The sequence below is a fragment of the Xanthobacter pseudotagetidis genome, assembly GCF_043194795.2.
In the GTDB taxonomy this organism is placed as follows: Bacteria; Pseudomonadota; Alphaproteobacteria; order Rhizobiales; family Xanthobacteraceae; genus Xanthobacter; species Xanthobacter tagetidis_A.
The window spans coordinates 1943145-2058487 of sequence record NZ_CM195534.1 but is presented as its reverse complement, the minus strand read 5'-3'; the positions used below and the strand labels follow the sequence as shown (position 1 = coordinate 2058487).

Below are 115343 nucleotides of genomic sequence, written 5' to 3'. Positions count from 1 at the left end.
AGCGACTGGAACATGATCTCCACCGGCGCCCCGGCGGCGAGGGCCGAGAGCTGGGTCTTGATGTGGGACAGCACGCAGATCTGCGTCGGCGCCCCGGTCTGGCGGCGGATCCGGTCGAGATGGGCGAGGATGGAGGAGACGTTCTCCAGCGTGTCCACCGCCGGATTGAGGCCGATCAGCGCGTCCCCCGCCCCCATGGAAAGGCCGGTATAGACCAGGGCCGTCACGCACGAGAGGTCGTCGGTCGGATGGTTCGGCTGCAGGCGCGAGGAGAGCGTGCCGGGCGCCCCGACCAGGGTGCGCGCGGTGGCCGCGCGCTTCGCCTTCTTCGCCACCAGCACCAGCTCGTGCACGTCCATGATCTTGGCGAGCGCCGCCGCCATCACGCCGGTGAGGCCGGGGCCGAGGCGCCGCACCTCGGCGGGGCGCGCCTTGAGCAGCAGGTCCTTCAGCGCCCCGAGCGTGAGCGGCGCGACCTCGGCGAAGGCCGCCGCGTCGATCTGGTAGTTGGCCCGCATCACGTCGTCGACGCGCCCGTTGGCATCGGTGAGCGGATGGTCGAACAGGTGCTGAAGCGTGAGCGAGGAGAGGAGCGTCCGCGCCGCCTCCCGCTCCACCTCGTCGCGGGCGGCGAGGCCGGCGAGGCGGTCGCCCGCCTTGGGATGATCGGCGGCGCCGAGCAGCGCCTTGAGGCCGGTGAAGGCGAAATCGCGGTCGAGCAGGCGAACCCGATAGGTCTCGTCCGGCCGCGGCGCCGGCACCTGAATGTCGCTGAAGGGCTTGAGGGGGCGCATGGCGGCTCCAAGCGGTGTCAGTTCAGGCCGTAGAAGGAGATCGGCACCATGCCGCCGCGCGCCTTGCCGACGCGGGCGAACTGGGCGGGACGGTCGGGCACCTCGTCGATCACCAGCAGCGGCGCGGGGGCGCGGCCGAAATCGGTGGCGTAGAGGCCCACCGTCTTGGCGGCGTTTTCGGCGAGCAGCAGGACCAGGGGACGGGTGGCATCGAGCGGCACCGCGGCGAGCGCCGCCGCGACACGTGTGCCCAGCGCCTTCACCGCCGCCGCCGACCGCAGATCGGCGCCGCCGCCGATCCGGATGCAGCCGCCCGCGCGGGTGCGCGCCACCAGCGCCACCGCCTCGTTGAGGCGCGCGGAGTCGGCGTCCGACGGCAGGCTGGCGAGGACGGGCAACTCGCGCAAGGGCAGCGGCACGGTGTCGGGAAGGTGCAGGGTCGCCCCCGACACCTCGGTGGCGTGCAGCGTCAGCCCGCACACGGTCGCCCGGCCGCCATGCTCGGGCACGAGATCGAGATCGCGGGAGAGGCGCGGGCTTGCGAGGATGGCGCGCGCAAGGTCGATGCCGAGATCGCCGAAGGCCGTGGTCGGCGGCAGGCCCGCGCCGGAGCGCGCGGCATAGACCAGCTCGCCCACCCCGCCAGAGAAGGTGACGGCCGGGTCGCGGGAAGCCGGCAGCGCCAGGGCAACATCCACCAGCAGGCGCGCGGGCTCGGCGCGGAAGAACGCCCCGTCGCCCTCCGCCAGCGCCTCGAGGGCACGCACGAGGAAGGCGGTGACGGCCGCGACCTCGCGCGCGGTCAGCGTTTCGCCTTCCGCGGCCGCGATGCCCAGATGGTCGAGCACGGCGCGGGCGCGGCGCGAGACGAAGGCGAGCCGGTAGCTGCCCGGCGCGAACCGCAGGTGCCGCGCGCCGATGAAGTGGCAGCCGGAGGCGATCACCTCGCCGGCCTGGCCGAGCGCGGCGTTGGTGGTGCCGCCGCCGATGTCCAGATTGAGGATCGCCCGCTCGGGCAAGGCGCGCGAGAGCCCGCCGCACGAGCCCATGAAGGCCAGCCAGGATTCCAGCGCCGGATCGCGGGCGGTGGCGATGATGGCATCGCCCAGCCGCGCCTCCACCAGCTTCGCCAGCGCCTCCGCATTGGCCCCCTCGCTGGCGAGGCCGGTGACGATGGCGCCGCCGGAGAAGATCGCCTCCGGCGCGATGCCGCCCTCGGCGAGCCAGCGCTCCACATGCTGTTCGAGGTTGGAAATGTCGATGTCGCCGGCCACACGGAACGGGGTGAACACCGGCTCCGAGCGGTAGACCACGCGCGGGTTCTGGAATTCCTGCCGCCCGGTGGCGCAATTGAGGGCTATGCGGGCGCGCGCGGCCATGGCCGAGGAGGTGGTGGAGCCGAAATCGAAGCCCACCAGCATCACCTCGTCGGCTGCCGCGCCCGCATGAGCCATACGTCGCCTCCTGCCGCGACCCAGCGCTCTCGTGCGGCGACGCAGTATTCTCTTAAGGAAAATTGTTTGCCAAGTGATTTTCGACGGGCGGCCGGATCACAAAAGCGGGCAACAGCGGCAAGGCGCGGCCGGCTTCACACCACGGCGGCGAGCTTCGGGGTCTCGTTGGAATTGGCGGCGCGCCCGTTCACCGGCAGGCGCACGATCACCGAGGTGCCGACCCCCTCCGTGGAGCGGATGCGCATGGCGCCGCCGTGCAGTTCCACCAGCGACTTCGCGATCGCGAGGCCGAGGCCCGAGCCCTTGTGGGTCTTGGTGAACTGGCTCTCCACCTGCTCGAACGGGCGGCCGATGCGGTCGATGGCGTCGCGGGCGATGCCGATGCCGGTGTCCTCGATGGCGATCACCGCCGCATCCGCGTTGATGCGCGCCTTCACCGCCACGCGCCCGCCCTCGGGCGTGAACTTCACGGCGTTGGAGAGGAGGTTGAGGAGAACCTGCTTCAGCGCCCGGCGGTCGCCGAGGATGGCGAGGCCCTCGCCCGCCTCCACGGTCATGGCGATGTTCTTCTCGTCGCCGTTCACCGCCGTGACGCGCATGGCGTCGGCGATGAGCTCGTCGAGCCGCACCTCCTCGGCCTCCAGCTGCATGCGGCCGGCCTCGATCTTGGACATGTCGAGGATGTCGTTGATGACGTCGAGGAGATAGGTGCCCGAGCCTTTGATGTCGGAGCAGTATTCGGCGTACTTCTCCGAGCCGAGCGGGCCGAACATGCCGCTCTCCATGATCTCCGAGAAACCGATGATGGCGTTGAGCGGCGTCCTCAGCTCGTGGGACATGTTGGCGAGGAACTCGCTCTTGGCGCGGTTCGCGTCCTCGGCCTTGTTGCGCTCTTCCGAATACTTCTCCGCCAGCTCCGCGAGCTGCTGGGCCTGGTGCTCCAGGGTCTGCTGCGACTTCCTGAGATCCGCCACCAGCGCCATCAGGCGCTTCTCGTTGTCCATGAGGCGCTCCTCGTGGCGCTTCATGGTGGTGATGTCGGTACCGACCGAGACGTAGCCGCCATCCTTGGTGCGGCGCTCGGCGATCTTGAGCCAGCGGCCGTTGGAGAGCTGCGCCTCGAATGCGCGCGAGCCCTCCTCGGGCTTGTCCTCGGGCTTGAGCGGGATGCGGGTGACGGGATGGCGCCCCACCGAGGCGATGGTGTCGAACGGGGTTCCGGACTTGACGGTCTCGTCGGGCAGCTCGTGCAGGGTCTGGAACTTGGAATTGCAGAGCACCAGGCGGTTCTGGCTGTCCCACAGCACGAACGCCTCCGAGATGCTCTCGATGGCGTCTCTGAGGCGCATGTCGGCGGTCACCGTGCGCTCGGCCATGCGCTGGGCCTCGGTGACGTCCATGGCGATGCCGATGAGGTGGGGGCCGTCCTCGCCCGCCTGCTGCACCACCTCGGCGCGCATCCTGAGCCACACGAAGTCGCCCTTGGCGGTGCGCATGCGGAACACGCGGTCCACCGAGGCGCCGGGCCGGTCCGCCAGCTCCTGCGCCAGCTCGTAGAGGTCGCCGTCCTCGGGATGGACGAGGCGGGCGATCTCGCCGAACGAGATCAGCTCGTCCTTGCGCTCCAGTCCGAGGATTTCGAACATGGTGTCGGACCAGTACATGCGCCCGCGCGCCATGTCCCAATCCCACATGCCGCAGCGCCCGCGGTTGAGCGCGGTGTCGATGCGCCGGCGCACGGTGTCGTAGATCACGTCCGCCTCGCGCGCCCGCGTCGCCTGCCAGTGGAACGAGAAGCCGAGGATGAGGAGGACCATGCCGGTGGTGGCGAACAGCGTCACCGTGAGCGTGGTGGAATCCGACCAGGCGGCGAGCGCCGCGTCGAGCGGCTGCACATAGACCACCTGCCCGAGCGGCGCCGGCAGGTTCCGCACCGTGGCGAGCGCGGTACCGCCCTGGAACGGCACCTCCAGCACCCCGGCGCGCTCGGCGAACACCACCAGCGGCTGGGCGGGATCGAGCAGTTGGGCGATGTCGGCGGGCGGGGTGTCGGCGCGCGGGGCGGTGGCGATGACGCGCCCCTGCGGGTCGGTGACGAACACCCGCCGGCCATTGTCGGTGGCGCGCGGCGGCAGGCTCTCGGTGAGCGCGGCGGGCACGCGGGCCGGAACGTTGCCGGCGCGGGCGGCGACGCCGTCGGCGGTGGCGAGGGCGAGCAGCGCCAGATCGTCCTTGGCACCGTCGATCACCGACAGGCGGTGGGAGTGCACCTGGACCACGGCGCCGATGCCGATGACCATGAGAAAGGTGACGATGAGGGCGGGCACGATCCGGCGCAGGACCGGCTCGGCATCGAGCAGGCGCTGGTAGGCTGGGCGCGCGATCGACCGTGCCAGGCCTCGAATGGCATGGTCGCGCGCACCGACGCTCGCAGCGTTGGCGCGTGCCATCGCCGGTTCTCCTCCGGATTCCATTGGGGAAATCGGGACGGCCTAATGCCCCTCAGCCCCCGCGTCCTCGATCGGGAGGGACGTGCCGCATCTCTCCGAATCATGCCCATTGGAATCGAATCGAAGGTGATTTGTCTAGAGTCAGCGGGAGTCAAGAGCCGAAAAATCGGCCTGTCGCATCTTGTTGCGATGCATCGGAACGGACGGTGGAGGTATGCGCGGCGCCTGCGCCGCGCGCAGGACGGGGCACTCCCCTCCCCGACTGGTCCCGCCTCTATGCGGCATCCGCCTCCAGCAGGCGGATGAAGATCTCGCGGACCTTGCCCTGGGTGTCCACGAGGTGCGCCTCCAGCGTCGCGAAGTCCGGCATCTCGCCGGCGCGGGCGAGAAGCGCGCGCAGCGCCGGGCTGGCGTCGAGGGGCACCACGTGGGCATCGACCGCGAGGCGCAGCACCTGCGTCAAGTCCTGGTAGAGCCGGCAGGCGCGGATCAGCACCTGCGCGTCCTCGGGCGCCAGCAAAGCGAGGCGCTCGGCCGCGGCGAGCACCCGCGCGGTGACGGTGTCGACGATCTCGGGATGGTCGGCGGCGAAGGCCAGCACCAGATATTGCGCGAGGAACTCCACGTCCACCTGGCCGCCGGCGGCGTGCTTCAGGTTCCAGCGGTCGTCCTCGCCCTTCTCGGCGGCGATGGCGCGGCGCATGTCGAGGATGTCGCCGGCGATGCGCCGCTTCTCGCGCGGACGCGCCATGACGGCGTGGATCACCCGGCCGACGGCGATGCCGAAATCGGCCTCGGCGGCGATCACCCGGGCCCGGGTGAGCGCCATGTGCTCCCAGGTCCAGGCCTCCTCGCACTGGTAGCTCTCGAACGAGGAGAGCCGCGTCGCCAGCGGCCCGGCGCGGCCGGATGGGCGCAGCCGCAGGTCCACGTCGTAGAGCTTGCCGGCATTGGTGAGCGCGGTGAGCGCGGAGACGAGGCGCTGGGTGAAGCGCGCGAAATAATGCGACGCGGCGAGCGGACGGCGGCCGTCCGACATCACGTCGGCGCCGCCGGGATAGTCGTAGAGCACGATCAGGTCGAGGTCCGAGCCTGCCGTCATCTCGCGCCCGCCGAGCTTGCCCATGGCCACCACCGCGGCGCGCGCGCCTTCGATCTGGCCATGCGCCTCGGCGAAGCGCGCGCGCACCCGCCTGAACAGCGCGCGGATGATGACCTCTGCGAGCCGCGCATAGGCCTCGCCCGCGCGTGCCGCCGGCAGGGTGCCGGAGGCGATGCGCACGCCGATCAGCACGTGCTGCTCCTGGCGGAAGCGCCGGGCGCGGTCGAACTGCTCCTCGTCCGTCTCGGCGGTGTCGAGCAGGTGGTCGAGCCGCACCCTGAGGTCGTCCTCGTCCGGCAGCACGTCGAAGAAGGCCGGGTCGAGCAGCGCGTCGGTGAGCGAGGGCCGCCGCGCCAGGGTCTCGCCGAGCCGCGGGGCGGCGGCGAGGATGGTGGCGAGCAGGCGCACCAGGTCCGGGTGCCGGTCCAGGGCGGCGAGCAGGCGCGGCCCCGGCAGCTCGGCGAGGAAGCGGTCGGCGGCGATCAGCGCGCCGTCCGGATCACCGCCGCGCGCCAGCGCCTCCAGGAACAGGGGCGCGATGCGGGCGAGATGGGAGCGCGCGCCCTCGGTCTTCAGCGCGCGCGGCCCGCCGGCGAGCCAGCCGCGCACGATGGCGCTTGCCGCCGCCGGCTCGCGGAAGCCGAGCCGGCTGAGCGAGGCGAGCGTCTGCCGGTCATTCTCGCCGGCCGGGAACACGAGCTCCTCGCACAGGGCGGCGGGCGGCGGGGCATCCTCGAACAATTGCGCGTAATGGAGCTGCACCCGCTGGAGACGCTCCACCAGGGCGGCGGCGAAGGCGTCGCGGTCGGCATAGCCCATGAAGCGGGCAAAGCCCTCCATGGCCTCGCGGCTCTCGGGCAGCTCGTGGGTCTGGGCGTCCGCCACCATCTGGATGCGGTGCTCCACCCGGCGCAGGAAGCAATAGGCCTCCTTCAGCTCGTCGCGCACCTTGGGGGCGATCCAGCGGTGGTCCACCAGCGCGTCGAGGGCGTCGAGGGTGCGCGAGGTGCGCAGCAGCGGGTCGCGGCCGCCGGCGATCAGCTGCTGGGTCTGGACGAAGAACTCGATCTCGCGGATGCCGCCGCGCCCGAGCTTCACATTGTGTCCCTCCACCGCCACCACGTCGTGGCCGCGGAAGGCGTGGATCTCGCGCTTCATGGCGTGGACGTCGGCGATGGCCTGGAAATCCAGCACCCGGCGCCACACGAACGGCGCCAGCTCGCCGAGGAAGACACGGCCGACCGCGAGGTCGCCCGCCACGGCGCGCGCCTTGATGTAGGCGGCGCGCTCCCAGGTGGCGCCCTCACGCTCGTAATAGTCGAGCGCGGCATGGGTGGAGAGCGCGACCTGGGTCGAGCCGGGATCGGGCCGCAGGCGCAGGTCCACGCGCAGCACATAGCCGTCGGCCGTGCGCTCCTGGAGGAGCCGCACCAGCCCCTTGGTGATGCGCACGAAGAAGGGCGAGGGCTCGGTGCCAGCGGTCAGCGGCGCCTTCCCGCGGTCGTAGACCACCACGAGGTCGATATCGCTCGAATAGTTGAGCTCGCGCGCGCCGTGCTTACCCATGGCGATCACGGCGAGGCCGCTCGGCCCGTCCGGAACGGCCGCCTCGGCGGCGATCTTGCCCGAACGCGCGGCCTCCTTGAGCAGGAAGCACAGCGCGGCGCGCACGGCGGTGTCGGCCACGTCCGTCAGCGCGCCGGTGACCTGCTCGAGATCGAAGGCGCCGCCGATGTCGGCAAGCGCGATGGTGAGCGCCGCCTCCGCGCGCATGCGGCGCAGCGCGCGCATGATTTCTGCCTCGTCCTGCGCCTCCTCGGCCGCCGCCACGGCCTGCGCGGTGAGCGCGTCGAGGTGGGCGTGCGGGTCGGTGCCGAGCGCGCGCAGCAGCCGCCCGGGCTCGGCTCGCACGAGATCGAGCAGGAAGGGCGAGCCCTCGGTAAGGCCAAGGCAGACGGCATGCGCCACGGGATGCGCTTCCAGCAGCGCGGCGAGGGCCGCCATGCCCTCGGGATCGAGCCGGTCCGTGGCCTGCGAAAGTTTAAGCTTTGCCGTCTGAGGATCGGCGACGACCGGAGCTTCCCGCATCAGCGACGCGAGCGGCATGAGGCCGGGCGAATCCGGTTCGTGTGGAGCGCGCATGTCGTGCCCTAAAGGCACGACGCCGCGCCGGAGCGCAAGCCCCCGCATGGCCGAGGGCGGGCGCGGGACGGGGCGGACCGCTCCCGATTTCGCCGCAAGGGTTAACGAAGGCGCCGTCGGAACGGCTTCCGCTACCGTCCGGGCTCTGCCGGCTTTGCCGGCAAACGGAGCGTCGCCACGAGGCCGGGATCGTTGTCCGAGAAGGCGAGGCTGCCGCCGTGCAGGTGCGCCACGGCCGATACCAGCGACAGGCCGAGGCCCGAGCCGGGACGGGTGCGGCTCGCCTCCAGGCGCACGAAGCGCTCCACCACCCGGCCACGCTCCGAGGTGGGGATGCCCGGCCCCTGGTCGGCGACCCTGAGCACCGACTCCCCTCCCTCGCGCGCGAGGCTGACGGCGATGCAGCGCCGCTCGCCCGCCTGCGGGGCGGCATATTTGATGGCGTTGTCGACCAGGTTCGAGAGCGCCTGGGCCAGCAGCTCGCGCACCCCATGCACCACCACCGGGGAGGTTGTGACCACGAGGTCGAGGCCCTTCTCGTCGGCCAGCGGCTCGTAGAGCTCGGAGACGTTCTCGGCGATGGCGGCGAGGTCCACGTCGCTCATGGAGGCGCGGGCCTGGCCGGCCTCGGCGCGGGCGATCATCAGCAGCGCGTCGAAGGTGCGGATCAGCGCGTCGCTCTCCTCGATGGTGTCTTCCAAAGCCTGGCGCCACTGGGTCTCGCTGTCGGCGGTGCGCAAGGCCTCCTCCGCCCGGTTGCGCAGGCGGGTGAGCGGCGTCTTCAGATCGTGGGCGATGTTGTCGGAGACGTCCTTGAGGCCCTGCATCAGCGCCTCGATGCGCTCCAGCATGGCGTTGAGGGAATGGGCGAGGCGGTCGAACTCGTCGCCGGTGCCGGCGAGCGCAAGGCGGCCGGAGAGGTCGCCGGCCATGATGGTCTCGGAGGTGGCCGTCATGGCGTCGATGCGCTTCAGCACCCGGCGGGTGACGAACACGCCGCCGGCGAGGCCCAGCCCGACGATCAGCAGCACCGCCCACTGCGCCGGGCGGGTGACGAGCGCGCGCAGGGTGTCGCGCTCCTCGATGTCGCGGCCTACCAGCAGGCGGTAGCCGCCCGGCAGCATGTCCACCTCCACGAAGGCGACGTGGCTCTTGGAGCCGGTCTCGTCCGGGCGGTTGTAGGTGGTGAAGCGCGTGCCGGGCTGGTCGAGCAGGCCGAGCGGCAGGTCCGAGACGTTGGTGGCGATCACCTCGCCCTGGAAGTTCGCCAGCATGTAGATGGACGAGCCCGGCCGGCGGGTGCGCCGGTCGATCACATAGACGAGGCGCTGGATGCCGCCGATGCGGTACTGGTCGGACAGGAAGCGGATCTCGCGCTCCAGGTCGTCCGCCACCTGCACCTGGATCAGCTGGCGCGTGTGCCAGGCGGTGTAGGCGATCACCGACACCGCGAACACCGCGAACACCAGCAGGTAGGCGGCCAGCAGCTTGAACGCCGTGGTGCGGATCAGCCGCGCGAGATTGGCGAACAGCTTCACCGGCGCGCCTCCCGCACGGCGCCGGCCGCGCTCACTTCAGCCCCGCGCGCACCATGTAGCCGGCGCCGCGCACGGTGTGGATGAGCGGCACCTCGAAGCCCTTGTCGATCTTCGACCTCAGGCGCGAGACATGGACGTCGATGACGTTGGTCTGGGGGTCGAAGTGATAGTCCCAGACATTCTCCAGCAGCATGGTCCGGGTCACCACCTGCCCGGCATGGCGCATGAGATATTCGAGCAGCCGGAACTCCCGCGGCTGGAGCACGATCTCCTTGCCGCCCCGCGTCACCGAATGGGAGAGGCGGTCGAGCTCAAGGTCCGCGACCTTGTAGACGGTCTCCGCCGCCTGCGGCGCGCCGCGCCGCGACAGCGCCTCGACGCGGGCGAGGAGCTCGGTGAAGGCATAGGGCTTGGGCAGATAGTCGTCGCCGCCGGCGCGCAGGCCCTGGACGCGGTCGTCCACCTGGCCGAGAGCGGAGAGGATGAGCACCGGCGTGGTGTGGCCGCGCCCGCGCAGCTCCGAGACCAAGGACAGGCCGTCGCGCTGGGGCAGCATGCGGTCGACGATCATCACGTCGTACTTGCCGTCGAGGGCCAAGGCGAGGCCCTCCTCGCCGTCGCCCGCGAGGTCCGCCACGTGGCCGGCCTCCTTGAAGGCCTTGCGCAGATATTCCGCAGCGTCGCGGTCGTCCTCGACCAGCAGGAGGCGCATGGGGTTGGAAGAGCCCAGATCGAGATTCGCAATCATGGCACTCTAGCCGAGCCTCGCTTCAGGTCCACACTTGGACGTTGGGGCGGGAGTGGCGCGGGAAGCCCTCTGGAGACTTCCCGCGCCGTCGGGTCCGAAGCGGCTGGGGGCGACAGGGATAGGGCCGCCTCGGGTCCGATGGGAAAAATCAGGCCCGGCGCCGCTCCATGGCAGCGCCGGGCCGGGTCATGCGGGGAAGGCTCAGCCCTTCGCCTTGGTGTCCATGGAGATGGCGACGAAGCGGATGCCCTGCTCGCCCTTCACCTGGATGAGGACCGCCTTGCGGTTCTCGGCCTTGGCGGCGGCGAGGCCCTCGCGGATGTCCTTCGGCGTGGAGACGGCCTTGTCGCCCACCTTCAGGATCACGTCGCCGGTCTTCACGCCGCGCTGGGCGGCGGCGCCGTTCGGGTCGACGCCGGTCACCACCACGCCCTCGGAGCCGGCGCCCTGCACCGACTTCGCCGGAGCGAGCTGGAGGCCGAGGCGCGGCAGGTCCTTGGCCTGCGGGCCGCCGTCATCCTCGTCCTGGCCGCCGCTGCGGGCCGCGACCTTGTCGTTCGGCAGCTGGCCGAGCTTCAGCGTCACGTTGATCGGCTTGGTGTCGCGGATCACGGACAGCTGCACCTCGGTGCCGGGCTTCATCATGCCCACCTTGCGGGTCAGCTCGCGCGCCTCCTTGATGGCCTCGCCGTTCACCTTGGTGATGACGTCGCCGCTCTTGAGGCCCGCCTTCGCCCCGGGGGTGTCGGGCTGGACCTGGGCCACGAGGGCGCCCTCGGCGTCCTTGATGCCGAGGCCGGAGGCAAGCTCCTCCGTCACCGGCTGGATCTGCACGCCGATATAGCCGCGGGCCACCGTGCCGCTGTCGCGCAGCTGGGCGACCACCGTCTTCACCGTCTCGGACGGGATGGCGAAGGCGATGCCCACGTTGCCGCCCGAGGGCGAGACGATGGCGGTGTTCATGCCGATCACCTCGCCGTTCAGCGAGAAGGTCGGGCCGCCCGAATTGCCCCGGTTGATGGGCGCGTCGATCTGCAGGAAGTCGTCATAGGGACCGGCGCCGATGTCGCGGCCGCGGGCCGAGACGATGCCGGCGGTCACGGTGCCGCCGAGGCCGAACGGGTTGCCGACCGCGATCACCCAGTCGCCGATCCGTGGGGCGGTGTCGGAGAGCTTGACCCACGGCAGGTCCTTGGCGCCCTCGATCTTCAGGAGCGCCACGTCGGTGCGCGGATCGGTGCCGATCACCTTGGCGACGTAATCCTTGCCGTTGGTGGTGGTCACGTCCACCTCGTCGGCGCCGTCAACGACGTGGTTGTTGGTGACCACATAGCCGTCGGCGGAGATGATGAAGCCGGAGCCCTGGCCCACCACGGAACGGCCGCCGGGACCACCGGGGCCACGCGGGCCGCGCGGACCCATGCCGGGGCCGCCCGGACCGCCGGGGCCGAAGCCGAAGCGCTTCAGGAACTGCTCGATCTGGGGCGGGACGTTGCCGCCGAAGCCGCCCTCGTCGTCGTTCATGGCGACCTGGTCGTTGCGGTCCTTCTTGACCTTCACCGAGACCACGGCGGGCGAGACCTTCTCGACGATGTCGGCGAAGGAGAAGGTGCCGGCGGGCTGGCTGGTGGTGATCTGGGCGAGCGCGGGGGTATTGGCCGGGGGCACGAATTGGCCGGCCACGACGCCGGCGATCGCGAGGCCGAACACACCGGCGAGCAGGGCCTTCCGGTGGCGCTTGGTCACGGAAGTGGTGTTGGCGGAGCGGGTCATGTGCGTGCTGATCTCTCTGTCTGGCCTGCCGGTGCGGGCAGGTTCGAGGAGGCACGCTAGCGGGGCGACCCTTACGGCTCTCTGGCGGGGAGATTACAGTTTGGTAATGCGGCACACGGAAGCGTGAGCGCAGCGGCGGGGAGACGGGAAGCGGCGCGCCGGAGCCACCATCGGCCCGGCCCCAAGGCGCCGCCGCCAGGCCCACTCCAACCACCGTCATGCTCCGGCTTGACCGGAGCATCCATGCCACCTCCATGCCGCGCGCCCGGCCGCAGGATGGGTCCTCCGGTCAAGCCGGAGGGCGACGGGCGAAAGCCCCTCAGTGCGCCGCCGCCTCGCTGCCGTAGCGGCGCAGCAGGTGCGCCTTGAACACCGACGCGTCGAGCGGGCGGCCGGTGGCGCGGGTCAGGAGGTCGTCGGTCTCCAGAAGCGAGCCCTGGCCGTGCACGTTCACGCGCAGCCAGGAGAGCAGCGGCGCGAAATCGCCGCGCGCGATCGCCGCGGGGATCTCCGGCACCGCCCGGCGGGCGGCGTCGAACAGTTGGGCCGCCGTCATGGCGCCGAGCGTGTAGGTGGGGAAATAGCCCCACCCGCCGCTCGGCCAGTGGATGTCCTGGAGGCAGCCGACGCGGTCATCGGGCGGGGTGATGCCGAGCAGGTCGCGCATGCCGGCGTTCCAGGCGGCGGGCAGCTCGGCGAGCGGCATCTGGTCGCCGATCAGCGCCTTCTCCAGCCGGTAGCGCAGGATCACGTGGGCGGGATAGGTCACCTCGTCGGCGTCCACGCGGATGAAGCCGCGCTCGACCCGGGTGTAGAGGCGGTAGAGGTTGTCCGCCTCCCAGGCCGGCCCGGCGCCGCCGAAGGCCGCGCGCATGCGCGGCGCGGCGAAGGCGAGGAACTCGCGCGAGCGGCAGGCCTGCATCTCCATGAGCAGCGACTGGCTCTCGTGCACGCTCATGCTGCGCGCCTGGCCCACCGGCTGGTGCACCATCGCCTGCGGGCGGCCCTGCTCGTAGAGCGCGTGGCCGGTCTCGTGCATCACGCCCATGAGGGCCTTGGCGAAGTCGGCCTCGTCGTAGCGGGTGGTGATGCGCACGTCATTGTCGGCGCCGCCGCAGAACGGATGGGTGGAGACGTCGAGGCGCCCGCGCGCGAAGTCGAAGCCGACCACCTTCATCATCTCGAGCCCGAGCGCCCGCTGCGCCTCGACCGCGAACGGCCCCTGAAGCGGCAGCGGCGCCGGCCGGCGCTCCTGCGCCTCCAGCACCTCGTTCGTGAAGCCGGGCAGGAACGCCGCGAGGTCGTCGAACAGCGCGTCGATGCGCGCCGAGCGGCCGCCCGGCTCGTAGTCGTTCAGCAGCGCGTCGTAGGGCGAGAGGCCGAGCTTCTCGCCCTTCACCGCGCCGATCTGGCGCTGGAGGGAGAGCACCTCGGCGAGGAGCGGCAGAAGCGCGGGGAAGTCCGCCTCGGCGCGCGCCGTGCGCCAGGCCATCTCGCAGCGCGAGACGGAGCGGCTCGACGCCTCCACGAGGTCGGCCGGCACCGCGGTCTGGACCGTCCACAGCCGGCGGATTTCCCGGATGTTGGCCCGCTCCCAGTCGCCGAGACCGCTTTCGGCCTCCGCACCGGCGATCAGGTCGCCCACCTTGGGGTCGCACACCATGCCGTGGTGCAGCACCCGGAGCAGCGCCAGGCTTTCCGCCCGCGTCTCGGCGGCGCCCTTCGGCATCATGGTGTCGCTGTCCCATTGCAGGATGCCGATGGAATTGGCGAGCGCCGCGGCACGCGCGAAGTGGACGGCGAGATCGGCATAGGCTGGCATGGGGACCTCGGAAAATGCGTTGACCGGCAGGACGTTGACGGGTCAGTCCTGGGGCGTGTCGGCGGCCTTGCCCTCGGCGAGGAGCTTGGCGAGGCGCGCCTCCTCCTCCGGCGAGAGGCGCTGCACCGGACCGGACGCGCGGCGCCGCAGGGCGACCACGGCGATCAGCGCGCCGAGCCCCAGCACCAGAACCGGCGCGCCCCACAGCAGCGCGTTGCGCCAGGAGAAGCGCGGCCGCAGCAGCACGAACTCGCCGTAGCGCTGGACCATGAAGTCCAGCACCTGCGGGTCGGTGTCGCCCGCTGTCAGGCGCTCGCGCACGATCAGGCGCAGGTCGCGGGCGAGCGGCGCGTCGGAATCGTCGATGGACTGGTTCTGGCACACCATGCAGCGCAGTTCGGCCGAGAGCGCGCGGGCGCGGCTCTCCAGCACCGGATCGCCGAGGATCTCGTCCGGCTGCACGGCGACGGCGGGTGCGGCCGAGACGAAGGCGGAGAGGACGAGCAAGAGCAGGACGGCAAGGCGGCGCATGATCGTCACTCCGCCGGCAGGGGCCGGACCTCCGGCTTGGCGGCCCGCCGCGCGGCGGGCTTCGGCGCGCCCACCCTCAGGCGCCGGTCGGTGAGCGAGAGCGCGCCGCCGATGGCCATCACCACGGCGCCGAGCCAGATCAGCAGCACCCGCGGCTTGTAGGAGGCGCGCACCGAGACGTGGCCGTCGGCCCCCTCCTCGGCGACGCTCACATAGAGCTGGCTCAGCCCGTAGGTGCGGATGCCGGCCTCGGTGGTGCCCATCTGCCGCGCGGTGAAGGTGCGCCGCGACGCCTCGAGGGTGCCCTTCGCCACCGAGCCCTCGCGGATCGCGAACACGGCGACGCGGGCGCGGAAGTTCGGCCCCGTGCGGTTCTCCATGCGCTCCAGCGTGAGCGTGCGCGTGCCCACCTTGAGGCTGTCGCCCACGCGGATGGAGGTGATGGTCTCCGTGCTCCAGGAGGCCTCGCAGACGATGCCGAGCAGGCACAGCCCGACGCCCATATGGGCGATGGCGGTGCCGTATGCCGAGCGCGGCACGCCGGCGAGGCGCTTGACCGCCACCTTGGCGCTCACCTTGCCGAGGCCGGCGCGCTCGGCGAGATCGGTAAAGGCGCCGAGAATGACGAAAGTGGCAAGCGCGATGCCGACCGGCGCGAACACCGAGCCGCCGTCCGCCGCCGCGGCCGTCACCACCGCCGCCACCACCGCGAGACCGGCCGCCAGCATCAGGCGCTGGGCGACGCCCAAAAGGTCGCCGCGCTTCCAGGCGAGCAGCGGCCCGAACGGCATGGCGAACACCAGCGGCAGCATCAGCCCGCCGAACACCAGGTTGAAGTAAGGCGGCCCGACCGTGATCTTGGCCCCGGTCAGCGCCTCCAGCGCCAGCGGATAGAGCGTGCCCACCAGCACCGAGAAGGTGGCGGCAGTCAGGAACAGGTTGTTGAACACCAGCGCGCCCTCGCGCGACACCGGCGCGAAGATGCCGCCCTGCCTGAGCTCGGAGGCGCGCAGCGCGAACAGCGCCAGCGAGCCGGCGATGAAGAAGGTGAGGATGCCGAGGATGAAGACGCCGCGCGCCGGATCGGTGGCGAAGGCGTGGACCGAGGTCAGCACGCCCGAGCGCACCAGGAAGGTGCCCACCAGCGACAGCGAGAAGGCGAGGATGGCGAGCAGCACCGTCCACACCTTGAGCGCGTCGCGCTTCTCCATCACCACGGCGGAGTGGAGCAGCGCGGTGGCCGCGAGCCAGGGCATGAGGGAGGCGTTCTCCACCGGGTCCCAGAACCACCAGCCGCCCCAGCCGAGCTCGTAATAGGCCCAGTAGGAGCCCATGGCGATGCCGAGCGTCAGGAACACCCAGGCGGCGAGCGTCCAGGGCCGCGTCCAGCGCGCCCAGGCGGCATCGATGCGCCCCTCGATCAGCGCCGCGACCGCGAACGAGAACGACACCGAGAGCCCCACATAGCCAAGATAGAGCAGCGGCGGGTGGATGGCGAGGCCGGGGTCCTGCAGGATCGGGTTGAGGTCGCGCCCCTCGGCCGGCGGCGGCACGAGGCGCAGGAACGGGTTGGAGGTGAAGATCACGAAGGCGAGGAAGGCGGTGGCGATCGATCCCTGCACCGCCAGCACCAGCGCCTTCAGCCGGTCCGGCAGGTTGGTGCCGAACAGCGCCACCAGCGCGCCGAAGAAGCCGAGCACCAGCACCCACAGGAGCATCGAGCCCTCGTGGTTCCCCCAGGTCGACGTGATCTTGTAGATCAGCGGCATCTGGGAGTGGGAGTTCTCCACCACGTTCAGGACCGTGAAGTCCGACGCCAGGTAGAGCTGGACCAGCGCACCGAACGCGAAGGCGATGAACGCGAACAGGGCGAAGGCGATCGGCCCCGCCGTGCCCATGAGGACCGCATCGCCCCTGGCCGCGCCCCAGGCCGGCAGCGCCACCTGGAGAAGCGAGAGGACGAGGGCGAGGATGAGGGCGTACTGCCCGAGCTCGGCGATCACGGGCTCAGCTCCCTGGCGCGCGGGCGGGGGTGGTGCCGGGGGCGGGGTCGCCCTCCTTCCACACGCCCTGGGCCTTGAGCGCGTCCGCCACCTCGCGCGGCATGTACTTCTCGTCGTGCTTGGCGAGCACGCTGTCAGCCTTGAAGGAGCCGTCCGGCTGGAGCGCGCCCTCCGCCACCACGCCCTGCCCCTCGCGGAACAGGTCCGGCAGGATGCCGGAATAGGCCACCTTCACCACCGCGTTGCCGTCGGTGACGGCGAAGGTGGTGAGGGTGCCGGACTTCGCCACGCTGCCGGTCTCCACCAGCCCGCCGAGGCGCAGCCGGGTGCCCGGCGCCACGTGCTGCTCGGCGATCTCGGTCGGCGTGCGGAAGAACACGATGGTGTCGGTGAGCGCCGACAGGATCAGCGCGGCCGCAAGGCCCAGCACCCCGACCCCGGCGCCGATCATGACGAGGCGACGGCCCTTGCGCGTCATCTCCTACCCTCCCCTGGCGAGGTCTTTCTCGGCCGCATCGATGCGGCCGAGCGCCTCCTGGTTGTCCTTGAAGGCCGCGCGCGCGGCCTTGATCGCGCCCAAGGCCTTCTCCCTCTCTCCGAGCACGGTGAAGGCGCGGGCGAGCCGCAGCCAGCCGTCGAGATCGTCCGGGTCCTCGGCGAGGCGTGCCTCCAGGCGGTCCACCATGCCGCGCACCATGGCCGAGCGGTCCTGCGCCGACATGGCGGCGGCGGCCTGGACGTCCGCGGCGGTGGGGCCGGGCGCGGCCGGCGATGCCGCCCCGGCGGCCGGAGCGGGCGCGGCGCCCAGGCCGACCTCGGCCTCGGCGCGGGCGAGCGCGGCCTTCACCATGGGCAGATAGGGCGCCTCGGCCGGCGCCTCGGCCGCGAGGCGGCGGAAGATGGCGGCGGCCTCCGCCGGGCGCCCGTCCTGCTCGGCGGCGACACCGGTGAAGAACAGAGCGCGCGGCTCCTTCGGATCGAGCGCGAGCGCGGCCTTGAAGGCGCGCTGGGCATCCGCCGAGACCAGCCCGTTCGAGGCCACCATCAGCGCCTCGCCGCGCGCCGAGTGACGCTCGGCGGTGGGGCCGAGGATGCGGATCGCCTCGCCGAAGGCGCGGGCGGCGTCCTCGGGGCGGCCGAGGCGCAGATAGACCGGCGCCAGAATCTCGTAGCCGTTGCCGTCATTGGGATTGCTGGCGAGGTGGTCCTCGACCCGCCGCACCAGGATGGCGACATCGCCCCGGTCCGGCGGCGCCGCGAGCCGCCCGGCGAGGGGAGCGCCCGGAATTTCGGGCGAGCCGAACAGCCCATAGAGGCCGGCGGCGCCAACAGGGATGAGCATCAGGGCGGCGATCGCCGCCGCACGGCGCCGCCAAGTCGCCGAAACGGACGCGCCGGCCTCGGGCTCGGGGGCGACATCCGCCGCAAGAATCCGCCGGGCCACCTCGACCCGCGCCGCATCGGCCTGCTCCGGCGCCAGCCGCCCGCTCTCCTTGTCGCGGGTGATCTCGGCCAATTGATCACGATAGACGGCAAGATCGGCCTCGCGCGCGCTCCGGAGCGCGCGGCTGCGGCCGAGCGGCCACAACACGGCAAGCGCCGCGGCGGCCGTCATGAGGGCAAAGGCGGTGAACAGGGAAGCGGAAATCATGCCGTGTAGCCGATAGACACAATGCCCTCGAAAGCAAGTGCCCTTGGGGTCTCAGCGGCGCCGGGCCGCAGCCGGACCGCACCCCGGAGGGGCGCGACGCCGCAGTCCCGGCCACTCCCTGAATACCGTTTGGAACCTAAGGGAATGGCGAGTGGCGGCAAACTTCAAGGCGCAAATGAGGCGCAATCGCAGGGCGCGACCGCACGCCGCCCTCCCCGTCCAGGCTTGGGGACGGCGTCCTCAGCCTCGCCCCATCTCGCGCGCGAGGCACCTTCGCGCTATATGGGGAAGACGAGGAGATCGGCGGCGGTTCGCGGAAGCCGAGGCTGGCACCGTGGGACCCGGCATCCTCGAACCAGACAACCTGGAACCCGACATTTTGGACCTGACGCCGTGACCGCCCCGGAACGCCCCTCGCTGATGAAGCGGCTGCGCAACGCGCTGCTCGACTTCGACGCCTTCCTCGACAGCGGGCTATTCACGCTCGGGGCCGGCACGCGCAGGGCGCTGTCCTCCTATGCCGCCTTCACCGAGCGGTTCAACATCACCGGGTTTCCGCGGGTGCTGACGGGCCTCGCCTCCGACCTGTTCACCCTCGGCGCCATCAGCGCGGTGGCCATGCTGGCGCTCGCGGTTCCCGCCTTCCACGAGACCTCTGACGACTGGCTGAAGCGCACCGAGCTCGCCGTCACCTTCCTCGACCGCTACGGAAATACCATCGGCGAGCGCGGCGTGAAGCAGAACGACACGGTGCCGCTGGAGGACTTCCCCGACGCCCTCATCAAGGCCACCCTCGCCACCGAGGACCGGCGCTTCTATGAGCACTGGGGCATCGACGTCTCAGGCACCATGCGGGCCCTCGTCTCCAATGCCAGGGCGGGCGGCGTCGTGCAGGGCGGCTCCTCGCTCTCGCAGCAGCTCGCGAAGAATCTGTTCCTCTCCAACGAGCGCACGCTGGACCGCAAGATCAAGGAGGCGTTCCTCGCCCTCTGGCTGGAATTCCATCTCACCAAGAGCGAGATCCTCAAGCTCTATCTCGACCGCGCCTATCTCGGTGGCGGCGCCTACGGCGTCGATGCGGCGGCGCGCTATTATTTCGGCAAGTCGGTACGCGAGGTGAACCTCGCCGAGGCCGCCATGCTGGCCGGCCTGTTCAAGGCCCCCTCGAAATACGCGCCGCACATCAACCTGCCGGCCGCCCGCGCCCGCGCCTCCACCGTGCTCGACAATCTGGTGGAAGCCGGGTTCATGACCGAGGGCCAGGTGTTCGGCGCGCGGCGCAACCCCGCGACCCCGGTGGACCGCCGCGCCGACGCGGTTCCCGATTACTACCTCGATTATGCCTTCGGCGAAGTGAAGAAGCTGGTGGAGCAGTTGCCGGCCTCGGTGTCGGAGCGCAACTTCATCGTCCGCACCGGCCTCGACCCCAACATCCAGAAGGTGGCGGACGCGGCGCTGGAGAGCTCGCTCTCCGAGTTCGGGCGCGACTACAAGGTCAAGCAGGGCGGCATCGTGGTGATGGAGCCCAACGGCACGGTGCGCGCCATGGTCGGCGGACGCGACTATGGCGAGAGCCAGTTCAACCGCGCCACGGACGCGCTGCGCCAGCCCGGCTCCTCCTTCAAGCCGTTCGTCTACACGGTCGCGCTCATGGGCGGCATGAAGCCCACCACCATCGTCCAGGACGCGCCGATCTGCCTCGGCAACTGGTGCCCGCAGAACTATGGCCGCTCCTACATGGGGTCGATCACGCTCAAGACCGCGCTGCAGCATTCGCTGAACACGGTTGCGGTGCGCCTCGCCGAGCGCTTCACCCGCAGGAAGATCGTCGACCTCGCCCACCAGATGGGCCTGAGGACGCCGCTGCCCATCAGCGCGCCGCTGCCGCTCGGCGCCGCCGAGGTGACGCTGGTGGACATGACCACCGCCTATGCGGTGTTCCCCAATGGCGGGCGCTCGGTCTATCCGCACGCGGTGGTGGAGATGCGGATCGGCAACGGCGACGTGGTCTGGCGCTTCGACCGCGACGCGCCCAAGAGCGTGCAGATCATCCCGCAGCAGCAGCTCTACGACATCAACGACATGCTCAACAACGTGGTGGAGAACGGCACCGGCCGCCGCGCCCGCCTCGTCAACGCCAAGGTGGCGGGCAAGACCGGCACCACCAATGCCTATCGCGATGCCTGGTTCATGGGCTTCACCGGCAACTACGTCTGCGGCGTGTGGTTCGGCAATGACGACTATGCGCAGATGAACAAGATGACCGGCGGCTCGCTGCCGGCCATGACCTGGCAGAAGGTCATGGCCTATGCGCACCAGGGCATCGAGATCAAGCCGATCCCCGGCGTCACCTCGCCGATCCCGAAGATCGAGGAGCCGCCGGCCATGGTCAACGTGCCGGGGCTCGCCAGCGCCGAGCGGCCGGTCACGCTCTCGCCCCGCGCGGCCGAGCGCCTGGTGGCCCTGGAGAAGCTGCTGAAGGAGGCCGAGCAGGTGGCGATGCCGGAGGTGGTGGCCTCGGCGGCGCGTCCGCTGCCGCTCCCGCCGGCCGTTCCGGCTCCGGAGTCCCGGAGCCAGGCCCCCGCGCCGGCCCCGGCGGCCTTGCCCGCGCCCAGCGTGCCGCCGCAGACGCCCGCGCCTGCCGCCGCGCCGAAGCCGGCGGCGCCGCGGCCCGCTCCGGCGGCGCGTCCGGCGCCACCGGCTTCACCCGATGGCGTCCCGCGCCCCCCGGCCGCGGTCGGAACCTCCCGGACCGGCATCTACTGAGGATCGCGCCGGAGACGGATCGGCTCCGGCCGGACGGCGCCTGGCGTCGCGACCCGGCCGTCCCGTGGCAGGCCGCAGCGGCGGCTCAGCGGTTCTGCTGCGCCTGGGAGACGTGGTCGCGCAGTTCCTGGAGCGAGGCGAAGCGCACCACGCCGTCGGGAAGCTCGGCCTGGATCGAGCCGTCGGAATAGAGCGTATAGGCCATGCCGCCGACGATGCCGGACTTCAGGATGCGGGGCTCCTCGCCGCCCTCGGGGCGGCGGGCCCCGGGCGTGACGGGCGCGGGCCGCGCCGGGGCAGCCGGCTTCAAGCCGGGCGCCTCATAGCGTGGCCGCGGGCCCGGGCGCGTGTCCGTGCGCGGCTCGGCGCGCGCCTCCTGCCGTGGCTCGACACGGGCATCGCTCCGTGCCTCCGGCTCGGCGCGGCGCTCCAGCCGCTGGCGCCGGGCTTCGAGCATGGGATCGGCGGCACGCTCCTCGGCCGCCGGTCGCTCGTCCACGCGCGCGGGACGCGGCGGCTGCACCGTCCGTGGACGGGGCGCGGGCACCGTCGCCTCGGCCTCGTCCTTCTCCTTGTCATCCTCGTCCGGTTCCGGCTCCAGAATATCCTCGGCGGTCATGCGCGGTGCCGCGCCAAGGCGCCCGCGCGCCGCAGGCGCCGCCGGCACCGCGGGGGCAGCCGGCGCCGGCGTCTCGGCAGCGACGGTGCGGACATTGACCTCGATGCCGTTCAGCCCGGCCTCGATGCGGGCCGACAGGCGCTCCAGCTGGCGCAGGACGAGGCCCATGGCCGTGATGACGAAGCCGCCCGAGGCGGCCACCGCTCCGGTGGTGATGAGCGTGTTGCCGATGCTCGAGATGAAGATGGATACCCCGAGCCCGATCACCGCCAGGCCCGCAAGGGCGATCAGCACCCCCAGTAGCACCAGGAACCACCACATCTCGCTACTCCACTACGCCTCGCCGACCCGGCGGAAGAAGAGCCTTGCGGCCCCGACCTGGAACATGCCTGAATTTCGACGGCACCACGGTTGTTTGAAGGCAGCCCCGGTCCTATCTAGTCGGCAGCTCGGACGTTCCCGATGCTCCCGGCCTCGACCGGCGGCACGGCGCGGGGCCGGGCGCTAATGCCGGATCGATTGCGGAGATCATTCATGTCCTTCACGCTGCCCGACCTGCCTTACTCCTATGATGCCCTCGCCCCGTACATGTCGCGGGAAACCTTGGAGTATCACCACGACAAGCACCACCTCGCCTATGTCAATAATGGCAACAATCTCCTAAAGGGAACTGAATTTGAAGGAAAATCCCTGGAGGAGGTGGTGAAGGGGTCGTTCGGCAAGAACGCGCCGCTCTTCAACAACGCCGCCCAGCACTACAACCACGTGCTGTTCTGGCAGTGGATGAAGCCCAACGGCGGCGGCGCCATCCCCGGCGAGCTCGAGAAGAAGATCGCCGCGGACTTCGGCTCGGTGGACAAGTTCAAGGAGGACTTCGTCGCCGCCGGCGTCGGCCAGTTCGGGTCGGGCTGGGCCTGGCTCGCCCTCGTGGACGGCAAGCTCGCCGTGACCAAGACCCCCAATGGCGAGAACCCCCTCGTGCATGGCGGCACGCCGCTGCTCGGCGTCGACGTGTGGGAGCACTCCTACTACATCGACTATCGCAACCGGCGCCCGGACTACCTGAAGGCGTTCGTCGACCACCTCGTCAACTGGGAATATGTTGCCGAGCTCTACGCCAAGGCTTCCTGACGCCTGGGAAGGTCAGTCCCGTTTCCGCGACTTGCGGAAACGGGACACGGATCTGTCGCTGACCTGCCATCATTCTGAGAGATGCAGTGCCGGCACGTCGCCGGATGGAGATGTCGCTGCATTTCTGTTTTGCAGTGCATCGTATAATTTTGTTGCAGTTTTCCAGCCGGCGATCTTAGCTGCTGCGCCTTCACGTTCCCGCGAGGTCCCCCTTCGCGAAGCCGTCGAGGGTGACGCCTGCGTTCGAGGTCGCCCCGTATCATGCCGTCTTCCGCCTGGTTTTCCCTGCGCCGGCTCAGCTCCCATCCGGCGGACGTGATCGCGGCCGCGCTTTTCTGCGCGCTTGCCGTACTTAGTTACCTCACATTCCGTGACTACGGACTGGGCTGGGACGACTTCACCCACTCGCAATATGGCGAGCTCCTCCTCAACTACTACCGGTCGCACTTCACCGACCGGGCGGCGTTCTCGTTCGTCAACCTGTTCTATTACGGCGGCGGGTTCGACCTGATCGCGGCCATGCTCGCCAAGGTTCTGCCGCTGGAGCTGTTCGACGTGCGCCGCCTGCTGGGTGCCGCGGTCGGCATGGTCGGCTTCTTCCTCACCTGGCGCACCGGGCGCCGCATCGGCGGCCCGGTGGCCGGGCTCGCCGCGATGGCGCTGCTGGCCATCTGCCCGCTCTATTACGGGCAGATGTTCATGAACGCGAAGGATGCGCCCTTCGCCGTGGCCATGCTCGGCGTCATCTACGCCTTGGTGCGGGCCTTCGACGAATATCCGCGCCCCTCGCCGCGCACCGTCGCCATGTTCGGCGCCTGTCTCGGGCTCGCGATCGGCGCCCGGGTGCTGGGTCTCCTCGCCGGCGTGAACCTCGCGCTGGCGCTCGCCGTCCTTTTCGTCCTCGAGGCGCGCAACCGCGGCATCGGCCCGGCGACGCAGCGCGGCGCGGGCTTCGTCGCCCTGCTCGCCTTCGGCCTTCCGCTCGGCTACTTCATGCTGGCGCTGGTGTGGCCATGGGCCGTCGTGGAGCCGGCCAACCCCCTGGTGGCTCTGAAATACTATTCCCATTTCTGGGAAGTGCCCTGGCGCGAGATGTTCGAGGGCCGGGCCATCTCCGTGCCCGACATGCCGCGCCGCTACGTGCCCACGCTGTTCGCGCTGCAGATGCCGGAGATGTTCCTGGGTCTGTTCCTGGCCGGCACTGGCCTGGCGGTGTTCCGCATCATCCGCGGACAGGAGGCGCCGCAGACGCGGGCGCGCTACATGCTGCTGATCTCGGCGGCTCTGGTGCCGATCGCGCTGGTGATGGCGACGCGGCCGGCCATGTACAACGGCATCCGCCATTTCGTCTTCGTCACCCCGGCGATGGCGCTCCTGGGCGGGCTCGCGGTCTCGGCGCTCTGGAACCTCCTGGCGCGCGCTCCGGTGGCTGCCCGGGGCGTCGCGGCCGCGGCATTCGTCCTCGGGGTCGCGGCGCCGGCGAGCACCTTCCGCGACATCCACCCTTACGAATACACCTACTACAACAGCATCGTGGGCGGTGTTCGCGGCGCCGACGACAAGTTCATGCTCGACTACTGGGGTCTCGCCTTCAAGCAGGCCTCAGAGGCGCTCGACCAATATGTGGAATCCCACCGCGCGCTGCTCCCCCAGGGACGCAAGCTCAAGGTCGCGGTCTGCGGCCCGCTGCTCGCCGCCAAGGCCGAGTTCGGCCCGCAGTTCGAGCTGACCTATGACAGCAAGACGGCGGACCTCGCGCTGGTCCAGGGCGAGTTCCACTGCGCGGACGTAAGGGCGCCGGTGCTGGTGGAGGTGGCGCGCGAGGGCGTCGTCTACGCCCGCGTCTACGACGTGCGCGGACGCCAGGTGCAAAGCATCGTCGCCGGTCAGTAGTCCGCAAGCGGCCCGGACCGCCGCAGCGCGGCCGGGCTCCGAATCAGATCCAGCGCAGGCGCTTGAACGCCCAGAACATCAGCCCGCCGATGGCGAGCAGGATCAGGCTGACGATCCAGAAGCCCTCGCCGTCGCCCGAGCCGGGAATGCCGCCCACGTTCATGCCGAACATGCCCGAGATCAGGGTGAGCGGCGCGAACACCACCGTCACCACCGCGAGCACCAGCATCGACTGGTTCATCTGCTCGGCGCGCCGGTCCACCATCTGATCGCGGATGACGGCGGCGCGCTCGCGCACGCTGTCGAGCTCCTCGGTGAAGCGGGTGACGCGGTCGGCGGCGTCGCGCAGGCGGTTGCGGTCCTTCGGACCGAGCCAGGCATCGTCCTCAAGGGAGAAATGGTTCAGCGCCTCGCGCTGCGGGGCGATATGGCGGCGCAGCTTGATGGCGACGCGCCGCATCACCGCCAGCCTCGGCAGGAGATCGGAGACCTGGCTGCCCTCCACCTGGTCCTCAAGCTCGTCGGCATCGTCGGTGAGCGCGTTCACCACCGCATCGAGGCGCTCCACCAGCCGGGTCGCGAGCTCGGCGACGAACTCGCCCTGGGTGCGCGGGCAGCGCCCGCGGGAGAGGGCGTCCTCGAAATCCTCCACCGCCGAGAGCGGTTCGTGCTGGACCGAGACGATGCGGACCTTGTCGACCCACAGATGGACCGTGACCACGTCCTCCGGCAGCGCGTTGCGATAGAGGTTGACCCCGCGCAGAGACAGGAGCGCCCCCTCCGCGAACACCGCGCAGCGGGGCCGGGCATGATCCTCCAGCAGCGATTCGACCGCGGACGGGTCGAGGCCGCTGGCCTGCCGGAGCCAGTCCTCCTTCGGGCGGTCCATGCGCCGGAAGTGGAGCCAGAGGAATCCCTCCTCCGGCTGCGGCGCCATCGCCTCCTCCCAGGAGAGGCGCCGGCCGCCGCCCTTGCCATCCAGCGACCAGATGGAGATGAGCCCCTGCGTATCGATCCTGTCCATGTCGCCAGCCGCCGGTCCCGCCCGCGCGGGATTTCCCTTTCATCCCGCCTTCCTTGCACGATTGCGCGACACCCGGAAGATGGCGCCGCTCAGCCCAGGGCCTGGAGGATGCGCACCCAGCTGCGGGTCCCCTTGTGGAAGGACGTGACGTCGTATTTCTCGTTCGGGGAGTGGATGCGGTCGTCGTCGAGGGCGAAGCCGATCAGCAGCGTGTCGATGCCGAGGCGGCTCTTGAACTGCCCGACGATGGGAATGGAGCCGCCCGAGCCCACCATGACCGGCGCGACACCCCATTCCTCCCGAAGCGCCTGCGCCGCATGGGCAAGGTCCGGGCTCGCGGGGTCGACGAGAAAGGCGCGGCTGCCGCCGTGGCCGGAGAAGGTGGCGCTGCAATCGGCCGGAAGCCGGGCCCGCACGAACGCCTCGAAGGCCGTGGCGATCTGCGCCGGGTCCTGGTCCGCCACCAGGCGGAAGGAGATCTTCGCCGTGGCCTTGGAGGGGATGATGGTCTTGGTCCCCTCCCCCGTATAGCCGCCGAAGATGCCGTTCACCTCCATGGTGGGACGGGACTGGATCTGCTCGATGAGCATGCGGTCGCTCTCGCCCGCCGGCACCGAGAGGCCCACCGGCTTCAGGAACTCCTCCGGTCCGAGCGCGAGGCGTGCCCAGGCCTCGCGCACCTCCTGCGGCATCTCCCGCACCGAGTCGTAGAAGCCGGGAATGGCGACACGCCCGTCGGCGCCGCGCGCCGCGGCGAGGATGTCGGCGAGCACGTGGATGGGATTGCGCGCCGCTCCGCCGTAAAGGCCGGAGTGCAGGTCCCGGGACGGCCCGGCAACCGTGACCTCCACTGAGAGGATGCCCCTGAGCGAGGTGGTGATGGACGGCGTGGTCGCGCTCCACATGCCGGTGTCGCAGACCAGCGCGAGGTCGGCCTTCAAGCGATCCGCCTCGGCGGCGAAGAAGCCGGGCAGGCTCGGCGAGCCGCACTCCTCCTCGCCCTCCAGGAACACGGTGACGTCCACCGGCGGCGCGCCGCCGGCGGCGCGGAACGCCCGCAGCGCCTCCAGGAATGTGAGCAGCTGGCCCTTGTCGTCGCTGGCGCCGCGGCCGACGATGGTGCGCCGGCCGGCCGCGCCGGCGCCGAAGCGCGGCTCGAAGGGGGGCGTCTCCCAGAGTTCGAGCGGGTCCACGGGCTGCACGTCGTAATGACCGTAGAACAGCACCCGGCGCGCCGCGCCGGTATCGGTGCGCCCCACCACCACCGGATGGCCGGTGGTGGGAATGACGGTGGCCGCCAGTCCCAGGTCCGTCAGCGTTGCCGCGGCCCAGTCGGCGGCCGCGCGGCAATCGCCCTTATGGGCCGGATCGGTGGAGATCGAGGGAATGCGGAGGAAGCCGAACAGCCGCGCCAGCGAGGCGTCGAGTCCCGCATCGACCGCATCGAGCGCCTTGCGCTGCAATGCCTCCCCGGAAAGCCCATCCTTCGCCTGCGCGCCGCCTGCCGTCATCTGCATCTCCCCGCGTCGCCGGCCATCACCGCCGACGCACACGCGGGATGCTGGCCGCGAAGGACGCGCCTTGCAAGCGCCGCCGCGCGATGCGAACGGGCGCGCGACGGCAGCCGCCTGCAGGCTCATGGGGCGAGCCGGTCGTCAGATGCTCCATGGACGGCATCGCGCGCCGCGAACCACGCGGCGCGAAAGGGCCGGCGACTTACCGCGAAGCTCAGCCGACTTCGGCGAGCCCCGCCATCTCGGGCTTCGCCACCGATAAAGAAGGCCGGGCGGCACGCCGCGCGCGCTGGAGCACCGAGCCGATCCGCCGGTAGAGCAGGCGCGGCTGCACCGGCGCCCCGACGCCGGCACGTAGCCGGCGCGGCCGGCCGAACGTGCGACCATGGGCGCCGCGACCTCGACCACGAGGATGGCCGGCACGCTGCCGCCGTCGCGGTAGGGATTTTCGGGAACCTGGTCCGCATCATCGACCTGCACGACCAGAACGTCGACCTTGCCGGCCCCCACCGGCGGCTGGACGTCCTCGAAGCTCGATGCCTCGACGATCGCCCCCACCCCGAAGGCGGTCAAAGCTTGCCGGGTCGCCTCACGGCGCTCGACCTGGGAATCCACGAGTAGAATGCGGGCGGTTGGTAACACCTTCATGGGGCGCTCCAATATGGAGGCACGTCCGGTCCGCAACTTTGCCAGACGTGCGGCGTTGAGCAGCTCCGGCCGACACGACCCCGCAATCGTATCGACTCGCACTCGAAAATAGCGGCACCCGGCAACCGAAGCAACCTCCGACATCAGCCCTCAGACCAATATCGGACTGCCGCAGCGTGATTTTCAGCCGAGGAGGAGAACCGCGACGCGGCAAGGCCGCGCGGTCCCGAAGCGCGCGTTTGCGGCCGACCGCGCCGCCGGCGGTCAGCGTTTGATGTTGCCGAGAATGCCCCGCAGAATCGCCCGGGTGAGTTGCGTGCCCACCTGGGTTGCCACCGTTCGTGCCACCTGCCGTACCACCACCTCGGTGGTGGACATGCGGGTCGACGTCCGCCCCTTCGGCGCTCCCGCGCCGGTGCCCGTCCCCCTGGCGCCGCCCGGCGCCGGCGCGCCGGTGCCGAGCACGCTGTCGAGGATGCCACCCAGCAGGCCGCCGCCTCCGGCATCGGCCTGCGCCGGCGGCTGGGCCCTCTCCTCGGTCCGCTGCTGGAGCTTCTCGAACGCGCTCTCCCGGTCCACCGGCTGGTCGTAGATATGGCCGACCGGGCTCTTCGCCATGACGGCCGCGCGCTCGGCCTCGGTGATGGGTCCGACGCGCGCGGACGGCGGGCGGACCAGCGTGCGCTCGACCATGGACGGCACGCCATTGCCCTCCAGCATGGAGACCAGCGCCTCGCCCTTGCCGAGCTCCATGATCACCTTGGCGGTGTCGAGGTCGGGATTAGGGCGGAAGGTCTCGGCCGCGGCCCGCACCGCCTTCTGGTCGCGCGGCGTGAAGGCGCGCAGCGCGTGCTGCACCCGGTTGCCGAGCTGGGCGAGCACGCTCTCCGGCACGTCGAGCGGGTTCTGGGTGACGAAATAGACCCCCACCCCCTTGGAGCGGATCAGCCGCACCACCTGCTCGACCTTGTCCAGCAGCACCTTCGGCGCCTCGTCGAACAGCAGGTGCGCCTCGTCGAAGAAGAAGACCAGCTTCGGCTTGTCGGGGTCGCCCACCTCCGGCAGATGCTCGAACAGCTCGGAGAGCAGCCACAGCAGGAAGCAGGCATAGAGGCGCGGCGCGCCCATGAGCTTGTCGGCCGCGAGGATGGAGACGGTGCCGTAGCCCGAGCGGTCCACCCGCATGAGGTCGGCGATGTTCAGCGCCGGCTCGCCGAAGAACTTGTCCGCGCCCTGGTTCTCCAGCACCAGGAGCTGGCGCTGGATCGCGCCCACGGTCTGCGGCGCCACGTTGCCGTACTGGGCGCCGAGGGTGGCGGCATTCTCCGCCACGAAGGCGAGCATCGCCCTCAGGTCCTTCAGATCGAGCAGGAGCAGCCCCTGCTCGTCGGCGACGCGGAAGGTGATGTTGAGCACGCCTTCCTGGGTGTCGTTGAGCCCCATGAGGCGCGAGAGCAGGAGCGGCCCCATCTCCGAGATGGTGGCGCGCACCGGGTGGCCCTGCGCGCCGAACATGTCCCAGAAGATCACCGGGAAGCTGTCCGGCTGGTAGTCGATGCCCACCTCCTCGGCGCGCGCCAGCAGGAAGTCCTTCGGCGTGCCCGGCTCGGCGATGCCGGAAAGGTCGCCCTTGATGTCGGCGGCGAACACCGGGACGCCGGCGCGGGCAAAGCCCTCGGCCAGAACCTGGAGCGTCACCGTCTTGCCGGTGCCGGTGGCGCCGGTGACGAGGCCATGGCGATTGGCGAGGCGCAGGGTGAGGAACTCGTCCTTGGCGCGGCGCGCCTTGCCCGCGCCGGTGAAGCTGCGGCCCAGATAGATCTTGCCGTCGCCGTCGGGAGCCTTCGGGTCGAGGGAGGCGGCGGCCGGCTTCGGGGCGGCGGGGGCAGTCATGGGGTCTCCTCTCGCGCGTCTCGGGCGGAAGATGGATCAGGGGGCTGTTTTCGCCCGTTTCACGGCACCGGGGCAAGCGGCTTGCCGCGGCGCATCGCCCGCGCCTGTGCGCTGCGCCTTGCGGGATCGTCGCGCGGCCTTCAAATTCACCGGCTATCTCTGAGGCCGAAAACCGCCGGGGAGGCGACATGGACGAACTGCTGGACCGGCTGGAAGCGCATGTCGGGCTTCCGCGCGACACCGGGCGGGCGGTGGTGGCGATCGTGGTCCAGTTCCTCGGGCGGGAGGCTCCCGCCGCGGCCATGGCCCCGCTCGTCGCGCGTCATCCCTGGATCATCGAGGCGCAGGCCGATGCGCCGGAGGCGCCGCCGCCGACGCATGCGAATCGTCATTTCGGCGGCATGGCCCGCCTCATGGAGCTCGCGAACCGCATGATGGCGCTCGGCCTCACCATGGGCGAGGTGCAGAGCGCGACGCGCGAGGTGGTCGCCTATGCCCGCGAGACGGCCGGCGCCGAAAGTGTGGACGGCGTGGTGCGCGCCATACCGGGCCTGCGGCAGCTGGTTTGACTTTCGCCCCGGTTGTGGGCCTGATCGTCGCGGCTCCGCTTGAGCCGCGCCATTGAGGGGGAGATCATGTCCTATCCCATCATCGACATCGAGGGCATCGGCCCGGTCATGGCCGAGAAGCTGAAGACCGCGGGCATCACCAACACCGGCGCGCTGCTCGACGCCGCCAAGACGCCGAAGGAGCGCAAGGCCCTGGCGGAGAAGGCCGGCATCGACGAGAAGCATGTCCTCAAATGGGCCAACATGGCCGACCTGATGCGCATCAAGGGCGTTGCCGAGGAATATTCCGAGCTGCTGGAGGCCGCGGGCGTCGATACGGTCAAGGAGCTGAAGACCCGCAACGCCGCCAACCTCACCAAGGCCATGGCCGAGGTGAACGAGAAGAAGAAGCTGGTGCGCCTGCTGCCCGCCGAGAGCATGGTGGAGAAGTGGATCGCCCAGGCCAAGGATCTGCCGCCTATCCTCACTTACTGACGCGGCGACGGGATAAGGAAAGCCGGAGCGAGGCAGGCCGGAGGCAAGACGCCTCGGGCCTGCGCCCTGTTTTATCTCGCCTGCGGATCCCGTGGGCGAGCCGGCCGGCGTCGTCTTGGACGCGCATGGGCCCATGCTCCAGGCCGATCCCGCGCCCAGCCCTTGAAAAGCCGCCATCCTGCCCGTATGAGAGGCGGCGCGCCGCGGTAGCTCAGCTGGTAGAGCAACGCATTCGTAATGCGTGGGTCGGGGGTTCGAATCCCTTCCGCGGCACCATTTCACCATCCAGAAGCGTCCGAAAATGTCCAATATCGCTTTGATTTCAAAGCGATAGGCGCTTCTGACGTCCAGCTTGGTCCCATCTCTTCCGCTTGAATCTTGTAGGCATGTAGGCAAATTTGTAGGCGTCTCGATGCCTACAAAGGGAGCGTGCCTACATGGCGCTGACGGACATGGCGCTGCGCAATGCGAAGCCGCAGGACAAGCCATACAAGCTATTTGACGGTGGTGGCCTCCATCTTCTCGTCAATCCGAGCGGCAGCAGGATCTGGCGTCTCGCCTACCGATTCCTCGGCAAACCCAAGCAGATCTCGTTCGGCCCCTACCCCACCGTCTCTCTCGCCGATGCGCGGCAGAAGCGGGATGAGGCCAAGAAACTGCTGCTGGATGGCCAGGACCCGTCGACTGCCCGCAAGCTCGAGAAGGTCAACGCCACCATCTCCACGGGGAACACGTTCGCTTTGCTCGCGGCCGAATATATCGCGCGCCTGGAAACGCGAGAGTCCGCCAATGCCACCATCAAGAAGAACAAGTGGCTGCTGGAGACGCTCGCCGGGCCCGCGCTCGGCAGCCGCCCCATCACCGAGATCAAGCCGGTGGAGGTTCTGGATATCCTGCGCCAAGTGGAGCGAAGCGGCCGCAGAGAATCGGCACGTCGCCTGCGCTCGGCCATCGGCAGCGTGTTCCGCTATGCCATCGCGACGCTGCGGGCGGAAACCGACCCGACTTCGCCTTTGAAGGATGCCCTGGAGCGGCCGAAGGTCGTCCATCGTGCGGCTCTCACGGACCCTGTGGCCCTCGGCGGGCTGCTTCGGGCCATCGATGAGTATGACGGCTGGCCCACGCTGCGCGCGGCGCTATTGTTCACGGCGCTGACCTTCGCGCGGCCGGGCGAAGTGCGCGGCGCGCGGTGGAACGAGTTCGACTTCGACAAGGCTGTCTGGAACATCCCCGCCATCCGCATGAAGATGCGCCGCGCCCATATGGTGCCCCTGTCACGCCAGGCGCTGAGCGTGCTCGACGACATTCGCGCCTTCTCGGGGGCGAGCGAACTGGTGTTCCCCTCCATCCGGTCGAACAAGAAGCTGATCAGCGAGAACGGCATGAACTCGGCGCTGCGGCGCATGGGGTTCACGCAGGACGAGATGACCGCCCACGGCTTCCGGGCATCGGCCAGCTCGATCCTGAACGAGCGCGGCCATTCGCCGGACGTGATCGAGGCGGCGCTCGGGCATCTGGACCAGAACGAGGTGCGGCGGGCCTACAATCGGGCGACCTATTGGTCCGAGCGCGTGGCGCTGATGCAGACCTGGGCCGATATGCTGGATGAGTTCCGGAGGCTAAAGCCAATAAGAAAATAAGGGCGCGACAAAGCGCGCAAACCACTGAATTGTTTCGATTATCTGACCTGCCATCGGTCGACCGGGGCAAAACTTACCCTCGCCTAGGCGTTTCTAGATTGCCTTGAGGGTCCAAATCGCCCATATGTGACGAATGCACAGGGACGACGCGACGAGGGACCAACAGTGACCGGTAGCAACGAAAGGCAAAAGACAGTCCAGGCCATTCGGAAGCTTTACACCCAACAGCCCTGGGCGCAACGCATTTTTGATCACTTTGCCGACCGCACGAACAACAGCTCGGCCACGAAGATCGATTTTTTTGCGAACCTTCTCAAGGTCCCGGTCTCGGAGGCGACCGCCGTCGCCAAGGAACTCCAAGCGGCGGGGCTGGGGGTCTATGTCGTGGGGCGCAAGGGCAACCCCAGCCGGATCGAGTGGCACTTCACGCTGGCCAGCATGGCGAAGAGTGCACGAGGCGAACGCGACGACCTCGAAAGCATCTCGCCGGACGAGGAAGAGGGAGGGACAGCTGACGCGGGTGGGTTTCCGCTTCAGCTGACGATTGCGGAGGCCAAGGAAGCGCTGGCGCGCACCCTGGGCATCTCCCCCGACCAGATCGAGATCACCATCAAAGGCTAGCACCGCGAAGGGCCGCGAGCCCTTAAACCCAGCCTTTCATCAGCCTTTCAGCATCTGAGCTATCGCGGACGCGTTCGCGGCAAACGGGAAGACCATGCCCCCAGATGCTCCTCCGATCCCGCACTCACCGGCGGGAAACGACCACGCATGTTCAGTTCGGTTCATGCAGTGGCCCACTCTACGCATGCAATCAGAAAGGACCGCAATATGTCAGACGACCTGGCCTTGAACCGCAACATCCAACGCTCCGAAACCTTGGCATCCTCTCCGTACCCGGATCGTGAAGCTCACGCCTTGGCGTTCGGCCGCTGGGATGAAATTGTCGATCACTGGTCCAAGCTTCGATACTGGAAGGCGGCCGAGGCAGCAGCACTTATCATGGGATACTCCCCGGCCGAGTTGCCGGAAGAGGTCTCGTCAAGCCGCCGATTTACCGATTTGGTTACGTTGATCTCCCGAGCTTCTTCGAAGTCAAAGCCAAGCCCGGCCTTTCTGCTTGCTCGACTTCAGCGGCTCGACATCGCTCTTCCGGAAGGCCTTTTGGATGCCTGCGAGAAGCATAGGAAGGCATATAGATCAGACCACATGACCAAGACGGATCTGGAGCAAGAGCTTGAAGCACTGCGGGACGCGTTGAGAACGCTTGGAGATGCGAATGGAGGTAAAGAGAAAAAGAGCATCTTTATGATCGCCGCCGCAGCTCTCCGCCTCAAGTATGGCGACATGCGCTTGAGCAGTCCCAAGATCGCATCTGAGGTTGAGAGCTGGTTGACATCCGCGAATGTCGTTTTGCAAAGCCGTACCGTCGATAAATGGCTCATGGCAATAGAGAAGGCTGAAAGTCTTTACCGGGGCTGAAAGGCAGAGTCGGCTGCATTTGCAAATCGACCCGTGCAAATGCAGCCGCACGCCCCCTCATCTCGGCAAGTTCGACCTCGTTCAAGAACTGAGGTTGAGATGCAAGAAGATAAAACATCGCCAGATCGCCTGCTGAAGCTCCAGGACGTGATTTTCATTCTGAGCATTTCCCGCGCCAGCCTTTACGCTGGAATCCGGGTGGGTCTTTATCCCCCGCCGGTCAAGATTGGCGCTCGTGCTGTGCGATGGCGCGCCTCCGACATCACCGCATTGGTGGAGAAGGGGGTGGGCGATGCGTAGGCATCCCCGCAACAAGCTCCTGCCCGAGTCACTAAGGGCGGAGCTGGCCCTGCAGCAGGCCCTCACCAGAGCCGGCATCCAAGACTTCGAGACCCGCGACGACGTCGGCTCGCGCCGACGGTCCCAGCTCAGGCGCTTCGCGCGCCTGGGCATCACCAAGCCAGCGCGCCGGATCACCAAGCTCACGGCCTGTGCCTCTGAAAGGGGCTGCGAAAACGTGGGCACCTGCCCGGCCGCTTGTCACGTCGCATCCCGCATCGAACGAGGCCGTCTCGTGGTTCGCATCTGGGAGCGACTGCAGGACTGCGAAGGTGACCTGTGGCTCATCACGATTGTCAACGACGCCTGGAGGCAAGATGAAGGCGAGCTTTATGGCTGCAATCCGGCGACGCTCCTCAAGTGGCTCGACCGCCGTCTCGACCGTCTTGGAGGCATAAAGAGCAACCTCAAGGGTGTGGCTGGCGTCGACGTATCCGTCAACGAGAGGGAGGGAGAGTGTTTCTGGCAACCACATCTCCACCTGCTGGCCGCCGGTGTCGACAAATCTAAGTTGAAAGAGGCTCTTAGCCTGAAGACATCATGTCAAACCCACAAGCCAGTCATGTTCAAGCCGGTGCAACGCAGCGAACTCGCCACTTCCGTCGGCTATGTGCTGAAACGCACCGTTGAGAAACGTGTCGCCTATCTCGACGAGGAGGGCAGGCAACGGCAGCGGAGCGTGAAGGTCCCTTCTGATGCCGTGGCGGAGCACGACAGTTGGCTTCTGCGACAAGCCGTCACCGAGCGCTTTCGCGTGATTGGCATGCGCCTTAGTCGCCGCCCGCTCGTCGACCCGACGTCTTTTCGGCAAATCGTCAAAGTCCGCCGCAAGCCATACAGCCTGCCGTTTTGGCTCCGCGATGACGAGGAAGACGATTTCTAGCCGCCAACACTGCAAGCCGTTGATTCCACTCCATTCTTCACGCGCGCGGCGCGCGCGTGAAGGCCAACTTGAGCTCCACGTGAGCCACTGATGGCTCACACGACAAGGGATTTTTCATATGACGCGCGCGCATAACGCCGCCTGGGTGCGGCCTCTTGAAATTCGTCATGACGTCGACACCGGCGAGCATCACGTTCTGGTCGAGTTCCGATCCGTCGACGGGGGATGGCGCCAAGCCCTCGTCCGCCGGGGCCAGATCGACGACCCGCGGGGCGCCAAGCGGCTTCTCGCCGACCTCGGCGCCGATATCCCCGAGGACTGGCTCGAGCCACTCAAGACCGCCCTCCAGGCTAGGGGATGCGATGTGGTTCGCTCGACCAGTGTCATGGGCTGGCATGAGGGCGGAACGTTTCTTCTGCCCGATGGTCCCATCGGCAGGCTACGCACCCTACGACCCATGAGGCCCGCGCCGGCGGACCTTTGTACGCTCGGCAAGGTCTCCACGTGGCGGAAAGGCCTGAGGGCGCCGTGTGCCGGGTCGAGCTATCTCACCTTCGCCATCGCCGTGGGGTTCGCAGGCTGCCTTCTCGAACCCATCGGCCAGGAGGAAGGAGCGGTCTTCCACCTCTTCGGCGAGAGCTCCACCGGCAAGAGCCTGGCCACGCTGGCGGCCCAGTCGGTCATCGAGAAAGCTGGCCGCTCGCATTTGCGCTCCCACGACCTCACCGACCGCGCCCTGGAGGAGGAAGCCGCGGCCTGCAATCACTCGCTCCTCGTGCTGGACGAGACGGGACGCATTGAAGGCACCCCAGCCAGGCGCCTCCAACGCTTGCAAGCCATCGCCTACAAGCTGTGCGGGGGGCAGGGACGCCGGCGCTCTCAGAAGGCCGTGGCGGACCCGACGCTTCGCAATGTGGCGTTCCGCATCTTTGGCCTGTCCTCCGGCGAGGAACCGCTCGACGGTGGTCCGCAGAAGCGCAACGACGGGGAGCTGGTTCGCCTCATCGGCATCCCCATTCCCCGGCGAGAGGTTGGGGGCATCTTCGACCGTGAAATGTCCGGCGAGCAGCGCGGCGCGCTGGCCCGGCAGGTGGAGGAGGCCATCCGCGTCGGGTACGGGGTGCCCGTCCGACGCTTCCTGGGCAAGTTCCTGAGCGACGGGAAGGCCACGAGCAAGGCGAAGGCCTACGCCGAGCGTTTCGTTGCCAGGGTCGTGCCCGCGACCACGCCATTCGCGGACCGCTTTGCCCGCAAGTTCGCCGTGGTCTATGCGGCGGCCATGCTGGCGGTGGATTTCGGCCTGGCGCCCTGGACAAAGAAGCAGGCGGGGCTCGCTATACGCATGGTCCATCGTCGGGCCTGGGAGATCGTCCGCCCTCCGGCTTCGGCTGCCGAGGATCTGATTGCGACGCTGCGCAAGCAAGCGAGTGATGAGGCCCGCTTCCCCGAGGTGGGTCAAGGCGAGAAAGTCAGCTCGAAGGCCGTAGGGAAGCTCTACGGCATCCGGCGGGAGATCTCGGGTCGCTCTGTGATCGCCTTGCTCCGCGACCGCCTTGATCGATTCGTTCCGGCGCACCAGGCCAAAGAGGTCGAGGCGATCCTCGCCGATCGCGGCTACCTGCTTCCCGGCAAGGAGCCCGGCCGGCGGGTGCGACAGCTGCGCGTGCAGGGACTTCAGCCCGCCCGACCCGACTTCCTGCTGTTCGATGCTGAGAAGGTGCTCCAGCGGGACCCGGAGGCGAACCGCGACGCAGCCTGATCGCCCGCACAAAAGAGAGGGGCGGCCGAAGCCGCCCCTTTCTTGCCTCTAACCGTCCGGATCAGCCCGTGTCAGGCGTTGATCACGCAGTCGGGGTGCAGCGGCGCGATCTGGGTGATCTGCCGGGTGAAGGGGGGAAAGTCGGGGTAGTCCCGCCAGTCGAGGGTGACGTGGCTGTCGCTGCGGGCGCGCACAACGGCTTCCCACCAGCCGCCATATTCTCCCTCGCTGAAGTCGGGCGCGAGCACCACGTCGCCCTTGGTGAGCTGCGGCCAGTGGGTGCCGCCCTCCTTCATGACGACGCCGATGGTGGTGTCGCCCGAAGCCGCATCCGACTTGATGGAAAGCATGGGCGCAGCCTTCTTGCCCTTCACGGCACCGGAGGCAGCAGCAGGCTTTCCGCTATCCTTGTTCTCGGCGGTGACGTTCTCTTCGGTTTCAGCCTCCTGGTGGTCATCATCGCCGGAACCCAGCGCCTCGGCCATGAGGGACAGCCGCTTGAAAATGTCGGTCTTGATGTTGGCGAGCAACGGTCGATCATTCTCGCCGAAGCGGCCGGGGGGCAGCGCCGCGAGCAGATCGGCGTCACCGCCTTCCCCGAAGGGCACGCAGGAGAGGCCCAGCTTGGTAGCCGCGGCCTGGGCGCGCTCGATGTTGTCGGCGGCAAAGCGGCCGGCCTGCGCTTTGCCAGCCCCGTTCTTGGTGAACAGCACGAGGCATGAAGAGGCTTCGATGGCAGTCATGATGATGCTCCATGTTGAGGGGGGTGCAGCTATGCGCATCGATATTGTATCATAATACCGTTCACATGTCAACGATGTTCATGTTTTGTCCGATTTTAAGGGGTGGCATATTGTCTATCGGCCTACGGTCCCCATGGAAATGTAGCGCTTTACGGGAGGAGACAGGTGCTGACCCTCAGTAAATCACGGAGCGTCCGTTCCAGAGATGTTGATGCTCCCAAGTCTAGCGTCCGGAATGGGCCGTCTCCTGACTACAGCTATCCGGTAGCGAATGCAGTGTAGCCAACCTTTCTGCACCCGACCCATCGCGGCCGTTTTGATGAAAAAGCCCCATGCTACATAGCGGACGTTGATCCTGCGCGAAAACGCGCTGTACACTCCCGGTAAAACGGGGGCCAGTAGGAGGTTGCCGTGCATCGTGCCAAGCACCGCGTGTCAGAATGACACTAGAAATCAGAGACGGGCTTCGGAAGGTTGGTTACATCTTTTTCAGCAGTCATCGACCGAAAGACAGTATCGTCGAGATCGCGGAGCGTTTCGGCAAACCTCTAGTCCCGTGGGAAAATGGGCTCATCCAGACGCTCGTGCCGCGCACTAAGGCTGCGCCCAACAGCTATAGTGGCATTTATGGCCTTGATCGATTCCCGTTCCATTCGGATCTTGCCCACTGGCGCACGCCACCGCGCTACCTCCTCTTGCGCTGCATCACCGGTTTTGCCGATGTGCCGACGCTCATGATCGACGGGCACGACCTTATCGACGCCGTCTCCCTAGACGTTCTGGGACGCGCAATCTTCAAGCCGCGCCGACCGCGTGAGGGGAGCGTCTCGCTCTTGCGCCTTTGCGAGCCTGTCGACGATGTCGTGCGGGTCCGCTGGGACGAGGTGTTTCTGAAGCCGGCGAGTAGGATCGGCGAGGTCGCCAACCTGCGTGTTCGCGAATGGCTTTCGATCTGCACGCCGATCGCGTTGTCGTTGGCCGAAACGCACGACACGCTCCTGATCGACAACTGGCGGATGCTGCATGCGCGCTCCCCGATCCTTGCCGGGCGCGAGACCCGGGCGATCGAGCGCGTCTATCTGGAGGCACTGCATTGAAGAAGTCGATTTCACCCGGCACGACGCCGGCCTCGTACGATCCGGAAGCGCTTTATCTCAAGGCGGAGCGCTACATCCAGCATATGAGCGCATTCGACAGTGACGACTGGGAATATGCCCTGTGGTCCAGCCTTGCGCTCGAATTTCTCGCCCGTGCCGCACTCGCCAATGTCAGTCCCGCCCTGATCGCGGACACCGACAAGACTTGGTCGAGCCTGTATCATGCGCTGGGTTTCACGCCCACGGAGGAGCGGTTCGTGCCAAAATCGATCGCCGTCAGCGAGGTCTTCAAGCGGCTTACTGCCATCTTCCCGGATTTCGCCAAAGAGCACGAAAGCTTTGGCGTCCAGCACACGGGCCGCCGCAACGCCGAACTTCATTCCGGCGAGCTTGCGTTCGACGGGGTCAAGGGATCGTCCTGGCAGCCCCGCTTTTACCAAACCTGTGAGATTCTTCTCACCTCTATGGGGGCGACGCTCAAGGATTTCCTCGGGGAGGATGAGGCGAATGTCGCGACGAAATTGATCGCCGCCGCGGTCGATGAAAGCGCGAAGGTGGTGAAGGGCGAAGTGGAGGCGCACAAGAAAGTATGGCTCGCAAAGACCGGTGATGAGCGCGACACTCTGACCACACAGGCAGCGGTCTGGGCTACGCGGCATGCTGGCCATCGGGTCGACTGCCCGGCCTGCACTTCCCAGGCACTCGTTTGGGGCGAACCGGTCTCCGCACCTCAGCAACGGCTAAGTGACGGCGAGATCACCGAAACCCAGGAGTTCCTGCCGAACCGGTTCGAGTGTGTCGCATGTGGCCTCAAGATCAATGGCCTGTCGCGTCTCGCCGTGGTCGGTTTGAGCGATCGCTACAAGAAGACGCAATTCTACGATGCTGCCGAATATTATGCACCGGAAGATGATTATTCCGGATATGAGGATGACAACAACGAACGCTGAACGGCGCGATCGGCGTGTGAAACTGGCCCGTGTAAGGGCCCGGGCGGGGGGAAAAATGGCTGGCGAGGAACACGTATCAGTTGCGGTGAGGGATGATTTCGTTGCGCGGCAGACCAAGGCGAAGCCGGTACCTGCCCTTGCCGAGTTGCTGTGGAACAGCCTCGATGGAGACGCCACCGAGGTATCCGTCGAGTTCGCGCACCACGATCTCGCAGGCGGCATGTCTAAAATCGTCGTCTACGACAATGGTGACGGTTTTTCCCGCAGCGACGCCCGTGCGCTGTTCGGCAATCTCGGCGGCTCGTGGAAACGCCACGTCCGCCAGACCAAACGCAATCACCGCATGATCCACGGCCAGGAAGGGCGCGGCCGCTACAAGGCGTTCGCCCTCGGCCAGTCGGCCACCTGGAAGGTCTGCTATGACGATCCGTCCGGGCGTAAGGCGTTCGAGGTCCGGCTCCTCGATGCCAATCTCACCGACGTCACCATCACCGAGGAAGTGCCGGCACCCGAGCGCTCAACGGGCGTCATCGTCGAAATCGAAGACCTCCGGCGTGATTTCAAGACATTCGAGAGCGAAGACGGCCTTCAGGACCTGAACGAGATTTTCGCGCTCTACCTGATGAACTATCGAAGCGTGTCGATCTCGATCGCCAGCCAGAGGCTCGATCCAGAGAAGGTGATCGCCAGTCATCACAAAGCGTCACTGCCGCCGATCGAGAAGGATGATGGTACCCGGCACGATGTCGAGCTCGAGGTCATTGAATGGCGAACCGACGCGCGGCGTGTCCTCTATCTCTGCTCCGCGACCGGGTTTCCGTTGGATCAGGTCGAAACGCGCTTCCACATTCACGGCTTCTCTTTCTCAGCCTATCTGAAATCCACCTATGTCGAGGAATTGCACAACGAAGAGCGCGTCGCGCTCTCGGAAATGGACCACCCGCTGAGCGCAGCCGTCGAAAATGCCCGCTCGGTGATCAAGGACTATTTCCGCGACAAATCGGCGGAAAGGGCGCGATCATTGGTCGATGAGTGGATCGCCGAAGACGTCTATCCCTATCGCGGCACGCCGCAGAATGCCGTCGAGAAGGTCGAACGTCAGGTTTTCGACATCGTCGCGGTCCAGGTTCAGGAGCTCGCGCCGGATCTTGGCATCAGTTCGGCGAAAGCGAAGGCGCTGCACCTTCGCATGCTGCGCAACGCCATCGAGCGCGGACCCGAGGAGTTGCAGCTCATCCTGAAGGAGGTGCTGGACCTGCCGGCGCGCAAGCAGAAGGAGCTTGCGAACCTCCTGCAGGAAACGACGCTGTCTGCGATCATCACCGCCGCCAAGACCGTCGCCGATCGGTTGAAGTTCATATCAGCAATGGAGTCGATCGTTTTCGACCCAGAAACCAAAAGCCGATTGAAGGAGCGCACCCAGCTTCACAAAATCCTCGCCGAGAACACCTGGGTTTTCGGCGAAGAGTACAATCTTTGGGTGAGCGACAAGGATCTTCGTCGCGTTCTCGAGAAGCATCGCGACCATCTCGATCCGAACATCGCGATTGACGAACCCGTGAAAGTGATCGGCAAGGCGCGAGGCATCATCGACCTGATGTTCTCACGCTCGACGCGACGGCATCGCGCCAACGACATCGAACACATGATAGTCGAACTGAAGGCTCCGAATGTGAAGATCGGTTCAGATGAGATTACGCAGGCGAAAAAATATGCGATCGCCGTTACCTCAGACGAGCGATTCTCGACCGTTAATGGCGTGCGTTGGCACTTCTGGCTGGTCTCCAACGCCTATAATGAGTTTGCCCGACAGGAAATCGAAAATGGACCTGATCGCGAGCGCCGCCTAATCGCAAGGGGACCGAGACATATTGTAGGTATAAAGACATGGGGCGAACTCATCGAGGAAAATCGAGCTCGGCTTCAGTTCTTCCAGGAGCACTTGCAGCATTCCGCTGATGAAAGTACCGCGATCAAATATCTGCAGGAAAAGCACAGCCGGTTTCTGGAAGGTGTCATCGTCGAGGACGAAAATGGTGGCGATCAGCCGGAGGCTTTGACCCCGGTAGGGCTCGCAGGCGGCGCTCACGATCGATAATGAAATAGTTCTGCGGGGGAAAGGTTCATTCCGAAGGCTGACGTCTAGGGTAGCAGGACATGTTGCATGGATCGAGTCAAACGGTGAGCTGCGACACCAACCGGTGGGCCGCTATAGGCGGCCTGGACAAAAGCGAGGAATCATATCGAAATCGCTTTGGACGCATGGATGTAAGACGCAATGGATTTTAGAATCGTTGAATTCACAACCGCGCCCAGCAGCGGCAACGAAGTTTTGCTCGTCCGGGACAATTGGAACGACTGGTTTACCTGGGTTACCCAGTTCTATGTGATTGTGGTCACGCAGGACAATCAGCGAATCGATATCGGCCACGTGAAGATCGCCCGGGCAGGTATGACGGACCAGTCCGCCATCACTTCGGCTTGGCTGCCAGTCTCTTTCTCACGCCTCGATGCGCCATGGTTCTCGATTGGCCAAACTGAAAATTACTATGAACAGCTCAACGAACTCGGTGATCCATATCGCGACTGGTTTCTCGATGCGATTCGCGATATCGCGAAGACCCCTGCGATTCTGGAAGAATATCAGGCCGAAGAAGTACTAAGGCGGTCACTGCTGCGCGATATCGATACAGATCGAGTGCGTAACCGCTTCAACCGGCTCGCGACTGGCGATGCTGCGCTGACCAATTTCGCGTTCCGCTTTACGTTTCCGGGTGATCCGCGCACGATGGACGCTCCGCCGCAGCTCAGCTTCCAAGTTACCCCCGCGTCCAAGCCCCCTACAAATGTCCATGTCGTCATCGGCCGCAACGGTGTAGGCAAGACGCGTTGCTTCGATTTTCTATCGCGAGCCTTCTTCGGCCTTCCGGCCCGCGACGGCGGGCCTGCAGGCGAGATCGGGCCGCTCGATCTACTGGGGCAGGTCAGTCCGTTCTCGGGAAAGGGCCACGGCTTCGCAGGCCTAGTCACGGTTTCGTTCAGCCCTTTCGACGAATATGGCCCCCTTGTATCCTCGAACTCCCGACTGGAGGTGAGGTACGCCTATATCGGACTTATCCGCGAATCGGCAGAACAGATCTCGCCGCCTGGCGACAACGACGACGAACTGGCGACGCTTACCATCAAGGGGCGCCCGGAACTCGCCCGGGATTTCATTAAGAGCATTGCAGCCTGTCGCGGCGCCGCACGACGACGACGCTGGCTGCGCGCGGTCGAGCTGCTCGAGGCCGATCCCTTGTTTCTTGACGCGAACGCCAGAGCCGTGGTCGACGATACAGCCGAAGGCTGGGAGGGTCGCACGCGCAAATGGTTCCGGCGACTGAGCTCGGGACATTGTGTCGTCTTGCTGACAATATCGCGTTTGGTTGAGCTGGTAGAGGAAAAGTCGCTCGTCCTGATCGATGAGCCCGAGGGGCACCTTCATCCGCCGCTGTTGTCAGCCTTTATTCGCGCGCTGAGTGAGCTTCTAATTAATCGTAACGGCGTCGCAATTGTCGCAACGCACTCGCCGGTCGTACTGCAGGAGGTGCCGCGCTCGTGCGCGTGGGTGCTAAACAGGACGGGTGTCGCCTCGCGCGCCGACCGACCCGAACTAGAGACCTTCGGCGAGAATGTCGGCATTCTCACGCGTGAGGTATTCGGGCTTGAGGTCATTCAGACCGGGTTTCACCGCCTTATCAGCGAGGCTGTGCAGCAAGGTGGGTACGACGAAGTCATCGCGCAGTTCGGCGACCGTCTTGGTGGTGAAGCGCGATCGCTAGCGCGTGCACTCAGCATAGTCCCACCACTGTCGCCCGATGCGGATGAGTAAGTGATCTAAAATGCGCACCTTACCGATTCCCGCTGATACGCAAGCCGACGTGTTCGCAATGTGCCTGATTGGGACGACCGAGCCTGATCTACAGGCTCGTCTGACGGCGATCACCCAGACTCTTGCCAACACCGGTGCAACCTATCAGCAAAACGCCACGGTGGCGGCACTCAACCTTATCCCGCGCGTCCTGTCGGTCGGCGCGGTTACCAAGCCAGAGCTGATAGGGCTCTACGAAGCGCATCTAAGCACGACTAACGGCGCGGCCCGCGCCGTCTATGACCGAATCCGCAACGCTGCGCCGAATAACCGTTGTCCACTGTGCGGCGTGGGTAATGTCGCGCATTGCGACCACCATCTGCCCAAGTCACGCTATCCAGATCTCTCAATCTTGCCGATCAACCTCGTGCCGGCCTGCCATTTCTGCAACTATAAAAAGCGCGAGAAATACCCTGCCACAGCCGGACAACAGACCTTTCACCCCTATTTTGATCAGCACCTGCTGGCGGAAAACTGGGTGCGGGCGACACTCAATCCCGGCCCCCCGCCGGTGCTTGTGTTCGACACGGCTGCTCCCCCGGCATGGCCCGCGCTAGATCAAGACCGAGTTCGGCGGCATTTCGATGCGTGCGGACTAGCGATGACCTTCACAACCAACGCCAACGACGAATTGCCCATCGTTCGGGATCGATTGAAATTGCAGGCGGGTCGCGGTGGGGCGCAAGCGGTCCAACAATTCCTCGACGAGGAGCGCGATCTCCATTCGACGCGGCCCAACAGTTGGCAATACGCGACCTATCGCGCGCTCGCGGCCGACGCATGGTTCGTGACCGGCGGCTATCTCACCATCCCGTGACGGCCTTCGCGGCGAAAACACTGAGCGTCTTTTCTTACCCGCGAATCGAGATGGCAGCTTTTGAGATTGGCTATTTACTTGCTAAACGTCCGAAACGGGGCGCGAAGCGGAAGGTCCGCTATCGAGCATCAACCGAGCTTCCGATCCTAGCGCATGTCGTTGAAAGAGTCGGTGTTGAAGCGTGGTGACATCGGCGCTCAGGCAGATGGTTAAGCTGCGCCGTGCGGTTCGACCACGCGGAGCAGCTGTCTACGAATGTCCGAAGCTGATGCCGCCAAATCCACGGTCGCGAAACGCAAGACATGCCCCTGTATCGTGACTGCTTCGTCCATCATCTGGTCGATTGCCGGATGCAACAGCAAGCCGCTGGCGCTGTCTGCCAAGGCATCACCGCGGCCTGCCTGAGAGCGGAGGTATGCATAAATCTGGTACAGGTAACCGCTCCGCAGCGTTTCTTGCTTGTACCAGCCACTGGTCAGAATTGAGTTGAATTTCGTATCGATCACAATGCGGCGGCCCGACGGTCGATGGGTCAGAACGATGTCGGTCCGCATGTGGGGAAGGATCGCCCCGATCCCGCTTGTCGCATGTTCGATCTGCCATTGCAGGGCGCTGCCCCGCCGAACCTCCCAGCCCGCGGGGGCGAGAACAACCTCGTAAAAGCCGCCGACCGCGCGTTCAAACAAACGTCGCGCCCAGACCTCATCACGATCCGGCATAGCGAAACTGCTTGCTCCAGCTGCTTCGGTTGGCAAGGCGAGGTCGAACACCAATCTAGCGGCAGCCACCATCAGTCTGTCGTCTGCGTCGTGACGCCCAAATCGATCGAGACTCATCTGCTTGATCGTCGGGACATCGCCGGAAATACCCATGGACTTCATGGAATTTGCCAGCTGTCGGCAGCGATGTGCAAGATCGCGCCGGAGGCCGAACCTAGAGACCGATTCCAGCGCTGCGCGGACGAAGCGATTTCGCGGAGTATCGACGGTGAGCTCGTCGAATCGGCACGATATCAAACCACGCGAGAGTAGCTGACGCCGCTCTGTCGTTAGGACATCAATCCGGCCGCGGACCCTGCACAGAACGGCATGGTTCTGCTGGAAGCCAAAACTGAACTGCCTGCGCTGACGTTCCTCCACGGCGTGCACCAGGATCTCTGCGACTAGGTCGGGCAGGTTGTCCGGCATCCCTTCCAACGCCACCATCGTGCCGCCCAGCACGCGGAAGAGATCAGAGTCGTAGAGCATCAGAAGCCACAGATTCCGGATGGGGATCTGGCCAACGAGGCCAGCCCCTCCCGCGACCACTCTGTTATTCGAGACAACGGCCTGGTCCATTACCAGCCCTGCATCAGCGTATCGAACGCCTTCTGCGGCTCGCCGGATGCATCGAACCAGTATTCCTCCAAGAGAGGCAGTATCTCTGTCTGCGCGACCCGACGGAACCAATCCCTGGTCTCGCCCTCTTGAAGTACGTGAGTGGGCGTTACGTAGCTGTGCCCAATCCTGAACTGCTTACCGAGGCGTAAGTCGGCTGCGATCCGCTCATTCATCGTCATCAGACGGGTCTCGATGTTCTTCGCTCCGTCCGGGTCCATCTTGCACACGTCGACGACCCACCTCCGCCAAGCTTCGCCTAGCCTGGGTTCTAGACTCACAAACGCGAACCGCCTGCGCAGTGCGAGGTCAACGAGAGCGAGCGAACGATCTGCAATATTCATCGTCCCTACGACGAAGACGTTCTCGGGGATGTGGACGGGTCGACGTTTGCCATCGGCGTCCGCGTAGCAAAGTTCTATGGCGTCCTTGGGCGTGCGCTTGCCCGCCTCTAATAGCGTGAGGAGTTCGCCGAAAATCTGGGCCGGATTCCCACGATTGATCTCCTCGATGACTACCACGTATTTCGCGCCCGGTTCCTTCAGGGCTGCGGTGATCACCTCCATGAATGCGCCATCAACCAACGCGAGCTTGCCGTCGCCAGTTGGCCGCCAACCGCGAACAAAGTCCTCGTAGGAAAGGTTGGGGTGGAACTGAACGACACGCACTTTGCTGTCGTCACGCGCTCCGACCAGCGCGAAGGCAAGCCGCTTCGCGAGCCACGTCTTCCCTGTGCCTGGCGGTCCTTGCAGGATCAGGTTCTTCTTGTCGCGAAGCCTGGCAAGCATGCCTTCAATCTCAACAAGGCTGAGGAAGCAGCCGTCGGAGACGATGTCCTTCACGGTGTATGGACTAGTGGGCGGTGGCGGCGGTGTGATGGCCTGATCGACGTTCGCGGCAGTCTTTCCATCATCAGTCTCACCGTCTTCCTCGCCTCGCCCTTCAATCTCATCCTCGCTGGGTCCGCTCCCAACCTTGTGTCGCCACGCCTCGAGCGACAGCTCTGGGAATGAATGAACAGGATAGTCTACTTCTTCGAAGCGCGTCCGCAGTTTGCGGACCAAATCGACGTAGTCTGTTGCGCTGCTGCGGCCGTTCTGACCACTGGCGACGATCTGTATGCGAAGTCGTTCGGCAATGTAATTTCTAGAGTTTCTGTCGAGGCTCGCGAACACCCATGGCTGCGACCAGTATAGGCCAATGGTAAGATTCCATCCCACAAGCGGGCGACGCATAGCGTCGTCGAACGCCTGAACGAATTCGATGCGCGCGGCATCGTCTTCCGTGTCGGCCAGCTCGATGCCGGCCGAAAATACGCGCCACAGGGCATCAATGTGATCGCGCGTACGATCGACCTCGCGCGGAAAGAACCAGGACTTCATCTGGAATAGCACCGGAACGCCATCGAACGACTCCGGAACCTTCTCAGTTACCCCGAGAAACGACGCGAGTTCCCCCGCGATGGAGCGCCGGTTCTCGGTGGTCACGCCCCGATTGAACAGCCCCATCACGGTGAAGGGGCAGATGTCCCGGACGAAGCCACCGCCATCAGCATATCGGTCGCTACTGAGATACCCCATCCCTTGCAGGCGTCGCGACATGTCTTCGATAAAGGCTACGAGCGGTCCGCGGTCCCTCCGGTACTTCAGTAGCGCCGATGCGACGGCTTCGTAGAACGACGTCCAGGCGAAACGGTTGGGTGACCCGGCAAGCTTTGTCCCGAAGCGCTCGCGCCAATACGGCGCATTGCAGAAGCGCTCGATGTCCTGGGGCTGTCTATTGAAGGCGAAATTGATCAGGCCATCAGCTTGCCAATCGCCCGGCAGAACGCGCCAGACGGTCACACGATGGGTGAAAAAGTACCACTCCCGCGGCGGCTCTACCTTCGTCCATTCGACACGGATGCGCCGTCCATCGTTGATATTTTCGATCACCTTGCCTATGGCCTTGATCACCATCACCGAAACGGAGCGACCGTGGTTTTCGAAGGGCAGATCGTGCTTGCGCGTATATGCAGCCTTGATCGCAATCCGATCTCCGGGCCGCATCGCCTGGACGAGGTCTACATAGCGGTCAGTGTATCCGTTCTCCCAGATACCTTCGGAGAGAAATCGCTCAGTCTGATCCGCGCTCCCGCCGTAGCTTGCACCGACGAACCAAAATTGAGCGCCTGGGCTTTCTGTTTTGAAGTTCATCCGTCGACCCTGTGTTGCACTCAATTTAAGGAGATATAGGCATTTGTTGATGACCGCATCCTAACAGTTCATGCATCGCTTGGCCTTGGGACCCTCGCAACGACAGTCGCTCGAATCATCCCCATACTTCCGGCATCTACACATAGCCTATTCTCCCGGAGTGTGTTGCTATGAATGTCGCCCTTCTGCAGTTGAGCCCGAGTCCGCTCCTGGCGCGGAATCGAAAGTCCGTTCGTAGCGGTGAGTGCAATAAGCGTCGTTACAGCGTCTCAGAAATCAAAATATCTGAGACATTCTTCGCCTTCTTGTTTTTCAACGACTTGATTGTCTCATTTATTAGTCTCATAATGTGCAGATGATCGTTGGCTATGCACGCGTTTCAACTGATGGGCAGACGCTCGAAACCCAGATCGAACACCTCAAATCCATAGGCTGCGAGAAGATATTCGCCGAGACGGCGAGCGGAGCAAAGACCGACCGACGCGAGCTGCGGCGCTGCGTTGCGAGCCTGTCTGAAGGCGACGTGCTCATGGTGGTCCGGCTCGATCGCTTGGCACGGTCGACACGGGACCTGCTGAACGTGCTGGCAGAGGTGGGGGAGAAGGGCGCGGCTTTTCGATCCCTTTCTGACGCGTGGGCAGACACTACGACGCCCCATGGTCGGCTAATGCTGACAGTGCTTGGCGGCCTCGCCGAGTTCGAGCGCGAGTTGATCAAGGCCAGAACAAGCGAAGGGCGTACGCGAGCAAAGGCGCAAGGCATCAAGTTCGGGCGCAAACACTCGCTGACAATCGAGCAGCGCGCCTACGTCGCAAAGCTTCGCCAAGCCGGCGAGAGCGTCCGCCAAATCGCGCGCATCATGGGCGTGAGCAAAGCGACCATCAGCCGAATTACTCCCGACCCTTGATTGGAATGGCGCCGCCCTGACAGCGGCGCAGACCTTATCACTGCTTGAAACAGTGCTCGCGGTGCCAGCTGAGAAAGCGGGGGTGCGGTCGTTCGAATATGCGCCGCGGCGCCAGAGCACGGCCGCTTCGGTTGATGAAAGCGCGCACGCCATCGGGATCGTTGGCCTGCCGCGATATCAGGATCTCCAATTCGTCCGACAGGCTGATCAGTCCGCGGTCGAACATCCAATGCGCGGTGCCGGACAGAGCCAGGCCATTGCTGATGATGTCCGGACCATTGGCCTGGACCGGCTGAATGTGCGCGGCCGCTACCTCTGCCCGTCCTCCACCATTGATCAGCTTGAGGCCGCTGATCGCGCAGCGTTCATCATATGCCTTGAGCACGGTGCGGCGGAAAACGCGATCTCGAACGAGGCGCGAAGACAAGTAGCTGACACGCGCGCGGCTCTCCTCGAAGGCGAAAGGGACATGCTCCTCCTGAAAGCCATCTAGAGGCGCATCGCTGTCGACGCGCGGCAGTATGGTCGGCCCGTCCCCAAGCCCCCGAGCAAGGATGCGATCGAAATCGGCTGGCGAGAGCGAGCGCACGGCGGCCTGAGCGCGACCGGAAATGCGTCCGTCTTCGTTCAACAGCCCTTGTTCGATGACACCCGCCGCATCGGTGAAAGGCACCGCGTTGGGGAAATCGAGGTAGCTGCCGGGCTCGATCAGCGCGAGAAACATGCCAGGAGCTGTTGGGTCAGGCACCACGTCCGCGACCTTGGCGATGGCAAAGTAGCCACGCGTCTCCACCACCTTTCGGGGTTCGTAATAGACGATCCAATCACCGGCACAGGCCTCCACGCGGCCCAGATACTGGCGCGGGAACTGATACCGCTCCGCCGGGCTGTCGTCGTAGATCGAATCGGTTCTGTGGATGAAGACGCCGAATCCCATGGCCTTACCTTAGCGCTTCAGCCTGCCCGGATGCAGGGGACCGGTCGACGTTGTGCCGAATGGGAGCGGGCTCAACCGCGTGCCTGGATGGCGAGCGCAACGAGATCAGATGCACTTGGCCGGAGGCTGTCGCGGTCGTTTCCGAGTATGGTGCCGGCCTGCGTCATTCTCAGCGCTATCCGCAACAGCGTGATGCCTACGAAGTTCTTTCAAGCCGCAACCGCCTGACACGCGCGAGAACGTTGGCGATGATGAGGGCGTGCAGGGCGATAGCCAGGCCCAGCGCCGCATAGTGAAAGCTGGCGCCGACAGGCCCAACCGCGAAAATCGTCCATAGACTGAGCGGCAGGAATACGAACAGCGCCGTTCCCAGTCCGGGATTGTAGCAGCGCAAGCGCAGGGCGGCGCCGATGTGGGTGATGCCGTTCACCAGCATCGCATAGGGGGCCACCAGCCCATAGCCGGCGCCCCAAAGATACGCCGCATAGAGCGCAGCCAGATTGAGGCCCCAGACGACCGGAATGTTGATGACAAGGACCGCTGCGACGCTGAGCGCATCGCGGCCGCCAAAGATCCGTTGATTGACGAAGGTGCGGAACCGGTCTCCCGAGTGCTCCTCCACCTGGTGAAGCATGTAGCCTGGGCTGTGAAGGAATATCAGCACGAACGGCAAGGCATAGGCGGCGTGCAGCAAGGGCAAGATCGCGAGGAGCGCCGCCGCCATGAACCCGGCCGCCGCCACCCAGCGGCTTGCAAGCCACAGCTTCAGGTCTTTCATCGGCACGGCCCCCCACGGCGAGAAGGATGCCGATACTATCGGCGCAGCCGCTTTCCGAAAGCCTCATGCTCCTTGGGAGGATGTGCAGCGCGCCTATGAATTCGGGAGCGCTATGCACCCCCGGCATCGAGCATGATCTGGACGCTAAGGCGGGCGACAATGCCCGCAGGTGACACGCGTATCGGACGTCGAGCCCATCTCGGCCCGAGACACATCACCCCGAGACAAGAGAAGGAGGCCTGCGCCATGACGAACCGACCGGACAAGCAGCTCGATCGCCGCGACTTCATGATCGCGTCAGTGGCTACGGTTGGGGCTTCGGCTGCGCTCGTGGCGGATGCCGGTTCCGCCAGCGCCCAGGCCCCGGCACCGTCCTCCGCCAGCCCGGCGCCTGGTGTGCGCGCGGCCACGGTCTATACCGGCGACACCATTCAGGGGAAGAAGGTCGTCAGCGCCCTCGATGTCGCCGACCTGGAGCCCGGCAGGACGCACCGCCTGTATTTCCAGGGCGTCGAGATGTCCACCGGGCAGCACTGGTATGTCTCCGTGACGGTCGCCAAGGGTGCAAGGCCAGGCAAGCGCGTCGTCCTGGTCAGCGGCGTGCATGGGGACGAGATGAGTTCGGTGCACACGGTGCAGACGGTGATGAACCAGCTCGACCCGCGCGAGATGTCCGGCACGGTGATGGCGGTCACGGACGTGTCTCGCCCCGCGCTGGAAGGCATGCAGCGCCGCTGGCCCAATGCCGGAAGGGGTGCCGATCTGATCGACATGAACCGGGAATGGCCGGGCAACGAGAACGGCTTGACCGCGCCGAGCCGGCATGCCGGCCTGCTGTTCAACCGGCTGCTCCGGCCGAATGCCGACGCCGCCATCGACTTTCACACCGGCACCACTGGCTTCGACGTCACCGCGTTCAATATCGGCGGCATGGACATCCCGGCGGTCAAGGCGATGGTGGAGCTGTTCCCGGTCGGCCAGATCTTCGACAATCACGTCTATCCCGGCGTGCTGCACAACGCTTTCATCGACGCGGGCATCCCTGCGTTCACCCCGGAGATCGGCGCCGCGCGGGTCCTGGACCTCGAGATGGTCGCGATGTTCGTCGAAGGCACGATGAACGTCCTCAAGCACCACGGCATCATCGCCGGGCCGATGGGGCGCACCGGCAAGGACGTGGGCGTCTTCGTCGGCAACAGCGCGCTCCCGGTGCTCGCGACCCAGGGCGGGCTGGTCGAGCATCTGGTCAAGCTGAACGCCAAGGTCGCGGCCGGGCAGAAGGTGGCGATCCAGCGCGACAGCTTCGGCGAGGTGGTCGCGGAATATGTGAGCCCAGTGGCCGGAGAAATGACGGGACAGCGCAGCGACGCTATGGCCGAGCCGGGCAACCCCCTGGCGTTCATTCTGTTCCAGAAGGATGGAGCGGAGGGGACCGAGAACTATCCCGAGTAGCGGCATGCGTCCCGCCACTGCATTGATCTCACGGCGCACGCCAATGGAGATGCGGTAAGGAGAGTTAGCAACCGCGCGGGCTGCGTAGGCGGCAGTTGCGCCAGAAGGAAGCCTTGCCAAGAGCGTGTGTGAATGTCCGGTGTAGGGCCAGTTGCGGACAGTCCGCTTCTGCGTGTAGATCGTAGGAAGCTGAAATTCGAATCCCGACCCCATTGCTGACATCCATGGCTTGCACCGCGAGACATGCGTAGCTTCAACCGTTACTTGATTGACCCACACGTTTTTGGATGTCGGATCGCCCCTCGCCCTCAGTCTCGGAAAGATGACGGACTAGGAGAGACATGGCAGATAGCGCTATCGACAAAGTACGCGCGTCGCGAGATGGGCACCAATACCACGAAGCTTGGTTGGCGAGGCGCGCGTTGGCGTTGCTGCTACCACGCGACAAGCTATGCGGGATTGCCGTGGAAGGGCTGTCTGTTGAAGACCAGCAAGGTGCCAACCAGGCGATTATCGAGATCGCGGATGCTACCTTCTACTACGGTCCGGCGCCAAATTTTCGAGATGCGACGCGCATCGAAATAGCGCAATTCAAATATTCGATTGCAAAAGAGACAACAAATTTTCTCGCCTCAGATGCCGCAAAGACGCTTGGAAAGTTTGCGAAATCAGAAGCGGCGCTCGTATCGAAATCTGACCATTTGAGCGCGGCAGGCAAGATTGCTTACGCAATCTACACCAATCGACCCATCAGTCCCGAACTGATCGGGGCCGTCTCTTCTTTGGCAGAAGGGACCGTGCCGTCGAATAAAAAAATCCGCGCACAGTATGACCAACTCTTAGCTACGATTCCTTTGAATGGCGAACAACGCAAGGTGTTTGCGGCCAAGCTGTCGCTCTTTGGTCAAGGTGGCGATCTGCGTACAGTCGAAAATGGCAATGCGCGGATCATTGCCGACTGGTCGGCATCGAGTGACGCCATTGCCCGCGCTAGGCTGGGTGAGCTTCGGCAATTGGTGCGTAACAAGGCCGGTCACGCCGGGCAGCAGAACAACATCATCACGCACATCGACGTGCTGGCGGAACTCGGAATTGCTCACGAGCGCGACCTCCTTCCCACTCCGCAGGCGTTTGCTGAACCGGGTCCGGTCGTCGAACGCGAGCAATTGCGCCCGTTCCTAAATGAGCTGGCCAGCTCAAACCTATGGATTGTTCATGCAGCCGGCGGCGTTGGCAAGACGGTCTTCCTTCAGAGCGTCGCAACTCGCCTGGCCGAGACCGACGAAGTAGTCATCTTCGATTGCTTTGGCGGTGGCGCCTACCGTTCCCCCCTCGATGTGCGGCATCGCCCCGAGCAGGGATTGATGCACATCGTCAATGAACTCGCATGTCGTGGCCTGTGTGATCCCATCCTTCCTGGCGCCACCGATCCGACAGAGGTGGTGCGCCGGAGTGTCCAACGTTTCTCGCAGTCGATTGAGGCCTTGCGCCGCGTCCACCCTGCGGCGCGTCTGATTGTCATGATCGACGCCGCCGACAATGCAGCCATGGAGGCACGCGACCGGAGGCAGGCCTCATTTCCACAGATGTTGCTTGAGAGTTTGTCGTACCTTTCGCCGTCCGTCGATGGTCTCGTGTGTATCGCGACGGCGCGGACCGAGCGTCGGGCGCTGGCGATTGGCCGGAGCCAGTGCAAGGAATTCGCGCTCAGCGCATTCTCGATCTCCGAAAGCCAGGCCTTTATCAAGAAGCGGCGTCCCGAAGCCACGGCTTCCCAGATCGAAGCCATTCACCGCCGTTCGAACGGCAATCCCCGGGTGATGGCCAATCTGATTGAACCGGATCGATCCTTGGCCGAAGTCGATACCGGTGCCGCCGATATCGATCTGAACGATCTCATTCGCCAGAGAATTGAGAAGGCGATACGCCTAGCCGATGACAAGGGCAGCACGCGCCAGGAAGTTGCTGCGTTTCTTTGCGCCCTTTCGGTACTTCCTCCTCCGGTCCCAGTCGACGAAATGGCGGCAGCGTTCGGAATTGCTGGTTCCGAAGTGGAAAGCTTCGCAGCGGACCTCTCGCCGCTTCTGGAGCGTACACGCCACGGGCTTATCTTCCGCGACGAACCGACGGAAACGTTGGTTCGGCAATCCTACGGGCAACAACTCCCGCTGCTGCAAGGCGTCGCAACACGTTTGACCAGCTCACAGGGATCTTCGGTTTATGCGGCCCGGTCTCTTCCCGCGCTGCTCTTTGCGATGGGACGGACCGATTTACTGCGTGCTCTGGCATTCGATACTCGATTCCCGGCTGAACTCGACAGCGATCTGGCAAAACGCGCTATTCGGCTCAATAGGCTGCGGACGGCGGTCGGAGCGGCCGCCAAGGATAAGGATTTCAGCGCCACCGTCGATCTCCTGGTCGAGCTAGCCGCACTCGTGATCGTTGACGAGCGCGGGGAAGACTATTTGCTCGAACAGCCCGACTTGGTGGTCGGTCTCGGCGATCCCGAGGCGTTGCGGCGTCTGTTCGAGACACGCACCGGCTGGCCTGGAACACGCCACGCTCGATTGGCGACCGCCTATATCGCCGACGGCGATAGTCCAGAGGCATACGGGCATGCCGTCAGGGCGGATGACTGGCACCGATGGCACCAACAACAAGATGAGGAAAAACACCGGGGCGGTGGTCCCGAATACAGCGATTTCGCCTCGATCGCCTTCTATCTGTTCGTCAAGGGTAACGCACAAAATCTTGCGAGTTACATCTCCTGCTGGAAGCCGTTCTACGGGTTCCTGGTTGCAAACCGATTGTTAGAATACTGCATAACGGCCGAAGCAAGCGGCAAATTGCCTGAACTTGCGAAGACGATGGTCAGAGTTGTCTCCATGGCTCGAGTACCGCCGGCGCTGATTGTCGCATCATTCGCGAACTTTCCTAACTTTGCTTCCCGGTCCCAAGCACGGTCGTTGATGAAAAAAGTCGCGGCAAAGCTGGGTGCCGCCAAGGATCTTCCTGACGAATTCAGTAGCAGGCAGCACGACGACACATACCGCAAGGCATTGATGCGGTGCGCCGTCCGAATGGCGAATCTCGGCATGACGAGGGAGCTGAATGCGACATTGCTGGTCGCGGCAACCGAACGCTACGGTATTTGGTTGCTGCGTGAAGCGTGGCATATCGAGCGGCTCGTACCGTTTGCGCTCGGCCTCGCCGCCCGCTGCGTGATCGAGTCGCGCATAGCTGACTTCTTCGACTGTCTGCCACAGGAACTTTGGGTGTTGGTCGAGGACGCCCCACGGCCTTCGACGGACAAGGCACAGCGGGAATTGTTGGATCAGCGCCTCAAAGAACTGGAAAGGACCAAGGACGAGACAACGGCGCAAATCGAGGAACGACGGAAGAAAAGCACACTGTCGTCATCGGAGCGATACCACGTATCGGACAGGATTTCTCGCGGCGTCCTCCCTCTGCTTGAATTGGTGAGACAGCTTACGACCATGATCGCAGCTGTGAAATCCGCCGACAGGAAGGTGGCAACATCTGCATTCTTTGATGCATGGAAAACGCAGCAGACGAAGACCAGCGAACGCGGCTCGTATGTCCCGCGTGAGCAGGTGCAATTTGCGAATGCTCTCTACAAGGGATGCGCATTCGAGCTCTTCACAGCGCTCGATCTGCTCACGCCGGTCACCGCCCCGCAATTGGCTGATTGTTTGGAGGCATGCCAAATCTTGGCGCCCGAAACAGTGATCGGCTTCGTCAAACGGCTCGCGGAGCGGCACGACTGTCACAGTCATGCCGGGAGCCTGGCCGTGTTGGCCGTCCGATTGATTGAGCGCGAAGACGAAGTACAACATCGCAGCCAATTGTTCGCCCAACTGTCACGTGCGCTTCTGCGCGCCAATCGCGCCGAAGCCGCATCGGTCTTCAAACGCGGATTGAAGGAGCTCGACGCCATAGGCTCGGGCGACTACGAATTCACGTACGAACTCTTGGAATTTGCGGCCACCTTGCGCGGCGCCGGTTTACCGCCGCCGTTGGCGCTTCGCCTTGCCAAGATTTCCGAGATCAATGTCTATGACTCGCATAAATGGCATTGGCCGCTGACGGCGAGGGCTTTTTCGCGGGTCTCGGGTGCTGCCTACCTCGCACAAATTGCCCGCTGGCATGATCGCGACAAAGTTGATCTGAGCCTTACGCTGCCGTCTGCGCTCACGCATCTAATGAATGACGGCGCATTGAGCCCGGCGTCGGCCGTGTCACTTCTTCGGCTGGTTGATCCGCAGCCTTTGTGGCATTGGGGCTGGAACGATCTCGTCAGGGCCTTGCTTAAGCGAGGTGCTACCGACGCAATTCTGCATGAAGTGCTCGATCAATACGAGCACTCGTTTCCCGGCCGCTCTTCCAGCCACTACCTTGCGGACCTCCGTAAAGCCTTCGATTCCGATCCAAAGATAGCGGCTAGGTTTGTCACGCGCCTCGAGTTTTTTGAACAGCGAGGCACGTTGCGGCGAGAAACCGATACCGAAAGCCGCTCATCTGTGCCGAGCCACACCGGCCCGGATATTGTTCGCAAGAAGGAGGAGGCGATCCGGGAAGCCGTGCTGAAAGATGCGTTGGCCGCTGCCGACCCAGCCGATGCTGCGTCGTTCGAGGGCTTTGTGGAAAAATTGGAAGCTCTGCCCGGTTGGCAGGTCGACAAATCGCAAGTTCATAAGTCGCTGCGTGCTCGCGTTGCCTATGCGGATCGGGCCAAGCACCTGGAAGCTATCGTGTCGGCTCGGAATTTGGAGCTCTCCGAAAAGAATGACTTGATGCAAGCCGTCAAGGACGAGTGGACAAAGGACTCGCCGACTCAACTGGCGTCTCTGTCCGGTTTCGGCGTTCGACTCGTTCGCCAGCATGCCGAAGACCTGATTAGCAAGAAATGGGGCTTTGCTTCCGACATCCACAAACTGTCGGAAGTGACGGGTACACCGATCGACGAACTCGCCATCGCACTGGTCGAGGCGGCGACGACCAGGGAGCTCGATGCCTCGGCGATGACGTGGCTAAGTACCGCGACAATCCTCTCAAAACGCGCCGATGCGGCCGCGCCACGTTCTGCACTTGCCCGTCTACTCGACAGTGGTGCGGCAAGACTCGCGGACGACATCGGCGACGGACCATGGCGCGAAGAGCTGAACGCCGGAACGGACCCGGACCAAATAGCCGCCGGATTGCTATGGTTCGTACTCGGCTCACCGGTTGCCAAGGAACGTTGGCGGGCGGCACATGCGGTTCAAGCGATGGCAAGGCATGGGCATTGGTCCGTCATCGCGCGGATGTTCACGCTGTTCGGTGCTGCCGATGCCGGAGCGTTTCAGGACCGGTCGCTCCCGTTCTTCAAACAGAACGCGCAACTATGGTTTTTGCTGGCCGTTGCCCGCATCGCGCTAGATCATCCGTCCGAAGTATTGCGTTTCCAATCCGATCTTGAAGCAGTGGCCTTCGATGATACCTTCCCGCATGTCGGACTTCGCGAGGCAGCATGTGAGGCCTTGCGGCATTGTCTCGTGGGCCGACGTGATGCGAACGCGAAGAAACTTCAGGCACGTATCGGCAAGGTGAACGTTTCGCCGTTTCCCCTTGCCAGGACGCGCAACAACACCGTCCGGGATTTCCCGCGGGAGCGACCGATAGATTTTCCGGAGCCTAAGCCGCGCTTCGCTTTCGACTACGACTTCGAAAAGGACAAGATCTGCAATTTGGCCAGAGTGTTCGGGCTTCCGAAGTGGCGCATCAACGACCTTAGCCGTGAATGGATTAGGGCATGGGCGCCCAGCGTTACGTCGATGAACGACTTTTCTGGCAGGCATCACCCATACAGTCAGCGCGGCTATTATCGGCCATCTGAGGAAGCGTACCAATCGCACGGCGCTTACCTTGCCTGGCATGCGCTGGCGCTCGTTGGAGGGCGCCTGCTTTTAGAGCGTCCCATTACGGATGAGAGCTACTATGACGACCCCTGGCAGGATTGGCTGTCAGAGTACCGCATCACGCGCAACGACGGTTACTGGATATCCGATGGCACCGGGCGCTACCCCCTGGTTGCGTTGAATGATCTTACAACGGGTGTGGGCGATGAAGCGGAGCAAAATCTGCCAATTGCCGACAAGACATTCCTGCTGTCGCTTGCCGGCATAGGGCGACAGTTGCCGGAGGGCATTGCCGTTCAAGCATGGTGGAACTCGCCGGATCGCGTGGATTGCAGTGTCATGTCCAGCCTAGTCGATCCTAGGCAAGCGGAGTTGACGGCGCTCGCCGTTGCAACATCACCCAGGTTTCATATGTGGCTGCCCTTTCATGAGCCGCATAACGAGGAACATCCGCGTTTCGGTCGCGATGAGATGCAGCCTTGTGAGCCGTGGATTACGCATCTCCAACGGTCGGAGAATTTGGATGAACGCGATCCGTTTGGTGCTCCGTCGGCGCTTTCCATTTATCGGCCCACGGCATCCGTCATCGCACGCTTCCAACTCGCTGCGGTCGAGCCTTGGTCGCATGCATGGCAAGAAAAGAACGGTTCGACAGCGTTTCGATACAATGCGTGGGGCGGCTGGCAAGGCGATGGCGAAAGCGAATACAGGCATACCGGACATGCACTCTATTGCGACCGCGCGTTCCTATCAAAGGTTCTGACCGATCTTGATCGTGACCTTATCGTTCTGGTCAAACTCCAACGCTATCAGGAAGGGAAACGATACGGCGACAAAGCAAACGAAGAAGAACAATTCACTCAGTCATTCGCTGTTGCTGTCTTAGACAAGGAGCTCAACGCTCGCGTAATCGAAGCGACACCGGCGCAAGCAGACGCTGTATTGAAACTTGGTCAGTACGACGTGCACAATTTTGCCAGACGGTTTCGAACCATCAAAGCGCTGGCGTCGGATGAAAAATTAGCGCGCAATACGCGATCAAGTGGAAAGAAGCGTCAATAGCACACCGGCTCCGCCGGCCGGGCTCTACTCGCTTCGCTCCCCGAGCCGCGCCATATCCGGCGTTGCCGGAAGGTACGTCTCGGCCCTGCGGTGAAGATCTCTCACGCAAGAGAACGGGATGGCTGTCTTTGGCTTGCCGCCGTACGTTGCAAAGTCGCGATCTACCTCGTAGGAGGGATCGTCTGATTTCAGATGAAGGCGAACACTGCCTGAGGTCTTCCCCCTCGCAGCGGAATTTCAGCCGATACGCGGATTGGCTCGCTTGGCCGGATCGGCGGACCGGCCGAGGCGAGACGACAGGTGGCTTCATGCCCGGCATAGCCGTTGGTCGCCACGATCAGATAGGGAAACTCGCCGTCGACATCATCGTCGGGCAGATCGCAGGAAACCCCATCCGGCGCCCATACGCCGACGAGCTCGGCCGGCATCTGCTGCGCCTGCGCGGAAAGGCCGCTGGCGGCCAGAAAGATCGCGAGAGCGGCAACGGCAGCGATTTTCATGTTTCGGCCTCTGGCGGCCTTCTGAAACGATGGGCGCCGCCATGGCGCGGCGCTCGGCCTGGCCATGACGGCAGTGTCAACGGGGTCGCCCTCAGGCCCCGGCCGGCTACTGGCTCGCGGGAGCCGCCGGCAGCTCGATCCCCCAGCGCGAGGCGGCATACTGGGCCTCGAGGCTCTCGGGCTTGGCGAACACCCAGCCGCGGTCGAGCAGGTTCTTCGCCGTCAGCTCGTTCCCCTTCATGCCAAGATAGGCGAGGAACGCAGCCTGGACGCCGATGCCGATGAGCGCGCCCATGGGGTTCTCCTCGGTGGCGGTGTTCGAGAGAACCGAGCTGACGATGTTCACCGCCACCATCAGCGCGCCCAGCAGAAAGAGCCGGCGCAGGAACAGCGGGATGCCGAGGAAGGAGGAGAACAGGAACAGCACCCAGCTCCAGCCGACCTTCACCTGCCTCAGCTCACCCGTACGCGGATTTTTCAGAACGACCTTCATGTGATCCCCCAGCGTGTGGAAATAAATGGATCTCAACGGGAAGCGGCGCGCGGCAGGATGCCGTCCTTGAGCAGGACGCCCGTTGATCCATCGGAGAGCGTGACCGGCACGAGCTCGGCCGGGCCTTCCCCCTGCGGCGTGACGATGGCGACGGGCGCGGCCCATGTGACCGTCTCGCCCTGGGCCAATTGGCGGCAGTCGCCGGCGGCGATGAAGGCGTCGCGGACCTGCCGGCGGCCTGGTCCCGGCCTTTGGGAGAGAACCACCGTCATCTGCTGCGGCGTGCGGCAGAACAAGGTGGCGGAGATGACGGGACAGGCGGCACCTTCCCGGCAGTCCGTCCCCATGGTTGCCGGGACCGGCACAGGCACATTCGCCGCGACCACGGGCCGTGCCTTCCTCAGGCGGGTCAGCGCGCGGTCGACCTCCAGGCGTTCGGCCTTGGCTTGATCGAGTTCGGCCTGGACCTGGCTGATGCCGGCGATCCCCGAGAGGGCGGCCTGCGGGTTGAGAGGGTTGCGAAGAAAGGCACCCTGCCGGCTCGCCATCTGGCCCTGAAGCCGGCTGATGGTGCGATCGACCTCGGCCCGCCGGCTCTCCAGCTGCCGGATCTGCGCCTGTCGTGCCGCCTCTTGCCGTGGGGTGTCGTTGGCAGGGGTCCTCGCCGAAGCAGACGGATATCCCACTTGAGGCATGGCTTGCGGAGCCGGCACTGGCGGCAGGCGTCTTGCGCGGCTCTCCTCCTCCCGGCGCAACGCGGCCTGCCGTTCCTCCTCTTCCCTCTGCCTGCGTTCGGCCTGTCTCGCCTCTTCCTCCGCGCGACGCCTCTCCTCCTGGGCCCGCTTCTCCTCCTCGGCGCGCTGCTCCTCGGCCTTCTTGCGCTCCTGCTGTTCAAGCAGGGCCCGCGCCGCCTCGTCCTCTACGGTGGTCAAGGCGGCATCCACCTTGGCGTAGGCCGCATCGTCCTTCAGGGCCTGAATGCCATCCCGCCATCCAATCGGCTTGGCGCTCACCCCCAGATCGCTCGGCACGGCGATCCCGCGCTCGTCCAGGCGCTGGACCCGTTCGGTGAGCCGCTTGAAGCGGATTGTGCCCTTCCTCACCATCGGGTCGGCGATCTCCGACGGGAAAAGCCACTCGGCGGCGTACTGCCGGCGCATATGACGGGCCAGCCTGTCGAGCTGCTGGTCCATGGAGAGGCTGTCCTCCATGGCGTCCCGAAACAGGATGAGCTGCACGAGGCATCGTTCCGCCGGCGAGGCCGGCGTCCTCGAGAGCACGTTGGGATCATCGGCAATCTTGACCTTCGGCATTCTATCGATGGCGACCTGGGCCGGCGTCCCTGCCTCAGGCGGCGCGAGGAGCAGGCCATAGGCGCATGCTCCACCTGCGGCCTCGATCAGCCGGTCATCGATCAGCTTGACACCGCCGCTCGCGAGCAGGGCGGCCATCCCCCAGACGCCGCGCGCATCGAGGGCGCTGAAGTCGGTCGGCAGCACGTACTTCTGCTCGAAGATGCGGTCCTTGTAGCCGAACTCGACGCCGCGCTGGGCGATGGCGGAAACGGGAGAAAGAGCAATCAGCACGCCGAGAGCGAAGGCCGCATTCTGGAAAAGTGAATTGCGTTTCATGGTTGCGATTGCGCACATAATGGACAACTATTAAGATACATTTTGTTCGTAGACGGCACAAGGGGTGCCATGAACATTTTGTTCACATGGACCTGTTTGCAGCCAATCTTCGAGCCCGTGCCGCGGCGCTCAATCTCTCCAACGCCGAAGCCGCCCGTCGGGCCGGTCTGAACGAGCGCCGCTATTTCCACTATGTGAGCGGGGCGAGGGAGCCGGACTTGGCGACGCTGGTGAAGATATCGAAGGCGCTGGGCACCACGCCCGACGCGCTGCTCGGCGTGAAGCGCGACCCTGATGATCTTGCCGAGCCGACGGAACGGTCACAGCTGATCGACCGGATGGTGTCGGCGGTGAACAATCTGGGCGACTACGAGCTGGCGATCGCCGTCCTGCAGGTGGAGGTGATCCTGCGCCTCCAGAACGAGAAGCAGGCCGCTGAGAAGGCCGGCGGCGAATAGGCCAAAAACGCGCCTCGAAAGATCGGCCTTGCGCGCGCGAACACTCTGGATGTATCTAGACAATATCAGACAGAAGAGGATTCGAACCTCTTCTGCAACTTCGCGCGTAGGCACAGATGTAGGCGCGAACGTTTTCCACAATTAAATTTAACTATATTTCACATCGACTTATTGTATTAGTTCGTTTCCCTTCCGCACCATTTCACCGTCGGCCGACGTCCGCCAGCGTCGACTGATCCTGAAAAATCAACAGATCGTCGACAACCTCCGTCTGTGGGCGGCGGAGGACATCGGGTGGCATCGATCGCTTTTGTTGGCCTGATTGTTGGCATCGTCGCACGCCAACAGGTTGGGATGCCAACACGATGCCTTTGTCCGACATTGCGGTTCGCACGACGAAGCCGCAGCCCAAGCCTGTAAAGCTCTCCGACGGCGGCGGCCTTCAACTGCTCGCACGCCGGCCGGTGGGAAGCTCTGGCGTCTCGCCTATCGGTTCGACGGCAAGCAGAAGCAGCTCGCGCTCGGGTCCCACCCCGAGGTGGGACTGGCAGATGCCCGCAAGGCGCGCGACGCCGCTAAGGCCACTCTGGCCACCGGAACAGACCCGAGCGAAAAGGCAAAGGCGGACAAGGCCGCTCGCAAAGTGGCAACCGCGAACACCTTCGGGGCAATCGCCGACGAGCTCATCGCCAAGATGGAGCGGGAGCGCAAGGCGGGGCGTACCATCTCGAAAGTTACCTGGCTTCTTGGCATTGCGCGCCAAGATCTGGAAAATCGCCCCATCAGCGGCATCACTGCAGCAGAAGTCCCCAAGGTCTTGAAGGCCGTGGATGAGCGGGGAAACCACGAGACCGCGAAGCGCCTGCGCGCGACCGTTGGCGGCGTGTTCCGCTATGCGATCGCGACCACGCGCGCCGGGAACGATCCGACCTATGCCCTGAAAGGCGCGTTGACCTCGCCCACAGTGGTTCACCGCGCCGCCATCACCACCCCGAAAGAGCTGGGCGCCCTCCTCCGTGCAATCCAGGGCTTCGACGGCCGGCCCACTACCCGGGCAGCACTTCAGCTGATGGCGATCCTCTTCCCCCGGCCTGAGCCTGTCGGAATTCTGGCTTGAACTATGGGGTGGCCCCAGCCGCGTCTCGCTCGCGATAGCTCCAGCCACTCGACGAACACCCGCCGATCTCCCTTGAGAGCGCAATGCTGATCTCGCTGATGGCCCGTACCGCAGGGTCCGAGCGCCCATAGGGTGAGACGATCAGGAAGTCGTAGCGGTCAATGGGCAGCGGCAGTTTCAGAATCTCAAGTTCACCACCCTTCACCTCCCGTGTGACGAGGATGTCCGGCAGGACCGCTACGCCGATTCCTGAGCGCGCCAGTGCAGCCAACGTGGTCAAACTGTTGCAGCCGAACAAGCGGCGGCGGCGCGGACCCTGCCCATGGCCAAGAAGCCACTCCGACACGTGCCGATGCATGTGGGATTCGCGCGAGAGGGTGAGGATGGGAATCGCGTCCAGCTCCGCGAAGTCCACGAACCGGCCGCCCAATCCGAGAGCGGCGCTCGCATACCAGTGCATGCGCGCCGATCCGAGCGGCAGGCAGGAGATGTCGTGCGCCTCGACCGGTCCGACCACGAAGCCCATGTCCAGCTGGCCGGCGCGCAGCATGCGAATGAGATTCACGGACAGGTCCACAACCACCTCCACCTCCAGAGCGGGGTGGCGCGCGCTCAACGCCGACAGCATCTGCGGGAACCAGCTCAAGGCGACGATCTCGCCGACGCCGATGCGAACGAGGCCGGCGACGGGCGTGTGGCCGACGATGTTCTCCTGGATGCGCCGGGCAAGGGACAGCGCCTCTTCCGCATAGGGGAGCAGCGCGCGCCCGACATCGGTGAGCTGCACCGTGCGGCCGGAGCGGTCGAATACGGTGGCGCCGAGCGAAGTCTCCAGCTCCTGGATGCGCGTCGAGATCGTGGACTGCGTCGCGTTCAGCCGCGCTGCCGCAGCGCCGAACTGGCCGAGCTGGGCGATCCAGTAGAAGGTTTCGAGCTGGCGGAAGTTCATAGTCCCGCATTCAACGGCCGCGCCCGGCCCGGCGCAAGGCCGGCGCCACGGGCAGGACCCGCCTCAGCGGCCGGTGAAGCGCGGCGCCCGCTTCTCGGCAAACGCCCGCCGGCCCTCCACGCGGTCATGGGTCTCGCGCAGCGTGCCCCAGACGAACTGTTCCAGCTGCATCGCCTGGGGAATCGGCATGTCCAGGCCGTCGCGCGCCAGCATGCGCGCCGCCTTCACCGCGAGCGGCGCATTGGCGGCGATCCGTCCGGCGAGGGCCAGGGCCTGGGGGAGCAGTTCCTCCAGGGGAACGACCTGGGAGACGAGCCCCGCGGCGAGCGCCGCCTTGGCGTCGATGGCCTCTCCGGTGAGAATCATCGTCATGGCAGCGGAATGGGCCATGGTGCGCATCAGCCGCTGGATGCCGCCCACGGCCGGGATGCTGCCCGAGCGCACTTCCGGGAGGCCGAAGGTGGCGTTGGGCGCGGCCATGCGGATGTCGCAGGCGAGCGCCAGTTCCAGCCCGCCGCCGAGGGCGTGCCCGTTGATGGCGGCGATCACCGGCTTGCCGATCTGCAGCCGGTCGAGGTCGAGCCCGCGAATGTAGTTGCCGTCGAGGATGCCGGCCTCGTCGCCCGCGAACACGCTGGCCGCGAAGGGGGTCTGCGGCGGCAGCGTCTCCTTGAGGTCGGCGCCGGTGCAGAAGCCGCGATCCCCCGTGCCGGTGACCACCGCGACGCGGGCGCCGGGATGATCGCGGAACCCGGCGAACGCGGCGCGCAAAGCGAGGAAGGTCTGCGGCGCCAGCGCATTCAGCCGGTGGGGGCGGTCGATGCGGATCAGCATCACCCCTTCGGCGGGCTCGCTGATCACGATCCCCGGCAGCCGGGCCGCCTTCGCATTTTCCCGATCCATGTCCGCCTCCTCCGCGAGCCGGGCCTTCCATAGCCGCCGCAGGGGCGCGCTGGCCAAACGAAAAAATCGATCCGCGCGCATCGAAAAAACGCGTTTGAGCCGATCCGTGCTGCCGGCCTAGCGTGGCGGCGATCGAAACGGCGGCGTTCTGCCGAAGAAAAACGAAAGTCGTCAGGAGGAATAATGGGCGAGAGACCGGCAGTGGCCGTGGTCGGATGCTCGATCTATCGGTCGTCCCGCACAGAACAAGCGAGCCTCGAGGAGATACTTCACGAGGTGGCCGCGGCAACCCTCGCGGATGCCGGGCTGGGTTTCGACGACCTCGACGGCATCGTCGTCGCGGCCAACGACCAGCTCGACGGGCGCGCCATCGCCATCATGGCCGCGTCGGGCTCGGTCGGAGGCGTCGACCGCGACATCCTCGCCACCCCATCCGCGGGCGAGCATGCCTTCGTGCTCGGCGCGCTGCGCATCCGCTCCGGCCTGTTCCGCACCCAACTGGTCATGGCCTGGAGTCCGATCGAGGCGACCTCGGTGCGCGACGCGCTGCGCCTCGGCACCGACCCCTGCTACGAGCGCGCCCTGCCGCTCGATCCGCTCACCGCGGACGCCCTCCAGGCCGGACGCCTGGAGGCGAGGCACCCGCTCGCGCGTCAGGCGGCGCTCGCCGTCGCCGACAAGAATCGCGCCCACGGCCGCGCCGCCGGCATCCTGCGCGACGACAATGCCGCCGACGGGCAGATGCTGCGCTGGCCCATCCGCGCCGGCATGACGGCGGCACCCGGCGTCGGCGTGGTCGGCCTCCTGCTCACCGATTCCGCCTTCGCCGGATCGTCCGCTCCCTGCGCGCTCCTGAAGGGGCTCGGCTGGGGCGCTGAGGCGTCCTTGCTCGGGGATCGCGATCTCGCCCGCGTCCCCTCCCTCGAGACCGCGGCACGGCAGGCGTTCGCTCACGCCGGGATGTCGCCGGCATCCTGCGATCTCGGCGAGATCACCGACGGCACCCCGCACCAGGAGTTGATCGCCTACGGCGCGCTGGGTCTTGCCGAGCCCGACGCCTGGGCGGCGGCGCTCGGCGCCGGGGAGTTCAGCCAACGCGGGCGCCTGCCCATCAACCTTTCGGGCGGGCTCGCGGCGCACAACCCCATCTTCTGCGCCGGCCTGACCCGCATCGCCGAGGCTGCGAACCAGGTTCGCGGGCGTGCCGGATCGCACCAGGTCGCGGGCGCACGGACCGCGTTCGCCGCCGCCGCCAGCGGTCCCGCCATGCAGTACAACACGGTCGCGGTATTCGCGCGACCTGCGGAGGGCCGGGCATGAGCACGCGGGTCGGCATCATCGGCATCGGCCAGTCGCGCTTTCAGGCCCGGCGGAACGACGCCAATTACGGCGAGCTGGTGCGCGAGGCGGTGTCCCTCGCGCTCACCGACGCCGCCTTGGGCTTCGACGACATCGAGGCGGTGGTCTACTCGCTTTCACCCGACGCCATGCTGGGCATCGGCAATGCGGAGCGCCTCGGCATCGACGCCGCGGGCGGGCGGGAGAAGCCGTTCCTTCGCGTCAATACGGGCGGCTCCACCGGCCTTTCGAGCGTCCAGGCGGCCTACTATCACATCGCATCCGGCGCCCATGACGTGGTCTTGACCGCCGGCGCCGACAAGGTGGGCGAGTGCGGCGATTCCCAAACCGTGCTCAACAAGATCTGGGACCCCGTCTACGAGCGCCCTCTGCCGCTCGGCACCATCACCATGCTCGCCATGTCGGGCGTGCGCTACGACGCCAAGTACGGCATGACGCAGGAGGACATGGCGCGCGTCGCGGTGAAGAACCGCGCCCATGCCGCTCTCAATCCGAACGCCCACCTGCGCAAGCCGGTGAGCGTGGACGAGGTCATGGCCTCGCGCATGATCTCCTGGCCCATCAAGCTCTTCGACTGCTGCCCGCAGTCGAGCGGCGGGTGCGCGCTGGTGCTCGCCTCCGAGGACTACATCCGCCGCAACCGGCTGGATGCCGTCTGGATCACCGGCATCGGCCACTGTTCGGAGACCTACTATCTCGGCGACCGGATGGGGCCGGACGTGGCGGCGGACCATGCCGACGCCTTCGCGCTCTCGCGTTCCTTCGCGCGGGCCTTCCGCATGGCCGGCATCACCGATCCGGCGCGACAGGTGGACGCCGCCGAGCTCTACGCGCCCTTCACCAACACCGAGTTCCACGCCATCGAGGCGGCGGGCCTCGCGCCCCTCGGCGGCGCCCCGGCGATGCTGCGGGAGGGGCAGTTCGACATAAGCGGCCGAATCCCGGTCAACCCGTCCGGCGGCACGCTGTGCACCAATGCCATCGCCGTCACCGCCATGGTGCGGCTCGCCGAGGCCGCGCTCCAGGTCTGGGGCCGCGCCGGGGCGCACCAGGTGAAGGGCGCCAAGATCGCGATCGCCAGCGGCAATGGCGGCGACCACCAATTCTTCGCGACCGCGGTCGTGGAAGCCTGAGAGGAAACGATCCCATGGAACTGATGACGCGGACGGAACAGTGGAACATCACCTATCGCCATGCTCTGGGCGAGACGGCGAGCCACTTCTTCGTCGAGCTCAGGGACAATGCACGGCTCTATGGCCGGCGCTGCGCCAAGTCGAAGCGCGTCCTGGTGCCCCCGCGCGCCTTCTCGGACCAGACTTTGGAGGCAACCGAGGAATGGGTCGAGGTCGGCCCCGGCGGCCGCATCGAGGCCTTCACCATCGTCTATGAGGCCTTCGACAAGCTGCCGGACCCGCCCTATGCCTTCGGCTACGTGACCCTCGACGGGGCCGACACCGCCATCGGCGGCTATTTCCGCTCCGTCGACCTCTCGAAGCCCGAGGAGGCGGCTGCCCGTCTCGCCGTCGGCACGCGGGTCGTCACCCGTTTCGCCGCCGACCGGGTGGGCGACATGCTCGACTTCTGGTTCGAGCCGGCATGATGGGCGCGACCCTCGCCACCCCGACCGCCATGGGCGACGCCGATGCCGTCTCCGGGCTCGCCGGCGCGCTCGACGGACTGAGGGTGCTCGACTTCAGCCAGATCGGCGCGGGGCCGACCTGCAGCATGTATCTCGCCGACCTCGGCGCCGACGTGGTGAAGGTCGAGCCGCCCGGCGGCGACGTGGGCCGCGCGCTCGCTCCGCCGTGGTACGGCAGTGAGGCCGCGATCTTCGTCGCCTTCAACCGCGGCAAGCGCAGCCTGTGCCTCGACCTCAAGGCCGAGGAGGGGCGGTGCGCCGCGCGCCGTCTCGCGCTGCGCGCCGACGTTGTGGTGGAGAGCTTCCGCCCCGGTGTCATGGCGCGCCTCGGTCTCGGCTACGGCGCGCTGGCGGCGGAGCGGCCGGGGCTCGTCTATTGCTCGGTCTCCGGCTTCGGCCAGACCGGGCCCTTCGCCGCGCATGCGGGCGTGGACGGCATCGTCCAGGCCGCGAGCGGCCTCATGAGCCTGATCGGCGGACCGGACGACGCGCCTTCCAAGGTGCAGGCGCCCATCGTCGACGTGACCACCGGCTTCATCGCCACCATCGCCGTCCTCGGCGCGATCCTGCGCCGGCAGCGCACGGACCTCGGCGCCCATCTGGACGTCAGCCTCTTCGGCTCGGCGCTGGCGCTGCAGCAGTCTGCGCTCACGCAGTATTTCGCCGAGGGCCGGCCGCCCGAGCGCATCGGCAGCGCGGCGCCCTATTCCGCGCCCAACGAGGCGTTCCGCACCGAGGACGGCTGGATCATGGTCGCGGCCTATCTGGGAGATCGCTGGTCCCGGCTCTGCGCCATCCTCGGCCGGCCCGAGCTCGCCGAGGATGCGCGCTTCGCCACGTCGCCGGCGCGCCTCGCCCATCGCGCGGAGATGCAGCGCGAGCTCAATGCCGCCTTCGTCCGCCGCTCGACCGCCGCCTGGGTCCTCGAGCTCGAGCGGGCGGACATTCTGTGCAGCCCGGTGGCGAGCTTTGACGACCTCGCCGTCCATCCCCAGGCCCGCCACATGGGCGCCTTCGGCACCGTCGGCGGCGCGGACGGGCAGACCTACCACCTTCCCGCCTCGCCGTTCGGCATCCGCGGGCCGGTCCCCCATCTGCCGCGGCTCGGCGAGCACAGCCGGGCCGTGCTGGCCGAGGCCGGGTTCGCGGAACAGGCGATTTCGGACCTCATGCGCGCCGGCATCGCGCGCGAGCCATGATCGGGTACGACATCCAACGGAAGCACCTCAAGGTGCGCGCACTCAGGGAGGAGACGATGACAGCTCACAAGGGACGTCCCGCCGCCGGATGGCGGCTTGGCCTGCCGGCGCTCGCGGCGCTGTTCGGCCTCGCGCTCGCGGGAGAGCCGGCGCCGGTTGCGGCGCAGGCCTATCCCGCCCATCCGGTGAAGTTCGTGGTGCCCTATCCGCCCGGCGGCGGCAACGACATCCTCGCGCGCATCCTCTCCCCGCGCCTCGCCGAGCGCCTCGGGCAGACCTTCGTGGTGGAGAACATCGGCGGCGCGGGCGGCAACGTGGGCACGGCGAGCGCCGCCCGCTCGGCGCCGGATGGCTATACCATCCTCATGGCGAACAACGCGTTCGTCATGAATCCCAGCCTCTATGCCAGCCTGCCGTTCGACGTGCGCAAGGACTTCGAGCCCACCGCCATGATCTCGGCTCTGCCCATGCTGATCGTGGTCAACCCGAAGGTGAAGGCGGGCTCGCTCGCCGAGCTCGTCGCCCTCGCCAAGGCCAACCCGGAGGGCATCACCTACGCGACGCCCGGCGTCGGCACGCCGCAGCACCTGGCCACGGAGCTGTTCGCCAAGCAGGCGGGCATCAAGCTGCGCCACGTGCCCTATCGCGGCACGGGTCCCGCGGTGAGCGACACCGTGGGCGGCCACGTGGACCTCATGTTCGCCACCGCCTCGTCCGTGGACCAGTACGTCAAGAACGGCACGCTGCGGGTGCTGGGCACCTCCAGCGAGAAGCGCTCGCCGAGCTTCCCGGACGTGCCCACCGTCCAGGAGGCCGCCGTGCCGGGATACAGCGCCGACATCTGGTACGGCGTCCTGGTGCCCGCCAAGACGCCCGCCGCGATCAACGATCGGCTCGCTCAGGCGATCGCGGCAACCCTCGCGGAGCCCGAGGTGAAGGAGAAGCTGGCGAGCCTCGGCTATGAGCCCAAGGTGCTCCAGGGCAAGGCGTTCGGCGCCCTCATCGACGCCGACCTCGTCAAATGGAAGCAGGTGATCGACGCCCTCGGCGTCAAGCTCGACTAACTCCTGACGCCGCTCGCACATCGGGGCGCGGAAGTTCTGACCGGGCCCCCATAGAGGTGATCCGCGTGCTGGATGCCCTCCACCCCGCCTCCGCCGGCATCGCGGCAGCCACCGCGGCGAACTCCTATGCCCAGAGCCAAGTCCAAGGCGTACGCGGCGCCGCGCTGGCAGCCCAGTTCATCCGGCGGCGCCGCTACGACCAAAGCACAGGCTTTCAACGACCGCGGCCGCAATCGGCATGACGGCTTCCCCGACCAAGCGTGCCAGCGCGCCAGCGGCCTGGGCGCCCAATTCGCCGGCCAGGAGATCGCTCGGGGCTCCGCCAATGAGTGGGGCGCCGCCGATATGGCCAGCTCCCATATGACAACCGAATGTTGTGTAAATGGCAGGCAAGGGTGCTGTGCCGGCGAGTAGTCCCGCAGCGTTCACGAAGACTGGCGGCCAGCAGGTCGCCGCGCCGCCCAGCTGGCGTACAAGATTTACTGAACGCATCAGGCTTTTACGTAGCTCGGCGGCGGTTGTCGCGGATCCGCTTTGCCTTGAGCTCGAACTGGGGGAGCGTGCCTTGGGGGACGATCTCCACCCGCATCGAAACAAATAGCGTGCGGTGCAAGCGTTCCTCCAGCGCGCGTGCCAGCACCGCCGACTGCGTTTCCGAAATCGGCACGCGGGGTTCCACCCGGATCCGCACCTGGTCGAGGCCATCGGCGTCGGACCAGAACTCGACGTCGTAATCGTCGGAGGCGTCGGGGTGGCTGCGGATGACATGCTCGATGCCCGACTGCGCCACGCTCACGCCGCGGATCTTCGCCACGTCGTCGATCCGCCCGATGAAACCCTTGAAGTGGCGGAACGTCCGCCCGCATGTGCACTGCACGGCCTCGAAACCGGCGACGAGGTCGCCGGTGGGAAAGCGGATCAGCGGATGGGTCCGCTGCATCAGGTCCGTCACCACCAGTTCGCCGGGCTCGCCCTCGGGAACCGGAGCTTTGGTCACAGGATCGAGCACCTCTGGAAAGACGAGATCCTCGTTCCAGTGGAAATGACCGTGCCCGCAATCCCAGGCGAAATAGTTGGTCTCCTGCGTGCCGCAGAACTCGTGCACCTCCGCATGCCACAGCTCGGCGAGGCGCACCCCGGTGGCAGGCGAGGAGGCAGGCCCTACCTCCCCGGTTACGAACAGCTTTTTCACCGGCCAGAGCGAGAGGTCGTGCCCCTGCTCGCGTGCCAGGCGCCCGAGACGCAGCAGATAGGTGGGCGTGCCCATCAGGACGCTGACACCCAGCGCCGGGATCATGTCGGTGCGGATGGCGCTGTCCCAGGCCCCGCCGGGGATGACGGTGGCGCCGATCCAGCGCTCGGCCACGTCGTGGGCGCCGAACAGGCCGACGAAGGGCGTGAAGCCGAACGCCGCGTGGACCACGTCGGTGCGGCGCACGCCGGCGGCCCACAGCGAGCGCGCCACCCCTTCCATCCAGAGCGAATAATCACGCTGCGTGAAGGGGATGAGAACCGGCTTGCCGGTGGTGCCGGAGGTCATGGCGATGCGCACGATGTCCGCCTGGCCGAGGCCCTCGGCGAGCATCACGCCATAAGGCGGCGCCTCGATCTGGCTCTGGCGGATCAGCGCCTTGGTGATGAACGGCAGGCGGGTGATGTCGTCGAGCGAGCGCACGTCGCCAGGCTTGAGCCCGGCCTCGCCCCAAAGCCTTCGATACCAAGGGCTTTTCGCCCATCCATAGGCGATGGCGGCGCGGAAACGTTCCTCCTGGAGGGCGCGCAGGGCATCGCGGCCGAGGGTCTCCTCGCGGCTCCAATAGGTCGCGTCGTGCGGGGCGCGGTCGATGGCGAAATCGGCGATCGCATCGCTCGGGTGCGCGGACATGTCTGGCTCTTCTCCACGGATTCGCTGTCTTCGCCCCGGCGGGGGCGGATCGGCGGCGGCCGGCCTGCCGGCTGCCAGGTGTTCACGGATTGCTGCGCGTCACGCGGCCTCGGCGGCGGCGGGCCGGCCGCCCTTGTAGGCGGCGACGATGCGCCGCCGCTCGTCCTCCCGGCGCGGATCGCCCACATGGATCAGCTCGCCGTGATGCAACACCGCCGCCCGCTCGGCCACGGAGAGAACGAGGTCGAGGTCGTGCTCGATCCACAGCACCGCGAGATCGGCGCGCGCGCCGCGGGCGAGCGCGATCATCTCGGCGATCAGCGGCCGCTCGTCGTGGGAGAGGCCCGAGGCCGGCTCGTCGAGCAGCAGCAGCGCCGGCGCGCCCACCAGAGCGCGGGCGAGGTCGACCCGCCGCAGGACGCCGAGCGGCAGGTCGGCCGAGCGCTCGCGCGCCACGCCGCCGAGCCCGGTCCGCTCCAGGACGGCCTCGGCCCGCTTTGTGTTCTCCCGCTCCTCGCGCAGCGCCCGGAGCGGCAGTGCCAGGGAGGCGAAGGCGCCCAGATGGAAGCGCGGCGCGAGGCCGAGCAGCACGTTCTCCAGCACGGTCAGCTCGCCCACCAGGTGCATGCCCTGGAAGGTGCGCCTTACCCCGGCGCGGATGACGCGGTGCGCCGGCAGCTGGTCGATGCGCGCGCCGTCGATCGCGATGCGGCTGCCCGCCGCCGGGCGGTAGATGCCGCTGATGCAGTTGAGCAGCGCCGACTTGCCGGCGCCGTTGGGGCCGATGAGGGCGAGCACCTCGCCCGGCGCCACGTCGAGCGTGATGGAATTCAGCACCGAGACGCCGCCGAATTCCAGGCTGACGGCGTCGAGGGACAGGCGCGGGGCTTCAGGCATGGCTCACCTCGCGGGTGTTGGAGAGGCCGAGCATCACGTCGTGGATGGCGTCGAGGTCTCGCTCCTCCAGGCGCCGGAAGTCGGCGACCTGGCGGCCGCGGTCGATCACCACCGCGCGGTCGGCGAGATGGGGCAGCCAGTTGCTGTCGGATTCGGCCACCAGCGCCGACAAACCGAGCTCGGCCCGCAGCCGCCTCAGGCTGGCGCAGAACTCCTCGATCACCGGCACCGCGAGCCCGAGCGTCGGCTCGTCGAGCAGGATGAGGCGCGGCGTGCCGATGAGGCTCACCCCGAGCGCGAGCATCTGCTGCTCGCCGCCGGAAAGATTGCCGGCCAGAGTGTCCCGCCGTTCGCGCAGGCGCGGGAACCAGGAGAGCACGTCGTCCACCCGCACCCGGTCGCCCACGGCGCGGCTGGCGCCGATGCGCAGGTTCTCGCGGACGGTGAGGAGCGCGAACACCTTCTCCCGCTCCGGCACCAGCGAGATGCCGGCGGCGAGGCGGGCGCGCACGTCGCCCCAGGGGAACGCCCTGTCCTCGAACGTCTGGGTGCCGGAGATCCGCGCGCTCTGTTTCAGCGCGCCGGCCAGCGCCAGCAGCGTGGATGTCTTGCCGGCGCCGTTGGCGCCCACGAGGGCGACGCTCTCGCCCGCCTTCACATGGAGGGTCAGGCCGCGGACCGCCGGGCGCAGGCCGTAGGAGACGGCGAGGTGATCGAGAACGAGGCCGCTCATCGCCCGCCCTCCTTCCTGAGCCATGCGAGGGTGCGCGAGGGCGCCTTCAGCAAGCTTGCCGCGAGGATGGTGCCGAGGACGACGTTCTCGATGCCCGCCACCTGGGCCGCAGCGGGGATGTGGAGGGCGCGCAGCGCGCCGTCGATGGCCACCGGCAGCAGAAGCACGACGTAGGAGGCGATGAGCGCCCCGCGCAGGCTGCCCGGCCCGCCCAAGGCGACGATGGTGAGGAACGCCACCGCCATGTGGATGGAGTAGCTGCCCGCCTGCACGTTGCCGAGATGATAGGCCGAGAGCACGCCGGCCGCCGCGGTGATGGCCGACGTGAGCGTGAACACCGCCGCCCGCGCGCGCACCTGGGAGATGCCGAACACGGTGGCGGCGGTGGGGTCCTCGCGCAGGAAGGTCCAGGCGCGCCCCACATGGCCGCGCCGAAGAAAGGAAAGCGCGGTCCACACCAGCGCCAGCGCCACCACCACAAGGCCCCACCAGCGCAGCTGGGTGTCCACCACGAAGCCAAGGATGACCGGCGGATCCAGCAGGAAGCCGGTGGCCCGCGTCACCTTGATCTCGATGTCGCTGGCGACGATCTCCACCACATAGTGGAAGCCGAAGGTGGCGACGGCGAGATAGAGGCCCGACACCCTGAGAGTGAGCAGCGCCAGCAGCCCGCCGAGTGCGAGCCCCAGCGCCGCCGCCGCCACCACCGCCGGCAGCAAATTGAGGCCGAGCTGGGTGGCGAGCAGAGCGGCGGTGAAGGCGCCCACCGCCATGAAGGCGGCCTGGCCAAGGGAGAGGAGGCCTGCGGTGCCGGTGAGCACGGTCAGGCACATGCCGCCGATGGCGAGGATGCCGCCGGAGACCGCGAGGTGCAGGCCATAGTCGCCGAGCAGCGTCGGCAGGACGATGCCGGCGAGTGCCAAGGCCGGCCAGACCGCCGCGCGCAGGTTGATCCCGCGCGCCGGCGCGGCCGGGAAGGCGGGCGCGGTGATGGGTTCAACGGAGATGGGCTCGACGGACATGGCTCAGACCCTCTCGATGCTTTCGACACGGTTGCCGATGCCGCGCGGGCGGACGATCAGCAGCGCCAGCAGCGACAGGATCGGCACCACCTGGCTGTAGCGGGCGTCGAACCAGGCCGTGGTCAGGTTCTCGGCGAGCGCCAGCAGAAAGGCGCCGAGCACGGCGCCGGCCGGATTGGTGAGGCCGCCGATGATCGCCGCGACGATGCCCGACAGGCCCACGGACGCGCCCTCGATGGAGACCGACGAGAAGGCGGCGGAGAGCATGCCGCCGATGGCGCTGAACACGGCCGCCAGCACCCAGATGCTGAGCAGCCGCCGGTTCACGGGGATGCCGCGCAGATAAGCGAGGCCCCGGTTGCTCGAGAGCGCCTGGCTCTCGATGCCGAAATCGCTGTGACGCAGCAGCGCCAGCACCAGCGTCAGCAGCACCGCGCCGATGGCGATCACGGTCAGCGTCAGGACCGGAACGCGCGTTCCGGCGATGGTGGTGAAGCCGAGGCGGATCGGCAGGCGGGAGATCTCCCCGCCCCAGCCCGCGGCGAGCAGGCCCAGCAGCACCACCCCCGCGGCCACAGTGAGGATGGTGCCGATGAAGTGGTCGCCGCCAGGATTGAGGCGCTCCACCAGGAGGTAGAGCGCCGCGCCGATGAGCGCGGCGACCGCCAGGGCGGCCGCCACACCCACCAGGAACCCTTGCACGCCGGTGCCGGCGATCACCCAACCGTCGCGCAGCACATAGGCCGCGACCGCGCCGATCTCGCCGACGCAGAACACCAGCACCCGGCTCGCCCGGTAGACGAACACGACGGCGAGCGCGAGGACCGCGTAGACGACGCCGATGGCCAGCGTCGACAGCGCGAAGGAGAGCGTCAGCATCGGGCCTCCTCTCACTTCTTGGCGATGGCGGGCGAACTGGTCGCGGGCAGCCATTCGCCGACCGCGGCGAAGGTCTTCTTCGCGTGGTCGTACTGGTAGAGCCGGTAGGCGGTGGCGCCGTAATGGTCGGTGGGCGAGAAGGTGATCGGCGCACCCGAGAGGCCGCCGGTGTCCACCGACACCTGCTCCAGCGCCTTGGTGAAGGCGGCGCGGTCGCACGGCTCGGCGCACTTTCGGGCGGCGTCGCTCACCACGAGGCCGAGCGCCCAGCCGGCGGCGTGATAGGTCAGAAGCTCCTTGACGCCAGCGGCCTTGGCGGCGGTGCGCAGGGCCTCGGCCTGCGACCCCGGGCCCTGGCCGTCGACGATGTAGCGGCTGTAGGTGAAGAGCTTGATGTCGGGGGCGTCGCGCACCGCGTCGCGCAAAGCGTCGATGCCGATGCCGGATTCCATGTTGAGATAGACACCGTCATAGCCGGCCGCGCCCAGCGCCGGCAGCAGCGAGACCACGTGGCCGCGGCCGAAGCAGTCGGTGACCACGTCGGGATTGAGGGCCAGAACCTTGTCGGCGACACCACGGAAGTCGCGCTGGGTGAGCGGGACGATGATGCTCTCCACCTTGGTGAAGCCGTTGGCCGCCGCCGACTTGGTGGCCGCCTCGCAGGCGAGGATGCTGCCGGGAGATTCGAAGCCCAGGCACACCAGCGTCTTGCCCTTCGGCGATACCTGGCGGGCGAGCTTGCCGGCCACCTCGCCGGTGACCGAGAATATGAGGCCGCTGGCGAAGGCGTTCGGGGATGCCGGCGGCAGCGCCAGCGGGATGTTGGCGGGATAGGCCGCGACCACCGGCAGGCCGAGCTTCTCCGCCGAGGCGTAGACCGCCGCATGGGTGTTGGAGACGGCGAGGCCGAGGATGGCGAGCACGTCGGCAGCGGAAAGCTCCTGCACCGCGTTCACCGAGCGCTGGGTGTCGCTTTGGATATCGCGCACCTGGATCTCGAACGGCCGGCCCTTCACGCCGCCGGCCTTGTTGAGCTGGTCCACATAGAGCTGGAAGCCGTCGAGGGTGGCCTTGAAGGTCCCCTGCATGGGGCCGGATGCGTCGGTCAGGTAGCCGAAGCGGAACGGCTCCGGAGCCGCCGTCGCCGGAGCGGGCGACAGGCAGGCGAGAGCGAGGCTCAACGCAAAGCCGCTGAGAACATGACTCTTTTCCATGAACATTCGATGGCCACCTGTGATGAGTGAAGGGACTGCGTGTGAGTGGAAGGGCGTGCCCGCGGCGAAGGCGTGAGCAGGTTCGCGGTTATTATATTTAATCGATAGATTTAATCTTATTATGTCAATTAGACATTTGTGGACATGCCTCAGGGGTTGCACGCGAGCTATCATCTCGCGAATGGCGGGCATGCGCGCGCGGCTTTCGGGCGTCGCCACGGTGTTTCCGGGGGCAATCTGAGCGCAGGTCACCTTGGTCGAATTGGTGCTGGCCTAGCGGGGCTGCCGGACCTGGACGTCCTGCGATAAGACCGGGTGGGCGATTGCCGTTTGTTTCGAGCCACGCTTTGCGCGGCGGACTTCCCGCGAAGGGCATTGTCGCGGCGGCGAGGAACTGGTGAACCGGGTCGAGGCGCTCGGCGTGCGCATCCTGAGCCGGGCTCTCGTCTGGGACGCGGAGCCGGAGGGAAGCGGGCATATCGTCGTCCGCTCTCTCGTCGATGAGCACATCGTGAGCTGGACCGCGCGACGCCCAGTGATCGCAATGAGAGCCTTCGAACGGGCCAGGCCCGTTCCCGGCTGGACGCTGCCGGGCATGATGGCCACCGGCTGGCTCAGACCTTGTCCCGCGCCTATCAGGTGGCGCCGGGTAGCCGCGTGCTCATCGCGGGAAACGTCACCGTTGCCAATGCCGCGCCGTGGACCGCGTCCCCCGACATGATCCGCGTGGAAGACGACAAACAGGTATGCCGGCAGATGAGTTGCCCCGTGCCACCGAGCGCTTTTTTCGTGGCCGCGGGCAACCGACGTCCCACAGCGGGCTCAGCGTCGCCGTGGCCGCTCTTGCGACCGAGCGCATCGGCGCCCGCCTGGTCCTGGCGAATCCCAAGGAACAGTTGGGCCCGAGGGCCGAAATCATCCGGCAGGCATAGGCGCTCCGGACCCGGCGCATTGGCGCCAGGCGGAGTGGTTGGAATTGCTCCGCGCGATTTATCACCCAGGCAGACCAAAGCTCGCCGGCCGAAGCTCCGCATCCGGGTTGTGGAGCGGCTGGCGGATGGTCCCGCTCAATCCCGCCTGATCCCGCGAAATCCTGCACAATGCCTGGGCCGCCGGGGCACGATTTGAATTTGTTGACATTTTTGTTGGCGTCGCGACCGGCACGTCGCAGTTTTATATTTTAAAATTACTTATATATGCCAAAACATCGAATTCCTTCCGCCCACCTCGTGGAGACGTTCGCGCGCAAGCTCGGCTCGTCCGATCTGGGCGGGATGGTGGGACAATCCACCCAGCTGGACCAGCTCGGAACCTTCGGGCGGCGGATCCAGTGGGCACCGAACCGGCGCGCCGCCTTGGCAGGCCGCTGCGCGGGAGCGGACCGGCTTAACGGTATGGGGGCGGTCCGGTCGGGCGTCCTGCGACACCCACCGTCCGGGGTAGGACCTTTCGCATGTGCCGTCCGGCATGAGCGTGCCGGGTTCCTTATGCCTTCTTTATCTCGGTGTCCCGCAATCCATATCGAACGCTTATCCGCGCCGGCATAGATGAAGCGCCAGCCCAATTTCGGAGCTGGATCATGCTCGACCTCGCCTGCCTCGCCGTCACCGTCGGCTTCTTTCTCGCCATGGCGGCCTATGCCCGCTTCGCCGCGCGCGGGTGACGCCATGCTGGAACTGATGCTCGGCGGCACCGCCGCCCTTCTCCTCGCCGTCTACCTCGTGGCCGCGCTCCTGCGGCCCGACGCGTTCTGACGCCGCCCCTCCTCCTGCCGAAAGCCGGACCTCCCATGACCGCCCAAGGCTGGCTCCAGATAGCCATCATCCTCGCGCTCGTCCTCATCGCCGCGGTGCCGCTCGGCGGCTACATGGCGCGCGTCTATGCCGGCGAGCGCACCGTCCTCTCGCCGCTGCTCCATCCGCTCGAGCGCCTGATCTACCGCGTCGGCGGGATCGATCCGGCACGCGAGCAAAGCGCGCTCGCCTACACCCTCGCCATGCTGGCCTTCAACCTCGCGGGGGTCCTGCTGCTGTATGGCCTGCTTCGCCTCCAGGGGCTGCTTCCGCTCAACCCGCAGGGCTTCGACGGCCTGTCGGCGGACCTCGCCTTCAACACGGCGGTGAGCTTCGTCACCAACACCAACTGGCAGTCCTATGGCGGCGAGACCACCATGAGCCTGTTCAGCCAGATGGCCGGGCTCACGGTGCAGAACTTCCTCTCCGCCGCCACCGGGCTGGCGCTCGCGGTTGCCCTGGCGCGCGCCTTCGCGCGCTCGAACGCGGCGGAGGTCGGGCACTTCTTCGTCGACATGACGCGATCCGTGCTCTACGTGCTGCTGCCCCTGGCGGTCGTGACCGCCCTGGTCCAGGTGGGGATGGGCGTGCCGCAGACGCTCGTCGCCGCCGTCACGGCGACCACCGTCGAAGGCGCGCAGCAGACCATCGCCATGGGCCCGGTGGCCTCGCAGATCGCCATCAAGCAGCTCGGCACCAACGGCGGCGGCTTCTTCAACGTCAACGCCGCCCATCCCTTCGAGAACCCCTCGCCGCTCTCCAACGCACTGGAGATCTGGCAGATGCTGCTGGTCTCGACGGCGCTGGTCTTCGCTTTCGGCCGCATGATCGGCGACCGCCGCCAGGCACGCGCGCTGCTCGTCGCCATCGGCCTCATCCTCCTCGCCGGCGTCGCCCTCGCCTATTGGGCGGAAGCCGCGGGCACGCCCGTGCTCGCCGCCGCCGGCATCGATCCCGCGGGCGGCAACATGGAAGGCAAGGAGGTGCGGTTCGGCCTGTCCGCGTCCGCGCTCTTCGCCGCCGTGACCACCGGGCTTTCGGACGGCGGCGTGAACGCCATGCACGGCTCGTTCACGCCGCTCGGCGGGCTCGCCCCCCTGTTCCTGATCCAGCTCGGCGAGATCCTGCCGGGCGGGGTGGGCTCGGGCCTCTACGGCCTCCTGGTGATGGCCGTGATCGCGGTCTTCGTCGGCGGGCTGATGGTGGGCCGCACCCCGGAATATCTCGGCAAGAAGATCGAGGCCAAGGACGTGAAGATGGCGATGCTCGCCATCCTGATCCTGCCCACCGCCATCCTCGGCTTCTCGGCCGTGGCGGCGGTGCTGCCGGCCGCGCTCGCCGGCCTCGGCAATGCCGGCCCGCACGGCCTCTCGGAGATCCTCTACGCCTATTCGTCGGCGGCGGGGAACAACGGCTCGGCCTTCGGCGGCCTCTCCGCCAACACGCCGTGGTGGAACATCACCCTCGGCATCGCGATGCTGCTCGGGCGGTTCGCCTACATCGTGCCGATGATGGCCATCGCCGGCTCGCTGGCGGCCAAGACCCGCCTGGCGCCCTCCGCCGGCACCTTCCCGACCCACGGCCTGCTGTTCGTCGGCCTGCTGGTGGGCGTCATCCTCATCCTCGGCGGCCTCCAGTTCTTCCCCGCGCTCGCCCTCGGCCCCATCGCCGAGCAGGTGCAGATGCTGGCGGGCAAGACCTTCTGATCCGCCCGCGACCGGAGATTCCCGAATGTCCACGTCCTCCCATGCCAAGCCCGGCTCCAGCTCCGCCTTCGCCTCGCCCGACATCCTCGGCCGGGCGCTGCGCGACGCGGTCGTCAAGCTCAATCCCGCCACCCTGATGCGCAATCCGGTGATCTTCGTCACCGAGGTGGTGGCGGCGCTCGTCACCGTGCTGTTCGTGCGCGACGTCCTGGCCGGCAATCCGCTCGCCTTCACCGGCCAGATCATGGCCTGGCTGTGGTTCACGGTGCTGTTCGCCACCTTCGCCGAGGCCATCGCCGAGGGACGCGGGCGGGCGCAGGCCGACAGCCTGCGCAAGGCGCGCACCGACACGGTGGCCAAGCGCCTGCGGCCGAGCGGGACGCGCAAGCTCCACGACGCCGTTTCGGCGCTGGACCTCAAGATCGGCGATCTGGTCCTGGTCGAGGCCGGAGACCTCATTCCGGGCGACGGCGAGATCGTCGAGGGCATCGCCTCGGTCAACGAGGCGGCGATCACCGGCGAGAGCGCCCCGGTGATCCGCGAGAGCGGCGGCGACCGTTCGGCGGTCACCGGCGGCACCACGGTCATCTCCGACTGGATCGTGGTGCGCATCACCGCCGCCCCCGGCTCCTCCTTCCTCGACCGCATGATCGCCCTGGTGGAGGGCGCCGAACGGCAGAAGACGCCCAACGAGCTCGCCCTGTCGATCCTGCTCGCCGGCATGACCCTGATCTTCCTCATCGCCGTGGTCTCGCTCGCGGGCCTCGGGCGCTATTCCGGCGCCGCGGTGCCGGTTCCGGTGCTGGTGGCGCTGCTGGTCACGCTCATCCCCACCACCATCGGCGGCCTGCTCTCGGCGATCGGCATCGCCGGCATGGACCGGCTGATCCGCCACAACGTGCTCGCCATGTCGGGCCGCGCGGTGGAGGCGGCGGGCGACGTCGACACGCTGCTGCTGGACAAGACCGGCACCATCACCTTCGGCAACCGCATGGCGAGCGAGATCATCCCCGTGCCCGGCATCACCGCGCACGAGGCGGCCCTGATCGCGGTGCAGGCGAGCCTTGCCGACGAGACCGCGGAGGGCCGCTCGATCCTGGCGCTGGCGCGCGAGCAGCACGCCATCACGCCGGAGCGGGCGGCGCTGGAGGGCGCGAGCTTCGTGCCCTTCTCGGCGGCCACCCGGCTCTCGGGCGTCGACCTCGCCGGCCGGCGCATCCGCAAGGGCGCCGTCGACGCGATCAAGCGCTTCGTGCTCTCGGTCGACCCGCAGGCGGAGACGGCCGTCGCCGCCTTCGACGCCGCGGTGGAGAAGATCGCCCGCTCCGGCGGCACGCCGCTCGGCCTCGCAGAGAACGGACGCCTGCTCGGCGTGATCCATCTGAAGGACGTGGTGAAGCCGGACATCAAGGACCGCTTCGCCCAGTTGCGCCGCATGGGCATCCGCACGGTGATGGTGACCGGCGACAACCCCATCACCGCCGCCGCCATCGCCTCGGAAGCCGGCGTGGACGATTTCATCGCCGAGGCGACGCCGCAGGACAAGCTCGCCTACATCCGCGCCGAGCAGCGTCTCGGCCGGCTGGTGGCCATGTGCGGGGACGGCACCAACGACGCCCCCGCCCTGGCGCAGGCCGACGTGGGCGTCGCCATGCAGTCGGGCACCCAGGCCGCCCGCGAGGCCGGCAACATGGTCGATCTCGACAGCGACCCGACCAAGCTCATCGAGATCGTGGGCATCGGCAAGCAGCTGCTGATGACCCGCGGCGCGCTCACGACCTTCTCCGTCGCCAACGACGTGGCGAAGTACTTCGCCATCCTCCCGGCGCTGTTCATCGCCGCGATCCCCGAGCTCGGCCTGCTCAACGTGATGGGGCTCGCCTCCCCGCAGAGCGCCATCCTCTCGGCGGTGATCTTCAACGCGCTGATCATCATCGCGCTCATCCCGCTGGCTCTGCGCGGCGTCGCCTACCAGGCGCGGGAGGCCGGGGCGGTGCTGGCGCGCAACCTCGCCATCTACGGCCTCGGCGGCCTCCTGCTGCCGTTCGCCGGCATCAAGCTCATCGACCTCGCCATCGCGGCGCTGGGCCTGGCCTGAGAGGAGATATCCATGTTCATCCAGCTGCGCGCGGCGGTGACGCTGCTCCTGTTCTTCACCCTCCTCACCGGGCTCGCCTATCCGCTGGCGACGACCGGCCTCGCCTTGGCCCTGTTCCCGCATCAGGCGGCCGGCTCCCTGGTCTCCCGCGGCGACGTCGTGGTCGGCTCCGCGCTGATCGGCCAGAGCTTCGGCGCGGATCGCTACTTCCACCCGCGTCCCTCGGCGGCGGGCAGCGGCTATGACGCGGCGGCCTCGTCCGGAAGCAATCTCGGCCCCACCAGCGCCGCGCTCGCCCAGCGCCTGAAGGGCGACGCGGACGCGCTTAGGGCCGCCGGCCTGCCCGCCATCGTCCCCGCCGACGCGGCGACGGCGTCGGGCAGCGGCCTCGACCCGCACATCTCGCCGGCCAACGCGCTCGCCCAGGTGGCGCGCGTCGCCCAGGCCCGAGGCCTCGACCCCGCCCTTGTACGCAGCCTCGTGACGGCGCACATAGAGGAGCCGGATCTGGGCGTGTTCGGGGAGCGCCGCGTCAACGTGCTCGCCCTCAACCTGGCGCTGGACGCGAAGGCCTCGCCCGGCTCGTGACACGGAGAGCGCGATGAGCGTGGAGGAAGCCCCCCGCGCCAGCCCCGATGCCCTGCTCGCGGCAGCCGAGCGCGAGACCCGCGGCAAGCTGCGGATCTTCCTCGGCGCCGCCCCCGGGGTCGGGAAGACCTTCGCCATGCTGTCGGCGGCGCGCGCCAGCGGCAAGGAGGTCCTGGTGGGGCTCGTCGAGACCCACGGCCGCGCGGAGACGCAAGCCCTGATGGCCGGGCTCGAGGTGCTGCCGCGCAAGATGGTGCCCTATCGCGGGCGGCTGATCCCGGAATTCGACCTCGACGCGGCGCTGGCGCGCCGTCCCGCTTTGCTGCTGGTGGACGAATACGCCCATTCGAACGTCGAGGGCAGCCGCCACGCCAAGCGCTGGCAGGACGTGCAGGACCTGATCGCCGCCGGCATCGACGTCTGGACCACGCTCAACATCCAGCACCTGGAGAGCCTGAACGACGTCATCCAGCGCATCACCGGGGTCCGGGTGCGCGAGACCGTGCCGGACGCCGCCCTGCAGAAGGCCGACGAGGTGATCCTCGTCGACCTGCCGGCCGACGAGCTGCTGAGGCGCCTCGCCGACGGCAAGGTCTATGTGGAGGATACCGCCACCCGGGCGGTGCGCAGCTTCTTCAAGCCGAGCAACCTGACCGCCCTGCGCGAGCTCGCCTTGCGCCGGGTCGCCGCCCAGGTCGACAGCGACCTGGTGGAGCGGATGCAGGGCGCGGCGATCGAGGGGCCATGGGCGGCGGGCGAGCGGCTGCTGGTCTGCGTCGGCCCCGACATGGCGGCCGAGCGGGTGGTGCGCGAGGCCAAGCGCCTCGCCGACCTCATGGGCGCCACCTGGTTCGCCGTCACCGTCGAGCGGCCGGGCCACGTGATGGCGAGCCCGGCGCGGCACAAGCTCGATGCCGGCCTGCGCCTCGCCGAGAGCCTCGGCGCCGAGGTGCGCTCGCTCGTGGCCAGCGACGTGGCGAGCGAGCTGCTGCGCTTCGCCCGCTTCGAGAACGTCACCCAGATCATCATCGGCAAGGCCGCCGCGCGCCTGCGGCTCGGACGCTCGCTCGCCGACGCCCTGGTGAAGCGCGCCGGCGGCGTCGCCATCCACGTGGTCACGGCCGAGGTCCCGCAGAACGCGGCCGGCTGGCGCGCGCGCCTGCCGCCGCTCGGGCCGGTGGCCGGCTATGTGGCGGCGATCGCCGGCGTCGGCCTCGCCACCGCGCTGGGGCTGGTGCTGACGCGGTTCGTGCCGCTGCCCAATGTCTCCATGCTCTACCTGCTGGCGGTGCTGGCGCCCGCGCTGCTCTACGGCGTGTGGCCGGCCATCCTCGCCTCGGCGCTGTCGTTCCTGGCCTACAATTTCTTCTACATCGACCCGGTCGGCACGTTCACGGTCGCCCGACCGCACGAGCTGCTGGCGCTCCTGGTGTTCCTGATCGTCGCCGTCATCATCTCCGCCATGGCCGGGCGGGCGCGCGAGCAGACGCGCCTCGCGGCCCGGCGCATGCACGTCACCCGCCGCAACTACGCGTTCACGCGCAAGCTCTCGTCCCTGCCGGACGGGGGCTCGGTGGCCGAGGCCGCCGCGGTGGAGCTGCACGCGGTCTTCGGGCGGGCCAGCGTGCTGCTGCTGCCGGGCGCGGACGACCGCCTCGGCATCGCCGCCGCCTGGCCGCCCGAGGACCGGCTCGACACCGCGTCCATGACCGCGGCCAGCTGGTCGTTCGAGCATGGGGAAGCGGCCGGCGCGGGCACCGGCACGCTGCCGAGCGCGCCATGGCTGTTCCGCCCCATGGGCGGGACGGGCAGCGGCCGGCGCATCGGCGTGGTGGGCATCGAGCGCGACCCGAGCGGGCAGCCTCCCGACCCCGAGAGCGAGGGCGTCTTCGGCACCATCGTCGAGCAGACCGCGGCGGCGCTGGAGCGCACGATGCTGGCGGCGGAGGTCACCAGGGTGCGCACCGCGGCGGAGACCGAGCGGGTGCGCAACATCCTGCTCGCCTCCATCAGCCACGATTTCCGCACCCCGCTCTCCTCCATCCTCGGCGCGGCGACGAGCCTGATCGACTACGGCCCCGCCATCCCGGAGCCGGCCAAGGCCGATCTCCTGGGCCAGATCCGCGACGAGGCGGAGAATCTCGACCAGATGGTGCGCAACCTGCTCTCCATGACGCGGCTGGAGTCCGGCGCGCTGGAGCTCAACCGCGACTGGCTCGACCCGGTCGAGCTGATGAACCGCGCGGTCGCCGCGGCGCGCCGGCGCGGGGCGGGCCAGGACTTCGTCGTCGAGCCGGCGCCGGACGTGCCGCTGGTGGAGGCCGACCAGAGCCTGATGGACCAGGCGATCGGCAACGTGGTGGCCAACGCCGTGCGCTATGCCGGCGCCAAGGCGCGCATCGTCCTGTCGGCGCGCGTGGCCGGCGGCGCGCTGGAGATCGCGGTGAGCGACGACGGGCCCGGCATCCCCGCCGAGGTGCTGCCGCACGTGTTCGAGAAGTTCGTGCGCGCCGCGCACCGGACCGCGGACGGCGGCGACGGGTCGGGCCTCGGCCTTGCGATCACGCGCGGCATCGTCGAGGCGCATGGCGGCCGGGTCGCGGCCGAGAGCCCGGCGCCGGACCAAAGCGCGGGGACGCGCATTTCCATCCGCCTGCCGCTTGCCGGGGGCGTGGCACGGGAGGCGCAGGCGTGAGCAGGATCAGCGTGCTGGTGGTGGACGACGAGCCGGCCATCCACCGCTTCATGGCGCCGGCGCTGGCCGCGAACGGCTACGAGGCGCTGCGCGCCGACACCGGCGGCGAGGCGCTGGCGCTGGTGGCGCAGCGCGCGCCGGACATCCTCGTCCTCGACCTCGGCCTGCCGGACATGGACGGCAAGGAGGTCATCCGCCGGCTGCGCGGCTGGTCGTCGGTGCCGATCGTCGTGCTCTCCGCCCGCGACCGCGAGGCCGAGAAGGTGGAGGCGCTCGACCTCGGGGCGGACGATTTCGTCAACAAGCCGTTCGGCGTCGGCGAGCTGATGGCGCGGCTGCGCACCGCGCTGCGCCACCGCATCCAGGCGCAGGGCGAGGTGGCCGTGCTGCACCTGGGCGATCTCACGATCGACCTGCCGCGCCACCGCGCCACCCGGGACGGCGCCGAGATCCGCCTGACGCCGAAGGAGTTCGACCTGCTCGCCTTCCTGGTGCGCCACGCCGGGAAGGTCCTGACCCACCGCCAGATCCTGCGGGCGGTCTGGGGGCCGGCGCACGAGAGCGACACCCAGTATCTGCGCGTCTATATCGGCCAGCTGCGGGGCAAGATCGAGGCCCAGCCCGCCAACCCGGCGCTCATCCTGACCGAGCCCGGCGTCGGATACCGGGTGGCGGACTGAAGCGCGCGACAGCGCGACGACGCGCCACCGGATCGCGTTCCCACCATGGCCGCGGCCCACAGCGCCCTGCACCACGCCCGGCATCGGCGGGAGAGGCATCGTCCATCTCGGATTCAAGCGCCCCCGCCCGCCCTTGCGCGGCCCCCCCCTGCATGCCCCCTTGCACGGACGGGCGCGATCCGGTACCCCTACCAAAACGAATATAAAACTTACTCTTGAGTTTTTTCGGCCGTCGCCGACGAGGCTTGGGAGCATGGTGGGAGGAACGGGACATGGCATGGTGCGGATCGGGGAAGAGGGCCATCATCGCCGGCGCCGGCATGGCGCTGGCGGCGCTCGCGCCGCAGGGCGGGGCGCAGGCGCAGGCGCCGGTGAAGATCGGCGTGGTGGAGGGGCTCAGCGGGCCGCCGGCGATCGTCGACTTCGGCGAGAGCTACCTCCAGGGCATCAAGCTGGCGCTGGAGGACTACAAGGCCAAGGGCGGCAAGACCCCCATCGAGCTGGTCATCTATGACGACGAAGCCAACCCGCAGCGCGCGGTCTCGGTGGTCCAGCGCCTGATCCAGAACGACGGCGTCGCCGGCGTCATCGGCACCGTCTCCAGCGGCAACGTGATGGCGTTCGCGCCGGTGCTCCAGCGCGCCGGCGTGCCGCTGATCGCCGGCCCCTCGGCGGCCACCGACATCACCGCCAAGTTCATCGACCAGAAGCCGAGCTTCATCTTCCGCTGCTCCATGATCGAGAAGTACCAGATCGACGCGATCCTCGACTGGGCGGTGAAGAACTACAAGAAGATCGGCCTGCTGCACTCCACCACCGGCTATGGCAACTTCGCCGCCCAGGAGGCCACCGCCGGCCTCAAGGCGCGCGGCGTCACCCTCGCCGCGGTGGAGGCGGCCGCGCCCGGCGTCAACGACCTGACGCCGCAGATGATCAAGATGCGCGACGCCGGCGCCGACCTGATCCTGCACTTCCACGAATCCTTCGAACTGCCCTACCGCCCGCTGCCGCGGCTCGACTACAAGCCGGTCTTCGCCGGCAATTGGGGCCTGTCCTCGCTGAAGGTGAAGGACATCGTCGGCGTCGAGGCGATCCAGGGCACCGCCATGGGCCAGGCGCTGGACCTGTCCGATCCCAAGGCGCAGGCCTTCAACAAGCGCATGACCGAGAAGTACGGCAAGGACTACCGCTGGCCGGTGGTGGCCGCGCTCGGCTACGACGCCGGGCAGATCATGTTCGCGGCGGTGGACAAGGTCGGCGCCTCCGATCCGGCCAAGCTGCGTGACGCCATCGAGGCCATCGACGGCATCCAGGCGGTCTCCGCGACGCCGCCGAAGCCCTTCGGCCCCACCGACCACGAGTGCCTGGGCCAGGGCGACATCTTCCTCGGCGTCTGGAAGGGCGACACGGTGGTGCCGGCGCCGAAGTAGCGCCGAGGCGGCCGGGCGCAAGCCCGGCCGACCGCGCGGACGAGGGCGCCCTCAGAGCCGGTTTGGAAACGCAAGATTGGGTCCCGGCCCGGTTTCCCCCGTCATGCCCGGGCTTGTCCCGGGCATCCACGCCCAGAGACCAGGGAAGACCTTTGAAAGTCAGGAAAATCGGCCCGGCGCGGATGGCCGGATCCCGCATGCTTGCGGGTTCCGCTCTCGGAGCCGGAAGTCGGCAACAGCCGACTTCCGGGACAAGCCCGGCCATGACGGCCTGTGTGGAAGTGCGGCGCCATGAAGGGCGCCGATCTTGGCATTTCCAAACAGGCCCTCAGGCCTGCGGCTTCGCCTTGGCGCGCCCGGCCTTCGACATCCCGGCCCTGGAGGGCCGGGATGTCGAAGGCCGCGGCTGGGTGGCCGCGGGCGCGGCAAGGCCGGAGATCAGGAGGGCGGCGAAGCTCTCCATGATCTCCTCCGGCGTGTTCGGCCCCGTGTCGCGGTACCAGGCGGGAATCCAGTTCACCACGCCGAGGGCGAACAGGCTGGCGAGCTTGGGATCGCAGGGGCCGATGGAGCCGTCGGCCACCCCGAGGGTGATCAGCCCCTTGGTGGCGGCGCTGATGCGCTTGCGGCGGGCGACCACCTGCTCGCGGTCGTCCGGGGCGAGCGAGTCGACGTCGGTCAGAACCGGGCAGTTGCCGAGGTCGCCGAAGATGCCCTCCATGTAGCGCCGCAGGTAGATGATGAGTTTCTCGAGGCCGGTCCCCTCATGGGCGGCGGCCAGTGCGAGGCCCGCCTCGCCATTGTCCATCGCCACCTGGTGGCACGCGAAGAGCAGCTCCTGCTTGCTCTTGAAGTACTGGTAGAGCGTCGGCTTCGACACGCCGAGCACCGAGGCCACGTCGTCCATCGACGTGTTGGCGAAGCCGCGGCGATTGAAGGCGGAGGCGGCGACGCGCAGCACCGCTTCGCGCTTGCGGCGGCGCTGCTCGTCGCGGTCGAAGGCCGCGCGCCCGGCCGCTGGGGCGCGGCGCGCCGCACCGGAGGAAGTTTCACTCATGAACGGGCGCATCCTGATTGGGACGATCGAAGCCTGGACCGGCCAGGGGCACGATCCGAGACGCTGGATTCGCGATTTAAAACGGACAGACATGCTTGCACAAAACCACAAAAACAGCTAGCCTGACTTTTAAGTAAAATATAACTACTCATTAGTAGGGAGACCCGATGAGCATCGCCACGCTCATCCTGCAGACCGCGCGGCGTCTGCCGGAAAACCCAGCGATCACCGACGCCGACGGCACCCTCACCTATGCCGCGTTCGCCGAGCGCTCCGCCCGCCTCGCCGGCGGCTTCAAGGCAGCCGGCCTTTCCCCCGGCGACCGCGTGGTTCTCTACATGGAGAACACCGGCGCCTTCTTCGAATGCCTTCTGGGCTGCTGGATCGCCGGGCTCTGCGCGGTGCCGGTCAACGCCAAGCTGCACCCGCGCGAGGTTGCCGGCATCGCCGCCGATGCCGAAGCCGGGGCCCTCGTGACCACGCCCGGCCTTTCCGGCCCGCTCGCGGCCGAGGCCGCCGCCCTGCCGGCGCTGCGCGCGCTCGTCTCCACCGGAACCGAAGATTATGCCCGGCTCGCCGGCGCCGCGCCGATCGCCTGCGCCGATGCCGCCCCGACCGACCGCGCCTGGCTGTTCTACACCTCCGGCACCACGGGCAAGCCGAAGGGCGCCATCCTCAGCCACCGCAACCTGCTGGCCATGAGCCTTGCCTATTATGCCGACATCGACGCGGTGGATGCCGACGACACCCACATCACCTGCGCGCCGGTGTCCCACGGCGCCGGGCTCTACAGCCTGCCGTTCCTCCTGAAGGGCGGCCGGCAGGTGGTGCTGCCCGGCTTCAACGTGGAGGACGTGCTGGCCGCCATCGCCGGCTACGGCAAGGTGAGCCTGTTCGCCGCGCCCACCATGCTGACGCGGCTCGTGAACCACCCGGCCGCGCTCACCGCCGACTTCACCAACCTCAAGACCATCTATTACGGCGGCGCGCCGATGTACGTGGCCGACCTCCGGCAGGCGCTGCGCCTCATCGGCCCGAAGCTGTGCCAGATCTTCGGCCAGGGCGAGACGCCCATGACCATCACCGCTCTGCCGAAGGCGCTGCATGTGGGGCCCGGCGGCGGCGCCGCCGCGGACGAGGTGCTGGGCTCGGTCGGCTATCCCCGCACCGGCCAGGAGGTGCGGGTGGTGGACGCCGAGGGCCGCGACCTGCCGCCCGGCGACGTGGGCGAGGTCATCACCCGCAGCGACTGCGTGATGGAAGGCTACTGGAACAATCCCGACGGCACGGCGGCCGCGCTGCGCGACGGCTGGCTCTACACCGGCGACGTGGGAAGCCTCGACGCCGCCGGCTACCTGACCCTGCGCGACCGCTCCAAGGACCTCATCATCTCCGGCGGCAGCAACATCTATCCGCGCGAGGTGGAGGAGGTGCTGCTGCGCCACGAGGGCGTGCTGGAGGCCTCGGTCATCGGCGCGCCGCATCCCGACTGGGGCGAGGAGGTGGTGGCGTTCGTCGCCGTGCGCCCCGGCGCCAGCGTCGACGCGGCGGCGCTCGACCAATTGTGCCTCGACAACATCGCCCGCTTCAAGCGGCCCAAGCGCTACCGCTTCGAGGCGGCGCTGCCGAAGAACAATTACGGCAAGATCCTCAAGACCGAGCTGCGCCGCAGGCTCGCCGAAGAGAAGGGAGCCGCCTCATGAGGCCCGTCTTCATCGCCGGCATCGGCTCCACCGCCTTCGGCCGCCATCCGGGAACCGCCATCGAGGCGCTCGCCATCCGTGCCGCCGACGCCGCCATCCGCGAGTCCGGCATCGACCGCGGCGACATCGGCGCGCTCTACCTGGGCAATTTCGTCGCCGGCCCCCTCCTGGGCCAGGAGGTGCTGGCGGGGCTGGTGGCGGACGGGCTCGGCCTGCCGCAGATCCCCTGCACCAAGGTGGAGGGCGCCTGCGCCTCCGGCGGCATCGCCTTCCGCCATGCCGCGCTCGCGGTCGCCAGCGGCCTGTGCGACGTGGCGCTGGCGGTGGGCGCGGAGAAGATGACCCACGCCGACACCGCCGCCGTCACCTCGGCGCTCAACTGCGCCATGGACTTCCGCAGCGACGGGGTGAGCGGGCTCACCTTCCCCGGCCTGTTCGGGCTCGCCTGGCGGCTCTACGAGGAGCGCCACGGGGCGACCCGGGACGACATCTCCGCCGTGGTGCGCAAGAACAAGGGCAACGGCCTCAGGAACCCGCTGGCGCAGATGGGCGCGGAGCTCACCGCCGAGGAGATCGGCAGCGCGCGCCTGATCTGCGATCCGCTGCGCCTCTACGACTGCTGCCCGGCGAGCGACGGCGCCGCCGCGGTGCTCATCGTCTCCGCCGACCGGCTGCGCGACATCCTGCCACCGCCGGTGGAGGTGCTGGCCTCGGCCCAGGCGCGCGGCAGCGCCCGCATCGCCGGCCATCCCGACCTGTGCACCTTCGAGGCGACGGTCGCCGCCGCGCGGGCCGCCTACGCGCAGGCGGGCATCACCGCCGACGAGGTGAGCTGCGTCGAGCTGCACGACTGCTTCTCCATCGCCGAGATCATCGACAGCGAGGACCTGGGCCTGATGCCGCGCGGCGCGGGGGCCGCCTACGCCGCCGAGGGCCGCACCGCGGTCGACGGCGACCGGCCCATCAACGCCAGCGGCGGGCTGCTCGCCAAGGGCCACCCGGTGGGCGCCACCGGCCTCGGCCAGATCTACGAGAGCGTGCTCCAGCTGCGCGGCGCCCACCCCAACCAGGTGAAGGGCGCGAGGATCGCGCTCACGCACAATCTCGGCGGCACCGGCGTCGCCTGCACCGTCAACATCCTGCGCGCCACCGACGCCTGAGCGCGCGCTGCCACAGCATCGGAAGCAATCCATGGGCGACATCCGCTGCGACCGCCACGGCAAGGTCTGGCTCATCACCATCGACCGCCCGTCGGTCATGAACTCCCTCGACTTCGCCGCCAATGACGACCTGGTGGCGGCGTTCCGCGACTTCGACCGCGACGACGGCGCCCACGTGGCGGTGGTCACCGGCGCCGGCGACAAGGCGTTCTGCGCCGGCGCCGACCTGAAGACCTACACCGTGAACTTCGCCCGCACCCCGGCGCCCGAGTTCCGCACCCGCTACACCAACGGGCCGGGCTTCGGCGGCATCACGCGCTCGGTGGAGATCGACAAGCCGATCCTCGCCGCGGTGAACGGCTTCGCCATTTCCGGCGGCTTCGAGCTGGCGCTCGCCTGCGACCTCAGGTTCTGCGCCCCCAGCGCGGAGTTCGCCCTCCAGGACGCCAAATGGGGCTTCCACGCCTGCGACGGCGGCCTCATCCGCCTGCCACAGATCGTCGGCCTCGGCCACGCCATGGAGATCATCCTCTCCGGCGAGCGGGTGGATGCCGAGCACGCGCTGCGCATCGGCCTCGTCAACCGCATCGTGCCGGCCGAGGAACTGGTCGGGTTCACGCTCGACTATGCGCAGATGCTGGCGAAGCGCTCGCCGCTCTCCCACCGCTTCGCCAAGGAGGTGATGCGCCGCGCCGTCGGCATGCCCATGGGCGAGGCGCTGCGGCTCGAATCCCGCTCCTTCTTCGACCTCGGCCAGAGCGAGGACATCGTCGAGGGCACCACCGCCTTCCGCGAGAAGCGCGACGCCGACTTCAAGGGCCGCTGAGCGCCCGCCACCAGGATCACGCCGTTCCATGACCTCAATCCTTTCCGCCCCGCCCGACCTGGAGATCCTGCGCTGCGCCGCCTGCGGCCGGCTCGATCCCGGCCCGCGCGAGCTCTGCCCGTCCTGCTTCAGCCCGAACCTGGAGAAGGTGGCGGTGCCCGGCCGCGGCGCGCTCGTCTCCTGGACCCTGGTGCGGCGCCCGCCCTCCCGCTTCCAGGCCGACGGGCCCTATGCGGTCGCGGTGGTCGATCTCGATTGCGGCGTCCGCCTCACCGGGCGCCTCGCCGAGGTGCCCCGGGACGAGGCCGACGCCCCGCCGCTCGGCGCCCGCATGCGCCTCAGCGGCGGCACCGCGGGCATGCCGCTGTTCGCCCCCGAAGCCGAGCGCCGCTGAGCCGCGATCCCAGGCCGGCGCAAGACCGGCCGAAACCAGGCCTTTCAAGGGAAACACGCCGATGAATTCGCCCGCAACCAAGCTTCGGCCCGTACGCCGCCAGGGAGGCGCGCCGTGACGCTGGTCAACTTCTTCCAGCTGCTGGTGAGCGGCATCGCCATGGGCGCCATCTACACGCTCACGGCCAAGGGCCTGTTCATCACCCACCTCGCCACCCACCGGCTGAACTTCGGCCAGGGCGACTTCCTCATGGTGGGCGCCTTCGCCTCCATCGGCATGCTCGCCGCCGGGGTGCCGGCGCCGCTCGCGGTGCTCGGCGTGCTGGTCCTCATGGCCGTGCTCGGCTATCTGCTGGAGCGGTTCGCCATCCGCCCGCTCGACCGCCTCGGCGACCGCGCCGGCGCCTATTCCTGGGTGCTCACCACCGCCGGCGCGGCGCTGATCCTCCAGAACATCGTCGAGCTCGGCTTCGGCAAGTCGGCGCAATACGCGCCGCCGCTGTTCTCCAAGACCCGCGACAACGTGATCAGCATCCTCGGCGTCGGCATCTTCTTCGAGGAGGCGGCGATCATCCTCGCCGCCTTCCTCATCGTCGGCGCCTTCTACTGGTTCCTGTTCGGCTCGCGCTGGGGCAAGGCGGTCTACGCGGTCGCGTTCAATCCCGAGGCGGCGTCCCTGTTCGGCATCGACGTGCGCGGGGTCGTGGTGCTGGTGTTCGTGCTCGCCGCGCTGATGGCGGGCATCTCCGGCGTCCTCGTCGGGCCGCTGGTGTCGGTGCACCCGCACATGGGCCTCATCTTCACCATCAAGGCGCTGGCGGTGGCGGCGATCGGCGGCTTCACCAATCCGGTCGGCATCCTCCTCGGCGGCCTGCTGTTCGGCGTCGCCGAGGCGTTCTCCAACTACTGGGACAGCGCCTTCGGCGACCTCTACCCGCTGCTGTTCGTCATGGCCCTCCTCGCCGTCCGCCCCTCCGGGCTGTTCGGCGAGCGACGCGCCGACGTGCGCTGAGGAGGCCGAGATGCCACGCATTCCCCGCCTCCTGGCCTATGCCCTCGCGGCCTGCGCCATCGCCGCGTTCCCCTTCCTCGCGCCGAACCCGTTCTTCGTCCATGTGGGCCAGACCTTCGCCTACACCGCGATCGCGGTGATCGGCCTCAACATCCTGCTCGGCCTGTCGGGGCAGATGTCGCTCGGCCACGGCGGCTTCTACGCCGTCGGCGCCTACGCCTCCGCCATCCTCGCCACCACCTACGGCTGGCCGCTGACGCTCTCCATGGCGGCGGCGCTCGGCGTGAGCCTTCTCGCCGGCTTCCTCGTCGGCGCGGTGGCGCTGCGCACGCGCGGCCTCTATCTCGCCATGGCGACACTGGCCTTCGGCTTCATCGCCGAGATCGTCGCCCAGCGCTGGATCAGCGTCACCGGCGGCACCATGGGCCTGATGGGGGTGCCGCAGATCGACTTCGGCAACTTCCGCATGGGGCCGACCTATTTCTTCTGGTTCGCCGCGGGCCTGCTGCTGATCGTGCAGATCGCCAGCGACTATGTCTTCGGCTCCGCCATCGGCCGCCGGCTCAACGCGGTGAAGGAGAGCGAATCCTTCGCCGCGACCGTGGGCCTCAACGTCCCGCTCTGGCGCATCGGCGTGTTCGCGGCGAGCGCGGCGCTGGCGGGGCTGGCGGGCGTCCTGTTCGCCCACCAGAGCGGCTTCGTCTCGTCCGACGCCTTCAGCATCCGCCTCACCATCTCGCTGCTGATCGCCACCGTCATCGGCGGGCTCGGACGCTCGGCCGGCCCCCTGCTCGGCACCGCGATCCTGATCGCCATCGCCGAGGCCATCGCCGCGGTCCACGACATCGGCCTGATGCTCTATGGCGGCATCCTGCTGATCGTGCTCCTGGTCTTCCCCGAAGGCGCCATCGGCCTGTTCGGCCGCCAGCGGGCGGCGGCGGGCGCGGCGCCGCAGGACGTGCCCGCGTTCCAGCCGCGCCGCGCCGCGCGCGAGGGCGCGGCCGGACGGCTCGACGTGGAGGGCGTCACCAAGAGCTATGCCGGCGTCGTGGCGCTGCGCGACGTGACGCTCTCGGTGGAGCCCGGCACCATCCATGCCCTCATCGGCCCCAACGGCGCCGGCAAGTCCACCTTCATCAACGTGGTCGCCGGCCTCTACGCGCCCACCGCCGGCCGCATCCGCATCGGCGGCGCGGACGTCACCGGTCTTTCGGCCCACCGCCGCGCCCGCCTCGGCCTGGTGCGCACCTTCCAGAACCTCCAATTGATCCACAGCGTGAGCGTGATCGAGAACGTGATGCTGGGCATGGAGCGGCGCAGCAGCCTCGTCGGCGACGTGCTCGCCTTCCTCGGCGGCGCCGGCCACGAGGCGCGCGAGCGGGCGGAGGCGGCCTCCATCCTCGCCTTCCTCGGCATCGGCGCGCTGGCGGACATGCGGCCCAAGGACCTGTCCTACGGCCACCGCAAGCTGGTGGAGCTGGCGCGCGCCATCGCCCAGAAGCCTTCCATCCTGCTGCTCGACGAGCCGGTGGCGGGCGTGAACCCGCAGGAGGCCCGGGAGGTCGCCCGCATCGTGGCGAAGCTGAGGGACGCCGGCATCAGCGTGCTGCTGGTGGAGCACAACATGGAGTTCGTGATGGGGCTCGCCGACCGGGTGACGGTGCTCGACTTCGGCAACCGCATCGCCTGCGGCACGCCGGCGGAGGTGCAGAAGGACCCGAACGTCATCCGCGCCTATCTCGGCGCTGCGGAGGACGCGGCATGATCGAGGTCGAGAATATCGAGGTCGCCATCGGCGCGGTCGGCATCCTCCACGACGTCTCGCTGCGGCTCGAGCCGGGGCGCCTCGTGACGGTGATCGGCGCCAACGGCGCCGGCAAGACGACGCTGCTGCGCACGCTGTCCAACATCGTCACCCCGAGCGCCGGGACGATCCGCTTCGACGGCCGGCCGACCGCCGGCATCAAGCCCCACCTCCTGGCGCGCGCCGGCCTCGTGCACGTGCCGCAGGGCCGGCAGATCGTTCCCGGCCTCACCGTGCGGGACAATCTGGTGATCGGCGCCGACCGCGTCGCCGGCCTCGATGGCGACGCCATCGCCGAGGGGCTGGAGCGGGAGTTCGCCCGCTTCCCCGTCCTCAGGGAGCGCCAGCACATCCCCGGCGGCAACCTCTCCGGCGGCGAGCAGCAGATGCTCGCCGTGAGCCGGGCGCTGATGATGCGGCCGAAGGTGCTGCTGCTGGACGAGCCCTCCCTCGGCCTCGCCCCGCAGGTGGTGACGATCATCCTGAAGGCCCTGCGCGGCCTCGCCGACGACGGCCTCGCGGTGCTGCTGGTGGAGCAGCTCGCCTTGCTGGCGCTCGACACCGCCGACGAGGCCCACGTGCTCCAGCGCGGCCGGGTCGCGCTCAGTGGGCCGGCCCGCGAGCTGCGCCGGGACCGGGCGGTGATCGAGAGCTATCTGGGGTAGAGGGAGCAGAGAGGCTGCGAAACGGCGTTTCGGAACGCGGCGGTTGAAATCACCCGCCCCGCTCCGGCCGCCCTTGCGCGGGCCAAATCTTCTCGGGCAGGATCGCGCCCATGACGCCCAAGCCCAATGCCCGCACCGGCGGGCGCATCCTTGTCGACCAGCTTCTGATCCACGGCGCCGACACCGCCTTCTGCGTGCCCGGCGAGAGCTATCTCGAGGTGCTGGACGCGCTGTTCGACGCGCGCGACCGCTTCCGGCTGGTCAATGCCCGCCATGAGGCCGGCGCCGCCAACATGGCGGAGGCCTACGGCAAGCTCACCGGCCGGCCCGGCATCGCCATGGTCACGCGCGGGCCCGGCGCCTGCCAGGCGGCGGTGGGCGTGCACACCGCGTTCCAGGATTCGACACCGATGATCCTGCTGATCGGGCAGGTCGGGCGCGACATGATGGACCGCGAGGCGTTCCAGGAGATCGACTACCGGCAGATGTTCGGCCCGGTGGCCAAGTGGGCGGCGCAGATCGACGTCACCGCCCGCATCCCCGAGTACATGGCGCGCGCGTTCCGCGTCGCCACCTCCGGCCGGCCCGGCCCGGTGGTGCTCGCTCTGCCCGAGGACATGCTGACCGAGGCCGCCGACACCCCCGACGCCGCCCCCTGGCGTCCGGTGGAGCCGGCGCCGCCGCCGGAAGCGGCGCTGGAGAAGCTGCGCGCGCTTCTCGACAAGGCCGAGCGGCCGCTGGTCCTGGTCGGCGGTCCCGGCTGGAGCGACGCCGGCGCCGCCGCTATGCGCGCCTTCGCCGAGGCGAACGGCCTGCCGGTGGCCACCTCCTTCCGCCGCCAGGACGCCTTCGACCACCGCTCGGAGAGCTTCGCCGGCGACCTCGGCACCTCCGGCCCCCCTGCCCTGGTGCGGTTCGTGAAGGAAGCGGACCTGCTGCTCGTTGTCGGCGCCCGCCTCGGCGAGATGACCACCCAGGGCTATACGGTGATGGAGAGCCCCGCGCCGCGTCAGGTGCTGGTCCATGTCCATGCCGATCCGGACGAGCTGGGCCGCGTCTACGCCCCGGACCTCGCGGTGGCCGCCACCGCCGAGGCCATGGCGCTGGCGCTCGGCGGCCGGCGCTGGTTCGCGCCGGAGCGCTGGGCCGGCTGGCGCGCGCGCTTGCGCGAGGGCTATCTGGAGACGCTGCGCCCCACCCATCCGCCGGGCGATCTCGACCTGCCGGCCTGCATGGCGGCGCTGGCCGAGCGCCTCGGGCGCGACGGCATCGTCACGCTGGACGCCGGCAACCATACCGGCTGGCCGCAGCGCTTCCTGCCCTTCGGCCGGCCGGGGCGGCAGATCGGCCCCACCAGCGGCGCCATGGGCTATTCGGTGCCGGCGGGGGTCGCCGCGGCGATCCTCCATCCCGAGCGGATGGTGGTGAGCTGCGTCGGCGACGGCGGCTTCATGATGAGCGGGCAGGAGATCGCCACCGCCGTGCAGCACGGCGCGAGGCCCATCGTGCTGCTGTTCAACAATGCCACCTACGGCACCATCCGCATGCACCAGGAGCGCGAGCATCCGGGCCGGGTGATCGGCACCGACCTCGTCAATCCGGACTTCGCCGCCATGGCCGCCGCCATGGGCGCCCATGCCGAGCGCGTGGCGCGGACCGAGGAGTTCGCCCCCGCGCTCGACCGCGCGCGCGCCTCCGGGCGGGCGGCGCTGATCGAGCTTGCTGTCGATCCGGAGATCGTCTCCACCCGCCTCACCATCTCGGCCCTGCGGGCGAAGGCGCGCGCCTGAGCCGGCCGCGCCGTCAGCGCGGCGCAGGGGCGGCGACGCCCGCCTCGATCCGCTCCAGCAGATAGGGGAAGAACGGGTTGGAGGACATGCGCACCAGCATGTCCATGTTCACCACCAGGGCGCCATATTCGCCGCGCGCGGCGATGTTGCCGAGGCGGATGCCGAAGTCGTCGGCCGGATCGGGATCGAGGCCGTAGAGCCCGTCGCCGAGCGGGAACGGCACCGCCACGTGCGAGAGCGAATAGACGTCGCGCGGATAGGCGGCGCCGAGCGTGCGCCGCACCTCCTCGGTGGCATGGGCCGGCGTCTCCCGCACCTCGGCCTGCGCGGTGTCGGCGGCGGCGTTCGCCACCACCGCCACCCGGAACGGGCGCGGCGCCGGCGGCAGCAGGCGGTCGAGCGCGGTGTCGGCGCGGGCGGTGAGGAGCTGCTCGAAGGCGGTGTCGCGGTTGATGTCGAACAGCACCAGCTCGCTGCGGTTGTCCGGCAGGCGCCGATGGAGCTGCTCGATCACCGCCCGCGTGCTCACCGTGTGGTCCAGGACGGACTGGAACGTCAGGACCGGCGGCAGTCCCGCGAGGACCCCGTCCTTCAGGTGCCGGCGCATGTTCTCCGACAGCGCCTGGGTCAGGAGCCAGGACTGGCGCGCGGCGTGCACCGGGAAGGAATTGTACTTGAAGGGATTGAACTCCGGGATGATGGAGAGCCAGGCGGCCTTGGCGAAGGCCGGGAAGATGGCGGGCCAGCCGGCGACGCCGGCGAAGCGGGCGAACGCCGTCACCCCCACCATGGGCGAGACCAGGACGATCTTGTCTGGCCGTCCCAGCGCCGGGTCGTCCAGCGCGTCGAGCGCGTGCATCAGCGCCAGCGCGCCGCCGTTGGAATAGCCGACGAGGTGGAACGGCCCGTCCGGCACCCGCCGCTTCGCCTCGCGCACCGCAAGGCGGGTGGCGGCGCGCCAGTCGTCATGGTCGACGCCGATGAGGCCGCCGGGAACGGTGCCGTGGCCCGGCAGGCGGATCGAGATGGCGACGAACCCCAGCGCCGCGTAGCGCCGCGCCAAGTGCCTGAGGCTGTAGGGAGAATCGGTCAGCCCGTGCAGGAGCACGGCGACGCCCCGCGCCGGCCCTTCCGGCTCGATCACGAACGAGCGGTTGAAGTCCTGGGCGAAGCGGGCCGGGAAGATCGGGCTGTCCGCATAGTAGCGGTCATAGGGCACGCGGGCGCGCGGCGGCAGCCTGTCCGTGACCTCGCGCCGCACCTCGGCGAACAGGCGGTCCTCGGCGGCGAGATAGTCGGCGAAGCTCGCGCGGTCGAGCTCGGCCCGGCTCAGCTCCTTCGGCTCCGTTGTGTGCCAGAGCTCCAACGGGTCGCCGCGCTGGGAATCCACCGCCCGCACCACGAACACCGTGACCAGCGCCACCAGGACCAGCGAGGCGATCCAGCGGGCGATCCAGACGAAACGCTTCACCATGCCGCTCTGCCCCCCGCCTGCCGACCGCCTGCCGGCGATCTGCCGCCTCACACCTTGCGCACGAATTCCGCGCGCAGCACCAGGCCCTTGATGCCGGGATGGCGGCAGTCGATCTCCTGGGCGTCGCCGGTGAGGCGGATCGACTTGATGACCGTGCCGCGCTTCAGGGTCTGGTTGGCGCCCTTGACGGTAAGGTCCTTGATGAGGGCGACGCTGTCGCCGTCAGCCAGCAGGTTGCCGACCGAATCGCGCACCTCCACGCCGGCCGGCGCCGCCTTCTGCGCCGCCTCGCCGGGGCTCAGCCACTCGCCGGTGGCCTCGTCATAGACATAATCGTCGTTGCCGCTGGTCATCATGTGATCCCGATAGGTTTGGTCCCGCTCACCCGTAGCGCCGCTGCGCCTCGATGGCGAGCCCCGTGCCGACCGAGCCGAAGGTATCGCCCTCGATCACCCGCGCCTTCGGCACGCAGGCGCAGATGGCGGCGCGCACATGGGCGAGGCGGGTCGAGCCGCCGGTGAGGAACAGCGCGTCGATGGCGTCGGCCTCGAGGCCCGCCGCCGTGAGGCAGGCGCCGATGCGCGCGGCGATGCGGCCCGCCAGAAGGCCGGTGTGGCGCACGAGGTCCTCGTGGGCGATGCCCACCGAGAGGCCCGCCTCCAGCACCGCGAGATCGAGCCGCGTCGCGCCCGCCTCGGCGACGCGGATCTTCGCCGCCTCGACATCGAGCGCCAGAGCGTGGCCGCGCTCGTCCTCCACCGCCCGCGCGAGGCGCCCGACCAGGTCGGGCTGCGCCGCCTCGCGCTCCAGCTCGCGGATGGCGCGGGCGGTCTTGCCGTCATAGAGGCGGTTGATGGCGGACCAGGTGGCGAGGTCCTGGTAGAGGCCGACCGGCATGGAAAGGCCCCGGCGCTTCAGCGCGCTGCCATGGCCGAGCAGCGGCATCACCATGGACAGGGACAGCTGCCGGTCGAAATCCGTGCCGCCGACGCGCACGCCCTCGTTCGCCAGGATGTCGGATGCGCGGTCGGCGCGGTCCTGATGCCCGCGATCGATGCGCACGATGGAGAAGTCCGAGGTGCCGCCGCCGATGTCGGCGATCAGCGCCAGCTCCTCGCCCGCCACCTGCCGCTCATAGTCGAGGCTGGCGGCGATAGGCTCGAACTGGAACGAGATGTCGGAAAAGCCGATGTCGCGGGCGATCTCGCCCAGCACGCGCTCGGCCCGCGCGTCGCCCGCCGTGTCGCCGTCGACGAAATGCACCGGCCGGCCGAGCACCACCTGGTCGAGCGCGGTGCCGGCGGCCTCGGCGCCGCGCGCCTTCACCGTGGCGAGGAATGCCGCGATCACCGCCTTGAAGCCGAGCCGCTGGCGGCCCACCGGCGTGGTCTCGTCGATGAGCGCCGTGCCGAGCACCGACTTGAGAGCCCGCATCAGCCGCCCCTGCTCGCCGCCCACATAGGCCGCCATGGCGGCGCGCCCCACCAGCGGGGCGCCGGTGCGCGGGAAGAAGATGGCGCTCGGCAGCGTGTCCGCCCCCGCCTCCAGCGGCGCAAGGCGCGGGCCGTCGGCGCCGACGAAGCCGAGCGTGGTGTTGGAGGTGCCGAAATCGAGGCCGCAGGCGGTCACGGGACCTCCTTGCATCATGCGGGGGCGGGAAAGAGGGCTCGGTTGCTAGAGCAAGCGGTGCTGCAACGCAACAGAAAGCGTGCGGAGGCGCCGCCCAGCCATCACCGTGCCCGCCCTCGCCTGCCCCGTCAGCCCGCCTCCGCCAGCATGGCCGGACGGCCCTCGTGGTCGGCGGTCCACAGCTCCAGGCCATCATCGGCCCCCGCGGCGGCGTTGAGCGTCATGGGCGGCCCGTCGAAGATCGGGCGCACCGATCGGAACGAGAAGCGCGCCGGCCGCCGGCCCAGCAGCCGGGCGGCGAAGCCCGCGAGCAGCGTCGCCTGCAGCGGCCCGTGGACGATGAGGCCGGGATAGCCCTCCTCGCGGAGGCAATAATCGCGGTCGTAATGGATGCGGTGGCCGTTGAAGGTGATGGCGGAGTAGCGGAACAGCAGCATCGGCGTCGGCACGACGGCCTCGCTGTGCTCGGCCGCACGCGGCGCGCCGCCGCCACCGGAGCCGCCGGCCGGCGCGTCGGCGCCGCGATAGACCACGTCCTGCCGCTCCTCCACCGCAAGGCCGCGCCCGGTGGCGTAGCGGTGCTCCACGGTGACGAAGCACAGGGTCCCCGTACGCCCCTCCTTCACCGCCACGTCCGCGATGGTGGAGCGCCGCTCCACGGTGTCGCCCACCCGCAGCGCGTCGTGGAAGACGAGCGCGCCGCCGGCCCACATGCGGCGCGGCAGCGGCACCGGCGGCAGGAAGCCGCCACGCGCCGGATGGCCGTCCGGCCCGAGGCCGGAATTGGGCACGGCGGGCGGCGCGAGGCACCATTGCGCGGCGAGCGGCGCCTCGTCGCCCGGCATGGGCTCTCCCGGCGGCATGTCGAGGGTGGCGCGCATCTCGCGCACGCCGCGCGCGGTGACGAGGTCGCTCACCCGCTCCTCGCGGCCGATCCAGGAGCGCAGATGGGCGATGTCGAGCGCGGCCATTTCGGCACCTCCTCAATGGAGCCGAGGCAAGCCGGGCACGGGCTCGGCGAGACGCGGCGGGATCATGCCGGTGGCGATGGGCGCCACCGGGCTTCAGATCTTGTATTCGTAGAGCAGGCGGGCGCGGATGGTGCCCTCCAGCGCGCGGATGTCCTCCAGCACGCGCTGGCTGTCGGCGGCGGAAGCGTCGGCGTCGAGCACCACGTAGCCGATGTCCGCGGCGGTCTCGTAGTACTGCGCGGCGATGTTCACGTGGTGGCGCGCCAGCACCTCGTTCAGGCGCCCCAGCATGCCCGGCAGGTTGCGCTGCACCTGGATGAAGCGCGTGCCCAGCGGGCGCGCCGGCAGCTGCACCTGGGGGAAGTTCACCGCGCCGACGGTGGAGCCGGTGTCCGAATAGTCCACCAGCTTGCGCGCCACCTCGGCGCCGATGCGCTCCTGCGCCTCCTCGGTGGAGCCGCCGATGTGCGGCGTGAGGATGACGTTGTCGAGGCCCTGGAGCGGGGTGACGAAGCGCTCGCCATTGGCGCTCGGCTCCACCGGGAACACGTCCACCGCCGCGCCGCGCAGCCGGCGCTCGCGCAGCGCCTCGGCCAGCGCGTCGAGGTCCACCACCGTGCCGCGGCTGTTGTTGATGAAGTAGGCGCCGGGCTTCATGGCGGCGATCTCCTCGCGCCCGATCATGCCGTGGGTGGCGGGGGTCTCGGGCACGTGCATGCTCACCACGTCCGACTGGGCGAGCAGCTCGCGCAGGCTGTTCACGGGCTCGGTATTGCCGTGGCGCAGCTTGTCGGTGAGGTCGTGGAAGATCACCCGCATGCCCATGGCCTCGGCGAGGTTCGAGAGCTGCGAGCCGATATTGCCGTAGCCGACGATGCCGAGCGTCTTGCCGCGCACCTCCAGGCTGTTGGTGGCGGACTTGTCCCACCTGCCCTCGTGCGCCGCGCGCGAGCGCTCGGGGATGCGGCGCAGCAGCATGACGATCTCGCCGATCACCAGCTCGGCGACGCTGCGGGTGTTGGAGAACGGGGCGTTGAACACCGGGATGCCGTGGGCGCGGGTGGCGTCGATGTCCACCTGGTTGGTGCCGACGCTGAAGCAGCCGATGGCGATCAGCCGGTCGGCCGCCTCCAGCACCGGCGCCGTGATGTGGGTGCGCGAGCGGATGCCGAGGATGTGGACGCCCTTGATGGCCTCGCGCAGCGCCGCGCCGTCGAGCGCCTTGGGAAGGCGCGTGAGGTTGGTGTAGCCCGCGGCCTTCATCAGCTCGACGGCGCTGTCGTTCACGCCCTCCAGCAGCAGGACCTTGATCTTGTCCTTGGCCAGCGAGAGCTGCGGCATCTGGGTTTGGCTGTGGTTCACGGGCTCGGCGTCCTTCGGCGGTGACGGCGCGGACCGGAGGCGCCCGTGCGGCAAGCCGCGGTCGGCTTCGCACGGTTTCGATCGGCACGGCTCGATCGGCACGGTCTGGCGCGCCCGCGGGTGTCGACCCCCGGGCCGCGGGAACTTAGCGATTTTGCCGCCCACGTCCAGATTTCCCCTGCGGCGGGGCCGCGGTGCCGCAGCGCCGGCGCCTGGGTTGGAAGTGGAGCGCAACGACGATCGGGACGGGCATCATGGCCACGCTGAAAGTCCTTTTGTGGAATCTTGAGTGGCAGCGGGCCGGAACGCCCGGCGGCACCGCCGCCCGCGCCATCATGGCCGACTGCGATGCGGACCTCGTCTGCCTGACCGAGGCCAATCTCGATATTCTGCCGGTCCCGCATTTGATCGCCGGCGAGGCCGATTTCGGCGGCCCGTCCAAGCCGGGACGCCGGAAGGTGATGCTGTGGAGCCGGTCGCCCTGGACCGGGGTGGACGGGATCGGCCGTTCCACGCTCCCGCCCGGCCGTTTCGTGCGCGGGCGGACGCAGACGCCGCTCGGCCCGCTGGACGTGATCGGCGTCTGCATCCCCTGGCGCATGGCGCAGGTGGCGACCGGGCGCCGGGACAGCAAGCCCTGGCAGGAGCACATGCGCTACCTGGACGGGCTCGAAGCGCTCCTTTCCGGATCCGCCGGGACCGCGCCGAACCTCCTGCTCGGCGACTTCAACCAGGCGATCCCGCGGCGATCCGCACCATATGCCGTATCCGAGCGGCTGAACGGAGTGCTGGCGCCACGATTCCCGGTGGCGACGGCGGGCGCGATCGCCGGGCTTTCCGCGCCGGCTATCGACCATCTGGCGTTCGGCGCCGGCCTGCGCTGCCGCAGCGTGGTGCCGCTGGCCAATGTCGGGGGGACGGGCCGGCGGATCTCCGACCATGTGGGCCTTCTCATCACCCTGGAGGCGGCCTGAGCGCCTATTTCCCGCTCTCGCAGAAGCGCCGGGAGGGAGCGCGGGCCGAGGGCGGCCGCAGCCCGCTCCACCACGCGTCCAGGCTGGCGCGCGAGCAGGCGAGCCGCACGCACAGGCCTTCGGTGAAGCGCAGCCAGTCCGGAAAATGGGCGGCGGGCACCGGCAACAGCACCGGCACGTCCCGCTCCACCGCGGCGCAGATCACGGCGATGAGGCCACCACCCGCCCGCTCCGCCGCGCCGAAGCGGTTGAGGATGAGGAGGTCGGGGCGGCGGTGCGCCGCCTCCAGCAGCGATCCCTCGATGCGGCCCAGGGTGTCGCGCCAGTCGGGCGCGTGGCGCGCGCCGCAATCCGTCACCTCGAGCTCGCGGCCTTCCGGGATCAGCATCAGTCCGGAGGCCCGGCCGCGGGCGGTCCTGCGGCCCTGCACCACGCCCACCGCGTCGACGCCGCGCGCGCCGAGGTCGCGCGCGAATGCGGTCAGGATCGCGTCCGGCGCCTCGTCCCGACCGTAGACCAGCGCGGCGACGTCGCTTTCCGCGTCGAACAGCGGCGCCGCCGCCGCCCCGGTCCCCATGGACGGAGCGCGGGCGCGCGGGGCGGCCGGGGTGCTCATTGCGCCGCCACCGCGCCTTGCGCGGCCAAAGCGTCGAGCGCGGCGGCGAAGCTCGCGAGGCCCGATGTCCGCAGCGGAATGAAAGGCTTCCCTGCCTCCCGGCACAGGCGCTTGACCTGGGACGAGGCCAGGTGGCTGACGCAGTCCACCGGGAAGAAGGCGATGTCGGCCTGGCTGACCAGGCCCGGCAGGAGCGTGACCGTCTCCTCCATGCCGCCGTCATGGGTGAGCAGAACCCCGCCGGCCTTGTCGGCAAAGGCGCGCAACTGGTCGAGCTGCTTGGGCCGGCCGCCCACATAGAGGAAACGCAGCCCGGAAAGCCCGAGCGGGTGGTCCGGCGCGGCCGCGGGCTCGGCGGCGGAGGCGAGCGCGCCCTCCAGCGCCTCCACCTCGCGGCACAGGTCCTCCGCCTCCCGCTCCAGGACGGCGATGCGGCGCGCGCTCTCGCCGAGCGCGGCGTCCCGCGCCACGAGCCGCTCGGCCAGGGCCGCGGAGCGCGCCTGCTCGTCGCCGAGCCGGCGCCGCAGCGCCTCGCCCGCCTCGCCGTCCGGCTCGACAGGCGCCGCGTGGCTCTGCTCCAAAGCGTGCCGCAGGTCCGCCCTGAGCTGCGCCGCCTCGCGCGCGAGCGCCGCCTGCGCGGCGGCCATCTGGGCGAGGCGCTGCTCCTGGCGGGCGATCTTCTCGTCCCGGGCGCCGAGCTCAGCCTCCAGCGTCCGCAGGCGCTTGATGTCGGCGCGGTTGGACTGCCCCATGAGATGCGAGAGCATGTGCACCTCGCAGAAGGCCTCGCGCGCCAGCGCCTGGTCGGTCGCAGGATGGGTCAGCGTCGCCCAGTAGGCGCCCGGCACCTCGCCCTTCTCGACGCTGTCACGCCACAGCGCGCGCACCTCCTCCAAGGTCGACGCCTTGGAGAAGCGGCGCACGTGGGTCTCGTGCTTCTTGTCGAGCAGCTTGTGCAGCAGCTTGCCCGGCAGATCGCGCCGACCGGCGCCGGCTACGGCGAGGGAGTGGATCTCGTGCTCGGAAGCGGTCTTGGCGAGCGGGTCCTTCAGCTTGACGAAGAACTGGCGCAGGTCCGCGGTGGACAGGCAGGTGCCGATGACCGAGCAGTGGAGATTGGAGGACAGCTCCCACAGACGCTCGCGCCGCGCGCCGCCGGCCCGGTCCCCGGCCCCGTCCGACAGGTCGAGCACCTTGCGCGGCGAGGGCAGGATTCCCGCCCGCTCGGCGAAATGGCCCAGCAGAACCGGGGAGAGGACCGGAGAGGAGACCACGGCGCAGCCCAACGTGATATTCACATGAGCATAACGATGCACCGAACACCCCCCGACCTGTCAAGGTGTCGGCAGGAAATTAGCCCGCAGCCTGCCAATTCTTGGCGGAAATCGCTATATCCGAACGGCTATTCGGCAGCGGTGGGCTTGGCGGCCAGTTCGCTCTGCAGGGCGTCGAGATGGGCCGCTGCGGCCTGGGTCGCGGCGCTCTCGATGGCCCTGTAGCGGGCCACCAGGGACAGGCCGAACGGGGTCAGAACCGCGCCGCCGCCGCGCTTGCCGCCGGTCTGGGCGGAGACCACCGGGCTCTCGAAGGTGCCGTTGAGCTCCTCCACCAGTTCCCAGGCCCGGCGGTACGACATGTCCATGGCGCGCCCGGCCGCCGAGATCGAGCCGAACGCCGCGATCTTCTCCAGCAGCTCGATCTTGCCGGGGCCGATTCTGAATTCGGGACCCAGGTCGATGCGCACGCTCAAGGATGCCATGGATAGTGCCCGCGAATAGCGGGCCACCCGCAGGCCCGCTTTTGAAGCACTCTAGCAAACGGGAGGCCCTCTTGTCGTTATTCCCGAATTAAAATAACGTATCTTCACCCAGGAGGTCGCCATGCTGATCCGCCAGCTCGAATATCTCGTCGCCGTCGCCCGCGAGCGGCATTTCGGCCGGGCGGCGCGCGCCTGCGCCGTGTCCCAGCCGGCGCTGTCCACCGGCATCCGCAAGCTGGAGGAAGAGCTGGGCCGCGCGCTGGTGGTCCGCAGCCACCGGTACGAGGGCCTGACCCTGGACGGCGAGCGGGCGCTGATCTGGGCCCAGCGCATGGTCGCCGACTTCGAGGGGCTGCGCCAGGAGCTCTCCGACCCCGGCGGCGGCCTGTCGGGGGTGCTGCGCATCGGCGCCATTCCCGGCGCCCTGCCCTCCCTGCCGACGCTGGTGAACGCCTTCTGCGAGCGCCACCCCAAGGTCAGGGTGCAGGTCAAGTCCATGCCCTCGGCGGCGATCCAGCGCTCGCTGGATGAGATGGAGATCGAGGCCGGTGTCACCTATCTGCACGCCGAACCGCTGGCGCGGGTGCGCGCCCGGCCGCTCTATGAAGAGAGCTACGTCTTCGTCACCTGCACGCCGTGGTTCGAGGGCCGCGATCATCTCACCTGGTCGGAGGCGGCGCGGCGCCCGCTGTGCCTTCTGACGCGCGACATGCAGCACCGGCGCATCGTCGACCAGATATTCGCCGAGGCCGGCATCGCCTGCGAGCCGCGCATCGAGGTCAATTCCTTCGAGGGCGTGTGGACCGTGATCCGCTCCGGCCCCTGGGGCGGCATCCTGCCGGCGAGCCATGTGCCGGCGCTGAGCGCCCAGGAGCGGCTCCACGTGCTCGCGCTGGTGGACCCGGTGCGCACCCAGCCGGTGGGGCTCGTGACCTCCGACCGCGACCCCGCCTCGCCGCTCGCCGACGCGTTCCTGCGCCACGCCCCGCGGGTGCTGCGGGCGCCGGAGCGGGAACTGCTCATCGCCTGACGGCGCCGCGGCGGCGGATATATCCCTCGCCCGCCAAAACGCTATAGGCTCGGCTTTCGCGCCCCCGATTGCCGGAGCCCGTCCTTGCCGAAGCCGGATGCCGCCTCTCCCGCCCCACCCGCCGAGACGCCGCTGCTTGCCTATCTGCGGCGCTGCCAGCGCGACTTTGCCGACGACCATTCCGGCGAGGTGGCGCAGTACATCCCCGAATTGGGCAAGGCGGATCCGGATCATTTCGGCATCGCGGTCGCCACCATCGACGGCTACGTCTACGAGGCGGGCGATACCGACATTCCCTTCACCATCCAGTCGATCTCCAAGGCCGGCGTGTTCGCGCTGGCGCTCGACCTGCTGGGGCCGGACAAGGTGGAAGCCTCCATCGGCGTCGAGCCCAGCGGCGAGGCGTTCAACTCCATCCGCCTGCGGCCCGACAACCGCCCCTTCAACGCCATGGTGAACACCGGCGCCATCGCCTGCTGCGGCCTGATCGCCGCAGCCGAGGGCGATGGCACCTTCGAGCTGATCCGCGCCACGCTGAGCCGCCTCGCCGGACGCCGGCTGGACGTGGACGAGGCCGTCTTCCAGTCCGAGCGCACCACCGGCGACCGCAACCGCGCCATCGCCTATCTGCTGCGCACCTATGGCGGCATCGCCGGCGACGTGGACCGCCTGCTGGACATCTATTTCCGCCAGTGCTCGGTGCTGGTCACCGCGCGCGACCTCGCCGTGATGGGCGCCAGCCTCGCCAACCAGGGCGTGAACCCGCTCACCGGCGAGCGGGTTTTCTCAGGCTATGCGGTGGCGCGCACGCTGGCGGTGATGAGCTCCTCCGGCATGTACGACTTCGCCGGCGAATGGATCTACCGCGTGGGCGTACCGGCCAAGAGCGGGGTCGGCGGCGGCATCCTCGCCGCCCTGCCCTCCCAGCTCGGCCTCGGCACCTTCTCGCCGCGCCTCGACCAGCACGGCAACAGCGTGCGTGGCATCCGCACCTGCGAGGCCATGTCCGAGGCGTTCGACCTGCACATGCTCTCGCGCCAGGACGACGTGCGCGCCTGTCTCGTGGCCGACTACGACTTCCGCACCGTGCCCGCCAAGCCCGGACGGCGCGCCGGCGAGCAGCGCATCCTCGACGACCGGTCGGGCGCGATCCGGGTGGTGGAGCTGGCCGGCAAGCTCTCCTTCGCCACCATGGACTATGTCACCCGCCGCCTCGCCGACCCGGCGCAGCTGCCCGACTTCCTGATCCTCAACCTGCGCCGCGTCGCCACCATCACCGATGCGGGCATGCGGCTGTTCACGCAGATGATCGAGAGCCAGATCCCCGCCACCACCACGGTGGTGCTGGCGGGCGTCGACGGCCTGTCCCAGGTGGGACCGCGCATGCGCCAGCTGGCGCAGGCGGGCGTCAAGGTGCGCGCCTTCCCCACCTACGACGCCGCGGTGGAGTGGGCGGAGGACCAGGTGGTCTATCGCCACGGCGGCTTCGCACGCGGCGCCGGGGAGGCGGACCTTTCCGGCCAGGCGCTGCTCGACGGCCTGTCGCAGGACGACGTCACCGCCTTCGCCAGGCTCGGCACCCGCGTGGCGTTCGAGGCCGGGACGCGCATCGTTTCGGCTGTCGAGCCGACGCCCAAGGTCTACTTCCTGCTGCGCGGCATGGTCAGCGCGCGCTCCATGACCGGCGTCCGCATCACCACCATGATTCCCGGAACCGCCTTCGGCGAGCTGGCCCTGATCGACCAGCCGCGCAGCGCCGACGTCTGGAGCGAGACCGAGGTCCTGTGCCTGGAAGTGGGCGCCGACGCCTTCGAGGCGTTCTCGCGAAGCCATCCGGCGGCGGCCCGCCGCATCATCCGCAATCTCGCTGTCCTGCTGGCCGCGCGCATGCGCATGGCCACCGCGCGCATCGACGCCCTGACCGGGTGATCCGCTCGGGGAGTCTACGGGCTTTACAACAGTCGCCGCCGCTCCCACTCTCTCTTCCATAAGCGAAGCGCATCGGCTCCCGAGGCCAAATGCGAACGTGCCCTGGGGAGGGCGCATCCAGGAGGGCCGCAGATGGCGGATGTGGTGAAGCAGCACGGGAGCGCCGTCACGGCCTTCCCGAAAGTCCGGCCGGTGACGATGGCCGATCTGACCTGGGCGCTGGAGGCCGGTGTCGCGGATTTCCGCAAGGCTTCGGCGATCGGCCTGTTCTTCGGCGGCATCTATGCGCTGGGCGGGCTTCTGATCTTCGCCACCGTATTCGCGCTGGACGTCGCCTATCTCGCCTATCCGCTGGCCGCGGGGTCGGTGCTCATCGGCCCGTTCGTCGCCGCCGGCCTCTACGAGGTCAGCCGCGAGATCGAGGCCGGGCGCCAGCCCACCTTCTCGGGCGTCATCCGCACCGCGCTCGCCCAGCGCAGCCGCGAACTGGGCTGGATGGCGTTCGTGACCATCTTCGCCTTCATCATCTGGATGTATCAGGTCCGGCTGCTGCTGGCCCTTTTCCTGGGCTTCGCCTCGTTCGCCTCGCTGCAGGACTTCGCGCAGGTCCTGTTCACCACCACGGACGGGCTGAGCTTCCTCGCGGTGGGCCATGTGATCGGCGCGGCGCTGGCGCTCGGGCTGTTCTCGATCTCGGTGATCTCCTTCCCGCTGCTGATGGACCGGGACGTGGACGTGGTCACGGCCATGATCACCAGCGTGCAGGCGGTGCTGGCGAGCCCCGGCCCCATGATTCTCTACGGCATCATCGTGGTGGCGATGCTGGTGGTGGGCGTGCTGCCGCTGTTCCTGGGGCTGCTGGTGGTCCTGCCGGTGCTCGGCCACACCACGTGGCACCTCTACCGCCGGGCGGTGGAGCCGCCGACGGCGTGAGGGCCGCAGAGCCCGTTGCATCCCAGACGGATGCGCGCCAGACGGATGCGCGGGGCGACGTCCTGACCGGGCTCGCCGCCGGCAGGCAGCCGAACCGCCTGGAGAGCAGGACCGGGAATGGCCGTCGCGCCCGCGCTTAGTGTAGCAGATGCGGCGCCTTGCCCGGACCGCGCTCCCTCGCGGTTGTGGAGAGCTTCTTCGCCCCCTTGGCCGGCGGCGCCTTCACGGGCTTTGCGGCGGGCTCGGCGCCCTTGGCCGCAGCTCTGGCGCCCGCCTTCGCCACCGGTATGGCAGCCGGCTTTGAAGCCGGCTTTGAAGCCGACTTGGGCGCCTTCGCGACCTTCGCCGCCTTCGCGGGCCGGGCAGCCTTCGCTGCCTTGGCGCCCTTCGCAGCGCCCTTCGCAGCCCCCTTGGCCGATCCGGGCTCCGAAGTCGCGGCGAGGGCGCTCTTGTTTAGAGCGATCTTGGCGAGGGCAATCTTGCCGGCGCCCGCCTTGTCGGCTCCCTTGACCGCACGCTTCACGCCGGGCTTGGCTCCGGCGCGCGCCGATGCCTTCGCCGGGCGCCTGGATGAGGCCTGCGGACCGGGCCTCTGCTCTTCCTCCGCGGACGTCGCCCTCGACTTCGCGCTCGGCCGCGCCAGTGGCTTTGCTACCCTTCCAGATCTGCCGGCCTTGGCTGGCTGCGCTCGCGATCCGGCCGCCTCGACCCGTTCGGCCGCCTTCTCCTTCGCGGCCTTCGCCTTGGCCACCTTCTCCTTGGCGGCTTTGCCTTTCACCGCCTTCCCTTTCGCCGGCTTGGCCTTCTTGGCGGCGGCGGCGTCGGTCCCGTCGCTGCCCTCGGCCCCGCCTTTCCCGCCCGGTGCGGTAGCGGCCTTGGACGGCTCCGGCGCATCGGCGTCGGATGCCATCGCGGCGCGCGCGGGCTGGGATGTCTTGCCCTTGCCGCGCCGCGCCTTGGCTGCCGGCGCCTCGGTCGGAGCCGCGTCCGCCACCTCGGCGGTGGAGGCGCTGCGCTTCTCGGCGAACGCCTTCGCCATGAGGTCGCCGAAGGCCAGGATGAGCACCTTCAGCTCCTCCTCCTGGACCGCGGCGGCCGCGCTCTCGATGGGAAACCAGAAGCCGAACCGCTGCGAGCGCTCCGGCCAGTTGCGCGCGCGCCGCTTCACCTTCAGGGGGAAGACGATGACGTCGCACGGCACGGTGCGGTGGGCGAGGCGCTTGTCGTAGGTGTAGAGGCCGAGCGGCTCGCGCGCGACCGTGCCGAGAAGGCCGGCCTCCTCGTAGGTCTCGCGCGCCGCGGCCTTGGCGGGCGTGAGGCCCTTCATGGGCCAGCCCTTCGGGATTACCCAGCGCCGCGTCTCGCGGGAGGTGATGAGGCGCACCTCCACCGTCCCGTCCCGGCGGACCCGGTAGGGTAAGGCGGCGTACTGGATGCGCCGGCCGTTCCGCTCGTTGATGCCCGACCCCATGGCCGACGCCCCGTGGAAGATGCCTTGTGGAAGATCCCTGTGATTCCCCCCGCGAATCGAGGCGCGCGAGGAATAGGACAATGGCTCTACCACTTTGGCCGGACGCGCAAGTGACAGCTTCTGTGCCGGTCCGGCCCGAACGGCGCGCCGGCGCGGGGCCGGCGCGCCGACATCGGCTCACTGCGGCTCGATCTCGAACACCAAGGTGGCGTGGGCGCGCACCTCCAGCTCGCCGGCCTCGATGGGGACCGCCGCGCGGGCGGCCTCGGCCTTCATCATCATCGGCGCCGGCATCACCGGGCCGGAACGGTCGGCCCGCATGTCGATGCTCGAGATGCGCACGATGCGCATGCCAGCCGCCGCGGCCAGCGACTTCGCCTGCGCCATGCCATCCTTGACGGCGTCGACGCGGGCCGCCTCCTCCATCTTGTCGGGATCGGACAGCAGGAAGGTCAGGCCGGAGGCCTGGTTCGCGCCGGACTGGACCATCTTGTCGAGCAGCGCGCCGAGCTGCGCCAGGTCGCGCACCTTCACCCGCACGGTGTTGCGCGCCTCGAAGCCGACCAGGCGTGGCGGCCCCGACTGCGCGCCGCTGGCATATTGCGGCGAGAGCGAGAAATTCGCGGTGGCGATGTCCTTCGGCGCGATCCCCGCCTCCTTGATGACGGCTATGACGGCCGCGGCCGCCTTGGAATTGGCGGCGACGGCCTCGCCCGCGGTCTTGCCGGCGGTGACGACGCCGGTCGCGACGAGCGCCATGTCGGGCTCCGCCGTGGCGCTGCCTTCGCCGATCACCGTCAGCGTGGCGGCGGCGTGCGCCGGAAGGGACGCGGCGGCAAGCAGTGCGAGCGCGCAGAGCGCCCCTGAGACGACGCGCAGCGGACGCGCGGGCAGACCGTGGGCCCTGTCGACGGGCATGGGCGAATCTCCATCGGGTGACGTGGCGCGCGATCCCGGACACCCCCGTCGACCTCCTCGGCCACCCGCCCGCAAAACGTGAGGGTGGGTGATCCGACCGGATCGACGCGGCCTGGATCAGGCGCGAAGACACCACCTTCCGAACGCGGCGCCATTGGGGCGTTACCGTGGCGTCAACCGCGCTCCCAACGGAAAACCGCTTCCGGCCCGCCACGCGCGTCGTATCGGCGAGGCCGGCCGCTTCGCGCCGAACGCTCCGGTTGTTCGCGCCGCCGCCAGTTGCTAGAGGGGAACGGCACGCCGCGCTGCGGCGAAGCGCGGGCCCGTAGCTCAATGGTTAGAGCTGACCGCTCATAACGGTCTGGTTGTCGGTTCGAGTCCGGCCGGGCCTACCACATCGCGCTCCGCCGAGGTTCGCGCCGGCTCGCGGGCATCCTGCGACACCTAAACTTATCAATGGTTTATTTGTCGCGCGCCACCGCCAACGTTCGTCACGGTTCGTTGGAAGCCAGCCGAAGACGGATTGCTTATGGCGCCACGGTTTGATTCCCCCGAATTGGGGAACCAATGCGGCAGGGGGGCATCCTGCAATGCAGAGGCAGCTCCGAATTTCGGAGGTGCCTTCCCGCACAAGGCTTTCCGCCCACGGCTCGCTCATCTGGACGGATCGTCACTCGCCGCACGGCACGGCGAGATGCCCGCCTCCATGGCGCCCAAGGGGGCGCGAGAACCAAACCCGGTGGATCGTCGGGTTTGGATTAGCCCAACTGCTACCCTCGCGCGTTGCCCACTGAAACCACCCTGAAACCTGCCACCTGAAACCTACGCTCCTGAGCCAATGCAGCAAAAAGAATGGGTGTCAGGCATTAATTGACACATGTAAGGGTATACCTTACATTTCCTCATGATCAGGAGTTTCAAGAGCAAGGCGCTGAGCCGCTATTGGACCAAGGGCGACGCTTCCGGCATCCATCCGGATTGGCTCTCAAAGGTGAAGCTTGTTCTTTCCCGCCTGGACGCTGCGGACGCCCCGGAGCAGATGGACATTCCTGGCCTCGGCTACCACGTCCTTTCGCCGAAGCTCGGAGAGCGCCACGCGGTCTCGGTGTCTCGCAACTGGCGGATCACGTTCGATTGGGGCGGCGAAGACGCGGTCGCCGTCGACATGGAGGATTACCATGGCAAGTAAGACGCTCAGGCACCCGGCCATCGAGCCCACCCACCCCGGCGAACTGCTGCGCGAGGTCGTCATCCCCGCCACGGGCCGGAGCAAGGCCGAGATTTCCCGGCTCCTCGGGATTTCCCGGCAGACGCTCTACGACATCCTGAACTGTAAGCAGCCTGTGACGCCCACCATCGCCGTGAAGCTCGGCAAGATGTTCGGGGACGGCGCCGGCATCTGGCTCAGGATGCAGGCGGCCCACGATCAGTGGCATGCCGAGCGCGAGGTGGATGTATCCGACATCCCCACCCTGACCGCAGCTTAAGAAGGGCAGGCACGACCGAGAAGAAGACACCACGGCCGCTCACCGACGCGGAGGAGGCGGAAATTCAGCGGCAGATTGCCGAAGATCCGGACACTTGGGAAATCACTGAAGAGGACATGAAGAACGCCAAGCCCTTCGCTGAGGTGTTCCCCGAGCTCGCCGAGAGTATCAAGCGCGCCAGGGGCCGCCCAAAGGCCGACAACTGAACGCACCAGCAGGGCCGGTTCAATCCGAAGCCGCCCAACGGCTGGGGCTTAGGGGGCAGTTCAAGCGGCCAATGCGCGAGAATGGCAAATTTTGCCGCCCATGCCGGGCCGAGCTGAGCCCGGCGGAGGCCGCCTACCAGACGGCGCGGCGGAAAGAGATCTACGAAACGCTGCACCCCGAAGCGCGCGCCCAAGTACGGCAGGCGCACATTAGAAATGGGGCCGCCGCGGACAATTTGTCCGTGGCGTTCGCCGCCGATGCCGCCTTGAAGACTGGTCGGGATGAGCGGACGGTGCGCCGAGATGCCGCCCGTGGCGAAGCCCTCGGCGAGTCCCTGAAGGACATCGCTGGAACATCGCTCGACAAGGGCGTGGAACTGGACGCCCTCGCTCACCGCTTCGAGCTTGCAATGAGGTAGCCAGCCGCAAAGCCGATCATGATGCCCATGAGACCCGCCGAT

The 115343-nt window shown here is 67.9% G+C and carries 93 protein-coding genes, 2 tRNA genes and 1 pseudogene (2 of these 96 cut by a window edge); 51 read left to right on the top strand and 45 right to left on the bottom strand.

What is annotated here, in order from left to right; genetic code table 11:
* The 12 genes from eutB to ccmI all read right to left on the bottom strand — a co-directional run.
* A protein-coding gene (gene eutB, locus V5F67_RS09425; RefSeq protein ID WP_394019104.1) for an ethanolamine ammonia-lyase subunit EutB crosses the window boundary here: on the bottom strand, positions 1-794 show its beginning. The gene continues 1393 nt to the left of window position 1, outside the view; 794 of the gene's 2187 nt are visible here — the first part of the coding sequence; it begins with the start codon at positions 792-794; its stop codon lies off the left edge, out of view.
* A gap of 17 nt (positions 795-811) precedes the next feature.
* Complete coding sequence (locus V5F67_RS09420; RefSeq protein WP_394019102.1) at positions 812-2248, bottom strand: ethanolamine ammonia-lyase reactivating factor EutA; 1437 nt, start codon at positions 2246-2248, stop codon at positions 812-814.
* 134 nt (positions 2249-2382) lie between these two features.
* Positions 2383-4698, bottom strand: a complete 2316-nt coding sequence (locus V5F67_RS09415) for a sensor histidine kinase (RefSeq protein ID WP_394019100.1) — start codon at positions 4696-4698, stop codon at positions 2383-2385.
* Between the two features lie 274 nt (positions 4699-4972).
* On the bottom strand, positions 4973-7942 hold the full coding sequence (locus V5F67_RS09410; RefSeq protein WP_394019098.1) for a bifunctional [glutamine synthetase] adenylyltransferase/[glutamine synthetase]-adenylyl-L-tyrosine phosphorylase: 2970 nt from the start codon (positions 7940-7942) through the stop codon (positions 4973-4975).
* A gap of 131 nt (positions 7943-8073) precedes the next feature.
* Positions 8074-9480, bottom strand: coding sequence for an ATP-binding protein (locus V5F67_RS09405; RefSeq protein WP_394019096.1), 1407 nt, complete (start codon positions 9478-9480; stop codon positions 8074-8076).
* A gap of 31 nt (positions 9481-9511) precedes the next feature.
* Complete coding sequence (locus tag V5F67_RS09400; RefSeq protein WP_394019094.1) at positions 9512-10228, bottom strand: winged helix-turn-helix domain-containing protein; 717 nt, start codon at positions 10226-10228, stop codon at positions 9512-9514.
* 201 nt (positions 10229-10429) lie between these two features.
* Positions 10430-12001: a Do family serine endopeptidase gene (locus V5F67_RS09395; RefSeq protein ID WP_394019092.1), complete on the bottom strand. Its 1572-nt coding sequence runs from the start codon at positions 11999-12001 to the stop codon at positions 10430-10432.
* Between the two features lie 319 nt (positions 12002-12320).
* Entirely contained in the window at positions 12321-13823 is a 1503-nt protein-coding gene (locus V5F67_RS09390) for a carboxypeptidase M32 (protein ID WP_394019090.1), read from the bottom strand.
* A 42-nt stretch (positions 13824-13865) separates the two neighbouring features.
* Complete coding sequence (locus V5F67_RS09385; protein WP_394019088.1) at positions 13866-14354, bottom strand: cytochrome c-type biogenesis protein; 489 nt, start codon at positions 14352-14354, stop codon at positions 13866-13868.
* A 5-nt stretch (positions 14355-14359) separates the two neighbouring features.
* A complete protein-coding gene (locus V5F67_RS09380; protein ID WP_394019086.1) occupies positions 14360-16357 on the bottom strand; it encodes a heme lyase CcmF/NrfE family subunit in 1998 nt (665 codons plus the stop codon).
* Between the two features lie 4 nt (positions 16358-16361).
* Positions 16362-16835, bottom strand: coding sequence for a cytochrome c maturation protein CcmE (ccmE, locus tag V5F67_RS09375; RefSeq protein ID WP_394019084.1), 474 nt, complete (start codon positions 16833-16835; stop codon positions 16362-16364).
* A gap of 3 nt (positions 16836-16838) precedes the next feature.
* Positions 16839-18008 (bottom strand): c-type cytochrome biogenesis protein CcmI, encoded by a 1170-nt coding sequence (gene ccmI, locus V5F67_RS09370; RefSeq protein WP_394019082.1) that lies wholly within the window; start codon positions 18006-18008, stop codon positions 16839-16841.
* A 420-nt stretch (positions 18009-18428) separates the two neighbouring features.
* Here ccmI and V5F67_RS09365 point away from each other — a divergent pair, with 420 nt between their 5' ends.
* Positions 18429-20774: a transglycosylase domain-containing protein gene (locus V5F67_RS09365; RefSeq protein ID WP_394019250.1), complete on the top strand. Its 2346-nt coding sequence runs from the start codon at positions 18429-18431 to the stop codon at positions 20772-20774.
* Between the two features lie 85 nt (positions 20775-20859).
* Here V5F67_RS09365 and V5F67_RS09360 read toward each other — a convergent pair whose 3' ends face one another.
* Positions 20860-21714 (bottom strand): hypothetical protein, encoded by an 855-nt coding sequence (locus V5F67_RS09360; RefSeq protein ID WP_394019080.1) that lies wholly within the window; start codon positions 21712-21714, stop codon positions 20860-20862.
* A gap of 213 nt (positions 21715-21927) precedes the next feature.
* Between V5F67_RS09360 and V5F67_RS09355 the strand changes: the two genes are divergently transcribed.
* Complete coding sequence (locus tag V5F67_RS09355) at positions 21928-22524, top strand: superoxide dismutase (RefSeq protein ID WP_394019078.1); 597 nt, start codon at positions 21928-21930, stop codon at positions 22522-22524.
* A 261-nt stretch (positions 22525-22785) separates the two neighbouring features.
* A complete protein-coding gene (locus tag V5F67_RS09350; protein WP_394019076.1) occupies positions 22786-24417 on the top strand; it encodes a glycosyltransferase family 39 protein in 1632 nt (543 codons plus the stop codon).
* Positions 24418-24460: 43 nt separating this feature from the next.
* Here V5F67_RS09350 and V5F67_RS09345 read toward each other — a convergent pair whose 3' ends face one another.
* The 4 genes from V5F67_RS09345 to V5F67_RS09330 all read right to left on the bottom strand — a co-directional run bounded on the left by V5F67_RS09345 (position 24461) and on the right by V5F67_RS09330 (position 29496).
* Complete coding sequence (locus V5F67_RS09345; protein WP_394019074.1) at positions 24461-25441, bottom strand: zinc transporter ZntB; 981 nt, start codon at positions 25439-25441, stop codon at positions 24461-24463.
* 89 nt (positions 25442-25530) lie between these two features.
* Entirely contained in the window at positions 25531-26952 is a 1422-nt protein-coding gene (locus V5F67_RS09340) for a M20/M25/M40 family metallo-hydrolase (protein WP_394019072.1), read from the bottom strand.
* Between the two features lie 144 nt (positions 26953-27096).
* Complete coding sequence (locus V5F67_RS09335; protein ID WP_394019070.1) at positions 27097-27603, bottom strand: hypothetical protein; 507 nt, start codon at positions 27601-27603, stop codon at positions 27097-27099.
* 264 nt (positions 27604-27867) lie between these two features.
* Entirely contained in the window at positions 27868-29496 is a 1629-nt protein-coding gene (locus V5F67_RS09330; RefSeq protein WP_394019068.1) for a helicase HerA-like domain-containing protein, read from the bottom strand.
* Between the two features lie 188 nt (positions 29497-29684).
* Here V5F67_RS09330 and V5F67_RS09325 point away from each other — a divergent pair, with 188 nt between their 5' ends.
* From V5F67_RS09325 to V5F67_RS09285, 9 genes are all read left to right on the top strand, one after another.
* Complete coding sequence (locus V5F67_RS09325) at positions 29685-30065, top strand: DUF2267 domain-containing protein (RefSeq protein WP_394019066.1); 381 nt, start codon at positions 29685-29687, stop codon at positions 30063-30065.
* A gap of 66 nt (positions 30066-30131) precedes the next feature.
* A complete protein-coding gene (locus V5F67_RS09320; RefSeq protein ID WP_394019064.1) occupies positions 30132-30539 on the top strand; it encodes a DUF4332 domain-containing protein in 408 nt (135 codons plus the stop codon).
* A gap of 200 nt (positions 30540-30739) precedes the next feature.
* Positions 30740-30815 (top strand) — tRNA-Thr (locus tag V5F67_RS09315).
* A gap of 161 nt (positions 30816-30976) precedes the next feature.
* Entirely contained in the window at positions 30977-32179 is a 1203-nt protein-coding gene (locus V5F67_RS09310; RefSeq protein ID WP_394019062.1) for a tyrosine-type recombinase/integrase, read from the top strand.
* Positions 32180-32344: 165 nt separating this feature from the next.
* Positions 32345-32800 carry a ubiquitin family protein gene (locus tag V5F67_RS09305; protein WP_394019060.1) on the top strand — a complete coding sequence of 152 codons (456 nt, stop codon included), beginning with the start codon at positions 32345-32347 and terminating at the stop codon, positions 32798-32800.
* A 207-nt stretch (positions 32801-33007) separates the two neighbouring features.
* Positions 33008-33658: a hypothetical protein gene (locus tag V5F67_RS09300; RefSeq protein ID WP_394019058.1), complete on the top strand. Its 651-nt coding sequence runs from the start codon at positions 33008-33010 to the stop codon at positions 33656-33658.
* Positions 33659-33757: 99 nt separating this feature from the next.
* The gene (locus V5F67_RS09295; protein WP_394019056.1) at positions 33758-33958 is read left to right on the top strand and encodes a helix-turn-helix transcriptional regulator; all 201 of its coding nucleotides are present in this window, start codon (positions 33758-33760) and stop codon (positions 33956-33958) included.
* Positions 33951-34880, top strand: coding sequence for a hypothetical protein (locus tag V5F67_RS09290; RefSeq protein ID WP_394019054.1), 930 nt, complete (start codon positions 33951-33953; stop codon positions 34878-34880). Before V5F67_RS09295 ends, V5F67_RS09290 begins: the two co-directional genes overlap by 8 nt.
* A 118-nt stretch (positions 34881-34998) precedes the next feature.
* Entirely contained in the window at positions 34999-36639 is a 1641-nt protein-coding gene (locus V5F67_RS09285) for a DUF927 domain-containing protein (RefSeq protein WP_394019052.1), read from the top strand.
* 71 nt (positions 36640-36710) lie between these two features.
* Here V5F67_RS09285 and V5F67_RS09280 read toward each other — a convergent pair whose 3' ends face one another.
* Positions 36711-37382, bottom strand: coding sequence for a hypothetical protein (locus V5F67_RS09280; RefSeq protein ID WP_394019050.1), 672 nt, complete (start codon positions 37380-37382; stop codon positions 36711-36713).
* Positions 37383-37822: 440 nt separating this feature from the next.
* Between V5F67_RS09280 and V5F67_RS09275 the strand changes: the two genes are divergently transcribed.
* The 5 genes from V5F67_RS09275 to V5F67_RS09255 all read left to right on the top strand — a co-directional run bounded on the left by V5F67_RS09275 (position 37823) and on the right by V5F67_RS09255 (position 44156).
* Positions 37823-38479, top strand: coding sequence for a Fe(II)-2OG oxygenase family protein (locus V5F67_RS09275; RefSeq protein ID WP_394019048.1), 657 nt, complete (start codon positions 37823-37825; stop codon positions 38477-38479).
* Positions 38476-39429: a hypothetical protein gene (locus V5F67_RS09270; protein WP_394019046.1), complete on the top strand. Its 954-nt coding sequence runs from the start codon at positions 38476-38478 to the stop codon at positions 39427-39429. The genes V5F67_RS09275 and V5F67_RS09270 overlap by 4 nt, the downstream gene beginning before the upstream one ends.
* Before the next feature lie 55 nt (positions 39430-39484).
* The gene (locus tag V5F67_RS09265; protein ID WP_394019044.1) at positions 39485-41527 is read left to right on the top strand and encodes an ATP-binding protein; all 2043 of its coding nucleotides are present in this window, start codon (positions 39485-39487) and stop codon (positions 41525-41527) included.
* 180 nt (positions 41528-41707) lie between these two features.
* Entirely contained in the window at positions 41708-43300 is a 1593-nt protein-coding gene (locus V5F67_RS09260; RefSeq protein WP_394019042.1) for an AAA family ATPase, read from the top strand.
* A gap of 10 nt (positions 43301-43310) precedes the next feature.
* Entirely contained in the window at positions 43311-44156 is an 846-nt protein-coding gene (locus V5F67_RS09255) for an HNH endonuclease (RefSeq protein WP_394019040.1), read from the top strand.
* 209 nt (positions 44157-44365) lie between these two features.
* On the opposite strand, the gene mcrC is transcribed toward V5F67_RS09255, so the two are convergent.
* Both mcrC and V5F67_RS09245 read right to left on the bottom strand, forming a co-directional pair.
* Positions 44366-45493 (bottom strand): 5-methylcytosine-specific restriction endonuclease system specificity protein McrC, encoded by a 1128-nt coding sequence (gene mcrC, locus V5F67_RS09250; protein WP_394019038.1) that lies wholly within the window; start codon positions 45491-45493, stop codon positions 44366-44368.
* Positions 45493-47727, bottom strand: coding sequence for an McrB family protein (locus V5F67_RS09245; protein ID WP_394019036.1), 2235 nt, complete (start codon positions 47725-47727; stop codon positions 45493-45495). The genes mcrC and V5F67_RS09245 overlap by 1 nt, the downstream gene beginning before the upstream one ends.
* Before the next feature lie 355 nt (positions 47728-48082).
* On the opposite strand from V5F67_RS09245, the gene V5F67_RS09240 reads away from it, so the two are divergent.
* Positions 48083-48634: a recombinase family protein gene (locus tag V5F67_RS09240; protein WP_394019034.1), complete on the top strand. Its 552-nt coding sequence runs from the start codon at positions 48083-48085 to the stop codon at positions 48632-48634.
* A 37-nt stretch (positions 48635-48671) separates the two neighbouring features.
* On the opposite strand, the gene V5F67_RS09235 is transcribed toward V5F67_RS09240, so the two are convergent.
* Positions 48672-49571 carry an HNH endonuclease gene (locus tag V5F67_RS09235; protein WP_394019032.1) on the bottom strand — a complete coding sequence of 300 codons (900 nt, stop codon included), beginning with the start codon at positions 49569-49571 and terminating at the stop codon, positions 48672-48674.
* A 196-nt stretch (positions 49572-49767) separates the two neighbouring features.
* Complete coding sequence (locus V5F67_RS09230) at positions 49768-50349, bottom strand: HXXEE domain-containing protein (RefSeq protein WP_394019030.1); 582 nt, start codon at positions 50347-50349, stop codon at positions 49768-49770.
* Between the two features lie 246 nt (positions 50350-50595).
* Here V5F67_RS09230 and V5F67_RS09225 point away from each other — a divergent pair, with 246 nt between their 5' ends.
* Positions 50596-51801 (top strand): M14 family metallopeptidase, encoded by a 1206-nt coding sequence (locus V5F67_RS09225; protein WP_394019028.1) that lies wholly within the window; start codon positions 50596-50598, stop codon positions 51799-51801.
* Positions 51802-52142: 341 nt separating this feature from the next.
* On the top strand, positions 52143-58781 hold the full coding sequence (locus V5F67_RS09220; RefSeq protein ID WP_394019026.1) for a hypothetical protein: 6639 nt from the start codon (positions 52143-52145) through the stop codon (positions 58779-58781).
* Between the two features lie 188 nt (positions 58782-58969).
* Here the strand turns inward: V5F67_RS09220 and V5F67_RS09215 are convergent, their stop codons facing one another.
* The 3 genes from V5F67_RS09215 to V5F67_RS09205 form a co-directional block, all read right to left on the bottom strand.
* Positions 58970-59281, bottom strand: coding sequence for a hypothetical protein (locus V5F67_RS09215; RefSeq protein ID WP_394019025.1), 312 nt, complete (start codon positions 59279-59281; stop codon positions 58970-58972).
* Between the two features lie 106 nt (positions 59282-59387).
* Entirely contained in the window at positions 59388-59774 is a 387-nt protein-coding gene (locus V5F67_RS09210; RefSeq protein WP_394019023.1) for a hypothetical protein, read from the bottom strand.
* Positions 59775-59806: 32 nt separating this feature from the next.
* Complete coding sequence (locus V5F67_RS09205) at positions 59807-61405, bottom strand: hypothetical protein (RefSeq protein WP_394019021.1); 1599 nt, start codon at positions 61403-61405, stop codon at positions 59807-59809.
* Between the two features lie 86 nt (positions 61406-61491).
* On the opposite strand from V5F67_RS09205, the gene V5F67_RS09200 reads away from it, so the two are divergent.
* Positions 61492-61863 (top strand): helix-turn-helix domain-containing protein, encoded by a 372-nt coding sequence (locus V5F67_RS09200; RefSeq protein WP_394019019.1) that lies wholly within the window; start codon positions 61492-61494, stop codon positions 61861-61863.
* A 325-nt stretch (positions 61864-62188) separates the two neighbouring features.
* The gene (locus V5F67_RS09195; protein WP_394019017.1) at positions 62189-62980 is read left to right on the top strand and encodes a tyrosine-type recombinase/integrase; all 792 of its coding nucleotides are present in this window, start codon (positions 62189-62191) and stop codon (positions 62978-62980) included.
* Position 62981: 1 nt separating this feature from the next.
* Here the strand turns inward: V5F67_RS09195 and V5F67_RS09190 are convergent, their stop codons facing one another.
* Both V5F67_RS09190 and V5F67_RS09185 read right to left on the bottom strand, forming a co-directional pair.
* On the bottom strand, positions 62982-63929 hold the full coding sequence (locus V5F67_RS09190) for a LysR family transcriptional regulator (protein ID WP_394019015.1): 948 nt from the start codon (positions 63927-63929) through the stop codon (positions 62982-62984).
* 63 nt (positions 63930-63992) lie between these two features.
* Entirely contained in the window at positions 63993-64832 is an 840-nt protein-coding gene (locus V5F67_RS09185) for an enoyl-CoA hydratase/isomerase family protein (protein WP_394019013.1), read from the bottom strand.
* Between the two features lie 276 nt (positions 64833-65108).
* Here V5F67_RS09185 and V5F67_RS09180 point away from each other — a divergent pair, with 276 nt between their 5' ends.
* Genes V5F67_RS09180 through V5F67_RS09160 form a run of 5 tightly spaced genes read left to right on the top strand, consistent with a single transcriptional unit; the run spans position 65109 to position 70093 of the window.
* On the top strand, positions 65109-66152 hold the full coding sequence (locus V5F67_RS09180) for a thiolase C-terminal domain-containing protein (protein WP_394019011.1): 1044 nt from the start codon (positions 65109-65111) through the stop codon (positions 66150-66152).
* On the top strand, positions 66149-67324 hold the full coding sequence (locus V5F67_RS09175; protein WP_394019009.1) for a thiolase family protein: 1176 nt from the start codon (positions 66149-66151) through the stop codon (positions 67322-67324). The genes V5F67_RS09180 and V5F67_RS09175 overlap by 4 nt, the downstream gene beginning before the upstream one ends.
* Positions 67325-67338: 14 nt before the next feature.
* Positions 67339-67791, top strand: coding sequence for a Zn-ribbon domain-containing OB-fold protein (locus V5F67_RS09170; RefSeq protein ID WP_394019007.1), 453 nt, complete (start codon positions 67339-67341; stop codon positions 67789-67791).
* Positions 67788-69029 (top strand): CaiB/BaiF CoA transferase family protein, encoded by a 1242-nt coding sequence (locus V5F67_RS09165; RefSeq protein WP_394019005.1) that lies wholly within the window; start codon positions 67788-67790, stop codon positions 69027-69029. The genes V5F67_RS09170 and V5F67_RS09165 overlap by 4 nt, the downstream gene beginning before the upstream one ends.
* A 56-nt stretch (positions 69030-69085) precedes the next feature.
* On the top strand, positions 69086-70093 hold the full coding sequence (locus V5F67_RS09160; RefSeq protein ID WP_394019003.1) for a Bug family tripartite tricarboxylate transporter substrate binding protein: 1008 nt from the start codon (positions 69086-69088) through the stop codon (positions 70091-70093).
* A 499-nt stretch (positions 70094-70592) separates the two neighbouring features.
* On the opposite strand, the gene V5F67_RS09155 is transcribed toward V5F67_RS09160, so the two are convergent.
* The 6 genes from V5F67_RS09155 to V5F67_RS09130 form a co-directional block, all read right to left on the bottom strand.
* Positions 70593-71978 carry a phenylacetate--CoA ligase family protein gene (locus V5F67_RS09155; protein ID WP_394019001.1) on the bottom strand — a complete coding sequence of 462 codons (1386 nt, stop codon included), beginning with the start codon at positions 71976-71978 and terminating at the stop codon, positions 70593-70595.
* Between the two features lie 99 nt (positions 71979-72077).
* Complete coding sequence (locus tag V5F67_RS09150) at positions 72078-72875, bottom strand: ABC transporter ATP-binding protein (protein ID WP_394018999.1); 798 nt, start codon at positions 72873-72875, stop codon at positions 72078-72080.
* Positions 72868-73608 carry an ABC transporter ATP-binding protein gene (locus V5F67_RS09145; protein WP_394018997.1) on the bottom strand — a complete coding sequence of 247 codons (741 nt, stop codon included), beginning with the start codon at positions 73606-73608 and terminating at the stop codon, positions 72868-72870. The genes V5F67_RS09150 and V5F67_RS09145 overlap by 8 nt, the downstream gene beginning before the upstream one ends.
* Positions 73605-74630: a branched-chain amino acid ABC transporter permease gene (locus V5F67_RS09140; RefSeq protein WP_394018995.1), complete on the bottom strand. Its 1026-nt coding sequence runs from the start codon at positions 74628-74630 to the stop codon at positions 73605-73607. The genes V5F67_RS09145 and V5F67_RS09140 overlap by 4 nt, the downstream gene beginning before the upstream one ends.
* Positions 74631-74633: 3 nt before the next feature.
* Complete coding sequence (locus V5F67_RS09135; protein ID WP_394018993.1) at positions 74634-75509, bottom strand: branched-chain amino acid ABC transporter permease; 876 nt, start codon at positions 75507-75509, stop codon at positions 74634-74636.
* Positions 75510-75520: 11 nt separating this feature from the next.
* Entirely contained in the window at positions 75521-76690 is a 1170-nt protein-coding gene (locus V5F67_RS09130; RefSeq protein ID WP_394018991.1) for an ABC transporter substrate-binding protein, read from the bottom strand.
* Between the two features lie 1670 nt (positions 76691-78360).
* On the opposite strand from V5F67_RS09130, the gene kdpF reads away from it, so the two are divergent.
* The 7 genes from kdpF to V5F67_RS09095 all read left to right on the top strand — a co-directional run bounded on the left by kdpF (position 78361) and on the right by V5F67_RS09095 (position 87713).
* Entirely contained in the window at positions 78361-78477 is a 117-nt protein-coding gene (gene kdpF, locus V5F67_RS09125) for a K(+)-transporting ATPase subunit F (RefSeq protein WP_394018989.1), read from the top strand.
* A 35-nt stretch (positions 78478-78512) separates the two neighbouring features.
* Positions 78513-80222 carry a potassium-transporting ATPase subunit KdpA gene (gene kdpA, locus V5F67_RS09120; RefSeq protein ID WP_394018987.1) on the top strand — a complete coding sequence of 570 codons (1710 nt, stop codon included), beginning with the start codon at positions 78513-78515 and terminating at the stop codon, positions 80220-80222.
* 25 nt (positions 80223-80247) lie between these two features.
* Complete coding sequence (kdpB, locus tag V5F67_RS09115; RefSeq protein ID WP_394018985.1) at positions 80248-82320, top strand: potassium-transporting ATPase subunit KdpB; 2073 nt, start codon at positions 80248-80250, stop codon at positions 82318-82320.
* A gap of 12 nt (positions 82321-82332) precedes the next feature.
* The gene (gene kdpC / locus V5F67_RS09110; RefSeq protein ID WP_394018983.1) at positions 82333-82908 is read left to right on the top strand and encodes a potassium-transporting ATPase subunit KdpC; all 576 of its coding nucleotides are present in this window, start codon (positions 82333-82335) and stop codon (positions 82906-82908) included.
* 13 nt (positions 82909-82921) lie between these two features.
* Positions 82922-85603, top strand: coding sequence for a DUF4118 domain-containing protein (locus V5F67_RS09105; RefSeq protein ID WP_394018981.1), 2682 nt, complete (start codon positions 82922-82924; stop codon positions 85601-85603).
* Positions 85600-86283, top strand: coding sequence for a response regulator (locus V5F67_RS09100; protein ID WP_394018979.1), 684 nt, complete (start codon positions 85600-85602; stop codon positions 86281-86283). The genes V5F67_RS09105 and V5F67_RS09100 overlap by 4 nt, the downstream gene beginning before the upstream one ends.
* Positions 86284-86555: 272 nt before the next feature.
* Positions 86556-87713, top strand: coding sequence for an ABC transporter substrate-binding protein (locus V5F67_RS09095; RefSeq protein ID WP_394018977.1), 1158 nt, complete (start codon positions 86556-86558; stop codon positions 87711-87713).
* A 328-nt stretch (positions 87714-88041) separates the two neighbouring features.
* Here V5F67_RS09095 and V5F67_RS09090 read toward each other — a convergent pair whose 3' ends face one another.
* Positions 88042-88770, bottom strand: a complete 729-nt coding sequence (locus V5F67_RS09090) for a TetR/AcrR family transcriptional regulator (RefSeq protein WP_394018975.1) — start codon at positions 88768-88770, stop codon at positions 88042-88044.
* A 167-nt stretch (positions 88771-88937) separates the two neighbouring features.
* Between V5F67_RS09090 and V5F67_RS09085 the strand changes: the two genes are divergently transcribed.
* The 8 genes from V5F67_RS09085 (at position 88938) to V5F67_RS09050 (ending at position 98123) form a co-directional block, all read left to right on the top strand.
* Positions 88938-90473: an AMP-binding protein gene (locus tag V5F67_RS09085; RefSeq protein ID WP_394018973.1), complete on the top strand. Its 1536-nt coding sequence runs from the start codon at positions 88938-88940 to the stop codon at positions 90471-90473.
* Positions 90470-91633 carry a thiolase C-terminal domain-containing protein gene (locus tag V5F67_RS09080; protein ID WP_394018971.1) on the top strand — a complete coding sequence of 388 codons (1164 nt, stop codon included), beginning with the start codon at positions 90470-90472 and terminating at the stop codon, positions 91631-91633. The genes V5F67_RS09085 and V5F67_RS09080 overlap by 4 nt, the downstream gene beginning before the upstream one ends.
* A gap of 31 nt (positions 91634-91664) precedes the next feature.
* Positions 91665-92459, top strand: coding sequence for an enoyl-CoA hydratase/isomerase family protein (locus tag V5F67_RS09075; protein ID WP_394018969.1), 795 nt, complete (start codon positions 91665-91667; stop codon positions 92457-92459).
* A 28-nt stretch (positions 92460-92487) separates the two neighbouring features.
* A complete protein-coding gene (locus tag V5F67_RS09070; RefSeq protein WP_394018967.1) occupies positions 92488-92853 on the top strand; it encodes a Zn-ribbon domain-containing OB-fold protein in 366 nt (121 codons plus the stop codon).
* Positions 92854-92967: 114 nt separating this feature from the next.
* Complete coding sequence (locus tag V5F67_RS09065) at positions 92968-93864, top strand: branched-chain amino acid ABC transporter permease (RefSeq protein WP_394018965.1); 897 nt, start codon at positions 92968-92970, stop codon at positions 93862-93864.
* Positions 93865-93874: 10 nt separating this feature from the next.
* Positions 93875-95629 carry a branched-chain amino acid ABC transporter ATP-binding protein/permease gene (locus V5F67_RS09060; protein ID WP_394018963.1) on the top strand — a complete coding sequence of 585 codons (1755 nt, stop codon included), beginning with the start codon at positions 93875-93877 and terminating at the stop codon, positions 95627-95629.
* Positions 95626-96333: an ABC transporter ATP-binding protein gene (locus V5F67_RS09055; RefSeq protein ID WP_394018961.1), complete on the top strand. Its 708-nt coding sequence runs from the start codon at positions 95626-95628 to the stop codon at positions 96331-96333. The genes V5F67_RS09060 and V5F67_RS09055 overlap by 4 nt, the downstream gene beginning before the upstream one ends.
* Before the next feature lie 110 nt (positions 96334-96443).
* A complete protein-coding gene (locus tag V5F67_RS09050) occupies positions 96444-98123 on the top strand; it encodes a thiamine pyrophosphate-binding protein (RefSeq protein WP_394018959.1) in 1680 nt (559 codons plus the stop codon).
* A gap of 13 nt (positions 98124-98136) precedes the next feature.
* Here V5F67_RS09050 and V5F67_RS09045 read toward each other — a convergent pair whose 3' ends face one another.
* The 5 genes from V5F67_RS09045 to serA form a co-directional block, all read right to left on the bottom strand.
* Positions 98137-99597: an alpha/beta hydrolase gene (locus tag V5F67_RS09045; protein WP_394018957.1), complete on the bottom strand. Its 1461-nt coding sequence runs from the start codon at positions 99595-99597 to the stop codon at positions 98137-98139.
* 47 nt (positions 99598-99644) lie between these two features.
* Positions 99645-99950, bottom strand: coding sequence for an alkylphosphonate utilization protein (locus tag V5F67_RS09040; RefSeq protein ID WP_394019248.1), 306 nt, complete (start codon positions 99948-99950; stop codon positions 99645-99647).
* Between the two features lie 28 nt (positions 99951-99978).
* Positions 99979-101226 (bottom strand): Hsp70 family protein, encoded by a 1248-nt coding sequence (locus tag V5F67_RS09035; RefSeq protein WP_394018955.1) that lies wholly within the window; start codon positions 101224-101226, stop codon positions 99979-99981.
* 128 nt (positions 101227-101354) lie between these two features.
* Positions 101355-102197, bottom strand: coding sequence for an HTD2 family dehydratase (locus V5F67_RS09030; protein WP_394018953.1), 843 nt, complete (start codon positions 102195-102197; stop codon positions 101355-101357).
* Positions 102198-102290: 93 nt separating this feature from the next.
* Complete coding sequence (gene serA, locus V5F67_RS09025) at positions 102291-103538, bottom strand: phosphoglycerate dehydrogenase (protein ID WP_394019246.1); 1248 nt, start codon at positions 103536-103538, stop codon at positions 102291-102293.
* Between the two features lie 215 nt (positions 103539-103753).
* On the opposite strand from serA, the gene V5F67_RS09020 reads away from it, so the two are divergent.
* Positions 103754-104533 carry an endonuclease/exonuclease/phosphatase family protein gene (locus tag V5F67_RS09020; RefSeq protein ID WP_394018951.1) on the top strand — a complete coding sequence of 260 codons (780 nt, stop codon included), beginning with the start codon at positions 103754-103756 and terminating at the stop codon, positions 104531-104533.
* A 4-nt stretch (positions 104534-104537) separates the two neighbouring features.
* Here the strand turns inward: V5F67_RS09020 and V5F67_RS09015 are convergent, their stop codons facing one another.
* The 3 genes from V5F67_RS09015 to V5F67_RS09005 form a co-directional block, all read right to left on the bottom strand.
* Positions 104538-105149 (bottom strand): DUF2478 domain-containing protein, encoded by a 612-nt coding sequence (locus V5F67_RS09015; RefSeq protein ID WP_394018949.1) that lies wholly within the window; start codon positions 105147-105149, stop codon positions 104538-104540.
* Positions 105146-106447 (bottom strand): DUF2325 domain-containing protein, encoded by a 1302-nt coding sequence (locus tag V5F67_RS09010; protein ID WP_394018947.1) that lies wholly within the window; start codon positions 106445-106447, stop codon positions 105146-105148. Before V5F67_RS09010 ends, V5F67_RS09015 begins: the two co-directional genes overlap by 4 nt.
* A gap of 104 nt (positions 106448-106551) precedes the next feature.
* Entirely contained in the window at positions 106552-106908 is a 357-nt protein-coding gene (locus tag V5F67_RS09005) for a winged helix-turn-helix domain-containing protein (RefSeq protein ID WP_394018945.1), read from the bottom strand.
* 121 nt (positions 106909-107029) lie between these two features.
* On the opposite strand from V5F67_RS09005, the gene V5F67_RS09000 reads away from it, so the two are divergent.
* The 3 genes from V5F67_RS09000 (at position 107030) to V5F67_RS08990 (ending at position 110800) form a co-directional block, all read left to right on the top strand.
* Complete coding sequence (locus V5F67_RS09000) at positions 107030-107938, top strand: LysR family transcriptional regulator (protein WP_394018943.1); 909 nt, start codon at positions 107030-107032, stop codon at positions 107936-107938.
* An 84-nt stretch (positions 107939-108022) separates the two neighbouring features.
* The gene (glsA, locus tag V5F67_RS08995) at positions 108023-109867 is read left to right on the top strand and encodes a glutaminase A (protein ID WP_394018941.1); all 1845 of its coding nucleotides are present in this window, start codon (positions 108023-108025) and stop codon (positions 109865-109867) included.
* 132 nt (positions 109868-109999) lie between these two features.
* Positions 110000-110800, top strand: coding sequence for a DUF2189 domain-containing protein (locus V5F67_RS08990; protein ID WP_394018939.1), 801 nt, complete (start codon positions 110000-110002; stop codon positions 110798-110800).
* A 136-nt stretch (positions 110801-110936) separates the two neighbouring features.
* On the opposite strand, the gene V5F67_RS08985 is transcribed toward V5F67_RS08990, so the two are convergent.
* A complete protein-coding gene (locus V5F67_RS08985; RefSeq protein WP_394018937.1) occupies positions 110937-112271 on the bottom strand; it encodes an NUDIX domain-containing protein in 1335 nt (444 codons plus the stop codon).
* A 177-nt stretch (positions 112272-112448) separates the two neighbouring features.
* Positions 112449-113189 (bottom strand): SIMPL domain-containing protein, encoded by a 741-nt coding sequence (locus V5F67_RS08980; RefSeq protein WP_394018935.1) that lies wholly within the window; start codon positions 113187-113189, stop codon positions 112449-112451.
* A 319-nt stretch (positions 113190-113508) separates the two neighbouring features.
* On the opposite strand from V5F67_RS08980, the gene V5F67_RS08975 reads away from it, so the two are divergent.
* From V5F67_RS08975 to V5F67_RS08955, 5 genes and pseudogenes are all read left to right on the top strand, one after another.
* Positions 113509-113584, top strand: a tRNA-Ile gene (locus V5F67_RS08975).
* 509 nt (positions 113585-114093) lie between these two features.
* Positions 114094-114378, top strand: a complete 285-nt coding sequence (locus V5F67_RS08970) for a type II toxin-antitoxin system RelE/ParE family toxin (protein ID WP_394018933.1) — start codon at positions 114094-114096, stop codon at positions 114376-114378.
* The gene (locus tag V5F67_RS08965; RefSeq protein WP_394018931.1) at positions 114368-114676 is read left to right on the top strand and encodes a HigA family addiction module antitoxin; all 309 of its coding nucleotides are present in this window, start codon (positions 114368-114370) and stop codon (positions 114674-114676) included. Before V5F67_RS08970 ends, V5F67_RS08965 begins: the two co-directional genes overlap by 11 nt.
* 62 nt (positions 114677-114738) lie before the next feature.
* Positions 114739-114879 (top strand): annotated as a pseudogene (locus tag V5F67_RS08960) (BrnA antitoxin family protein); the annotation flags it as partial.
* Positions 114880-114953: 74 nt separating this feature from the next.
* On the top strand, positions 114954-115301 hold the full coding sequence (locus V5F67_RS08955) for a hypothetical protein (protein ID WP_394018929.1): 348 nt from the start codon (positions 114954-114956) through the stop codon (positions 115299-115301).
* Here V5F67_RS08955 and V5F67_RS08950 read toward each other — a convergent pair.
* A protein-coding gene (locus tag V5F67_RS08950) for a hypothetical protein (protein ID WP_394018927.1) crosses the window boundary here: on the bottom strand, positions 115274-115343 show its 3' portion. It continues 251 nt past the right edge of the window; only the last 70 of its 321 coding nucleotides appear in the window; the start codon falls outside the window, past its right edge; its stop codon occupies positions 115274-115276. The two genes, V5F67_RS08955 and V5F67_RS08950, sit on opposite strands and share 28 nt — an antisense overlap.

Excerpts from the sequence above, each read along its gene's own strand:
- V5F67_RS09420 (WP_394019102.1), bottom strand. The coding sequence starts at position 2,248 with ATGGCTCATGCGGGCGCGGCAGCCGACGAGGTGATGCTGGTGGGCTTC.
- V5F67_RS09415 (WP_394019100.1), bottom strand. The coding sequence starts at position 4,698 with ATGGCACGCGCCAACGCTGCGAGCGTCGGTGCGCGCGACCATGCCATT.
- V5F67_RS09410 (WP_394019098.1), bottom strand. The coding sequence starts at position 7,942 with ATGCGCGCTCCACACGAACCGGATTCGCCCGGCCTCATGCCGCTCGCG.
- V5F67_RS09400 (WP_394019094.1), bottom strand. The coding sequence starts at position 10,228 with ATGATTGCGAATCTCGATCTGGGCTCTTCCAACCCCATGCGCCTCCTG.
- V5F67_RS09395 (WP_394019092.1), bottom strand. The coding sequence starts at position 12,001 with ATGACCCGCTCCGCCAACACCACTTCCGTGACCAAGCGCCACCGGAAG.
- V5F67_RS09390 (WP_394019090.1), bottom strand. The coding sequence starts at position 13,823 with ATGCCAGCCTATGCCGATCTCGCCGTCCACTTCGCGCGTGCCGCGGCG.
- V5F67_RS09385 (WP_394019088.1), bottom strand. The coding sequence starts at position 14,354 with ATGCGCCGCCTTGCCGTCCTGCTCTTGCTCGTCCTCTCCGCCTTCGTC.
- ccmE (WP_394019084.1), bottom strand. The coding sequence starts at position 16,835 with ATGACGCGCAAGGGCCGTCGCCTCGTCATGATCGGCGCCGGGGTCGGG.
- ccmI (WP_394019082.1), bottom strand. The coding sequence starts at position 18,008 with ATGATTTCCGCTTCCCTGTTCACCGCCTTTGCCCTCATGACGGCCGCC.
- V5F67_RS09365 (WP_394019250.1), top strand. The coding sequence starts at position 18,429 with ATGAAGCGGCTGCGCAACGCGCTGCTCGACTTCGACGCCTTCCTCGAC.
- V5F67_RS09360 (WP_394019080.1), bottom strand. The coding sequence starts at position 21,714 with ATGTGGTGGTTCCTGGTGCTACTGGGGGTGCTGATCGCCCTTGCGGGC.
- V5F67_RS09355 (WP_394019078.1), top strand. The coding sequence starts at position 21,928 with ATGTCCTTCACGCTGCCCGACCTGCCTTACTCCTATGATGCCCTCGCC.
- V5F67_RS09350 (WP_394019076.1), top strand. The coding sequence starts at position 22,786 with ATGCCGTCTTCCGCCTGGTTTTCCCTGCGCCGGCTCAGCTCCCATCCG.
- V5F67_RS09345 (WP_394019074.1), bottom strand. The coding sequence starts at position 25,441 with ATGGACAGGATCGATACGCAGGGGCTCATCTCCATCTGGTCGCTGGAT.
- V5F67_RS09340 (WP_394019072.1), bottom strand. The coding sequence starts at position 26,952 with ATGACGGCAGGCGGCGCGCAGGCGAAGGATGGGCTTTCCGGGGAGGCA.
- V5F67_RS09335 (WP_394019070.1), bottom strand. The coding sequence starts at position 27,603 with ATGAAGGTGTTACCAACCGCCCGCATTCTACTCGTGGATTCCCAGGTC.
- V5F67_RS09330 (WP_394019068.1), bottom strand. The coding sequence starts at position 29,496 with ATGACTGCCCCCGCCGCCCCGAAGCCGGCCGCCGCCTCCCTCGACCCG.
- V5F67_RS09325 (WP_394019066.1), top strand. The coding sequence starts at position 29,685 with ATGGACGAACTGCTGGACCGGCTGGAAGCGCATGTCGGGCTTCCGCGC.
- V5F67_RS09320 (WP_394019064.1), top strand. The coding sequence starts at position 30,132 with ATGTCCTATCCCATCATCGACATCGAGGGCATCGGCCCGGTCATGGCC.
- V5F67_RS09310 (WP_394019062.1), top strand. The coding sequence starts at position 30,977 with ATGGCGCTGACGGACATGGCGCTGCGCAATGCGAAGCCGCAGGACAAG.
- V5F67_RS09300 (WP_394019058.1), top strand. The coding sequence starts at position 33,008 with ATGTCAGACGACCTGGCCTTGAACCGCAACATCCAACGCTCCGAAACC.
- V5F67_RS09295 (WP_394019056.1), top strand. The coding sequence starts at position 33,758 with ATGCAAGAAGATAAAACATCGCCAGATCGCCTGCTGAAGCTCCAGGAC.
- V5F67_RS09290 (WP_394019054.1), top strand. The coding sequence starts at position 33,951 with ATGCGTAGGCATCCCCGCAACAAGCTCCTGCCCGAGTCACTAAGGGCG.
- V5F67_RS09285 (WP_394019052.1), top strand. The coding sequence starts at position 34,999 with ATGACGCGCGCGCATAACGCCGCCTGGGTGCGGCCTCTTGAAATTCGT.
- V5F67_RS09280 (WP_394019050.1), bottom strand. The coding sequence starts at position 37,382 with ATGACTGCCATCGAAGCCTCTTCATGCCTCGTGCTGTTCACCAAGAAC.
- V5F67_RS09275 (WP_394019048.1), top strand. The coding sequence starts at position 37,823 with ATGACACTAGAAATCAGAGACGGGCTTCGGAAGGTTGGTTACATCTTT.
- V5F67_RS09265 (WP_394019044.1), top strand. The coding sequence starts at position 39,485 with ATGGCTGGCGAGGAACACGTATCAGTTGCGGTGAGGGATGATTTCGTT.
- V5F67_RS09260 (WP_394019042.1), top strand. The coding sequence starts at position 41,708 with ATGGATTTTAGAATCGTTGAATTCACAACCGCGCCCAGCAGCGGCAAC.
- V5F67_RS09255 (WP_394019040.1), top strand. The coding sequence starts at position 43,311 with ATGCGCACCTTACCGATTCCCGCTGATACGCAAGCCGACGTGTTCGCA.
- mcrC (WP_394019038.1), bottom strand. The coding sequence starts at position 45,493 with ATGGACCAGGCCGTTGTCTCGAATAACAGAGTGGTCGCGGGAGGGGCT.
- V5F67_RS09245 (WP_394019036.1), bottom strand. The coding sequence starts at position 47,727 with ATGAACTTCAAAACAGAAAGCCCAGGCGCTCAATTTTGGTTCGTCGGT.
- V5F67_RS09240 (WP_394019034.1), top strand. The coding sequence starts at position 48,083 with ATGATCGTTGGCTATGCACGCGTTTCAACTGATGGGCAGACGCTCGAA.
- V5F67_RS09235 (WP_394019032.1), bottom strand. The coding sequence starts at position 49,571 with ATGGGATTCGGCGTCTTCATCCACAGAACCGATTCGATCTACGACGAC.
- V5F67_RS09230 (WP_394019030.1), bottom strand. The coding sequence starts at position 50,349 with ATGAAAGACCTGAAGCTGTGGCTTGCAAGCCGCTGGGTGGCGGCGGCC.
- V5F67_RS09225 (WP_394019028.1), top strand. The coding sequence starts at position 50,596 with ATGACGAACCGACCGGACAAGCAGCTCGATCGCCGCGACTTCATGATC.
- V5F67_RS09220 (WP_394019026.1), top strand. The coding sequence starts at position 52,143 with ATGGCAGATAGCGCTATCGACAAAGTACGCGCGTCGCGAGATGGGCAC.
- V5F67_RS09215 (WP_394019025.1), bottom strand. The coding sequence starts at position 59,281 with ATGAAAATCGCTGCCGTTGCCGCTCTCGCGATCTTTCTGGCCGCCAGC.
- V5F67_RS09210 (WP_394019023.1), bottom strand. The coding sequence starts at position 59,774 with ATGAAGGTCGTTCTGAAAAATCCGCGTACGGGTGAGCTGAGGCAGGTG.
- V5F67_RS09205 (WP_394019021.1), bottom strand. The coding sequence starts at position 61,405 with ATGAAACGCAATTCACTTTTCCAGAATGCGGCCTTCGCTCTCGGCGTG.
- V5F67_RS09200 (WP_394019019.1), top strand. The coding sequence starts at position 61,492 with ATGGACCTGTTTGCAGCCAATCTTCGAGCCCGTGCCGCGGCGCTCAAT.
- V5F67_RS09190 (WP_394019015.1), bottom strand. The coding sequence starts at position 63,929 with ATGAACTTCCGCCAGCTCGAAACCTTCTACTGGATCGCCCAGCTCGGC.
- V5F67_RS09185 (WP_394019013.1), bottom strand. The coding sequence starts at position 64,832 with ATGGATCGGGAAAATGCGAAGGCGGCCCGGCTGCCGGGGATCGTGATC.
- V5F67_RS09175 (WP_394019009.1), top strand. The coding sequence starts at position 66,149 with ATGAGCACGCGGGTCGGCATCATCGGCATCGGCCAGTCGCGCTTTCAG.
- V5F67_RS09170 (WP_394019007.1), top strand. The coding sequence starts at position 67,339 with ATGGAACTGATGACGCGGACGGAACAGTGGAACATCACCTATCGCCAT.
- V5F67_RS09165 (WP_394019005.1), top strand. The coding sequence starts at position 67,788 with ATGATGGGCGCGACCCTCGCCACCCCGACCGCCATGGGCGACGCCGAT.
- V5F67_RS09160 (WP_394019003.1), top strand. The coding sequence starts at position 69,086 with ATGACAGCTCACAAGGGACGTCCCGCCGCCGGATGGCGGCTTGGCCTG.
- V5F67_RS09155 (WP_394019001.1), bottom strand. The coding sequence starts at position 71,978 with ATGTCCGCGCACCCGAGCGATGCGATCGCCGATTTCGCCATCGACCGC.
- V5F67_RS09150 (WP_394018999.1), bottom strand. The coding sequence starts at position 72,875 with ATGCCTGAAGCCCCGCGCCTGTCCCTCGACGCCGTCAGCCTGGAATTC.
- V5F67_RS09145 (WP_394018997.1), bottom strand. The coding sequence starts at position 73,608 with ATGAGCGGCCTCGTTCTCGATCACCTCGCCGTCTCCTACGGCCTGCGC.
- V5F67_RS09140 (WP_394018995.1), bottom strand. The coding sequence starts at position 74,630 with ATGTCCGTCGAGCCCATCTCCGTTGAACCCATCACCGCGCCCGCCTTC.
- V5F67_RS09135 (WP_394018993.1), bottom strand. The coding sequence starts at position 75,509 with ATGCTGACGCTCTCCTTCGCGCTGTCGACGCTGGCCATCGGCGTCGTC.
- kdpF (WP_394018989.1), top strand. The coding sequence starts at position 78,361 with ATGCCCGCTTCGCCGCGCGCGGGTGACGCCATGCTGGAACTGATGCTC.
- kdpA (WP_394018987.1), top strand. The coding sequence starts at position 78,513 with ATGACCGCCCAAGGCTGGCTCCAGATAGCCATCATCCTCGCGCTCGTC.
- kdpB (WP_394018985.1), top strand. The coding sequence starts at position 80,248 with ATGTCCACGTCCTCCCATGCCAAGCCCGGCTCCAGCTCCGCCTTCGCC.
- kdpC (WP_394018983.1), top strand. The coding sequence starts at position 82,333 with ATGTTCATCCAGCTGCGCGCGGCGGTGACGCTGCTCCTGTTCTTCACC.
- V5F67_RS09105 (WP_394018981.1), top strand. The coding sequence starts at position 82,922 with ATGAGCGTGGAGGAAGCCCCCCGCGCCAGCCCCGATGCCCTGCTCGCG.
- V5F67_RS09095 (WP_394018977.1), top strand. The coding sequence starts at position 86,556 with ATGGCATGGTGCGGATCGGGGAAGAGGGCCATCATCGCCGGCGCCGGC.
- V5F67_RS09090 (WP_394018975.1), bottom strand. The coding sequence starts at position 88,770 with ATGAGTGAAACTTCCTCCGGTGCGGCGCGCCGCGCCCCAGCGGCCGGG.
- V5F67_RS09085 (WP_394018973.1), top strand. The coding sequence starts at position 88,938 with ATGAGCATCGCCACGCTCATCCTGCAGACCGCGCGGCGTCTGCCGGAA.
- V5F67_RS09080 (WP_394018971.1), top strand. The coding sequence starts at position 90,470 with ATGAGGCCCGTCTTCATCGCCGGCATCGGCTCCACCGCCTTCGGCCGC.
- V5F67_RS09075 (WP_394018969.1), top strand. The coding sequence starts at position 91,665 with ATGGGCGACATCCGCTGCGACCGCCACGGCAAGGTCTGGCTCATCACC.
- V5F67_RS09070 (WP_394018967.1), top strand. The coding sequence starts at position 92,488 with ATGACCTCAATCCTTTCCGCCCCGCCCGACCTGGAGATCCTGCGCTGC.
- V5F67_RS09060 (WP_394018963.1), top strand. The coding sequence starts at position 93,875 with ATGCCACGCATTCCCCGCCTCCTGGCCTATGCCCTCGCGGCCTGCGCC.
- V5F67_RS09055 (WP_394018961.1), top strand. The coding sequence starts at position 95,626 with ATGATCGAGGTCGAGAATATCGAGGTCGCCATCGGCGCGGTCGGCATC.
- V5F67_RS09050 (WP_394018959.1), top strand. The coding sequence starts at position 96,444 with ATGACGCCCAAGCCCAATGCCCGCACCGGCGGGCGCATCCTTGTCGAC.
- V5F67_RS09045 (WP_394018957.1), bottom strand. The coding sequence starts at position 99,597 with ATGGTGAAGCGTTTCGTCTGGATCGCCCGCTGGATCGCCTCGCTGGTC.
- V5F67_RS09040 (WP_394019248.1), bottom strand. The coding sequence starts at position 99,950 with ATGACCAGCGGCAACGACGATTATGTCTATGACGAGGCCACCGGCGAG.
- V5F67_RS09030 (WP_394018953.1), bottom strand. The coding sequence starts at position 102,197 with ATGGCCGCGCTCGACATCGCCCATCTGCGCTCCTGGATCGGCCGCGAG.
- serA (WP_394019246.1), bottom strand. The coding sequence starts at position 103,538 with ATGCCGCAGCTCTCGCTGGCCAAGGACAAGATCAAGGTCCTGCTGCTG.
- V5F67_RS09015 (WP_394018949.1), bottom strand. The coding sequence starts at position 105,149 with ATGAGCACCCCGGCCGCCCCGCGCGCCCGCGCTCCGTCCATGGGGACC.
- V5F67_RS09005 (WP_394018945.1), bottom strand. The coding sequence starts at position 106,908 with ATGGCATCCTTGAGCGTGCGCATCGACCTGGGTCCCGAATTCAGAATC.
- V5F67_RS09000 (WP_394018943.1), top strand. The coding sequence starts at position 107,030 with ATGCTGATCCGCCAGCTCGAATATCTCGTCGCCGTCGCCCGCGAGCGG.
- V5F67_RS08990 (WP_394018939.1), top strand. The coding sequence starts at position 110,000 with ATGGCGGATGTGGTGAAGCAGCACGGGAGCGCCGTCACGGCCTTCCCG.
- V5F67_RS08985 (WP_394018937.1), bottom strand. The coding sequence starts at position 112,271 with ATGGGGTCGGGCATCAACGAGCGGAACGGCCGGCGCATCCAGTACGCC.
- V5F67_RS08980 (WP_394018935.1), bottom strand. The coding sequence starts at position 113,189 with ATGCCCGTCGACAGGGCCCACGGTCTGCCCGCGCGTCCGCTGCGCGTC.
- V5F67_RS08970 (WP_394018933.1), top strand. The coding sequence starts at position 114,094 with ATGATCAGGAGTTTCAAGAGCAAGGCGCTGAGCCGCTATTGGACCAAG.
- V5F67_RS08965 (WP_394018931.1), top strand. The coding sequence starts at position 114,368 with ATGGCAAGTAAGACGCTCAGGCACCCGGCCATCGAGCCCACCCACCCC.
- V5F67_RS08955 (WP_394018929.1), top strand. The coding sequence starts at position 114,954 with ATGCGCGAGAATGGCAAATTTTGCCGCCCATGCCGGGCCGAGCTGAGC.